The 115,343-nt window shown below is 43.9% G+C and carries 108 protein-coding genes, 3 rRNA genes and 1 other annotated feature (1 of these 112 cut by a window edge); of the genes, 104 read left to right on the top strand and 7 right to left on the bottom strand.

The genetic code is table 11. From position 1 onward, the window contains the following. Positions 1-399 precede the first annotated feature (399 nt). Positions 400-1,611, top strand: coding sequence for a hypothetical protein (locus ACH59B_RS22650; protein WP_102998492.1), 1,212 nt, complete (start codon positions 400-402; stop codon positions 1,609-1,611). A gap of 118 nt (positions 1,612-1,729) precedes the next feature. Here the strand turns inward: ACH59B_RS22650 and ACH59B_RS22645 are convergent, their stop codons facing one another. Beyond that, positions 1,730-3,355, bottom strand: coding sequence for a nitrite/sulfite reductase (locus tag ACH59B_RS22645; RefSeq protein WP_016822965.1), 1,626 nt, complete (start codon positions 3,353-3,355; stop codon positions 1,730-1,732). A gap of 355 nt (positions 3,356-3,710) precedes the next feature. Between ACH59B_RS22645 and ACH59B_RS22640 the strand changes: the two genes are divergently transcribed. The 4 genes from ACH59B_RS22640 to ACH59B_RS22625 all read left to right on the top strand — a co-directional run bounded on the left by ACH59B_RS22640 (position 3,711) and on the right by ACH59B_RS22625 (position 10,596). After that, the gene (locus ACH59B_RS22640) at positions 3,711-4,943 is read left to right on the top strand and encodes a S1C family serine protease (protein ID WP_019688752.1); all 1,233 of its coding nucleotides are present in this window, start codon (positions 3,711-3,713) and stop codon (positions 4,941-4,943) included. Between the two features lie 48 nt (positions 4,944-4,991). Then, positions 4,992-6,905, top strand: coding sequence for a stalk domain-containing protein (locus ACH59B_RS22635; RefSeq protein WP_016822967.1), 1,914 nt, complete (start codon positions 4,992-4,994; stop codon positions 6,903-6,905). Positions 6,906-7,211: 306 nt separating this feature from the next. Next, positions 7,212-7,652, top strand: a complete 441-nt coding sequence (locus tag ACH59B_RS22630; RefSeq protein ID WP_045244617.1) for a GNAT family N-acetyltransferase — start codon at positions 7,212-7,214, stop codon at positions 7,650-7,652. A gap of 433 nt (positions 7,653-8,085) precedes the next feature. Continuing rightward, entirely contained in the window at positions 8,086-10,596 is a 2,511-nt protein-coding gene (locus tag ACH59B_RS22625) for a U32 family peptidase (RefSeq protein ID WP_016822969.1), read from the top strand. Between the two features lie 102 nt (positions 10,597-10,698). Here ACH59B_RS22625 and ACH59B_RS22620 read toward each other — a convergent pair whose 3' ends face one another. Both ACH59B_RS22620 and ACH59B_RS22615 read right to left on the bottom strand, forming a co-directional pair. Then, positions 10,699-11,136 (bottom strand): GtrA family protein, encoded by a 438-nt coding sequence (locus ACH59B_RS22620; protein WP_225164815.1) that lies wholly within the window; start codon positions 11,134-11,136, stop codon positions 10,699-10,701. 13 nt (positions 11,137-11,149) lie between these two features. Beyond that, positions 11,150-12,181 (bottom strand): glycosyltransferase family 2 protein, encoded by a 1,032-nt coding sequence (locus ACH59B_RS22615; protein WP_016822971.1) that lies wholly within the window; start codon positions 12,179-12,181, stop codon positions 11,150-11,152. Between the two features lie 187 nt (positions 12,182-12,368). Here ACH59B_RS22615 and galU point away from each other — a divergent pair, with 187 nt between their 5' ends. The 5 genes from galU to ACH59B_RS22590 all read left to right on the top strand — a co-directional run bounded on the left by galU (position 12,369) and on the right by ACH59B_RS22590 (position 19,724). Then, positions 12,369-13,250 (top strand): UTP--glucose-1-phosphate uridylyltransferase GalU, encoded by an 882-nt coding sequence (gene galU, locus ACH59B_RS22610; protein ID WP_016822972.1) that lies wholly within the window; start codon positions 12,369-12,371, stop codon positions 13,248-13,250. 1,286 nt (positions 13,251-14,536) lie between these two features. Continuing rightward, positions 14,537-14,704 (top strand): FDLD family class I lanthipeptide, encoded by a 168-nt coding sequence (locus ACH59B_RS22605; RefSeq protein ID WP_192811795.1) that lies wholly within the window; start codon positions 14,537-14,539, stop codon positions 14,702-14,704. Positions 14,705-14,779: 75 nt separating this feature from the next. Continuing rightward, positions 14,780-18,010, top strand: a complete 3,231-nt coding sequence (locus ACH59B_RS22600; RefSeq protein WP_404302729.1) for a lantibiotic dehydratase — start codon at positions 14,780-14,782, stop codon at positions 18,008-18,010. Continuing rightward, positions 17,988-19,328: a lanthionine synthetase C family protein gene (locus tag ACH59B_RS22595; protein WP_016822974.1), complete on the top strand. Its 1,341-nt coding sequence runs from the start codon at positions 17,988-17,990 to the stop codon at positions 19,326-19,328. Before ACH59B_RS22600 ends, ACH59B_RS22595 begins: the two co-directional genes overlap by 23 nt. Positions 19,329-19,619: 291 nt before the next feature. After that, on the top strand, positions 19,620-19,724 hold the full coding sequence (locus ACH59B_RS22590) for a hypothetical protein (RefSeq protein ID WP_016822975.1): 105 nt from the start codon (positions 19,620-19,622) through the stop codon (positions 19,722-19,724). A gap of 830 nt (positions 19,725-20,554) precedes the next feature. On the opposite strand, the gene ACH59B_RS22585 is transcribed toward ACH59B_RS22590, so the two are convergent. Continuing rightward, the gene (locus tag ACH59B_RS22585) at positions 20,555-23,005 is read right to left on the bottom strand and encodes an O-antigen ligase family protein (protein WP_016822976.1); all 2,451 of its coding nucleotides are present in this window, start codon (positions 23,003-23,005) and stop codon (positions 20,555-20,557) included. A gap of 150 nt (positions 23,006-23,155) precedes the next feature. Here ACH59B_RS22585 and ACH59B_RS22580 point away from each other — a divergent pair, with 150 nt between their 5' ends. From ACH59B_RS22580 to ACH59B_RS22545, 8 genes are all read left to right on the top strand, one after another. Then, positions 23,156-23,944: an ABC transporter permease gene (locus tag ACH59B_RS22580; protein WP_026065453.1), complete on the top strand. Its 789-nt coding sequence runs from the start codon at positions 23,156-23,158 to the stop codon at positions 23,942-23,944. A gap of 10 nt (positions 23,945-23,954) precedes the next feature. Further along, positions 23,955-25,262 (top strand): ABC transporter ATP-binding protein, encoded by a 1,308-nt coding sequence (locus tag ACH59B_RS22575; RefSeq protein ID WP_017427437.1) that lies wholly within the window; start codon positions 23,955-23,957, stop codon positions 25,260-25,262. A 13-nt stretch (positions 25,263-25,275) separates the two neighbouring features. Beyond that, positions 25,276-26,814, top strand: coding sequence for an asparagine synthase (glutamine-hydrolyzing) (gene asnB / locus ACH59B_RS22570; RefSeq protein WP_038978184.1), 1,539 nt, complete (start codon positions 25,276-25,278; stop codon positions 26,812-26,814). Next, the gene (locus ACH59B_RS22565) at positions 26,811-27,224 is read left to right on the top strand and encodes an adenylyltransferase/cytidyltransferase family protein (protein ID WP_016822980.1); all 414 of its coding nucleotides are present in this window, start codon (positions 26,811-26,813) and stop codon (positions 27,222-27,224) included. The genes asnB and ACH59B_RS22565 overlap by 4 nt, the downstream gene beginning before the upstream one ends. Positions 27,225-27,263: 39 nt before the next feature. After that, positions 27,264-31,100 (top strand): glycosyltransferase, encoded by a 3,837-nt coding sequence (locus ACH59B_RS22560; RefSeq protein WP_206703937.1) that lies wholly within the window; start codon positions 27,264-27,266, stop codon positions 31,098-31,100. Positions 31,101-31,169: 69 nt separating this feature from the next. Continuing rightward, positions 31,170-32,288 (top strand): hypothetical protein, encoded by a 1,119-nt coding sequence (locus tag ACH59B_RS22555; protein WP_404302725.1) that lies wholly within the window; start codon positions 31,170-31,172, stop codon positions 32,286-32,288. Positions 32,289-32,315: 27 nt separating this feature from the next. Then, positions 32,316-33,044: a sugar phosphate nucleotidyltransferase gene (locus ACH59B_RS22550; protein ID WP_019688736.1), complete on the top strand. Its 729-nt coding sequence runs from the start codon at positions 32,316-32,318 to the stop codon at positions 33,042-33,044. 62 nt (positions 33,045-33,106) lie between these two features. Then, positions 33,107-34,204 carry an acyltransferase family protein gene (locus ACH59B_RS22545; RefSeq protein WP_404302723.1) on the top strand — a complete coding sequence of 366 codons (1,098 nt, stop codon included), beginning with the start codon at positions 33,107-33,109 and terminating at the stop codon, positions 34,202-34,204. Positions 34,205-34,273: 69 nt separating this feature from the next. Here the strand turns inward: ACH59B_RS22545 and ACH59B_RS22540 are convergent, their stop codons facing one another. Next, complete coding sequence (locus ACH59B_RS22540) at positions 34,274-36,148, bottom strand: hypothetical protein (RefSeq protein ID WP_404302721.1); 1,875 nt, start codon at positions 36,146-36,148, stop codon at positions 34,274-34,276. 83 nt (positions 36,149-36,231) lie between these two features. Here ACH59B_RS22540 and rfbC point away from each other — a divergent pair, with 83 nt between their 5' ends. The 85 genes from rfbC to ACH59B_RS22115 all read left to right on the top strand — a co-directional run bounded on the left by rfbC (position 36,232) and on the right by ACH59B_RS22115 (position 113,410). After that, complete coding sequence (rfbC, locus tag ACH59B_RS22535; protein ID WP_016822986.1) at positions 36,232-36,777, top strand: dTDP-4-dehydrorhamnose 3,5-epimerase; 546 nt, start codon at positions 36,232-36,234, stop codon at positions 36,775-36,777. 80 nt (positions 36,778-36,857) lie between these two features. After that, positions 36,858-37,877: a dTDP-glucose 4,6-dehydratase gene (gene rfbB / locus ACH59B_RS22530; RefSeq protein ID WP_404302719.1), complete on the top strand. Its 1,020-nt coding sequence runs from the start codon at positions 36,858-36,860 to the stop codon at positions 37,875-37,877. Between the two features lies 1 nt (position 37,878). Further along, positions 37,879-38,751, top strand: coding sequence for a dTDP-4-dehydrorhamnose reductase (rfbD, locus tag ACH59B_RS22525; RefSeq protein ID WP_404302717.1), 873 nt, complete (start codon positions 37,879-37,881; stop codon positions 38,749-38,751). A 192-nt stretch (positions 38,752-38,943) separates the two neighbouring features. Then, positions 38,944-39,855 carry a glycosyltransferase family 2 protein gene (locus tag ACH59B_RS22520; protein ID WP_044788314.1) on the top strand — a complete coding sequence of 304 codons (912 nt, stop codon included), beginning with the start codon at positions 38,944-38,946 and terminating at the stop codon, positions 39,853-39,855. Between the two features lie 183 nt (positions 39,856-40,038). Then, positions 40,039-40,131 carry a putative holin-like toxin gene (locus tag ACH59B_RS22515; protein WP_219727884.1) on the top strand — a complete coding sequence of 31 codons (93 nt, stop codon included), beginning with the start codon at positions 40,039-40,041 and terminating at the stop codon, positions 40,129-40,131. A 370-nt stretch (positions 40,132-40,501) separates the two neighbouring features. After that, positions 40,502-41,410 (top strand): glycosyltransferase family 2 protein, encoded by a 909-nt coding sequence (locus tag ACH59B_RS22510; protein ID WP_016822990.1) that lies wholly within the window; start codon positions 40,502-40,504, stop codon positions 41,408-41,410. Further along, complete coding sequence (locus tag ACH59B_RS22505) at positions 41,407-42,807, top strand: undecaprenyl-phosphate glucose phosphotransferase (RefSeq protein ID WP_016822991.1); 1,401 nt, start codon at positions 41,407-41,409, stop codon at positions 42,805-42,807. The genes ACH59B_RS22510 and ACH59B_RS22505 overlap by 4 nt, the downstream gene beginning before the upstream one ends. A gap of 135 nt (positions 42,808-42,942) precedes the next feature. Then, the gene (locus tag ACH59B_RS22500) at positions 42,943-43,815 is read left to right on the top strand and encodes a phosphatidylinositol-specific phospholipase C/glycerophosphodiester phosphodiesterase family protein (protein WP_404302714.1); all 873 of its coding nucleotides are present in this window, start codon (positions 42,943-42,945) and stop codon (positions 43,813-43,815) included. A 126-nt stretch (positions 43,816-43,941) separates the two neighbouring features. Beyond that, positions 43,942-44,652, top strand: a complete 711-nt coding sequence (locus ACH59B_RS22495; RefSeq protein WP_016822993.1) for a heptaprenylglyceryl phosphate synthase — start codon at positions 43,942-43,944, stop codon at positions 44,650-44,652. Positions 44,653-44,693: 41 nt separating this feature from the next. After that, on the top strand, positions 44,694-47,018 hold the full coding sequence (gene pcrA / locus ACH59B_RS22490; RefSeq protein WP_044788316.1) for a DNA helicase PcrA: 2,325 nt from the start codon (positions 44,694-44,696) through the stop codon (positions 47,016-47,018). 86 nt (positions 47,019-47,104) lie between these two features. Next, on the top strand, positions 47,105-49,120 hold the full coding sequence (gene ligA / locus ACH59B_RS22485; RefSeq protein ID WP_153794661.1) for an NAD-dependent DNA ligase LigA: 2,016 nt from the start codon (positions 47,105-47,107) through the stop codon (positions 49,118-49,120). 376 nt (positions 49,121-49,496) lie between these two features. Next, positions 49,497-51,050 (top strand): 16S ribosomal RNA (locus ACH59B_RS22480). Between the two features lie 358 nt (positions 51,051-51,408). Continuing rightward, positions 51,409-54,334 (top strand): 23S ribosomal RNA (locus tag ACH59B_RS22475). Positions 54,335-54,484: 150 nt separating this feature from the next. Continuing rightward, positions 54,485-54,601 (top strand): 5S ribosomal RNA (rrf, locus tag ACH59B_RS22470). Together the 16S, 23S and 5S rRNA genes form the textbook arrangement of a ribosomal RNA operon. A 162-nt stretch (positions 54,602-54,763) precedes the next feature. Next, entirely contained in the window at positions 54,764-55,951 is a 1,188-nt protein-coding gene (gene eis / locus ACH59B_RS22465; protein ID WP_031462310.1) for an enhanced intracellular survival protein Eis, read from the top strand. Positions 55,952-56,444: 493 nt separating this feature from the next. Continuing rightward, positions 56,445-56,909, top strand: a complete 465-nt coding sequence (locus ACH59B_RS22460; RefSeq protein WP_016818631.1) for a CtsR family transcriptional regulator — start codon at positions 56,445-56,447, stop codon at positions 56,907-56,909. Positions 56,910-56,993: 84 nt separating this feature from the next. Then, complete coding sequence (locus ACH59B_RS22455; protein ID WP_016818632.1) at positions 56,994-57,518, top strand: UvrB/UvrC motif-containing protein; 525 nt, start codon at positions 56,994-56,996, stop codon at positions 57,516-57,518. Between the two features lie 29 nt (positions 57,519-57,547). Further along, a complete protein-coding gene (locus ACH59B_RS22450) occupies positions 57,548-58,612 on the top strand; it encodes a protein arginine kinase (RefSeq protein WP_017427901.1) in 1,065 nt (354 codons plus the stop codon). Between the two features lie 44 nt (positions 58,613-58,656). Then, positions 58,657-61,101 carry an ATP-dependent protease ATP-binding subunit ClpC gene (gene clpC, locus ACH59B_RS22445; protein WP_016818634.1) on the top strand — a complete coding sequence of 815 codons (2,445 nt, stop codon included), beginning with the start codon at positions 58,657-58,659 and terminating at the stop codon, positions 61,099-61,101. Between the two features lie 241 nt (positions 61,102-61,342). After that, positions 61,343-62,716 carry a DNA repair protein RadA gene (radA, locus tag ACH59B_RS22440; RefSeq protein ID WP_013373291.1) on the top strand — a complete coding sequence of 458 codons (1,374 nt, stop codon included), beginning with the start codon at positions 61,343-61,345 and terminating at the stop codon, positions 62,714-62,716. A gap of 12 nt (positions 62,717-62,728) precedes the next feature. After that, a complete protein-coding gene (gene disA / locus ACH59B_RS22435; protein WP_013312183.1) occupies positions 62,729-63,805 on the top strand; it encodes a DNA integrity scanning diadenylate cyclase DisA in 1,077 nt (358 codons plus the stop codon). 54 nt (positions 63,806-63,859) lie between these two features. Then, positions 63,860-64,606, top strand: a complete 747-nt coding sequence (gene pssA, locus ACH59B_RS22430) for a CDP-diacylglycerol--serine O-phosphatidyltransferase (protein WP_016818635.1) — start codon at positions 63,860-63,862, stop codon at positions 64,604-64,606. A 190-nt stretch (positions 64,607-64,796) separates the two neighbouring features. Further along, a complete protein-coding gene (locus tag ACH59B_RS22425; protein WP_017427900.1) occupies positions 64,797-65,882 on the top strand; it encodes a PIN/TRAM domain-containing protein in 1,086 nt (361 codons plus the stop codon). 70 nt (positions 65,883-65,952) lie between these two features. Beyond that, complete coding sequence (gene ispD, locus ACH59B_RS22420) at positions 65,953-66,651, top strand: 2-C-methyl-D-erythritol 4-phosphate cytidylyltransferase (RefSeq protein ID WP_102997569.1); 699 nt, start codon at positions 65,953-65,955, stop codon at positions 66,649-66,651. Beyond that, positions 66,648-67,124: a 2-C-methyl-D-erythritol 2,4-cyclodiphosphate synthase gene (ispF, locus tag ACH59B_RS22415; protein WP_016818638.1), complete on the top strand. Its 477-nt coding sequence runs from the start codon at positions 66,648-66,650 to the stop codon at positions 67,122-67,124. Before ispD ends, ispF begins: the two co-directional genes overlap by 4 nt. Positions 67,125-67,163: 39 nt before the next feature. Next, positions 67,164-68,624 carry a glutamate--tRNA ligase gene (gltX, locus tag ACH59B_RS22410; protein WP_017427898.1) on the top strand — a complete coding sequence of 487 codons (1,461 nt, stop codon included), beginning with the start codon at positions 67,164-67,166 and terminating at the stop codon, positions 68,622-68,624. 481 nt (positions 68,625-69,105) lie between these two features. Next, positions 69,106-69,786, top strand: coding sequence for a serine O-acetyltransferase (gene cysE / locus ACH59B_RS22405; protein ID WP_013373284.1), 681 nt, complete (start codon positions 69,106-69,108; stop codon positions 69,784-69,786). Between the two features lie 24 nt (positions 69,787-69,810). Beyond that, complete coding sequence (gene cysS / locus ACH59B_RS22400) at positions 69,811-71,214, top strand: cysteine--tRNA ligase (protein ID WP_404302706.1); 1,404 nt, start codon at positions 69,811-69,813, stop codon at positions 71,212-71,214. Next, complete coding sequence (locus tag ACH59B_RS22395; RefSeq protein ID WP_017427896.1) at positions 71,211-71,669, top strand: Mini-ribonuclease 3; 459 nt, start codon at positions 71,211-71,213, stop codon at positions 71,667-71,669. The genes cysS and ACH59B_RS22395 overlap by 4 nt, the downstream gene beginning before the upstream one ends. A gap of 55 nt (positions 71,670-71,724) precedes the next feature. Continuing rightward, on the top strand, positions 71,725-72,471 hold the full coding sequence (gene rlmB / locus ACH59B_RS22390; protein ID WP_013373281.1) for a 23S rRNA (guanosine(2251)-2'-O)-methyltransferase RlmB: 747 nt from the start codon (positions 71,725-71,727) through the stop codon (positions 72,469-72,471). A 4-nt stretch (positions 72,472-72,475) separates the two neighbouring features. Next, positions 72,476-72,997: an NYN domain-containing protein gene (locus ACH59B_RS22385; RefSeq protein ID WP_016818643.1), complete on the top strand. Its 522-nt coding sequence runs from the start codon at positions 72,476-72,478 to the stop codon at positions 72,995-72,997. 162 nt (positions 72,998-73,159) lie between these two features. Further along, positions 73,160-73,804, top strand: a complete 645-nt coding sequence (gene sigH / locus ACH59B_RS22380) for an RNA polymerase sporulation sigma factor SigH (RefSeq protein WP_016324748.1) — start codon at positions 73,160-73,162, stop codon at positions 73,802-73,804. Positions 73,805-74,136: 332 nt separating this feature from the next. Further along, on the top strand, positions 74,137-74,286 hold the full coding sequence (gene rpmG / locus ACH59B_RS22375; RefSeq protein ID WP_013373278.1) for a 50S ribosomal protein L33: 150 nt from the start codon (positions 74,137-74,139) through the stop codon (positions 74,284-74,286). 20 nt (positions 74,287-74,306) lie between these two features. Next, entirely contained in the window at positions 74,307-74,498 is a 192-nt protein-coding gene (gene secE, locus ACH59B_RS22370; protein ID WP_013312170.1) for a preprotein translocase subunit SecE, read from the top strand. A 22-nt stretch (positions 74,499-74,520) separates the two neighbouring features. After that, positions 74,521-75,054 carry a transcription termination/antitermination protein NusG gene (nusG, locus tag ACH59B_RS22365; protein WP_007432596.1) on the top strand — a complete coding sequence of 178 codons (534 nt, stop codon included), beginning with the start codon at positions 74,521-74,523 and terminating at the stop codon, positions 75,052-75,054. A 73-nt stretch (positions 75,055-75,127) separates the two neighbouring features. After that, positions 75,128-75,553, top strand: a complete 426-nt coding sequence (rplK, locus tag ACH59B_RS22360) for a 50S ribosomal protein L11 (protein ID WP_007432595.1) — start codon at positions 75,128-75,130, stop codon at positions 75,551-75,553. Between the two features lie 87 nt (positions 75,554-75,640). Then, positions 75,641-76,333, top strand: a complete 693-nt coding sequence (rplA, locus tag ACH59B_RS22355; RefSeq protein ID WP_016818644.1) for a 50S ribosomal protein L1 — start codon at positions 75,641-75,643, stop codon at positions 76,331-76,333. A 68-nt stretch (positions 76,334-76,401) separates the two neighbouring features. Further along, positions 76,402-76,553: a sequence feature (ribosomal protein L10 leader region), on the top strand. Between the two features lie 73 nt (positions 76,554-76,626). Beyond that, positions 76,627-77,130, top strand: coding sequence for a 50S ribosomal protein L10 (gene rplJ, locus ACH59B_RS22350; RefSeq protein ID WP_016818645.1), 504 nt, complete (start codon positions 76,627-76,629; stop codon positions 77,128-77,130). Between the two features lie 68 nt (positions 77,131-77,198). After that, a complete protein-coding gene (rplL, locus tag ACH59B_RS22345; RefSeq protein ID WP_013373275.1) occupies positions 77,199-77,564 on the top strand; it encodes a 50S ribosomal protein L7/L12 in 366 nt (121 codons plus the stop codon). Between the two features lie 156 nt (positions 77,565-77,720). Further along, entirely contained in the window at positions 77,721-78,335 is a 615-nt protein-coding gene (locus ACH59B_RS22340; protein WP_123797689.1) for a class I SAM-dependent methyltransferase, read from the top strand. Between the two features lie 343 nt (positions 78,336-78,678). Then, positions 78,679-82,224 (top strand): DNA-directed RNA polymerase subunit beta, encoded by a 3,546-nt coding sequence (gene rpoB / locus ACH59B_RS22335; protein WP_016818647.1) that lies wholly within the window; start codon positions 78,679-78,681, stop codon positions 82,222-82,224. 140 nt (positions 82,225-82,364) lie between these two features. After that, on the top strand, positions 82,365-85,979 hold the full coding sequence (gene rpoC, locus ACH59B_RS22330; RefSeq protein ID WP_016818648.1) for a DNA-directed RNA polymerase subunit beta': 3,615 nt from the start codon (positions 82,365-82,367) through the stop codon (positions 85,977-85,979). Between the two features lie 221 nt (positions 85,980-86,200). Further along, complete coding sequence (locus ACH59B_RS22325; protein ID WP_016818649.1) at positions 86,201-86,452, top strand: ribosomal L7Ae/L30e/S12e/Gadd45 family protein; 252 nt, start codon at positions 86,201-86,203, stop codon at positions 86,450-86,452. A gap of 144 nt (positions 86,453-86,596) precedes the next feature. Continuing rightward, positions 86,597-87,019: a 30S ribosomal protein S12 gene (gene rpsL / locus ACH59B_RS22320; RefSeq protein WP_007432587.1), complete on the top strand. Its 423-nt coding sequence runs from the start codon at positions 86,597-86,599 to the stop codon at positions 87,017-87,019. Between the two features lie 50 nt (positions 87,020-87,069). Further along, entirely contained in the window at positions 87,070-87,540 is a 471-nt protein-coding gene (gene rpsG, locus ACH59B_RS22315; RefSeq protein WP_007432586.1) for a 30S ribosomal protein S7, read from the top strand. 47 nt (positions 87,541-87,587) lie between these two features. Beyond that, on the top strand, positions 87,588-89,666 hold the full coding sequence (fusA, locus tag ACH59B_RS22310; protein WP_016818650.1) for an elongation factor G: 2,079 nt from the start codon (positions 87,588-87,590) through the stop codon (positions 89,664-89,666). Between the two features lie 92 nt (positions 89,667-89,758). After that, positions 89,759-90,949 carry an elongation factor Tu gene (tuf, locus tag ACH59B_RS22305; RefSeq protein WP_013373267.1) on the top strand — a complete coding sequence of 397 codons (1,191 nt, stop codon included), beginning with the start codon at positions 89,759-89,761 and terminating at the stop codon, positions 90,947-90,949. A gap of 340 nt (positions 90,950-91,289) precedes the next feature. Next, positions 91,290-91,598 (top strand): 30S ribosomal protein S10, encoded by a 309-nt coding sequence (rpsJ, locus tag ACH59B_RS22300; protein ID WP_005544556.1) that lies wholly within the window; start codon positions 91,290-91,292, stop codon positions 91,596-91,598. Positions 91,599-91,630: 32 nt separating this feature from the next. Beyond that, a complete protein-coding gene (gene rplC, locus ACH59B_RS22295) occupies positions 91,631-92,254 on the top strand; it encodes a 50S ribosomal protein L3 (RefSeq protein ID WP_013312161.1) in 624 nt (207 codons plus the stop codon). A gap of 26 nt (positions 92,255-92,280) precedes the next feature. Beyond that, the gene (gene rplD, locus ACH59B_RS22290; RefSeq protein WP_013312160.1) at positions 92,281-92,904 is read left to right on the top strand and encodes a 50S ribosomal protein L4; all 624 of its coding nucleotides are present in this window, start codon (positions 92,281-92,283) and stop codon (positions 92,902-92,904) included. Continuing rightward, a complete protein-coding gene (rplW, locus tag ACH59B_RS22285; protein ID WP_013373266.1) occupies positions 92,904-93,194 on the top strand; it encodes a 50S ribosomal protein L23 in 291 nt (96 codons plus the stop codon). Before rplD ends, rplW begins: the two co-directional genes overlap by 1 nt. Positions 93,195-93,224: 30 nt before the next feature. Next, a complete protein-coding gene (rplB, locus tag ACH59B_RS22280; RefSeq protein ID WP_016818651.1) occupies positions 93,225-94,055 on the top strand; it encodes a 50S ribosomal protein L2 in 831 nt (276 codons plus the stop codon). 72 nt (positions 94,056-94,127) lie between these two features. Further along, positions 94,128-94,406, top strand: coding sequence for a 30S ribosomal protein S19 (rpsS, locus tag ACH59B_RS22275; RefSeq protein ID WP_007432579.1), 279 nt, complete (start codon positions 94,128-94,130; stop codon positions 94,404-94,406). Between the two features lie 35 nt (positions 94,407-94,441). Beyond that, positions 94,442-94,774: a 50S ribosomal protein L22 gene (gene rplV / locus ACH59B_RS22270; protein WP_007432578.1), complete on the top strand. Its 333-nt coding sequence runs from the start codon at positions 94,442-94,444 to the stop codon at positions 94,772-94,774. A gap of 13 nt (positions 94,775-94,787) precedes the next feature. Next, complete coding sequence (rpsC, locus tag ACH59B_RS22265) at positions 94,788-95,453, top strand: 30S ribosomal protein S3 (protein ID WP_007432577.1); 666 nt, start codon at positions 94,788-94,790, stop codon at positions 95,451-95,453. A 2-nt stretch (positions 95,454-95,455) separates the two neighbouring features. Beyond that, on the top strand, positions 95,456-95,890 hold the full coding sequence (rplP, locus tag ACH59B_RS22260; RefSeq protein WP_007432576.1) for a 50S ribosomal protein L16: 435 nt from the start codon (positions 95,456-95,458) through the stop codon (positions 95,888-95,890). Further along, entirely contained in the window at positions 95,880-96,077 is a 198-nt protein-coding gene (gene rpmC, locus ACH59B_RS22255; protein WP_007432575.1) for a 50S ribosomal protein L29, read from the top strand. Before rplP ends, rpmC begins: the two co-directional genes overlap by 11 nt. 50 nt (positions 96,078-96,127) lie before the next feature. After that, positions 96,128-96,391, top strand: coding sequence for a 30S ribosomal protein S17 (gene rpsQ / locus ACH59B_RS22250; protein ID WP_007432574.1), 264 nt, complete (start codon positions 96,128-96,130; stop codon positions 96,389-96,391). Positions 96,392-96,425: 34 nt separating this feature from the next. Beyond that, positions 96,426-96,794: a 50S ribosomal protein L14 gene (gene rplN / locus ACH59B_RS22245; RefSeq protein ID WP_007432573.1), complete on the top strand. Its 369-nt coding sequence runs from the start codon at positions 96,426-96,428 to the stop codon at positions 96,792-96,794. A gap of 36 nt (positions 96,795-96,830) precedes the next feature. Next, complete coding sequence (rplX, locus tag ACH59B_RS22240) at positions 96,831-97,184, top strand: 50S ribosomal protein L24 (RefSeq protein ID WP_013312155.1); 354 nt, start codon at positions 96,831-96,833, stop codon at positions 97,182-97,184. Between the two features lie 31 nt (positions 97,185-97,215). Further along, complete coding sequence (rplE, locus tag ACH59B_RS22235) at positions 97,216-97,761, top strand: 50S ribosomal protein L5 (RefSeq protein ID WP_007432571.1); 546 nt, start codon at positions 97,216-97,218, stop codon at positions 97,759-97,761. A 75-nt stretch (positions 97,762-97,836) separates the two neighbouring features. Continuing rightward, positions 97,837-98,022, top strand: a complete 186-nt coding sequence (locus ACH59B_RS22230; RefSeq protein ID WP_010348808.1) for a type Z 30S ribosomal protein S14 — start codon at positions 97,837-97,839, stop codon at positions 98,020-98,022. A gap of 32 nt (positions 98,023-98,054) precedes the next feature. Then, entirely contained in the window at positions 98,055-98,453 is a 399-nt protein-coding gene (gene rpsH, locus ACH59B_RS22225) for a 30S ribosomal protein S8 (protein ID WP_007432570.1), read from the top strand. A 33-nt stretch (positions 98,454-98,486) separates the two neighbouring features. Beyond that, on the top strand, positions 98,487-99,029 hold the full coding sequence (gene rplF, locus ACH59B_RS22220) for a 50S ribosomal protein L6 (RefSeq protein ID WP_016818652.1): 543 nt from the start codon (positions 98,487-98,489) through the stop codon (positions 99,027-99,029). A 113-nt stretch (positions 99,030-99,142) separates the two neighbouring features. After that, on the top strand, positions 99,143-99,511 hold the full coding sequence (gene rplR, locus ACH59B_RS22215; RefSeq protein ID WP_007432568.1) for a 50S ribosomal protein L18: 369 nt from the start codon (positions 99,143-99,145) through the stop codon (positions 99,509-99,511). 27 nt (positions 99,512-99,538) lie between these two features. Beyond that, complete coding sequence (gene rpsE / locus ACH59B_RS22210; RefSeq protein WP_013373261.1) at positions 99,539-100,036, top strand: 30S ribosomal protein S5; 498 nt, start codon at positions 99,539-99,541, stop codon at positions 100,034-100,036. Positions 100,037-100,048: 12 nt separating this feature from the next. Beyond that, positions 100,049-100,234 (top strand): 50S ribosomal protein L30, encoded by a 186-nt coding sequence (rpmD, locus tag ACH59B_RS22205; RefSeq protein ID WP_013373260.1) that lies wholly within the window; start codon positions 100,049-100,051, stop codon positions 100,232-100,234. 43 nt (positions 100,235-100,277) lie between these two features. Continuing rightward, positions 100,278-100,718 (top strand): 50S ribosomal protein L15, encoded by a 441-nt coding sequence (gene rplO / locus ACH59B_RS22200; RefSeq protein ID WP_013312149.1) that lies wholly within the window; start codon positions 100,278-100,280, stop codon positions 100,716-100,718. Continuing rightward, entirely contained in the window at positions 100,718-102,016 is a 1,299-nt protein-coding gene (secY, locus tag ACH59B_RS22195; RefSeq protein ID WP_013373259.1) for a preprotein translocase subunit SecY, read from the top strand. The genes rplO and secY overlap by 1 nt, the downstream gene beginning before the upstream one ends. Before the next feature lie 90 nt (positions 102,017-102,106). Next, on the top strand, positions 102,107-102,751 hold the full coding sequence (locus ACH59B_RS22190) for an adenylate kinase (protein WP_013373258.1): 645 nt from the start codon (positions 102,107-102,109) through the stop codon (positions 102,749-102,751). A 5-nt stretch (positions 102,752-102,756) separates the two neighbouring features. Continuing rightward, entirely contained in the window at positions 102,757-103,296 is a 540-nt protein-coding gene (locus ACH59B_RS22185) for a M24 family metallopeptidase (protein WP_044788220.1), read from the top strand. A 9-nt stretch (positions 103,297-103,305) separates the two neighbouring features. Further along, a complete protein-coding gene (locus ACH59B_RS22180) occupies positions 103,306-103,614 on the top strand; it encodes a KOW domain-containing RNA-binding protein (RefSeq protein ID WP_013373256.1) in 309 nt (102 codons plus the stop codon). 2 nt (positions 103,615-103,616) lie between these two features. Continuing rightward, entirely contained in the window at positions 103,617-103,832 is a 216-nt protein-coding gene (gene infA / locus ACH59B_RS22175; protein ID WP_006212898.1) for a translation initiation factor IF-1, read from the top strand. Positions 103,833-103,950: 118 nt separating this feature from the next. Continuing rightward, positions 103,951-104,064 carry a 50S ribosomal protein L36 gene (rpmJ, locus tag ACH59B_RS22170; RefSeq protein WP_003333770.1) on the top strand — a complete coding sequence of 38 codons (114 nt, stop codon included), beginning with the start codon at positions 103,951-103,953 and terminating at the stop codon, positions 104,062-104,064. A gap of 21 nt (positions 104,065-104,085) precedes the next feature. After that, the gene (rpsM, locus tag ACH59B_RS22165) at positions 104,086-104,454 is read left to right on the top strand and encodes a 30S ribosomal protein S13 (protein ID WP_007432560.1); all 369 of its coding nucleotides are present in this window, start codon (positions 104,086-104,088) and stop codon (positions 104,452-104,454) included. A 19-nt stretch (positions 104,455-104,473) separates the two neighbouring features. Beyond that, complete coding sequence (gene rpsK / locus ACH59B_RS22160; protein ID WP_007432559.1) at positions 104,474-104,869, top strand: 30S ribosomal protein S11; 396 nt, start codon at positions 104,474-104,476, stop codon at positions 104,867-104,869. Between the two features lie 135 nt (positions 104,870-105,004). Beyond that, complete coding sequence (locus ACH59B_RS22155; protein ID WP_013373254.1) at positions 105,005-105,949, top strand: DNA-directed RNA polymerase subunit alpha; 945 nt, start codon at positions 105,005-105,007, stop codon at positions 105,947-105,949. Between the two features lie 34 nt (positions 105,950-105,983). Continuing rightward, entirely contained in the window at positions 105,984-106,349 is a 366-nt protein-coding gene (rplQ, locus tag ACH59B_RS22150; protein WP_013373253.1) for a 50S ribosomal protein L17, read from the top strand. A 151-nt stretch (positions 106,350-106,500) separates the two neighbouring features. Continuing rightward, on the top strand, positions 106,501-107,286 hold the full coding sequence (gene truA, locus ACH59B_RS22145; RefSeq protein ID WP_016818654.1) for a tRNA pseudouridine(38-40) synthase TruA: 786 nt from the start codon (positions 106,501-106,503) through the stop codon (positions 107,284-107,286). 183 nt (positions 107,287-107,469) lie between these two features. Then, positions 107,470-107,907 carry a 50S ribosomal protein L13 gene (gene rplM, locus ACH59B_RS22140; protein WP_013373251.1) on the top strand — a complete coding sequence of 146 codons (438 nt, stop codon included), beginning with the start codon at positions 107,470-107,472 and terminating at the stop codon, positions 107,905-107,907. 20 nt (positions 107,908-107,927) lie between these two features. Further along, positions 107,928-108,320 carry a 30S ribosomal protein S9 gene (gene rpsI / locus ACH59B_RS22135; protein ID WP_013373250.1) on the top strand — a complete coding sequence of 131 codons (393 nt, stop codon included), beginning with the start codon at positions 107,928-107,930 and terminating at the stop codon, positions 108,318-108,320. A 1,161-nt stretch (positions 108,321-109,481) separates the two neighbouring features. Then, positions 109,482-110,174 carry a phosphoadenylyl-sulfate reductase gene (locus ACH59B_RS22130; RefSeq protein ID WP_044788221.1) on the top strand — a complete coding sequence of 231 codons (693 nt, stop codon included), beginning with the start codon at positions 109,482-109,484 and terminating at the stop codon, positions 110,172-110,174. Between the two features lie 55 nt (positions 110,175-110,229). Then, positions 110,230-111,399 carry a sulfate adenylyltransferase gene (sat, locus tag ACH59B_RS22125; RefSeq protein WP_016818657.1) on the top strand — a complete coding sequence of 390 codons (1,170 nt, stop codon included), beginning with the start codon at positions 110,230-110,232 and terminating at the stop codon, positions 111,397-111,399. 68 nt (positions 111,400-111,467) lie between these two features. Continuing rightward, positions 111,468-112,244, top strand: a complete 777-nt coding sequence (cwlD, locus tag ACH59B_RS22120) for an N-acetylmuramoyl-L-alanine amidase CwlD (RefSeq protein WP_025365928.1) — start codon at positions 111,468-111,470, stop codon at positions 112,242-112,244. 59 nt (positions 112,245-112,303) lie between these two features. Next, a complete protein-coding gene (locus tag ACH59B_RS22115) occupies positions 112,304-113,410 on the top strand; it encodes an Mrp/NBP35 family ATP-binding protein (protein WP_016818659.1) in 1,107 nt (368 codons plus the stop codon). Between the two features lie 33 nt (positions 113,411-113,443). On the opposite strand, the gene gerD is transcribed toward ACH59B_RS22115, so the two are convergent. Then, positions 113,444-114,175: a spore germination lipoprotein GerD gene (gene gerD, locus ACH59B_RS22110; protein WP_016818660.1), complete on the bottom strand. Its 732-nt coding sequence runs from the start codon at positions 114,173-114,175 to the stop codon at positions 113,444-113,446. Between the two features lie 106 nt (positions 114,176-114,281). Further along, complete coding sequence (pdaB, locus tag ACH59B_RS22105) at positions 114,282-115,061, bottom strand: polysaccharide deacetylase family sporulation protein PdaB (protein WP_016818661.1); 780 nt, start codon at positions 115,059-115,061, stop codon at positions 114,282-114,284. Positions 115,062-115,156: 95 nt separating this feature from the next. On the opposite strand from pdaB, the gene ACH59B_RS22100 reads away from it, so the two are divergent. Further along, a protein-coding gene (locus ACH59B_RS22100; RefSeq protein ID WP_019688706.1) for a stage II sporulation protein M crosses the window boundary here: on the top strand, positions 115,157-115,343 show its 5' portion. The gene runs 428 nt beyond the window's last position; 187 of the gene's 615 nt are visible here — the first part of the coding sequence; it begins with the start codon at positions 115,157-115,159; its stop codon lies beyond the right edge, outside the window.

The following is a 115,343-nucleotide window of genomic DNA, read 5'->3' as shown; positions in this document are numbered from 1 at the left end:
TGTATGTTTTAGAAACCCTGCACAGGCAGGAAGGCAGAATACGAATTAGCGTATTTATGCTTTCCCGTTGGCAGGGTTTATTTTTTTTGTAAAAAAAGAAAACTTTTATCAAATTCCTGCGTTAAAGCATGTGACACATAGTTTACCAAGCGCTGGAATAATAAATCTATATGTATATTCATCGACAGAAAGTCTCTGAGTAATCTCTAAATTTTTGGAGTTTTGGATGTTTAGGCTCGGGCTTGAAGAGGTTAATATATAACTTATGATTATCTAGCATCATACGAAGTTCCGTGCCCCGTGACAACCATTACTAGTTGAAGCGAAACCGTCTATAGTTATATCACATCTAAGATTTATACCACATCTCTGAGGAAGTCATGAAGGGAGCTGGAACGTTTGAAGATTAAGCAAAGTAGAGTTCTACGTACACGTGTATACTCATGGGCAGCAGGAGTCACTATAGCGGCATGGTTATTGGGTTATAGTGCTGCACCGTCCTATGCCTCCGAGGTGTCCGAGGCGTATGCGCCCATACAAGCCGAGATCGAAACCAGTGCAGCGATTGGAACTATTAAAGATTCAGAAAACGCTCACAATTATATTCAGCCCGCAGCAAAGGGTGGGTTTGTAATGCTGAACGTTGAGGACGTTACAGAAGCAAGTGTGGTACACGTCACGTACGGCAAGCTGGACAGTTCTCTAGAGACTGTATGGAAACACCAGCAGGACCTGAACGTACAACCGGGAACAAGTAGCAGGGGAGTCCAGCGGGAGACGTCAGATGGTGGGTTGTTGTTTCTGATTGATTATACCCAACCGAACGGAATGCGGGATTTGCAGGCTTCACGATTGGACGCGGATGGAAACCCCTTGTGGTCCAAAACATTACCGACTGATGGCTTGATATCCCAAGGGCAGGGTTCTCAGGTAGGACTGGAGCCACTTGAGGATGGCAGTTTTCTAGTCTCCTCACTGAACCTTGCGGAGCAGTCCTTCACTGTACTCAAATACACAGAAGATGGCGACATACAATGGAATCGAACAACGGCCGGGGTGACCTCAGGTTGGCTGGTTGGCAGTCACAATGGATATTATGCGCTTTTGAACAGCTCAGATGGTCCCGTGGGGGTACAAGCCGATGTGTATGGTCGTAATATCCGTGATGTCCATCTAGACTTAGGATCAGGTAAGGAAATTGCGGCGGTACGTGAGTTGTCCAGCGGTCATATTGCTGTAACAGGGCTTAAAGGAAACAGCAAGCGTACCCAGGTGTTAAGTAATGGTCTGCAATTGTTTAGTAATACAGAGGACTATGCCGCTGACCGGGTGTATCTGCCTGAGGAGCAGTTGTACGTCCAGTTCAGTGATCAATATGATCCACTGGGTAAAACCACGAAGATGCATGGCATTACTATCACAGGCTTAAAAGGAAACGGCACGAAGGTGTGGGAAACGAAGACTCATTATAAGGAAGATAACTCCTTCGGCATCCGATATGATACGGGATTGATATATAAGATTCCTTCAGGCTACGCGGTGGTGACATCTACAACAGGCGTCCAAAAGCCAATAGTACTCGATTTTGCGAAAATATTGATACCGGAGTAATCCGGTGTCTTTTTTTATGAAATCGAAGAAGTAGCAAGTAGGTATGGCACTGTGGTGTGGCATAAGAAACAGCCTGCTTGTATATAAAATACAAGCAGGCTGTTAATGGGCTTTATGTCTAGGATGCAACGTGGCTGGACTGTAAAATGGCAGACAACTTCTCTTGGAAAGACGGAATGCCTACACGCTGTACATACGCATAAAAGCTTTCGCCAGCAATCCTATTTTCTTTGTAAAACAGAATAAGCTCTGCCAATACAGGACCAACCTGATCCCCACGTACGCGGCCTTTGAGTGCCTTGTTGAACTGGGCATCTGCTCCAAGTGCCCCGCCGACAGCGATGTCGAACGCGTCAACCATGCCTTCAGGTGTCTTAAGGAGCGAGCCTTGCAGTCCAATGTCGGCAATATGCTTTTGACCGCAGGAATTCGGGCAACCAATAAAATGGATGCGCACCTTTTCATCCAATTGTACGTGCTGATCCAAATACTCGGCAACGTCAATTGCTCGCTTTTTCGTTTCCACAATCGCCAGATTGCAAAACTCATTTCCTGTGCAAGATACTGTACGGCTCATAAAATGCTTGGGCTGTGGTGTCAGGCGTTGCAGCACGGGAGCTTTCAGTAGCTCATCTACTTGATCATCCGGCACACCGCTCAGCAAAATATTTTGCGACATCGTGGTACGAATCTGCCCATCACCGTAGCGGTCAGCCAGGTCGGCCAGTTCATGCAACTCGTCAGCACTGAGGCGACCAACAGGTACGTTCAGACCGACATAGTTCAGACCTTCTTGGGCTTGGGGATGTATACCGTCAAAATAGGCGGCTTGCCAGCCAATGGTTTTATCTTCACCTCGTCCCGGCATTTCGCCAGTGTACTCAGTCAGCTTGGCCAGGAATTTGTCTGGGCCCCAATCGGCAACAAGGAATTTCAGACGGGCATGGTGCCGTTTTTCCCGATAGCCGTAATCACGGAAGATGGTGGTGACAGCAATAGCAACCTTCAGTACTTCCTCAGGACGGACAAACAAATCCAGCGGATGTGCCAAATGCGGCTTGGCGGATAGTCCACCGCCAACCATCACATGGAAGCCAACCACTTCTTTTCCGTTAAGGATCTTGGTTGCCGGTGTGAAGGACAGGTCGTTAATTTCAGCCTGTGCATTATTGTAAGTATTACTGGAGATGGACATTTTATATTTGCGCGGAAGATTGGAAAAGTCGCGATTCAATAAGAAAAAGCGGTTTACTTCATCTACAATCTCCTGAGTATCCACCAGCTCATTAGGATCAATGCCAGCCAGAGGATTGCCGACAATGGTACGAGGGCAGTCCCCACAGGCTTCAAAGGAATACAAACCAACCTTTTCCAGACGTTCGAAAATATCCGGCAAGCTTTCAACGGTCAGCCAGTGAAATTGAATCGCCTGACGGGTGGTGACATCCACAAGATCGCGCCCGTACAGTGCGGAGATGTCCGCTAAGGCACGTGCCTGGGCTGAAGTCATGATCCCTGTATTGATGCGGACGCGCATCATGAAATGACCATCCTTGGGTTTTTGCTGGTAAACCCCAGCCCATTTGAATCGGTCCATATCGTCCGCAGAGATCGAGTCATACCCTTTGTGTGCATAGCTTTCGATGATGGTACGTATAACGTCGAGACCATCCTTTTCCAGCTTGACTAACTCAAACTTGTTAAGCTTATCGGGATGAGCATTCCAGATGGGTTCATAGGCCATCTTTTTAACCTCCTTCATGTGTCTTATTTATACTTGAGATTTTAGATATAGAACTCACGATTTTTTATTTCCGACAATATAACTAAGATATAATGTGATGGTATCATAGTTGGTTATGCCCGTAAACGAAGGAATGGTCCAAAGGGTATAACGATTTTTTATTGTTTTTGCTTATTTTTTTGATATAAGGATTTGGAAAATTTATAATATAAATAGTATGAGAGGATAGGGATGTGGCAAACGGCGCTTTTTTAGAAAAAGATAGGGCTTAAAGCGATTGTATGCGTGTCCCCTCTATGGTAGATTTGGACTAACTGATAGAACAGGGTCATGTTAGAGAGGAAATGGTGAGTATATGCGTAAGATGGGGAAAAGGGTAGCTGTGCTGGCTTTGGGCAGCGCTCTATGTGTTTCTGGAACGGCAGGTGCAGCCAGCAGTGGAGCTGCGTTGAAGGCCAAGGTCATTAATGGCGGGGTCTATGTTAACGTAAGTGATATGAATAAAGCATTAGGAACCAGCGGCGCGTATAACAGCGCAAATGGTACATATACGTTATCGGCCGATCGTGTGCCGCAGGTCGTTAAAAATGTATCTCCTTCGGTAGTCGGCATCATTGGCCGTTCTGCGACAGGAGAGACCGTAGCAGGGGGAGACCGATACAACCTGGCTCACGGCACGGGTGTCATCATTCGGGCAGATGGATGGATTGTTACGAACGCGCATGTAATCGAAGGATTAGGTGATGCCGTAGTTGTAACCTCGGACGGAAAATCTTACGGAATCATCGACAGCTACAGCGATCCGATCAGTGACTTGGCGTTGATTAAAATTAAGGCAAGCGGTCTTAAACCTGCTACCTTTGCAGCTTCTACGAATAGTTTACAGGTAGGCGAGCAGGTAGTAGCTATCGGTACGCCGATCTCCTTTTCACTTCGTAACTCGGCAACCTCAGGTGTTGTTAGCGGGCTGAACCGTGGTGTCAACGCTGCGTATCGTCTCATTCAAAGTGATACCGCGATCAACCCTGGTAACAGCGGTGGTCCGCTGGTCAATCTCAAGGGCGAGGTTATCGGGATCAATACAATGAAGTTCTCAGCGGTCGGAATTGAAAATATGGGCTTTTCGATTCCGGCGGATACAGTGAAATATGTCATCAATCAATTTTTCAAATATGGTGAGGTTCGGCGTGCTAGTCTTGGCCTAGGGCTTGAAGAGAGCTGGTCAGCTATCGTTGGATTACCTACCGAGGACCCTTTGAAAGTCACTAAAGTCACCTCAGCCAGTGCCGTACAGGTTAAAATCAAGGAAGGCGATGAGTTGTATAGTATTAACGGCAAGCGTGTAGCTTCCGCCATTGATGTCAATGAGCTGCTTAAAAACTATCAACCGGGCCAAACGGTGAGTGTACTTATGCAGTCGGACGGTGATATTGTGAAGCGCAAGCTGGTACTGACACAGGATACTGGTGAAATTTATGATTCCATTCAGTCTGGAGAAGATCTTGAAGACTCGAATGAATCAGGAGCTGCTGTAGATGACGGTATAGCGCCTTCGAAGGAAGCGTCAGATTCAGCTACGGGAAAGTGAAGATAACGGCTCATCAATTTATAAAATAAAGCTAAAGGGAGATTTACTGTGAAGCATATGCAAAGAAAAATGATGCGTAAGCTGGGGGTCGGCGCTGTCGCATTGTCCCTTCTGCTTACCGCTTTACCAGCAGTTGCAGCAGATCAAGATAAAAACATATTGGAATTGCGTCTACAAAGCGGCAGCAATACAGCCATCGTGAACGGCCAAAATGCGAATATTACGAAACCCTATTCCAAAAGTGGAGCACTGATGGTTCCGGCTGGTGTGTTTAAAAAGGCATTTAACAGCAAAATTCGCCTAGCTGAAGATAATGTGGTTAAGATCACCAGCGGCACTCACGTTGTATCGCTGACAATTGGTAGTCGTACAGCCTGGGTGAGAGGACACAAGGTGACACTTCCGGCTCCACCGGAAATGTCGTCAGGAATCCTCATGGTGCCTTTGCGTCAAGTAGCAGAAGGACTGGGCGGTAAGATGGAGAAGAACGGCGCAGGAATCATCATTCGGATGGAAGCCCAAGAAGAGGCGGGCACGGTAGCAGAAGAATCACCGAACATTGATAATGATGAGGGCAAGACGCAGATCGGGAATAGTTACTACGATTGGTCCATGAACTATCCAACAGGACTCGTTATCGGTCAGGGAGGTGGAGATGAGAGTATTTCCACATTTATGGACGAGAACAGTGCATACTATATGGAAGTACACACAGCATTACAGCCGGTTCCACTGAATGCAGACGATTTGTTGCAACAATTGGTGCAGGCAGCCAAGGAAACGGGAGAAACTGTAGTGGACCGAAAATCCTTCCCGAAAGCGAAAGTGCCTTATGCTCGTGTTATTACGAAGGATGGGGACGGCGTACTGTGGGAAAATCGTCAGTACTATGACAACGGACGACTGTATGTCGTTTATTTTTCCGATGCTAAAGCAACGAACTATAAAGATCTGGCCCAGTATGCTGGACTGTTGAACTCATTTAAAACCTCTTTTAATGCACAGGATAAAAGTATTAAAGACTTGTCCACTGTAGTAGGAGGCACACGTGAGGCCGGGAATCCAGATTACGGTGTGTCACTCAAAATACCCGCAGGCTGGAAAATGGACGACCAACGAATGCAGTATGAAAGCAATGACGGATCAAGCTTCCACATGAAAATCACCTCTGCTCCAGCAGATGGAAAATTGGAAAACTGGGGTCAGCAACTGCAAAAATGGCTGAGCGATTCATTTGTGTCCACAGCATACGAGGCACAAAAGACGTACCCGTTGGAGGTTGCAGGTGTTCAGGGATTAGTACAGGAGTACCGCTATAATTTTGGGGATGGATGGGTCAAGGAGTACAATGTGCTGATTCAGCAAAATGGATATCGCTACCTGGCTGAATACGCAGTGCCTGAAAAGGTAAGCAAGGGAAATGACCAGTTCAACGCGCTCATTTCTTCGCTTCAAATCGATTTCCAAACAGTAGCGAATAACTTTGGACAATTGGAAGAGGATGACTATCTGGCGGACAAAACGAAAACGATCAAAAAAACGTCTAAAGCATATGAATATACAGTGAATATCCCGCGGTATTGGACTGCGGTTAGCGATCAATTTGAATTGGGCGATATAGAGTATCAATTTACCGGAGGGCGTTTTTCTATCAAAATCGACAACGACCAATCCTTTGAATTAACGGTATCCCAGCTTAAGGACTTCTATGATAAGCAAGCCAAGAACTATAAAAACATTAAAGTGGAGGAAGTTAAGGATGTAACATTTGCTGGTGTGTCGGCAGTGTCCTTTACATTCCACCGTGTGGAGGAAGGCATCGGTTATACAGGTCGCCAAATCGTTCTGGAGCATAACGGTAAAACATATACCGTAACAACGACATTAAACGATGCGAACAACACGGGTGTACAGTCCAACGCACTGGATTCGACGCTGAATTCGTTTAGTTTTGTGAAGTAAAGGGTGAGGATAAAAGATTAGTGAGCTGTAGTGGGTAGAGGCTACGCATGCCATTTGATCCTACGATCGCTGGCGCTTCTTCGGATTCAAATGGCCCGCTTCGCTGGCCACCGCCAAATATTCCTAATCTTTTAGAGAGTGAAGTAAGCAGGGAAGTGCGAAGGCTGCATACTTTTACGAGGCCTTATTTCGCCTTTTTGCTATAACACGACCACCAAGCTTCAACATTGAGCTTTTTCTTACGGCAAGGTCAGTAAGCTTTGGTAATATAAAAAATGGAAGGCGATATATAGGAGGAATCCGAAAATAATTACGCTAAAGGCAGTCGACAAAAGTAATTGGGAAGAATGTGCTGAACTTCAACCGAGCCCTGAGCAACAAAGGTTTATGGTATCTAACCTTTACTCAATTGCGGAATGTCAGTTTTTGGATGGGTTTTTATCTAGAGCGATTTATAATAATGACGTATTGATTGGTTTTACGATGTTTGGTTTAGACCCGGATGACGGGAATTACTGGATTTACCGATTTATGATTGACGAAAGATTTCAAGGCCAAGGCCATGGTTACCATGCAATGTTGCTGGTTATTGACGAAATAAGGAAAGCCAGTAATCGGACTGATATGATCATGATTGGATATAAACCAGACAATGAACTTGCTAGAAAGCTATACAGAAAATCTGGTTTCAGGGAGGAAGGAATATCACCTTGGGGAGAAATGCTTGCGAAGTATAGCTTTGCCTAGTTAATGGTATGATGACGCACCTCCAATGCACCGCTGACCGGGATTGGAGGTGTTTTTGTATTTCAGTATTATATTTTTAAAGGAATCGCTTGGAAAGTGTAGAAGCTTGGGGCGCAGTCTGGTACACTAGATTAGTTACAAGATAAGAATAATTTCTGCCGCAGATGTTTGTGATGCGGATTTTTTGAGTTGGATGCGTTTCAGGTAAGTGACCGATGGTTCAGCGTGTGAATGATCGGACAAGATGATAGAGACAGATAGGCTTAAGAAATAAGATTCTTAGTAGGTTTCCATATCCCTGACTGAACATAACCAGCTTTGGAATGAGTGGATGGAACATTAATGAGATTACCAAGTAAGCAGCATAGCTGCCCTGAAAACAACGATGCTCCAATGAGGGACCATTCGTTTTCAGCATATAGGGAGGGCAATAATGAAATCAGCAGTACGAAGAGAAGATGTCGAGCTTCTGGCACCAGCAGGTGACTGGGATTGTATGCGTGCGGCGGTAGCGAACGGAGCCGATGCAATCTTTTTTGGGGTGGAAAAGTTCAATGCACGGGCACGGGCGAATAATTTTCGCATGGATGAATTGCCCGAAATTATGGCCTTTTTGCATAGCTACGGGGTTAAGGGCTTTTTGACATTCAATATACTGGTATTTGAAAATGAGCTGGAGGACGCTAAAGAGCTGGTTGATGCCTGTATTGATGCCGGTGTCGATGCCCTAATTGTTCAGGACATGGGCTTGGTGAAAATGATTCGCGACATTTCGCCGGATTTCCCGATCCATGGTTCTACTCAAATGACGATTACCTCGCCGGAGGCTGTAGAATTCACGAAGCCGTACAACATGGAACGGGTTGTGCTGGGGCGTGAAAATAATCTAAAACAGATTCAAAAAATTGGCGATCAAGCGAGACTTCCGATGGAAGTATTCGTGCATGGAGCGTTGTGCGTATCTTATTCAGGCCAATGCCTGACTTCAGAAATGTGGGGCGGACGCTCTGCAAACCGTGGTGAATGTGCACAGGCATGCCGTTTGCCTTACGATTTGATGGTGGATGGAGAGCAAAAGCCGATGGCCGATGTGACATATCTGCTATCCCCCAAGGATCTGGCAGCCATTGATTTGATGCCAGAACTGATCGATGCAGGTGTGGTTTCCTTTAAAATTGAAGGGCGACTGAAAACGCCTGAATATGTAGCGAATGTGGTTAGCAAATATCGCAAGGCCATTGACAAGTATTTTGACGGCGATACGTCCAAGACGAGCAAAGAAGATATCCGCGAGCTGCAGCAGAGTTTTTCACGCGGCTTTACACACGGGTTTCTGGAAGGAACGAATAACAAAAAGCTGGTGGACGGTACGTTCCCGAAAAGCCGGGGCGTGTATCTCGGCCGAGTGGAGCAAATCCTACGTGATGGTGTAGTATGCCGTATCGACGCCCCGCTCAAGCGTGGCGATGGTATTGTATTTGATGCAGGAGATCCTACGCAAAAAGAAGAAGGCGGACGCGTATATGATATCCGCCGCAAGGGCGTGAAGATTGAAGGCGAAGCTGGAGAAGGCTGGATCGTTGACATCGTAGCGGGACGCAATGATGTGGATCTGCGCCGAGTGCACGTGGGCGACCGTATTTGGAAGACCAACGACCCGGCGCTGGACAAGCGTCTGCGCCAGTCGTACGAAACCGAAAAACCGTACCGTGTCTTCCCGGTACATGTGCGGGTCAGCGGCTCCCCAGGACAGCCGCTGTCGACATGGTGGACCGACGTGCAGAAAGGCACAACGGTCCGCGTGGACTCTGAGCTGGAACTTGAAATCGCCCAGAAGCGTCCGATGACGCACGAACTGCTCGAAGAGCAGTTCGGCCGACTGGGCGGAACCGTGTTCCAGCTGGAGGAGTTGGACGTCCATCTGCATGGGGACGTCATCGTACCCATGCGCGAGCTGAACAGCATCCGCCGTCAGGCGGTGGAACTGCTCGCGGGCGAGCGCCCCAAACCACCCGTATACACGAAGCGGGCGGTAGAGGTGTATGGCGATGCAGCGACTCCGGCATCGTCTGTGGCACGTGGTCAGGCAGAGCTGACCGCGCTGTGCCGCAGCCTCCCTCAGGTGGAGGCTGCGCTTGAGGCCGGCGTGGAGTTCATCTACGCCGACTTCGAGTTCATCAAGCAATTCCCGGCAGCCGTAGAGGCTGTGCACGGCGCTGGGCGCCGAATTGCGCTGGTGACTCCGCGTATTCACATGCCAGGCGAAAACGGATATCACAACAATATCCTGCGCCTGCAACCGGATGCTGTGCTGGTACGCAATCCGGGAGCATTGTATTTTTACATGCGTCACCGCTTGGAGAACCCGGATGCACATCATCCGCAATTGATTGGCGACTTCTCGCTGAATATCGCCAACCATAAAGCGGCTGACCTGTTCCTGGATTCCGGCTGCGACCTGGTGACACCGTCATATGATTTGAACATCCAACAGATGGTCGATATGCTGGGACGTACACGTACCGACAAGCTGGAGATCGTCATCCAGCAGCATTTGCCGATGTTCCATACCGAACACTGCGTGTATTGTACTTTTATGAGTGAAGGCACAGACTACACCAACTGCGGTCGTCCATGTGAGGACCATCGTGCATCCCTGCGTGATCGTATTGGAATGTCTCACCCGGTTCGTGTGGACGAAGGATGCCGTAATACGGTGTACAACGCGATTGAGCAATCAGGCGCGGAATACCTGACTAACTTCCTAGAACTAGGCGTGTCCCGTTACCGCGTGGAATTTTTGGAGGAGACACCAGAGCAAGTTCATGAGGTTATTGATCTCTATAACCGTGCCTTGCGCGGAGAAATTAGCGGAACACAAGTATGGAAGACGCTGAAAGCGACGAATCAGCTAGGGGTTACACGTGGGCAACTGGTGAAGTAACAAGGCTGCTATAGAAAAAGCGAAAAGGGTATGTGCTTTGACAGCACATACCCTTTTCTATTTGCTAGTTTATATAAAAAATTACCATTGAGCCTCTTATTGCTATACTTTTTGGGCGCTTGTTTTCTTAGAAAAAACAATAAATTTTTGTCCAACATAATTAATTAAAGTATAGAAAACATTCCCGATTAGAATAGACACGTTGCCTAGAATCTCATTATTTTTAATGCTCAAACTTGAGATCAGGTAGTGACTGATTAGATAGCTGAGACAATACGACAGTATATAGCATATCAATATAATAGAGATGAACTTCCAAATGGTCTGTCCATGGTTTGCATCATTTTTGAAGGTAAATCTTTTGTTTAAGAAATAGCTTACAGTGGCGCCTACAGAATTACCGATAAAGGTCGATAACCAGTAGTTAGTCTCTAAAATATTAAATAGCAAGAACATGACGGACATGCCGCATATTGTATTTAGAACACCTACGACAAGAAAACGGAAAAAACTATTCTGAAATAAAGTCAAATTAGTCACCTGTTCGCATCTGTTATTGGACCGCTACAGCTTCCCTTTCACTATTATTCACTTTCTTTGTGTTTTCAGTATCAAAGGTGCTCTGGGAATCTAAAATAGTCTCAATAATATATTTAGGTCTTTGTTTTACTTCTTTATATATTTTACCGATATACTCGCCAATGAGTCCGAGTGCGACGAGTTGTAGACCACCTATAAACCAGATGGACAACATTAGAGAAGACCAGCCCCAAACGGTGGTACCAAGGAACTTGCTAATAAGGGTATAGGCAGCTATTAATAAGCTTATGCCAAACATTCCAAAACCCACAGCCGAAATAAGCCGTATCGGGGTTACGCTAAACGAGGTGATTCCATCGAAAGCAAAAGCGAGCATTTTCTTTAAAGGATATTTGGATTCACCTGCAAAGCGTTCGTGTCGATCGTAATACACTTCAGTAGACTTATAACCTATTAACGGAACTAGACCACGTAAAAAGAGATTTACCTCTTTAAAATTGGCTAATTCCTGGAGAACCCTTTTGCTCATTAAACGGTAATCTGCATGATTGTATACGATATTGACGCCCATTTTACTCATCAGACGGTAGAAGCCTTGGGCTGTTGAACGTTTGAAAAATGTATCGGTAGTTCTACTTTTTCGCACCCCATACACGATGTCATTACCTTCTTTGAATTTTATTATGAATTCTCTGATGGCATTGAGATCATCCTGTAGGTCAGCGTCAACGGATATCACACAATCTGAGGTTTCTTTAGCTTCCATTAACCCAGATAATAGAGCGTTTTGATGGCCCGCATTTTTCGCCAATTTGAGACCACTGACAAAAGGATTTTTTAGATTATATGATGCGATGATGTCCCATGTTTGATCACGGCTACCATCATCAACAAACAACATTTTACTATGTTTAGAAATGAGTTCGCTCTCAGCCAACTCTTCCAGAATCACCGTAAGTCTGCTTATGGTTTCAGGCAGTACTTCTTCTTCGTTATAACAGGGAATAACTAACGTTAAAACAGGGTTACTGATTATTGAATCCAAAGAACTCTCTCCTCAAATTTTGGCTTATCTGGTACTCAAATTTCTATCTTTTTTAGTCTATAATATGGTTTACTTAAATTATATAACAATGCAATGACTAAGTGCTATAATAAACTATTAGCAATTTCCAAACGTTACTCAAACTATTGAATAATTTAGTAAGATTTGTCGAAAAGGAGTTTTACCTATGAAAATCCGTAAAGCAATTATTCCTGCTGCGGGATTAGGAACCCGGTTCCTTCCTGCGACCAAAGCGATGCCTAAAGAGATGCTTCCCATTGTAGACAAACCAACCATTCAATATATTATTGAAGAAGCTGTTGCATCTGGTATAGAAGATATCATTATCGTTACTGGTAAAGGCAAAAGGGCAATTGAGGATCATTTTGACTACTCCTTCGAGCTGGAGCATAACTTGACTTCGAAGGAAAAATGGAACCTGCTCAATGAAGTACGCAAGCCATCAGAGATGGCAGATATCCACTATATTCGTCAAAAGGAACCTAAAGGCTTGGGGCATGCCATCTGGTGTGCACGTAAGTTTATTGGTGATGAACCTTTTGCCGTCCTTTTGGGTGATGACATCGTAGAGTCTGAGAATCCATGTCTCAAGCAGATGATTGACGTGTTCGATGAGTATCAGCGTTCTATTGTAGGTGTAAAACAAGTCGATTGGAACGAGGTACATCGTTACGGGATTGTTGAAGGCCATGCACTTACTTCCAAAATCTCTGAGGCGGAACGATTGGTGGAAAAGCCTAAGAAGGAAGAAGCCAACTCCAACTTAGCGATCATGGGACGTTATATCTTGACACCTGATATTTTTGATATCCTAGGTCAGCAATCCGCAGGAGTAGGTGGGGAGATTCAGTTAACGGATGCATTGTCCAAACTGGGAGAAAAGAGTCCGATCCTAGCTTATGAATTTGATGGCAACCGCCATGACGTTGGCGAGAAGCTGGGATTCATTGAAACAACCATTCATTATGCTCTACAGCATAACGAGATTAAGGATGAAGTGCTGGCTTATATGAGACAGGTTATTAAAGAGATTGACCAACAAAAATAAACCTTACTGTAAGAAGTAGGACTGATCCCTATTTGTAAGACAGAGAGCAAATACTTTTCAGTTTAAGGACCAGTTGCTAGAAACGAACTGGCGATTGGTTATTTAGTTCTGTTGAATGCAAATTAAGGTTAGTAGGTAAAGTAGTCCTGAACCGTCCGTTCGACGATGTCCGTTGTTGTATAGCTCAAACCTTGAGATAGCACGTTTCAGACTTTAACGTGGAATGGAACGACTTGATGGAGCATTATCAGCAGTCCCCCCCCTTGCGGGGGAGCTTATGGTAATGCTTTTTACCTTTCCAACTTTCTGATACGCTTTGGATTATAAACGCTGCCTTGATTGCTATGGAGTATTGTACCTGGTAGAAACGGTAATTGGTGAAGCGTATCCAAGACAAACGCGGTATTTTGCTTGTCAGCTACACTTTATGCCACAATTTCTCCATTTAAATTCAAAGATACTCGACAGATACAACATTTTCTCGCCAAACGGTAAATACGTAATTTCCATAACGATTTTTTGCATAGGGCTTCGATCCCGAATTGGTGCTTTAATAGAGATGCACTACTATATAAGTTGGCTGATTCTGTGCGTTTTCGTTTCTTGAGTTTGAGATGACATTGTAACTGCTCACCCTACATGATTTATTGTACAAGTTTATGATTGACCTTATGCTCATAAGAAACAAGTCCGTGGCTTTCCTGTATCCATACCGAGTTTTATGCTGTATGTAGAGTTCGCGAACATTCCTACGAGAAGTTCTTCTCCACGGCCTCGTAGCTGCTTTCTAGTGGAAGTATATGGCTTGAGGAAGACCTATCCATCACAAGCTTGACTTCAAATTCACTTTTCCCGAAATAGATTTCCCCATTGTACTAAGTAGTCTCTGGTGACATCCCCCTTCAACTCCCTTGTACTTTTTAGAGCGTCTAATTGTTGCTTTAAAAACCAATTTTCCGTTTTTTGGTTGCTCAAACTCTGAATGTATGCTCAGGTTCTTTTTTATAGCTGTATTGTTTACCGAGAGGCAGCTTTATCCGTTTCAATTCGCCGTTAAGATACGACCTTAACATGATTTTTACTTGTTCTTATTTCATATGCCCAATTGCTCCATGACTTGTCAGGCCGAGATACTAGCCAGTATCAGGAGATGCTTTCATTGTGTAAAAAAGGTAAAAATTTTAAATAGATGTAATAAAAAGAAACTTTTTTTCTCTTGATGCGTCTTATATATTGAGAGGTTGCCCATTGAGGTTCTCTCAACTTTATCGAAGGGAGGGATTAAGATGAATTCTCCAGAATTAGTCTTTTTCGAACAAGAGGACACCCTTGATTTGGACTTACAAATTAATGATCTAACATTAAAGCAAGCGAAAAATCCTTGCACAAGCACTGTAACTTGTAGTGTTTCTAGATGCCTTGGTACACATGTGACTTGTGAGTGTTGGTGCTAACTTTAAAAGAAATCTGACCCTGGATATTATTTCATACATCCAGGGTCTTTTACTTCAGGAGGAGGTTATCCTATAGTGGATAAAGTTACAAATATAAATATGTTTCAGTCATTAGATTTTTTTATGGTGAGAGTACCACTACTGCCTATTGATTTTTACTATAACTTATTCAGTGAAAGTACTACATATGATGTGACAAGGAACAAGGCTTTATCTTTGTTAACAGACCCTGTTATACGGGAAGCGATCACCATAGCCAGCCCTTCACTTATGAATTCTATCAATAATGTCCTAACCAATAAAAATACTAAAAAAATGAACACGGTGCTACGGGCAGTTGTGAATTATCTAATCAGGCTTTCTTCAAGAGCTACACCTTATGGGATTTTTTCTGGGGTTTCTATAGGTCTCTTTTCGGAACTTAGCTGCTTGGAAGTGGGTGATACTAGGCAGAACAGGAAAATATCCCGTCCAGATATGGAATGGATCATGGGATTGGTTAAATATTTAGAGAAAGAGGGAAATGTGGTAAAACAGTTGGCGGTGCGGACTAATCCAACCTTGTATTTATCTGGTACAAGAATAAAATTGCCATTTTTAAACTATATTGAACAACACCACGATCCTGATGTAAAACGAATGAAAAGTAGTTCGATAAAAGCGTCCAAGCCGGTTCAGCTTGTGATGGATTATGCACAAACTCCGATTCCTTTTGCTAATCTAGTTAAGAAAATACAAGAAGAGTATCCCGAAAACAATGAAACTTTAATAACTGAATTTCTGATGAAGCTATTGAATCAGGAGTTTTTAATTAGCAATTTGAGACCACCATTATGCATAGATAATATGGATTTGCCTTTTGAATATCTACGAAAACAGATAGCACCTATAAACAATATTGAATATATCAAAAAAGGTCTCGATGAAATTAGTGAAGAAATAAAACAATACGATGATTCTCCAATAGGTAAGGGGGAATCCTTGTACAATCAGCTATGTATAAGAATGAGAAAATTAGTTCCAACGAAGGAAACTTTGCAGATTGATATGGAGACAAAAGTAGAAGAAGCCTTTTTAAGCCAAAATGTCTCTAAAGATATTGCTAGATCAGCAGAAATCTTATGGAGGCTGTCGCCGGATTTGAGTAATCCTCATTGGACACAGTACCGAAATGATTTTATAGAGAAATATGGTATTGATTGTCAAGTTCCGATCTTAGAGCTTTTGGACGAAGATTTAGGGTTAGGGGCTCCGCCTGATTATAAATATCCTGAGAGTAGATATAGTTTAGAACACCCAATACTAAATGCAGAGAGAGAGAAGGTTCTGGCAAACTGGATTACAAATGTTATTAAAGAAGGAAAAATAGAAATAGAACTGACGGATGAAAAATTAAAGAGGATCGAGACTTTATCTGATGAGCTTTTGCCCCCTACCTCTATAGAAATGTATGTTACCATAGCAGCAAATAGCGAAGAAGCTTTGAAAAATAACGAATATAAGGTCATTATCAACCCCAATTCGGGAAGTGCAGGTGCAGGTAAAACATTTGGAAGGTTTGGACCAATCCTAGATAAGACTGCAAGAGAGAAGATCACGAACACGTATAAAATTCAAGAGGAATACAGAAAAGATGCTATATTTGCTGAACTTGTATATTTAACGGTCAATAGTAGACATTCTAACGTAGTGATTACCAACAAATCATGTAGTCACCAAATTGTGTTGGGAACTAATTATTCCAATGTAGATACTTCAAAACAAATTTCAATTTCTGATTTATATGTAGGATGTACCCACAATTACTTTTATTTAAAGTCACAGTCGTTGAATAAAGAGATAATCCCAGTTTCCACCAACATGCTAAATTACAATAATGCTCCCAATGTATACCGTTTTTTAATGGAAATTTCACAAGAAAGACACAGAAGCATTTTGCCTTTTCAGTGGGGAGGCCTATCGGAATTCCCTATGCTGCCTCGTGTGAAATATAAAAACATAATTTTATCTTTAGCGAAATGGTCGCTTAATAAAAATAACGATGAATTAAAAAAATGTAAAAACGAGGAGGATTGGATTGAGGGTTTTGAAAAGTGGAGAGGGGAGTGGCGCGTTCCAAGATATGTTTATATTACCACTTCTGTTTCAGATAACAGAGTACTAATTGATCTTAAAAATGAGTTTTTTATATTAGAGTTATTTGAGAAATATCATAAATTAAGTGATTCACAATCATTATGGTTAACCGAGAGTGGATTTGAACCAAGTGACGTATGGGCTAGAGGGAAAGAAGGGCGCTTTATCGCAGAGTACGTTATTCCCTTAGTAAGGACAAATGTAGAGGAACCTTTGACCCCGAAGCAGTGTGAAGATATGAATCTTATTCAAAGACCAATCAGAGAGCATTCAAACATTATATATTTACCGGGAAGTGAATGGCTTTATATAAAGCTTTATGGTATGTCTGAACGAGAGGAAGAGTTTATTGGCAATTACATTAGAACATTTTGTGAGCAGGTAGAGAATCAAGGAATAATAAATCGTTATTTTATTGTTAGGTATAAAGATCCGGATCATCATATACGGTTACGACTTCATGGTGAGGAATCCGTTGTTTGTAAACAACTAATCCCTGCTATTCATATGTGGGCTAGACGCCTAAAGGTTGGAGGTCTACTAAGTAAAATAATATTTGATTCATATGAGCCGGAAATTGAGCGATACGGTGGTAAACGTTTAATTAGTATAGCGGAGCGTTTTTTTGCTGTTGATTCGAAGATTACAGTAGAACTGGTCTCTTTAAAATATAACAATAAGCTGAATGTTCCTATAGAGATTATTGGTTTCATTAGTGTAATTGATATTTTAAATCAGTTTATACCAGCGGTAGAACGGCAAGTTACTTGGTTTCATGAAGAAGAATGGCATAAGGAGCATGTAAAAGATTTTATGAAGGATCGCACTTTTTATATAATTTTGTGCGATGTTTCGGACAATTGGTCCTCACTTAGAAATTTGGAATACGGGGACTACTTATTATCTAAGTTTCAAGAACGAAAAAAAATAATAAATGAATATAAAGAGGCACTTGAACATGAAAAGGATTTAACGAATACATTTTCCAATATTCTAGGTAGCCTCATTCATATGCATTTAAACCGTCTTATAGGTACGAATAGAAAAATGGAAAGAAAGATAATGTCGTTGTTAAGTCATTCTTTATATCATTTTAATGAATCAATAAAGCACAAGAAAAAATGTATTTCAAAGGAGTTGAACGTTGATGACAGTAGTACAAAACAATAAGAGCCTGCATAACGATATTATAAAAATTGTAAGTGTTATAAGTGCCAGGTTGACTGACCCCCAGTATGTACAGACTATATGTTCTTCTGAGCAGAATCATGTAGATAAACAAGAGGAGTTTAATTGGAATGATATAAGCCTGGCAACTGGATTTCCAGCAATCAGTATTTTGTATGGGAGACTAAGTACTGTATTAAAGGATGAGAGATTAAAAGAGTATGCACACTCCTACCTTTTAAGTACTCGTGAATCATTAAAGAAATCAGGAGCGTCATTATCACTATGGGAAGGATTATCTGGTGTTGGATTTGCCGCATATCTATTATCTGACAATGGTATAAAATACAGGAGATTTATCAACCAAATTAACACTTTAATATTGCGTCATGGTAGTGCTGATCTACTGAATGCAAAAAGTGGGCTGGAATCAGGTACGTCAATTAATGATTATGATGTAATTTCCGGATGGAGTGGCATAGGAAGGTATCTGTTACTGTTCTCTGATATACCTGAAATTAGGGAGCTCCTTATTGGTGTTCTTGAGTATCTTGTTCTTCTAAGTAAAGATAGGATTATCAACGATAAACAAGAGGTTCCGAATTGGTATATTTCAAATGAATATTTACTTTCACATGAAAAGGATGAATATCCATTTGGATATTTTAATATGGGTTTAGCTCATGGAGTTCCTGGCCCCTTGGCATTATTATCTATAGCGTTACTTCAAAATATAAAGGTACCTGGTCAAATAGAGGCAATTCAACGATACTGTGACTGGATAACAAAATGGAAATTGGAACAAACAGATAGAATACAATGGCCCTTAATTATAAGCTACGAAGAATTTACAAACGATCAATTATACGCTAAAAAACATCGGGATGCTTGGTGTTATGGTTCGGCAGGTGTTGCGAGGAGTCTATTTTTAGCAGGTAGATCCATCGGGGATAGAAGCTTGGAGGTTTTAGCTGTAAACGCATTTAAATCGATATACAAAAAATCTATCGAAGAGTGGAATATTTATTCACCAACGGTATGCCACGGATATTCAGGATTATTGAAAATTACCTATCATATGTATCGGGACACGCACGATCCTGAATTGCAAGAAAACTATCAAAGCTTGCTCCGAACGGTCGTTAAAATGTTTGATGAAGAATCGGCATTTGGTTTTTATGATTTATATAGGGATTCTAATTCTACTAAGAATTTAAATTATGTAGGTTTACTTGACGGTGTTTCGGGAATAGCCATGACATTACTAGATTCTCTTTATCCTGATGAAAAGGATTGGGGGGCGAGCTTATTGATTTGCTAAGGTAATAAGTAAAGTAACGGATGAATTACTCAAACCACAGAGAGGAACTGGTTAGCGTTCTTAATCGATAACAGGGTTACAATTCCACTCAAAAGATGAACAATAAAAAGGGGTATCTCAAAGGCAGTTTTTTATAGTGAAACAGCCTATGAGACGAATTATAATTAACTTCATGAGAAAAAGCGTAGGTTACAAGGCTGAATTAGTCCGAAATCTGCGCTTTTTGATTCACTAGAGTCTGTAAGATAGTTTGTTTAGTAAAATGGAAGTCATAGAAAGGGGGAAGAATACATGGGGCTTTGGTCAAAAGAGCAACTGCGAGCTTTCATTAAGGAGAAAAACCAGGTGACTGCACAGGAGGTGTTGGAAGTAGAAATGGACGCGCTCCTGGGCTAGGAGAAGCAAGAGATCAAGGGTAAAATGACGCCAAACAGCCGTAACAGCAATAGCAAGAAAGAACGTCGTTAGCGAGTATGACGAGCAGAAGCTTGCTGTACCTCGACGTGACGAGCGGCCAGCCAAATGAATGGAATAGCTCTTAAACGGCTTTGACGATTTGACGGGATGAGTAGATGCGCTGTATATAGGCGTAGAAAATGAATTTGATGAGCTTATTGCGATGATTGTTGTTTCGTCCCTTTCAGGGTAGGTTGCGTCTAAGGTGGTGTCATCGAGCCAATTCAGAGCCTCACTTACAACGTGAGCGAGTTGATCCTGAGGACTTCTCGAATGGACTCGACCCAAGCAATGACGACTTTAGGTTCCACCTTCTTTCCAGCTCCTTGTGCATTTTTTCTACTCTTACTTCTTCAAGCTCCAAAGAGTGTTCACGTACCTTGTCCGTAGCTGTATTGCTTGCCCACAGGCTGCTCCAGACGGTATACTCCGTTTTTTCATCCACGTTTTGAGCTCTGTGTCATATTCCGTATCTCCAACTGCTCTATAACCTCTTTTACAGGTACTCCTGCCAATCTCATTTCGGGGGCTCTCACTTTTTATTTCTAACGGGTAACTCACTCTAGTTGCCAACGCAAAAACACCTTCAAGGTTATCCCCCTATCTTACGACAGGATTACATTCTCTTGAAGGTGTTTTAATTGTCTCACGTTGTGGGGTAGTCCCACATCCATTTTAGCAAGGATAGGCTTTTCTGTTTTTTAGGACATCCCATCGATTTATGGGACAGCCTCAAATAAACAAAACAGAGAACAACTAAACTCCAGGGACTATTCTCTTTTCAGTTCGTTTATCAGTTCTTTTTCCTTGGGATCAGCTTGAATCAGCTTATCGTACAATGCTTTGTCATCTTGTCCCTGCTTTTGCAAAGCGGCAATATAGTATCGGGTTACCTCACGATTCGTAGCGTCACTCAGATCGTCCTTCAAGCCGTTTTTCAGGATGACGGCAGCCTCGGCGGGTTTACCTGACATGAACTCAATTTTTCCAGCACTGAGCGCAATGCTTGGAGTTACTTCAAAAGTACGTATCAATTGAATTTCAGGTGGAATCGTCTTAAGATGAGCTACCCCATCTAGAACCTGCTGATAAGCAGCAAGACCTGCTTGGAAATACTTCTGTTCCTTGGCTGAGTCCTTAGCCAATCGAGCTTTATTGCCAAATTCAAACGCTTGGGTAATCAGCAAATTGTACCAATCCAGATCCCAGGTGAAGTTAGCACGGTTATTTTCCAAAATGGCAAATGCCTTGTCATTGTTTCCTTTAGCTTGCTCAAGTCGCATTTTGATAAACAGCATATTTCTATTATACGGTTCTGCCTGCAGCCCCAAATCAACAATGGTCATACCGCCTGTATAGAACTCTTCGCGTTTGGTTTGCTTGTAGACCTGATAATACATACTAGACAAACCAACAATTGAATCAATATGAGTTGGGCGCAGATTCAAATCCTTATTATAAGCAGCTTGTCGTTGTTCGAACGAATTGCTGCTTTCCAGCGCTTTTGCTTCCCAGGCAGCATTGCTGGCTTGTGCAAAGCGCAGCCCTACAAACAGAAGCACAATACTGAGAACACAAATGACGATACTATAAATCGGACGGAAACCTTCAGGCTTCATCGCCAAGCGTTTTACAGGTTGTGCATCCATTGCTGCAGCCATACCCCCGAGTCCAATAAACACCAGTATACCCATGAACACATAACTCATATTAAAGTCCAATAGACTATGGAGCAAAATGGACATTGCCAAGATCAGGTAAAGGAAGTGGCTATCCCGCTTTTCTTCATCGCTCTTGATGTAACCTTTAATGTATTTATAGAAGATATAAAGGATAAACGCCATAAAAATAATGAATCCAAGAATACCGGCCTCTACCAGATACTGCATGAAAAAGTTATGTGCCTGTGCGCTTGTGTAGCCATAGTCTTGATATTTTCCATACAGCGTAGCCCAACCGCCGCCACCTGCGCCAATCAACGGATAATCAGCAATTAGCTTGGAAGCATCGCGATAAAAGGTTATACGTTCCAGCACACTATGCTGTTGGAAGTTGATATTTTCCAGACGTGTCTCTACATTGGCTGGTAGAAAAGTTCGTAGTCCTGTACCAATGAGCAGGAACGCAACTACACCAATCACGACCACAGAGCCAACAGGCAGCCACAGATTAGAGAGTTTACGTGAGGCTAGACCGTGCATCCTTTTTTCCAAACGAGATCCCAGAGAGGTTTGTATAAGCCATAGAACAACTGCAGTCACCAAGGAAGTCCCAAGAAGCAGTCCCCAGCCTTTAGCAGCCACAGCACCGTTGTAGGTCTGATTCAGCTGTAATCCCCAATTTGTAATAGGACTCAAAATAGCAAGTGAAACGACACCCGCAATTGCGCAATGTAAAAGCCATAAGATTTGCCGTGCTGGCTTAAAGAACAGAAGTAAAAGAACAAATACGACTGGCAGCATTATGAGACCACCACGTGAAAGTGTCAGGAACAGTGATACCAATATAGGCACCAGCATAAAGGCATGAGTCGCTTTTCCATACCACGTCTTCGACTTCATCAGACAAAAGATAGCTGCGAACAAAAATGCCATCAAAAATGCCGCATATGTATTCGCGTACTGGAAGACGGAAGTGAGACGCGGACCATTAGTATCTATCTTTATGGCATCAACGTAGCGATTACCGCTTACCATTGTTGAGAACCAATCCACGAGTCGTCCGGCCAATACCCACTGTCCAAACCAGTTGATGAGGCCGAAGCCTATAATAATATAAGCTACGGTCATAATCGCGGTTTGGATGATCTGGTTGCTCAACCGATCTCGCAAGGCGTACAATGTAATGATGAAGAACGAGGCATAGATGCACTGCACCACTACCATGTTCATCGCGAGATAATGAGAAGCAGCAGAAATCAATGAAAGCACGAACGTCAGTGGAAGTAAGATAACAAGCACAGCCAACCAGTCTCTTTGATCTTCCAATTTGAAATTCTTATAATAGGTTACGATTCCCAATATCAGCAGAATCGTGCTGATGATCAAAGCCCAATACAGAGGCTTCTCAAAGTCGAGCATTTGACCATTAAAAAGCGCCGCCTGGAAGGGGGCCCAAGCTAAAAACAAAATCATGCCAACAATTAACACCCAAAACATAGCCGGCCTTTTATCGTCACGGGTCGACGTTTTGGCCTGTTTCCCGTATACTGGATTCGACAAGGTTTACAATCTCCTTTTCTTGTAGATACGTCAACATTTTAGCATATAGTAGCTGTCAGAGCCATATCGCAAGAATAAACTTCCCACATATTTACATTGTTGTATTGTAAGAGACTTACCAAACCATGTTTAAGGTCGTGACACACTCGTATGAATTTAACTCAAAACTTTTCGAAAAATTTAAAGTTACTTTGGGAATTGTCTAAAAAGGATATACAATCTAGGTACCTTGGTTCATTTATGGGGGTACTCTGGGCTTTTATACATCCTATGGTGTCTATACTTGTTTATTGGGTCGTATTTCAGGTTGGTTTTAAAAATGTACCTATTGGTGATACACCCTTTATACTTTGGTTACTAACAGGCATGGTGCCGTGGTTATTCTTTTCGGAAAGCTTGTCAACTGCAACCAATAGTATTATTGAAAACAATTATCTGGTAAAGAAAATTGTTTTCCGAGTAGGCTTGCTACCAATGGTAAAAATTTTGGCTGCTCTTTTTGTCCATGTGTTTTTTATCATCGTTCTTTTCATTATGTTCAAAATATACAATGTTGAATTTACGATGTATAACATTCAAATCCTTTATTATTTATTGGCCACCATTCTTCTTTCTTTGTCCATTTCTTACATAACAGCGACATTGGTTGTTTTTGTAAAAGATGTTGGTCAAATTGTAGGAGTGTTTATTCAATTGTTTTTCTGGCTTACGCCAATCTTTTGGAATTTGAATATTGTCGAGGATAAGTATCAGTTTTTCTTTAAACTTAATCCTGTTTTCTATATTGTTGAAGGATATCGTGATACCTTTATTAATCACAAATGGTTCTGGGAGCATCCATCCATGACGATCTACTTTTGGGCTATTGTGATCATCGCAGGTACGATAGGAATCAAAATTTTCAAAAAAATGAAATCTCATTTTGCTGATGTATTGTGAGGAGAAGAGTATGACTCAAACAGAATCAGTTGCTGTAGAAGTTAATAATGTCACTAAAATATATAAAATATATGATAATCCCAATGAACGTTTAAAAGAGGCTATTCATCCTTTTAAAAAGAAATATCATTCTGATTTCAAAGCCATAAGTGACCTTTCCTTTTCTATTAAAAAAGGGCAAGCGATTGGCATTATCGGTAAAAATGGTTCGGGCAAATCGACTCTTTTAAAAATGATTACAGGCGTAATTACGCCTACCCATGGAAGCATAAAGGTGAATGGGAAAGTTGCGGCTCTGTTGGAACTCGGTGCTGGGTTTAATCCGGATTTAACTGGAATGGAAAATATTTATTTAAATGGTACGCTTATGGGCTATAGCAAAGCAGAAATGGATGAGAAGGTAGAAGATATTACATCCTTTGCGGATATTGGGGACTTCATTAATCAACCAGTCAAAATGTACTCCAGCGGTATGTTTGCCCGATTAGCCTTTGCAGTAGCCATCAATGTTGATCCAGACATTTTGATTGTGGATGAGGCCTTGTCTGTTGGAGATATTTATTTTCAGGCCAAATGTATCACCAAAATGAAGGAGCTCTCTAAAAAGAGCACAGTTTTATTTGTCTCTCATTCCATGGATACCATTAAGAGTTTTTGTGATACAGCATTGCTTATTGATAAGGGACACATGGTCGAAATTGGTCCAGTGAAGCGCGTAGCACAAATTTATGAAAATATTATTAACCAGGAAATTGCAGATATGAAGCGTGTCCAATCTTTGGATACATTTGTGAATTCCGAAACGGATAAAAAGAGTACGCTGTTGTTGTTAGAAGAGGATCCTGCTTTTGCAAAACGTGCCAATGAGTTTCGTTCAGGAACGGGAGATGCACGTTTTATAAGGGCAGACTTGTTAGTCAATGGAGAAGTGGTAAACCAGGTCCCTTTTGGCGAAATGGTTACTTTGCGTTTGCTGGCACAATATTATAAAGATATTGATTCCGAGGGAACCATTGGCTACATGGTTAGAAACCATACTGGTGTAGATGTGTTTGGCATGAATATCTACAATAAGGCCAAATTAGTCCCGAAAATGCAAGCAGGGGGCATTCTTGAGGTTAACTTTAATTTCCGCAATCTTTTGTCTGAAAGTGGTAAATACACCATTTCTATTGGCTTAAAGCCTAAGCCGTTTGAGCCTCTTTATTTGGATAGCGTAAGTATAGCAGCTGTTTTTGAGGTTCCTAAGCCAGAGAATAATTACGTACCAGGTTTAATATTTGTAGATAATACAATAGATTTGCAAGTTATTAATTAAGGCTGGTGATAAAATGTGTGGGATTTTGTTTTCTAATGTAGCTATAAATAAAGAAGCATTTCTTAATTCATTAAATATAATGAAGCATCGGGGGCCTACGGCCCCGCTTTGTGTATACCAGCATGAAAATTTTATGCTTGGTCACAACAGATTAAGCATTTTAGATCTGGATCAGAGAAGTGATCAGCCTTTTTTTTCTGATGATGGAAGATATGTGATTATATTTAATGGAGAAATCTATAATTATAAAGAATTAGCTTCTACTTATTCAATTCAAATGAGAACAAACTCAGATACTGAACTTTTATTGAAGCTTTACATTCAATATGGTCCCCAAATGTTGAATTGGCTTAATGGAATGTTCAGTTTTATTGTTTTAGACGTCCAGCACAAATCATTTTTTGCAGCACGAGATCGTATGGGAGTAAAGCCGCTTTATTACAACAAAAATGGTGAAGAGTTCATTTTTAGTTCTGAAATTGCTCCATTGCTCCCATTAGTTCACAACGTTTCTTTAGATCAAGCAGCTGTAAGACAATATAAAAAAATGAGATGTTTTTTTAATAATCGTACTGTCTATAATGAAATAAAAGAGTTTCCCCCAGGATATTACTATGAGAATGGCGAATTTATTAAATATTGGGAACTTGATTATTCAGAGAAAGAGCCGCCTTCTGATGAGGAACTTGAGTTTTTAATTCGTTCTGCAGTAGAGTACCGCAAAATCGCAGATGTTGAAATTGGAAGTTACCTTAGCGGAGGCTTGGATAGCACGATTATTACTGCACTCGCTGGAGTAGAGCATACTTGGACTGTTGGCTTTGAAGATTATAATGAGTTCGAGTGGTCTGAAATCGCAGCAACAAGATATAACACTATTCATCACCCGATATTATTTGATCCTGATCGCTTTTTATCATTAGCTCGTGAACTGGTGATTGTAAAAAAAGAGCCTCTGTCTGTGCCCAACGAAGTGTTGCTGTATCATATGACACAACAAGCATCTGCTAAGAACACAGTCATATTAAGTGGAGAAGGCGCTGATGAGCTTTTCTTTGGATATGATCGTATCTTCAGATGGGCTAGTAGCACCACAGACTTTGATATCCGAGCCTTTAGTGATCTCTACACCTATGGATCGGAAGATGATTTAGAGATTGTAGAAGATGCATTGGCACCTTTTATGAAGTTAAAGTCCCCTCAAAAAATCGTAGCGGCATTCTTTCAACAAGCCCATTTGCGAGGGTTACTCAAAAGGCTGGATAGTGCCTCGATGTTAAATTCGGTAGAAGCAAGATCTCCTTTCTTGGATTACAGATTAATTGAAAGGCTTGCAGGGGTAGACGCTCAGTATAAGATGAAGGATGGAGTTGTTAAGGCTCCGCTCAAGAGAATTTTTAAAGACATTATCCCAGCAGAGATTGTAAACAGAAAAAAGGTAGGTTTTCCTGTTCAACTTGAAAGAGTCCTATCTTCTGAAAAAATTGAAGGGAAGACGACATTCGACAAATGGTTTAACTTCAATTTAAATACGTTAGGAGAAATCTTATGATTATCGGCTATACTTCCGGAGTCTTCGATTTATTTCATATTGGACATTTGAATTTGTTGAGAAATGCTAAGTCACTCTGTGACAAACTCATTGTGGGTGTGACCACAGATGAGTTGGTTTCATATAAGTACAAAAAAGCGGTCATTCCTTTTGAGGAAAGAATTGAGATTGTTAGAAATATCAAATTTGTTGATACTGTAATTCCTCAGGACTCCATGGATAAATTTGAGGTTTGGCAAAAATTAAAGTATGACGTAATGTTCGTTGGTGATGATTGGTTTCAAAATGAACGTTGGGACCAGTACGAGTTGCAGTTTAAGGAAGTTGGAGTGAAAATTATATATTTTCCCTATACGAAGAGTACATCATCAACTTTACTGAATGAGACATTACTGAAATTAAGAAAATAAGTGGATTTTTGCCTGAAAGGAAGAGGTTTTACAGTGAATATGAACAGATCTATAGCTTTTGTCATTCACAATCTTGTTTTATATGAAACGATTAAGCCTTTAATTGAGGAATGTGAAAAAAAGCAGATCGTTTGTGATATTTATGTCCCTCACATTGAAGAAGATGATTGGGGAGACATGTCCTTAGATACCTATCATTATTTGAAGAATAACGGTATAAACGTGACTCTAACAAGCGCTGTACCCGACAAAGCATATAAAATAGCCTTCTATCCTTACCTCCCCTATTATTTGGAAGTTAAGTCCGATTATAAGTTCAGATATCAGTATGGAATGGCTAAACCAAACTGGAATTTAGATACATGGAGTCGGAATTTCGATTTCATTTTTTGTAATGGGCTATATGATTCCTCGGTTCTGGCAGCCTACACTCAGACTGAAATCGTAGGCATGATTAAATATGCTAAATTTCAAAGAATGAAGCGCGAAACGGATAAATATAATTTGCTTTATTTGCCTACGTATGGGAATGAATCGTCTATTGAGCTTGTAATGAACCATATTGAAGAAATTTCAGATACCTTTAATATGAAGGTAAAATTGCACCATGGCACTTCTTTTTTGGAGCATGATCGGGTTAGTCTAGTTAAGTCTCATGTTCCTGAAGTGCTTGATCACAAGGCTTCTCTTGTTCATTTAATAGAAGAAGCGGATGTAATATTGTCTGACGGCTCTGGGGCTATATTTGATGCGCTGTTTACGGATACTCCAATTGTAATATTCCAGCATCCCCAAACAGAATCGTTCGAGGGGATTCTACCTTTGGAAGAACAAATAGTTCAGCAAAACATTGTTCCTTTTGTGAGCGATAACGACAATATTAAGCAAACTTTACTTAATGCAATCTTAGATGAACAACTAATACAACAAAGAAGGAAATTTACTTTAGAGATGTTTCCGGTCAAAGGAAGAGAGACGATAGATAAGTGTATGGATGTAATTAATAGATTTTTACAAGATGACGTAGACCAGGCTTATAGAGCAGGGCATACACGTCTAAAAAATGAATTTAATGAATTACAAACTCATAATCAAAATCAAAGCCAAGAAATAGAACAGCAAAAACAACGCATAGCTGAGCATACGGATCAGATTAACACATTGATTCAAACGCGTGATCATCAGGAAAATGTAATAAACAGCATGTCAGCAGATATTAGATCTCTGTCTGAAAAGAAAGATGAATTAGAACAACAGTACGCTCAACTCACACAGGATTATAATGATGAAAAAAACAACTTGGATATTTTAAACCATCAATATAGACAGCTATTTGGTCAATATAATGAACTGAACACCCAGTTCAGTGAGTTGCAAGAATATAATGGAAGACTGTCCACGGAGCTTCATAATATTTATAACTCTAAAAGGTGGAAAATGGCGAATAAACTTAAACATATTTTACACAAGTCCAAAATGATATATGTTCTTAAGGGATATAGAGTATGGAAAAACTATGGCACCACGATCTTACTAAAAAAGATTAAATCTAAAGTGTCGCATAAGCTTAAACGGACTAACGCAGGGGATCATCCTGTTGATCTGCGCAAAGATGAAGGAAACTACAATCAGTTATTAACTTGGTACGAGTATAAATTTTATAATTATAAAGTAGCCAAAGACAATTCATTTTCCCTGGAACTTGATAAGTTCGAGACTGCATTTGAGAAAGATCTTATATCGATCGTTCTTCCTGTATATAACGGTGAGGATTATGTATCGAAAGCTATTGATAGTATTCTGCAGCAATCTTATAAGTATTTTGAACTCATTATTATTAACGATGGTTCAAAAGATAAAACGGCAGAAATTATTGATGCGTATGCCAAAGCAGATCATCGTATTAGGGTAGTCCATCAGGAAAATCGTAAAATACCAAGAACATTATCCAGAGGTTTTAAACTAGCTAAGGGTGAGTACCATACTTGGACCAGTGCAGATAACATTCTTCCTGAACATTTCTTGGAGAAGATGGTCGCTGATCTTAAACGTGATGAAAATATTGGTATGGTATATGCGAACATGAGGTTAATTGACTCGGACGGCCAAGTAATTTCCAACCATGGCTGGTATGAAGAACCACAGTTCAGTGGCAATGTTATGCTACCTAAGTCCGCATTGGAGCTAAATGTATATCCTAACAATACGATTGGTGCGGCCTTTATGTATAGGGCCAAGGTGACTCACTTATTAGGTGACTACTCTAGTTATAAGCATACCCTTGAAGATTATGATTATTGGATGAGAGTGAACTCCTTATTTGAGCTCAAACATGTGACGTTCGATGAGCCTATATATGATTATCGCTGGCATGATAAATCATTGACCGCTTCAGATCAAGAACTCGGCATCACATCTAACAGATATAAACTCATGGTACTTGATGATTTTAGAAGGGATTTTTATCTGACCCCATTAGTTTGGATCATTGAGGGAGACGCAGCTGAAGTTAGTGATTTTAAGAAATATGTTCTGGCTAAGGGCCATACCGTGGTTGGAAGAGATGAACTAAATACGATTATTGGCCTTAATTTGGCAACGCCTATTTGCTATTTATATATTAAAACAGGCGAAGTCCATAATTTTGAATTTATGGATTCTAATGCTTCATCGTCTATGTATGCACTGCTTATAGATAAATCAGAGCATACCACAGATACATTTATAGCTGACTATCCTTGGGATCTGAAAATAAAGGATAAAATGAATGGTGAGACGGATAGCAACTATGACTTTTTTGCACAGGAGACCGAAGTTCTGTTCTCTCTTATAAATACCAAGGTTAAAAACGATCACTTATATCGCATTGAGGCGGTAATTGAAAGTGAACCCGTCTATAAAAAGGATCTATCTGTTATTATTTGCACTTACCAGCGGAGTGAGAAACTTTCCAATGCAATTAAATCAGTGATAGAACAGTCGTTGGATAAAGCGAGCTATGAAATCATTGTTGTCAATAATGATTATCAGAATGATGAGATTCATCATCTGGTTCGTGAGTTCAGAGCAACCTATAATATTGATGATTCCTTCATGCGATATATGGAGGCACCGTTAAAAGGCCTTTCCTTTGCACGTAATGTTGGTTTATTTGGAGCAGAGGGTGAAGTCATACTCTATATTGATGATGATGCTATCGCGAACTCCAACTTGCTTGAAGAGACCGTCAGAGGCTTCTCAGATCGTCCGGATATCGGAGTTATGGGTGGGAATATTATACTCAATTTACACGAGGAACGGCCTGAGGTGGTTAAACCAGGTACTGAAGCCTACTGGAGTCAGCTTATTGTGGAAGGCGAAGAAATTATTGATTCTAATTTTCAGTGGGAGTTTCCTTATGGAGCCAACTTTGCGGTTAGACATGCTGCACTAATGCGAATTGGGGGCTTTAGAAGCGCTTATGGGCGTAAAGGAAACAATTACGCTGGAGGAGAAGAAATTGTTGTATCTTTTGCTATGAGAGAAATCGGGTATAAGGTTGGTCTTAATCCGAAGATGAAAGTCATTCATGATGTGGACACCTCCCGATATACGGTTGAGCATGTTAGAAAGACAATGCGAAATAGCATTTTAACCAATTACCAATTGCAAAAGGATCTGTATGCGCCAATGGAATCGGATATTGAAGCAGATAAGAATCACCTTGAAATTGTTAAAGCTGAATTAGACCATTTGCAGAAGATGCCGGCTAAAAATCAGGATGTTGAAATTGATATCTTGTATAAACAGTACACAATCGAAGCATATGAAGAGCTGATACAAATGAAGGAAAATGATATAAATACGCGAAGACAGCTGGCAGGAGCGTATAGATAATTAATAAAACTTTAAAGGCGCCTCTTTTATAAAAATAAGGGGCGCCTTTATTAGTATGGAGCTGTTAAATTGAAAATTTTATATTTCTCTCCAATCTATTGGGATGATTTAAAACAACGTCCGCAACATTTGGCTGAAGAATTTGCTAAGCTCCCGGGGGTTCACATTACCTTTGTAGAACCATCCATTAGCATACTTAATAGTATTGCAAGGCAGAACTCAGATTATAAACAAAGAAAACAAACCATTAATGATAGTCTTCAAATATTCAGGCCGTCAGGCAGTCTGAGATTACCTAGAAGCTTTGAAGGCTTAGACATATTTCATATGAATCAATGGTTTGAAAAGAAACAATTAAAGGATTTGGTTTCCAGTTCAGATATCATTTGGTTGGGGAGCCCGGTTTTTAATCCTCTTATTAAACAAAATAAGAAGAAGATTATATTTGATCGTATGGACGACTATGTATTTCTAACTAACAATGCATTGATGAAGAAGTTACTCAAAAAGTGGGAACTTGAATTACTTGCCAAGGCGGATCTTGTTATATCTACGAGCAATGATTTGCATAAGCATTCTCTATCATTGAATAAACAATCTTATTTAGTGAAAAATGCTGTGGATACAGCTATACTAAACATAAATGTAAATAGCTTGGTTGCCAGTGACTTGAGACGATTAAAGCATGAGGGCTACCATATTTTTGGCTATGTAGGAGCGATTGACCACTGGTTTGACGTGGAAGCGGTTAAGGCAATTACAGAATTTGATGAGAAGTTTGTTGTATGTTTGGTTGGGAGAAATAACCTGAACTATAATTTTGAGCAGCATAGTGGGGTTAGATACTATAACCCAGTTCCCAAATCAGAAATTGGTGCGATTATTGATGTTTTTGATGTTTGTTTATATCCCTTTTCAAGGAATTCAGATAGAATTGATACGATTAATCCAGTCAAAGTTTATGAGTATCTTAGTCTGAATAAAGTGACTTTAGCTGTGCAGAGTGAAGAAACTAAATTATTAGATCAGAAAGGGGTCTATCTATATCGTAGTTTAGAAGAAATAAGGGAGTATCTGGCGAGTGTAGACACCCTGCAACGGCCTTTTAATAATCAGGAGCAACTGGAAAACTTCATAGTCCACAACAATTGGGAAGCTCGTGCAAAAACCATTATGGAGCTACTATAAAAGAGCTTTAATAGGAGGAAGTTAGATATGAAAGGGATTATATTAGCTGGAGGGACTGGCTCTAGATTATACCCGCTTACTAAAGTTACAAACAAACATTTGCTGCCGATTGGTAAATATCCAATGATTTATTACTCTATTGACAAGCTAAAAAAGGCGAATATAAACGATATTTTGATCGTTACTGGAAAGGAACATATGGGAGATGTAGTTAATCTCTTAGGAAGTGGAGTCGACCTTGGAGTTACACTGACTTACAAAGTACAAGATGAAGCCGGTGGAATTGCACAGGCTTTGCTTTTAGCTGAGCACTTTGTTGGTAATGACAAGATGGTTGTAATTTTGGGGGACAATGTATTTAAAGATGATATAACCTCATTCGTTGAAAAATTCAAGCTTCAAGAATCGGGAGCGAAATTGCTACTTCATAAAGTTCCTGATGCTAATCGCTATGGAGTACCAGAATTACAAGGCGATAACATTGTAAATATTGAAGAAAAGCCTAAGAACCCTAAGAGTGATTATGCAGTTACGGGCATTTATATGTTTAACCATTCAGTGTTTGATATTATCAAGACTTTGACCCCTTCAGCAAGAGGAGAATATGAAATCACAGATGTGAATAACGCTTATATTCAACGAAACCAACTTACATTTGATATTTTAGAAAATTGGTGGACTGATGCGGGAACACATGCTTCATTGATGCTTGCTAACAAATTAGTGAGTGAAATGGATTATGAACTATTTTCCTAGGATGATCGCAGGACTAAAGAATCCGCAGATAACAATGACATAAAGAAAGTGAGACTTTATAAATGCAAATTGTGCATGCTCCAGCTAGAATAAAGTGGGTAGATGTTTTAAAGGGACTGGCAATTATTTTTTTAGTCTTCTCACATTTGGTGCCTCATGGTTTTAAAGGGAATGAGTTGATGGATAAAAGCTTTATAATAGGGTATTTTTATTCCTTCCATATGCCTCTTTTCTTTTTTGCTTCTGGGTTTACCTCTAATTTTCAGAAGTATAAATTTAGTAGTTTTTTGTGGTCTAAAATCAAAACAATCCTTTTACCATATACGACTCTTTATATATGTTCCTTATTGTATTTTGGTTGGATGCATTGGATGGGGATTGTCGGAACACTTGATCCAATGGTTGTTATTGAAACTTTTTTATATGCAGATGGGAATCACTTGGGTATTCTTAATATGTCTCTATGGTTCCTACCTTGTCTTTTCTTGGCCCAAATTATTTCGTACTTAGTTTTGAAGATTTCCTCAAAGAAAAGTTATATGTATGTATTTTGGATATTGCTCACCATTCTAGGGGCATTTTTAAGTAAGCTTGATACACATGCACTTCCCTGGTCATTGGGAACTTCAATTAATGCAGCTTCCTTAATTATTTGTGGTTATTTATTTAAAATGAATGAACAATTTTTTATTGAAAAAATCAAATTAAATAAACCATACATTGCTTATGCTGGTGGCTTCCTGGGTCTTGTGTTATTTTTAATAAATGACAAGCCAGGCATGTCAGGAAATTACTATGGGCATAATTATATATTATTTTACCTATCAGTACTGAGCAGTCTAGTATTCTATATTTACTTATCTAAAAAAATTGAGTCATCTAACTTGTTGTCCTATTTTGGTAAAAATTCTCTGGTTATATTTGGTCTTCATGGGTTAATACTTAGCTTCTGGGAGAATGTGAATTTTTACGAGATGTTTTCTGTTAAAACAAATATGTATTTAGATGGAATTTCATTTGTTGTTATCTCTACCTTGCTTGTCTTCTTAAGTTGTGTACTTTTCATTGAAATATTTAATAGATTCTTACCATTCCTGATTGGCAAAAAATTTAGTTTTGGTAATTCTAAAATAACTACAATTCCCAATAAAAATGTTTAATGATTAACTAAAAAAAGCCCCCGATTTTTATTCGAGGGCTTTTTTTATGCGTCGGACATCTGGATTGAATTAGAAAAGATCGGGATTATCAGGGTATATTTTTCTGAATTGTGAACGTATAAGCTCAACTTTTTCTTTTGTGATGGATGATGTCTTTTTCAAGACGATGGCTTCTACGTTATTATCAAGAGTATAGCTTTTTAAAGGTTTAAAATTATTTTTAAGAGATCCGTTCATGACCTCTTCTGCGAGTATACCTACAACCTTTTGACCACTTTCACCTAAATGGTATTGTGTAGGTAATGCGATCACAACATAATCAGACTCAAAAAACGACACTGGAAAGCCATCTCTTAAATCCACATGGTGAGTCAGATTCATAAACGGAAGAGCATTGCTATTGTCAGGCATTTCGATCTGTCTAAGTATGTCATCATTAAGAATTCCAGAGCTCGATAGGACATATACTTTATGGTGCTCTGATGAAATTTCCTTAAGATCAGCCGTCATTTGCTTCAAAACAGGTATATCTGTTCTTACTCTAGGTGTTTGTTTAAAGTCACTGAATAAAGAAGAGAAGTAGGTAACAGGCCGTGCATTTGTATTCGTAAAGGTTACTAAGAAATTACAAAGCACTAAATAAGCCAGAATAACTAAGCCAACACTTTTTGCATATTTTATCTTGGACAAATAGTTTAGAATGAGAATAACGCCACTAATAAATAGAATTAACACATTCACTGTAAGCAGATAATAATGCTGAGAAGCTAAGCTTTGGATTCTTGTAAAAAGAAAGTACGTAATGAATAAGTTCGTAACTAAAAAGATTGATATATACCTTGTTTTACTAATGAATAACAAGCCTATGCAACCAACAAGAGCTATGATGAAAATGAAGGCTCCGTAATGATAAAATAAATTCTGCAAGTTACTTAAGACGTCACCAAAATAATAAGCTGAGTAGGCGTTCTTAAAGTTATTGGTCAGAGCTCTTTGAATAAATTCATTGAAGAATATGACAAGAAACAATGCGCTTGAAGCTCCTATAATGAAAAAATTTAAGATAACCTGTAAGAGCTGCTTAAAGCGAAACTCTTTTTCTAGAATCCATTTGAATATAAAGGCGATACCGATCGACCCAAAAAAAGATACGATCCAGAATCCATACCATCGTCTTGTGAATGTTAGTAATACCAGGCAAGCAGCTAAAAGTAAAATCGCTTTTACATTTAAGCGTTCAAAATCATTATTAAATAAGATAACTAGGGACAAGCCGATAAAAATAAGTCCTATAGAATCCAGGTATCCACCCAACATAGGAGCTATCATAATTGGGAAAGTAAATGTAAGTACAAAGATGATAAGAACGTTCAATTTTGTGTTTAGCTGGATTTGATCAGCAATCTTGATACATAATAAGAATAGTATCAAACAAGAAGGATACAAGAAGCAGGTATAGATTGCTAACACATAGCTCATGTAGCTTGTACCTAAGAACTTTAAGGGTAAGGCGAGAAAGACTGTTGGGAACACGGAATAATCGTCTCTTAAAATACTTGCATAGATTTGTTTAGATGCTGCTATAAAATCTGTACTTAAGAGGTTATTAAATTGTATGGAAGTATTCCAATAGGCCGAAAAGTCCCAATAATAAATGAAATGTTCCCTTTGGAGGAAAGCGTAAATGAATATAATCCCAACGAGATAGCCGCCAAAAGCTAGGTATTGCACCATTATTTCTTTCTTTGCATATGTTAAGATACCACTGATGTGTAAAATGTATGTAGCACCTATGACAAACGACTGAGCAATATTTAGACTGAATAATATGGAAATATAGTAAGAATCAATTTTAAACAATATGAGAATCGGGATAAGTAGCCACATCAAAATCAAATAGGACCAAACAAAATTTTTATTAACTCTCGATAAATTCAAAAGCATATTCCCTCCCAAAATAGTGTGCTTATTAATTTTATAGTAATCATAAATGAAAGTATATACAGAAGATGTTGGAGGTTTCGTGAATGATAATAAAGGAAGTACTTGCAGGTGCAAAAATTATTGAACCCGTGGTCCATGGTGATCACCGTGGTTTTTTTATGGAAAGCTACAATGAACAAATCATGAAGCAGCATGGAATCAACTATGCTTTTATTCAGGATAATCAGTCCTTATCTGCAGAAGCTGGCGTGATCCGAGGGCTGCATTACCAGCTTCATCCTAAAGCCCAGACCAAACTTATCCGAGTGCTTTCTGGAGCCATCTATGATGTTATTGTGGATATTCGTAAAAGTTCCCCAACATTCGGTCAATGGGTCGGGGTGATCTTAAGCGAGCATAATAGACGTCAGTTACTGGTGCCTAAAGGATTTGCTCATGGGTTCTGTACGCTTGTTCCAAATACTCAAGTGCTGTACAAGGTAGACGAGTATTATTCACCCGAAAATGATCGGGGAATTCTGTGGAATGACCCTGCGCTGGGGATTGATTGGCCAACTTCTCATGCTATTCTTTCAGAGAAGGATCAGAAGCATCCGACATTTAGGGATGCAGACATTAACTTTGATTAGAGTGATAATAGGCGGCTGTTTTGTCGTTCTGTTTTAAAATAACATGTTAATTGTATTAAAGCACGTTTGAGGAGGTATTTATGAAACTTCTTGTCACCGGCGGTGCCGGATTTATTGGCAGTAACTTTTTATTGTATATGTTAAAGCAGCATCCAGATTATGAATTCGTGAATGTGGACGCACTCACCTATGCAGGCAACTTAGAAAATTTGAAATCCATTGAAGATCATCCCAAACATTCCTTTGTGAAAGCAGATATTACTGATGCACAAGTGATGGATCAGCTGATGCAGCAGGGAATTGATGTGGTGGTGAATTTTGCGGCAGAGTCGCATGTGGATCGGAGTATTTTGGAGCCGGAAGTGTTTGTGAAAACAAACGTATTGGGTACACAGGTGTTACTGGATGCCGCCAAGAAATATAATGTGACCAAATTTGTGCAGGTATCGACAGATGAAGTATACGGTTCACTGGGTGAAACCGGATTGTTCACAGAGGACACTCCGTTGCAGCCTAATAGTCCCTATTCTGCTTCCAAGGCAGGCGGTGATCTGTTAGTTCGTGCATATCATGAAACCTTCGGTTTGCCAGTGAATATCACACGTTGTTCTAATAATTACGGTCCATATCAATTCCCAGAAAAACTGATTCCGTTAATGATCTCACGTGCATTGAGCGATCAACAGTTACCTGTGTACGGGGATGGCTTGAACATTCGCGATTGGTTGTATGTAGAGGATCACTGCAGCGCTATTGACCTGGTCATTCATCAGGGCAAGCTGGGTGAAGTATACAATATCGGGGGGAATAACGAGCGGACGAATGTGCATATCGTCAAAACGGTATTGGAGGAGCTAGGCAAGCCAGAATCTCTAATCTCTTATGTGCAGGATCGTCCGGGTCATGACCGCCGTTACGGTATTGATCCGACCAAAACCATGAACGAGCTGGGCTGGAAGCCCAAGCACTCTTTTGAGACCGGCATTAAAGAAACGATTCGCTGGTACTTGGACAACGAGGAGTGGTGGACTCGCATTCAATCTGGCGAATATCAGCAATATTATACCAAGCAGTATGGTTCCCGCTTAGGGGATGTGTAAAATGAGAATATTGGTTACTGGAGCATCTGGTCAACTCGGCAAGGATGTGGTAAAGTTCTTCCAAGAGCAAGGACATGATGTTGTTGGCTACGATCGGGACCAGCTGGATATTACGGATTTGGACCAGGCGATGAAAATAGTAGGACAATATCAGCCAGAAGCGGTAATCCACTGTGCAGCGTATACAGCGGTGGATGCGGCGGAGACTGATCTTGATACAGCTTATCAAGTAAATGCGGCAGGAACACGTAATATGGTATTGGCTGCGGAAAAAGTAGGAGCTAAACTGGTGTATATTAGTACAGATTATGTATTTGATGGAACCGCTGAGCAGCCCTATCACGAATATGATAATACGAATCCACAAAGTATCTATGGGAAGTCCAAACGGGCGGGAGAGGTGCTAACCGAGACACTTTGCTCTAGGTACTTTATTGTTCGTACGTCATGGGTGTATGGGCTGTACGGGAACAATTTCGTTAAAACCATGTTGAAGCTTGGACAAGAGAAGCCGCAGCTTCAGGTGGTAAATGATCAGAAGGGTTCACCTACCTATACGGTGGATTTGGCACATTTTTTGGCGGAATTGATTCAAACGGAGAAGTATGGCGTATATCATGCATCCAATAGCGGTTCTTGCACCTGGTACGAGTTCACACAAGCTATTTTGCAGGATGCCGCAGAGCTATATGCTGTGAAAATCACTGCAAAATTAGAGCCATGCAGCACAGAGCAGTTTCCCAGACCCGCAGCGCGTCCACGTAATTCCGTGATGGAGCATATTGCAATCCGGACCAACGGATTCCACGATTTACAGGATTGGCGCAAGGGATTGCGTGACTTTTTGCAGGAGTATTTTGATAAATCTGAATAATTAAAACTGTATCATAGCTATCAAAAATCTCCCATCATTTCAGGATTGGGAGATTTTATTATATTTAAGACTATGTTGATTAAGGGTGATGAGCATTATAATGTATAGGCAGGTGGAATGTACATGTCCCCGTAGCCCATATTTTCAAAGAAGGAGGGCATTACTCTGAACAGACCTAACGTACAAGTTTTATTGTCTACATATAATGGAGCAGCTTACTTAGATGAGCAGGTAGAAAGTCTCATCAATCAAAAAGACGTAGAAATGCAGATTCTAATCCGTGATGATGGCTCAACAGATGATACGGTAGCCAAGTTGATTACATTGGAGCAACGTTATCCCAAACAGATTAGGTTATGCCCAGAGAGTAATGTAGGTGTTATTGCGAGTTTTTTTGATCTGATTCAAAGATCGTCCGAGACATTCGACTATTACGCCTTTTGCGATCAGGATGATGTATGGATGCCGAACAAGCTTGCTCGGGCTGTAGCTCAGCTCAGGGAAAAGGATGAGAGCCGGCCGCTGATGTATTGTTCTGCTACCCAGATGGTCTCTCAAAACTTGGAGCCACTCAAGGTATGGCCAGCTGATATTCCCAGACCTTTATCCTTATATAATGCTCTCATCGAGAATGTGTGTGTAGGCTGTACCATGGTGTTCAATAAACAAACACTCCAACTCGTGAGGAAGAAAATTCCGGCTACCTTAAACAATGTTATTATGCATGACTGGTGGATTTACTTATGTACCGCTTCTTTTGGTGAGGTTGTTTTTGATCCCGAGCCGTCCATTTGGTATCGCCAACATCAAAACAATGTGCTGGGAGGTTCAACGGATGGCTTGGTTAGCAAGTGGAGGAAGAGACTAAGTAGATTTGTGAAAGGAAAAAATCAATATATTTTAAGTAAGCAAGCCCGGCAATTTGTTCAACTTTATGGACAAGACATGCCTTCTCAATTGTACAGAGATGTGGATCAATTCCTGGATAGCTACCAAAAGGGTGTGCTTTCTCGTATGAAATATATTGGGCAGTCTCCATTTTACAGGCAGTCACGGTTGGACAACTGGATTTATAAGTTCGTTTTTATACTGGGGAAATTATAGGGGCTGGAAAGAAAAATATTGAAACTTTTTTCCATATAAGAGCGTCAAATAATCAAAGGTACAAATGAATGCTAGATAAAATACCATCGAATGCGTGTTCCTTTTTGGAAATATATAGTATAATTGAAACGTGCAACCGATAGAGCTGACTAGGGCGGTCGGCTAACTCTCCCGAGGAGGGGGGTGAAGCCTGTGACAGTGTTTGAGGCGCTCAGTTTAATGCTGACGTTCGGGGCGTTAATCGTCACACTGTTAGAGTTTAACAAACGAAAATAGACCGCCCCCGCAAGGAAGGGTCTATTTTCGGCCTGATTGTTCCAAAACCGTCCGCTCTTGGAGCGTTGGTTGCGCGGGGCTGGCTGGCACCAGCCCTTTTTCCATGTATATCTTACCACGATGAAATTTAGACCTCAACCGAGGATTTTACAAAAATCTAATAATCGACTTCCAATGAACAATATATAGATCCAAATGGTTTCGTTTGTCTATATTTGCACTTTGGAGCGACTGGAATCGAATTTTGCGAAATTCTACTAACTATGCAAGGTTACAAGTTATGTGCTTTTTTGCGCCCCGTGGTCTGCATGGTATGCTATAATAGGCGATAGTAGAATAGATTACTGAATTTGTCAGGAGTGTTTTAAATATGGATGTAAGCATACTGGTCGTCAACTATAATACATGTCGATTGACGCTGGATTGTTTGCAGTCGGTGTATGCGTCAAAGACGCAGTATCGATATGAAGTGATTGTTATCGATAATCACTCCAGTGACGGGTCTGTTGAGGCTATTCGTGCTGCATACCCGGAAATTATGTTGATAGCCAATAAGGATAATACAGGGTTTGCCAAGGCGAATAACCAGGGCATGGAAGTAGCTAGCGGGCGTTATGTATTGCTGTTGAACTCCGATACGTTGGTGCAGCCGGATACGCTGGATACAATGATTCGATTTATGGATACGCATCCGGAGATGGGGGCATCGGGCTGTAAGGTCATCCTGCCGGATGGCTCGCTAGATAAGGCTTGTAAGCGAGGGTTTCCAACGCCGTCTGCGTCTTTTTACTATGCTTTCGGCTGGTCGAAGCGTTACCCGGATAACCCGAAGTACAACCAATATCAGCTTGGGCATCTAAGCCCGGATGATGAGTATCCTGTGGATGTACTGGTTGGGGCTTTTATGCTGGTGCGTCGGGAGACGATTGATCAGGTCGGCGGATTGGACGAAACCTTTTTTATGTATGGTGAGGATATAGACTGGTGTTACCGGATTAAACAAGCTGGTTGGGGCATTTACTACTACCCACACACATATATTATTCATATCAAAGGAGGCAGCGCTCGCCGTCGTCCTTTGAAAATTATTTATGAGTTTCATAGAGCTATGTGGGTATTCCATCGAAAGCATTATAAGCAGCAGTACAGCTGGTTCACCAACATGGCTGTATATGCGGGAATTACGGTGAAGTTTGGAATGGCTTTTCTTAAAAATAAGTTGTCTGCACCGGTTAAGCCGGACGGCGGAGAACAATCTCGTACTGAGGTGAAAGCATGATACGCAGAAATCAGCGTTTTTTAACCCAATTATATATTGTGGCGGATTTCGCGGTCATTCAGTTATCCTTTCTGATCGCTTGGTTTTTCAAATTTGAAAGTGAATGGATCACTTATAAAGAGCCACTTCCTATTCAAGTATATGGAGGGTGGAGCTTAATATACGGTCTGATTGCCGTAGTGCTGGGAATGTTATTCTCGCTCTATTCACCAAAACGCAAAAAGAGGTTTGCAGATGATGTGTTTCGCGTCACACAGATTCATATTGTTGGCCTGTTTGTGCTGTTGAGTGTGATGTTCTTCGTGAAGCAAATCGACATTTCGCGGTCTTATCTGGCGATCTATATGATTGGTAATGTACTGATTATTTTGTTTTATCGATATTTTTTGAAGCAAGTTCTTAAAGTCCTCCGTCAAAAAGGATACAATAAGCAATTCATGCTCATACTTGGAGCGGGTTCTTTGGGCCAACGATTTTATCATAATCTTGGACAGTATCCTGATTTAGGCTATGAAGTAGTGGGATTTCTGGATGATAAACGGCATTGGAGTGAAGAGGAAGAGGCCCATTTTCGCCCGATTCTTGGAGGATTAGATCAGTTGGAGGCAACGCTGTCGCGCCTGATGATTGATGAGGTCATTCTGGCGCTGCCGCTGGATGCTCATGATAAGTATCCCAAGATTATCAACATGTGTGAAAAGGCTGGAGTGCGCACGCTTATTATTCCCGATTTCTTTGATTATTTGCCGGCACGACCTTACTTTGACAACTTTGCAGGTATGCCGATGATTAATGTACGGGATATTCCACTGGATGTAGCAGGGAATCGATTGTTTAAGCGTCTGTTCGATATTTTATTTTCTTTATTTGCGATTATTCTGACCTCTCCGATTATGCTGGCCGTGGCGATTGGTGTGAAGGTCACGTCGAGAGGCCCCATTATTTTTAAGCAGGAGCGGGTAGGCTTGAACCGTCGCACCTTCCGAATGTACAAATTTCGCTCCATGAAGGTACTGCCGCCTGGAACTGAAGATACGGGCTGGACGACTGCTAATGACCCAAGACGCACACGTTTTGGTACGTTTATTCGTAAAACAAGCCTCGACGAGCTGCCACAGTTTTTCAACGTACTGTTGGGTGATATGAGCGTCGTTGGCCCACGTCCGGAACGGCCCTATTATGTGGATCAGTTCCGTGAGGAAATTCCAAAATACATGGTGAAGCATCATGTTCGTCCTGGAATTACAGGCTGGGCACAGAGTAACGGTTTGCGCGGAGATACATCTATTGAGGAACGGATTAAGCATGACATCTTCTATATTGAGAACTGGTCGCTCTTATTCGATATTAAAATTATTTTTCGCACGATTCGCAATGGTTTCAAAAACGCATATTAATCCAGAGTCACCCTTCGGCTTAGTCGGAGGGTGTTTTTGTGTCTATATAGCTGATTTTTTAGTTCAGCTGATATAGGGCTGTTTTGAGTAGGTGTATGTAGGGTATTGACCTGTACGAAAAGGATGTGACACCCTATGAAACGAATGATTGCTGCAGTTATTCTTTTAATGATAATCGGTACATTTTTACTGGCTTACAAAGGACAATCTACAGAAGAACGTACTGGCTTTACCACACACCGTGTGATTTCGCATGCCATGGGAGCCGTTGATGGTTTGGCCTATACCAATGCGCGTGAAGCGTTTGTGGAAAATTATAAAAAAGGCAGCCGTGTATTCGAGGTCGACCTGATGTTTACTTCGGATGGACATTTGGTGGCCCGCCATGAATGGACAGAATCCTTTACCAAACAAATGCAACAGGAATACGCAGTTGCTACAGAGCAGGGCGGAAAGCCTTGGAGCTATCATCAGTTTAAAAACACCCCCATACACGGTTCTTATACTCCACTAGATTGGAAGGATGTATTGGATTTATTGGAAAACTATCCGGATGCCTATATTGTGACCGATACGAAAGAGCAGGACCCTGCCCAAATCAAACAGTTATTTGCACAACTGACCCATCAGGCCCAGGAGAAAAATCCCGAACTTCTGTCTCGTATTGTCCCTCAAATTTATAATGAAGAAATGTTGCAAACGTTGTGGAGTATCTATCCTTATACATCCATCATTTATACGCTATATGCTACAGAAGACACGGATGACCAGATCATTCAATTTGTCCAACAGCATGATATTACAGCAGTAACTTTACCAGAAAATCGCGTGAGTGGTGCCTTAGTGGAAAGTTTGCGTCAGGCAGGGGCAGTGTGCTACGTAAATACGATTAACGAGTTGCAGGACGCCACTGAGTACGAACAGATGGGTGTAAGAGGTTTTTATACTGACGTTTTAACGGAAAAAGAACTTCGTAGACGCAGTTGGTTGTATGCGTTGAGACCATGAGCTGTCTGAACTCGGTGTTCCCATTTGATACGAACATTGACACCTTTTAAGCACTGTCATAGACTTAGCATAGAACGCTTTTGGATATTGGAATTCGGCTCGTCTGGATGATGACAAAAGCAATGGATGCTGGAGGAATGTGTGTTGGCAGATTCAATTCAATCATGGAGGCATGTATTTAAGCTTGATCCCGACAAGGAACTGAATGATGAGGCGCTTGATGCCGTGTGTATGTCTGGTACGGACGCCATTATGGTGGGAGGTTCATCAGGCGTAACCTATGAAAATACGGTGGATTTGCTGTCGCGGGTTCGGCGTTATGAGGTGCCGTGTGTGCTTGAGGTATCCGATCTGGAAGCTGTGGTGCCGGGGTTTGATCTATATATGATTCCCATGGTGCTGAATACCGCTGACAGTAATTGGATTATGGGGCAGCACCAACGTGCGATTGAGCAATTTGGTTATATGATCCCTTGGGATTTGCTTGTGACGGAAGGATATATTGTTTTGAACGGTGATTCCACCGTCGCTAAGCTTACTGGTGCGGAAACTTCGCTGAGTGCTTCTGCTGCCGCTTCATATGCACAGATTGCTGACAAGCTTATGCATCTACCGATTGTATATGTGGAATATAGCGGTGTCTTTGGAGATATGGAACTGGTACAACAAATACATCGCGGTACGGAGCGATCTCGTGTCTTATACGGAGGAGGGATCGTGGATAAATCTACCGCGTTACAAGCAGCAGCTGTTTGTGACACCATTGTAGTAGGAAACATTATTTATCGTGATTTGGCGAAAGCGTTGGAGACGGTAGCTGTGAAATTGGAAGTATAGAGCGTGAATATATGAAAGCTTAGGGAAAGGAGCATGCACGCATGCAATCAATAGATATACACGAGGCGGTAGCTCGCCTTAATCAGCCTCAGCGTCAGGCCGTCGAGGCGGTAGATGGTCCTCTGCTAATTATGGCTGGCGCAGGCAGTGGTAAGACACGGGTGCTCACGCACCGAATAGCTTATCTCATTGCGACCCGCAAGACGGCTCCATGGGGTATTTTGGCGATTACCTTTACGAACAAGGCCGCGCGTGAAATGCAGGATCGCGTATCCAAGCTGATTGGTCCGCAAGGGAAAGATGTGTGGGTATCCACCTTTCACTCCATGTGTGTGCGTATTTTACGCCGGGATATCGAGCGGATCGGATTTACCTCCAATTTCAGCATCTTGGATTCTACAGATCAATTGTCTGTCATCCGAAGCTGTATGAAGGACCTGAATATAGATACCAAAAAGTTTGAACCCAAAGCGGTTCAGTCTATGATGAGTACGGCTAAAAATGAACTGGTCACTCCCGAAATGTATGAGCGCAAGATTGGCGATTATTTTGAAGGAATTGTGGCGAAGGTATATACCAAGTACCAACAACGGCTCAGAAACAACAACTCTCTTGATTTTGATGATTTGATTATGGCAACGATTCAGCTCTTTAAAGAAGTGCCCGAGGTACTTGATTTCTACCAGAAGAAATTTCAATACATTCATGTTGATGAATATCAGGATACGAACCGTGCGCAGTATATGCTGTGCAAAATGCTGGCTGACAAGCATCATCGGCTATGTGTTGTAGGTGATAGCGACCAATCCATCTATCGGTGGCGGGGTGCGGATATTAGCAACATTTTGAACTTTGAAGAGGATTACCCGGAAGCACGCACGATTTTGCTGGAGCAGAACTATCGCTCAACTTCAAATATTCTTAATGCAGCTAACGAAGTCATTGGCCAAAACACAGGCCGCAAGCCAAAAAAACTATGGACCGACAAAGAAGGCGGCGCCAAGATTAAGGTTTATCGTGCTGACTCCGAGCATGACGAAGGCTATTTTATCGCCTCAGAAATTCATAAGAATATTAAGGCGGGCAAAACCTATAGCCATCATGCCATTTTGTACCGTACGAATGCCCAGTCTCGGGTGGTCGAGGAAATTTTGATCAAATCGGATATTCCTTACCAAATCGTGGGCGGAATCAAGTTCTATGATCGTAAAGAGATTAAGGATTTGCTGGCGTATCTCCGCCTACTGTCCAATCCTGACGACGATATCAGCCTGATCCGAATCATTAATGTACCCAAACGAAGTATCGGCGACACAACGGTTGGCAAATTACAGGCAGCCGCGGCGGAACGTGGGGTTTCGATTTTCCGTGTGCTTCAAGTGATTGATGATTTGGGCTTTGCTGGACGCACGCGCAATGCGCTTGTAGAGTTTTACGATATGATTGAAGGTTTAAGTCGGATGGTGGATTACCTGTCAGTTACTGAGTTGACCGAAAAAATGCTGGAAACCACCCAATATCGATTGGAACTACAAAACGAGAATACACTCGAGTCACGCTCGCGTTTGGAGAATATTGATGAGTTTCTGTCGGTAACTATGGAATTTGAAAAAGGGACGGAAGACAAGTCGCTTGTCTCCTTCCTGACCGATCTTGCTCTCATTGCCGATATTGATTCCATGAATGACGATGAAGAGGAGCAGAGTGATGCGGTTGTATTAATGACCATGCATAGCGCCAAAGGACTGGAGTTTCCTATCGTATTTATCGTTGGTATGGAGGAAGGGGTATTCCCTCACAGCAGGGCCTTTTTGGATAATGAAGAGCTGGAGGAAGAGCGTAGATTGGCGTATGTCGGGATTACCCGTGCTGAGGAGCAGTTGTTCCTCACATGCGCTCAGATGCGCACTCTGTTTGGACGTACCACAGCTAACCCGCCTTCCCGCTTTCTCGAAGAGATTCCGGATGAGTTAAAAGAGGATACGGTCATCAAGCGTGATCGTTACCGTCGTTCAGGCAATGTAGGCGGATCTTATGGTGGTCGCGGACTGGGCAAAAGCAGCGGCAGCAACTTTGGTGGAGAGCGCTCGTTTGATACGATGAGCCGTAGTGGCTCGTCTGCTTCCGCGTCGCCCCGCGTAACAGTGACCACTTCCTCACCTGCAAAACCAACTCCGTCTGTTTCGACAGGGGGGGCATCCATTTTTGCTGCCGGAGATAAGGTACAGCATGGCAAGTGGGGAATTGGAACCATTGTAGCTGTAAAAGGAACGGGCAATGATATGGAGCTTCAGATTGCTTTCCCGGCTCCAGTAGGGGTTAAACGACTGTTAGCTGGCTTTGCACCGATTACAAAAGTAGAATAATCTTAAATATTATTAAATCTCGAACCTCATAGGGCAGCTTGGCTAAGGCCTCTGCCCTAATGAAGTTCCCGGAGGGATACGCCTGCATGAACCCAATGCACAGGATGGAGCAGCTTGTTGCTGAACTGAACACATATAACTATCACTACTATACATTGGATGATCCCCAGATCAGCGACAAAGAATATGATGTGCTTTATGACGAACTGGTAGCGCTTGAACAGACAAGCGATCTTGTACTGCCGGATTCGCCAACACAGCGTGTGGGCGGGGAGATCCTCAAGGGCTTCACACCGCATCGCCATCTCGCTCCATTATGGAGCCTTGATAAAGCTCAGAATATGGAGCAGCTGCGTGCATGGAATGCGCGTGTCGTGAAGCTGATCAATGATTATAATACCAAGAACCCGGAGCAGCCTTTGCCGTCTCCAGGCTATGCAATAGAATTAAAATTTGATGGACTGACATTAAACCTAACGTATACGGATGGACAACTGGTGCAGGCTTCTACACGTGGTAATGGTGTGGTAGGTGAGGGGATACTGGCACAGGTCAAGACGATTAAATCCGTGCCACTTACAATTCCTTTTCGAAATGGAACAATTGAAGTGCAGGGAGAAGGAATCATGAATCTTTCTGTACTGTCCAAATATAATGAGACTGCCGCGGACCCTCTTAAAAATGCACGCAACGCCGCAGCTGGTGCTTTGCGCAACTTGAATCCCAAAGTGACAGCAGAACGTCGACTGAATGCATTTTTCTACAACGTGGGATATGCAGACGGTATCCAGTTTAACAGCCACCAGGAGATGATGACCTTCCTGCGTGAAAATCGTTTCAAGGTAAACCCATACCTGACTTACTTTGATAATTTTGATGATGTAATGGAGCAACTGATTGAGATTGAGGAATCCCGTGCAGGATTGGACTTTCTTATTGATGGGGCAGTATTGAAAATTACAGATATGCGCACACGTGAGGTTCTCGGATATACTGATAAATTCCCACGCTGGGCGGTGGCCTATAAGTTCGAAGCAGAGGAAACGACTACGGTGCTTAACTCGGTCGAGTGGAATGTAGGAAGAACCGGGAAGATCACTCCACTGGCTAGGGTAGAACCGGTAGAGCTGGCGGGAGTCACTGTACAAAATTGTACGCTGAACAATGCTGGTGACATCGAGCGTAAAAACCTGAAGTTTGCTTTGGGGACACGTGTGTTTATTCGTCGCTCAAACGATGTTATTCCTGAGATTTTGGGAAAAGTAACATCTGAGAACGATGGAGGGGAAATTGTGGTTCCAGATCATTGTCCAGCTTGTGGGTTTCCGCTGCAGCAGCGAGGCGCTCATTTATTTTGTGACAATAAGCTAGGTTGTAAACCCCAAATTGTGGCCCGCATTTCTCATTTTGCTTCACGTGATGCTATGGACATTGAGACGTTCAGTGATAAAACAGCTATTCAACTGCATGATGAATTGGGAGTTCGTGAACCAGCGGATCTGTATACACTGCAATATGATGATCTTGTGAAGCTGGAGCGGTTTGGTGAGAAAAAGGCCAATAACCTCTTGGCGGCACTCGAAAAGAGTAAGGAGAGAGACCTGGCTTCTTTCCTTTATGCTTTGGGCATACCGAATACCGGTAAAGCGACGACACGAATGTTGGCTGAACACTATCGTGACTTGCACAAGACGATGTCCGCTACGGTGGATGAACTGATAGAACTCCCAGATGTAGGTGGGATTGTAGCTGAAAGCATTGTTGCATTCTTTGCCGATCCATTTACTCAAGCAGGGATTGAAAAGATGCTGTCTCTAGGGGTAAGAGCTCAGGCCCCCGAAGCTCCACAGGCGAAAAAGACAGACAGCTTTTTCAGTGGCAAAACGGTTGTGCTTACAGGTACCTTGCATCAGCTTACGCGTGATGAAGCTGCATCGAGGCTGGAGGCGCTGGGAGCCAAAGTTGCCGGATCTGTATCGAAAAAAACGGATCTAGTCATAGCTGGTGAAAAGGCTGGGAGCAAGCTGGCTAAGGCACAACAGCTCGGAATCGACACCATAGAAGATGAGGATGAATTTATCAGACTGTTAGAACAAGAATAATAGTTTTTGCAATGAGGGCAGTCATTCCGTTCCAAAGCGGAGTGGCTGCCTTATTATCTGTTATATAGTAAAGAACAAGAGTATAAAAAGGTGCTTGCTAAATAACTTCAGGCATGATATATTATTAGACGTTGCTTTGAGAATAATATTTCTTGAAGCAAAGTTGCTGAAAAGAAAATCGGAAAAAAGATTTGACAAGAAAGCAACTAACATGATATGATCTATTTCCTGACTTGTTAAACAAACGAGGTCAGACAAGTTCTTTGAAAACTGAACAAATGGATGATGAAATAAAGATTACTTCTTTTATAAAGAAGAATCGCTAGCATTAAAAATGAGCTAATCGCTCTTTCTATAAACCAACTTCGGTTGGTCTTTAATGGAGAGTTTGATCCTGGCTCAGGACGAACGCTGGCGGCGTGCCTAATACATGCAAGTCGAGCGGGGTTAGTTAGAAGCTTGCTTCTAACTAACCTAGCGGCGGACGGGTGAGTAACACGTAGGCAACCTGCCCACAAGACAGGGATAACTACCGGAAACGGTAGCTAATACCCGATACATCCTTTTCCTGCATGGGAGAAGGAGGAAAGGCGGAGCAATCTGTCACTTGTGGATGGGCCTGCGGCGCATTAGCTAGTTGGTGGGGTAAAGGCCTACCAAGGCGACGATGCGTAGCCGACCTGAGAGGGTGATCGGCCACACTGGGACTGAGACACGGCCCAGACTCCTACGGGAGGCAGCAGTAGGGAATCTTCCGCAATGGGCGAAAGCCTGACGGAGCAACGCCGCGTGAGTGATGAAGGTTTTCGGATCGTAAAGCTCTGTTGCCAGGGAAGAACGTCTTGTAGAGTAACTGCTACAAGAGTGACGGTACCTGAGAAGAAAGCCCCGGCTAACTACGTGCCAGCAGCCGCGGTAATACGTAGGGGGCAAGCGTTGTCCGGAATTATTGGGCGTAAAGCGCGCGCAGGCGGCTCTTTAAGTCTGGTGTTTAATCCCGAGGCTCAACTTCGGGTCGCACTGGAAACTGGGGAGCTTGAGTGCAGAAGAGGAGAGTGGAATTCCACGTGTAGCGGTGAAATGCGTAGAGATGTGGAGGAACACCAGTGGCGAAGGCGACTCTCTGGGCTGTAACTGACGCTGAGGCGCGAAAGCGTGGGGAGCAAACAGGATTAGATACCCTGGTAGTCCACGCCGTAAACGATGAATGCTAGGTGTTAGGGGTTTCGATACCCTTGGTGCCGAAGTTAACACATTAAGCATTCCGCCTGGGGAGTACGGTCGCAAGACTGAAACTCAAAGGAATTGACGGGGACCCGCACAAGCAGTGGAGTATGTGGTTTAATTCGAAGCAACGCGAAGAACCTTACCAGGTCTTGACATCCCTCTGACCGGTCTAGAGATAGGCCTTTCCTTCGGGACAGAGGAGACAGGTGGTGCATGGTTGTCGTCAGCTCGTGTCGTGAGATGTTGGGTTAAGTCCCGCAACGAGCGCAACCCTTATGCTTAGTTGCCAGCAGGTCAAGCTGGGCACTCTAAGCAGACTGCCGGTGACAAACCGGAGGAAGGTGGGGATGACGTCAAATCATCATGCCCCTTATGACCTGGGCTACACACGTACTACAATGGCCGGTACAACGGGAAGCGAAGCCGCGAGGTGGAGCCAATCCTAGAAAAGCCGGTCTCAGTTCGGATTGTAGGCTGCAACTCGCCTACATGAAGTCGGAATTGCTAGTAATCGCGGATCAGCATGCCGCGGTGAATACGTTCCCGGGTCTTGTACACACCGCCCGTCACACCACGAGAGTTTACAACACCCGAAGTCGGTGAGGTAACCGCAAGGGGCCAGCCGCCGAAGGTGGGGTAGATGATTGGGGTGAAGTCGTAACAAGGTAGCCGTATCGGAAGGTGCGGCTGGATCACCTCCTTTCTATGGAGAATCGTTTCCTGCAATGGAAACATTCAAATCAGCAGGTACATGTACCTGCGACCGGATATTCAATTCGGTTCATCACAATATGTGTGAATGAAATGGATATCCTGAACTTACTCACTCGTTGCTCAGTTTTGAGAGTTCAAACTCTCAAGTTTCGACGAATGTTTCATTCACACATCGTGTGGAACCGAAATATTCATCGGGTTTCGCTTCGACGAAGCGAATTGCACCTTGAAAACTGGATACCGAAACGAAATTGCGTTTTAGAATATTCCTTTAAGCTGATCTTGTGTAAACAAGTGAAATAAAGGTAGCAGATATCGACATTTTCTTTCTGTGAAAGAAAAGTCTAGGTTAAGCTACAAAGAGCACACGGAGGATGCCTAGGCGCCAGGAGCCGACGAAGGACGTGGCGAACAACGATAAGGCCTCGGGGAGCTGTAAGCAAGCTTTGATCCGGGGATGTCCGAATGGGGAAACCCGGCTGTCTTCATCGACAGTCACTACTCACTGAATTCATAGGTGAGTGAGAGGCAGACCAGGGGAACTGAAACATCTAAGTACCCTGAGGAAGAGAAAACAATAGTGATTCCGTCAGTAGCGGCGAGCGAACGCGGATTAGCCCAAACCAAGGAGCTTGCTCCTTGGGGTTGTGGGACGTCTCACATGGAGTTACAAAGGAACCGGTTAGATGAAGAGGTCTGGAAAGGCCCGCCAGAGAAGGTAAAAGCCCTGTAGTTCAAAACCTGTTCCCTCCGAGACGGATCCCGAGTAGTGCGGGGCACGTGAAACCCCGTATGAATCCGGCAGGACCATCTGCCAAGGCTAAATACTCCCTGGCGACCGATAGTGAAGCAGTACCGTGAGGGAAAGGTGAAAAGCACCCCGGAAGGGGAGTGAAATAGATCCTGAAACCGTGTGCTTACAAGAAGTCAGAGCCCGATCTATGGGTGATGGCGTGCCTTTTGTAGAATGAACCGGCGAGTTACGTTCCCGTGCAAGGTTAAGGTGAAGAGCTGAAGCCGCAGCGAAAGCGAGTCTGAATAGGGCGAATGAGTACGTGGACGTAGACCCGAAACCGGGTGATCTACCCCTGTCCAGGGTGAAGGTGCGGTAACACGCACTGGAGGCCCGAACCCACGCATGTTGAAAAATGCGGGGATGAGGTGGGGGTAGCGGAGAAATTCCAATCGAACCCGGAGATAGCTGGTTCTCCCCGAAATAGCTTTAGGGCTAGCCTCGGAAAGAAGAATCGTGGAGGTAGAGCACTGATTGGGTGCGGGGCCCGCAAGGGTTACCAAGCTCAGTCAAACTCCGAATGCCATAGATTTAGTTCCGGGAGTCAGACAGTGAGTGCTAAGATCCATTGTCGAAAGGGAAACAGCCCAGACCATCAGCTAAGGTCCCCAAGTGTGTGTTAAGTGGGAAAGGATGTGGAGTTGCACAGACAACCAGGATGTTGGCTTAGAAGCAGCCACCATTGAAAGAGTGCGTAATAGCTCACTGGTCGAGTGACTCTGCGCCGAAAATGTAACGGGGCTAAACACACCACCGAAGCTATGGCTTGATGCTTTGCATCAGGGGTAGGGGAGCGTTGAATGCGGGTTGAAGGTGTACCGGAAGGAGCGCTGGACTGCATTCAAGTGAGAATGCCGGTATGAGTAACGAAAAGATCTGTGAGAATCAGATCCGCCGAAAGCCTAAGGGTTCCTGAGGAAGGTTCGTCCGCTCAGGGTAAGTCGGGACCTAAGGCGAGGCCGATAGGCGTAGTCGAAGGACAACAGGTCGAAATTCCTGTACCACCGTAATCCGCTATGAGCGATGGGGTGACGCAGTAGGGTAGTGACGCGGACTGATGGATGTCCGTCTAAGCAGTGAGGCTGATGTGTAGGCAAATCCGCACATCGTAAGGCTGGGCTGTGATGGGGAGCGAAAATTATAGTAGCGAAGGTCATGATCTCAGACTGCCAAGAAAAGCCTCTAGCCAGGAGAAGGTGCCCGTACCGCAAACCGACACAGGTAGGCGAGAAGAGAATTCTAAGGCGCGCGGAAGAACTCTCGTTAAGGAACTCGGCAAAATGACCCCGTAACTTCGGGAGAAGGGGTGCCTCGGTAGGGTGAATAGCCCGAGGGGGCCGCAGTGAAAAGGCCCAAGCGACTGTTTAGCAAAAACACAGGTCTGTGCGAAGCCGCAAGGCGAAGTATACGGGCTGACGCCTGCCCGGTGCTGGAAGGTTAAGGGGAGTGGTAAGCCTTCGGGCGAAGCTATGAACCGAAGCCCCAGTAAACGGCGGCCGTAACTATAACGGTCCTAAGGTAGCGAAATTCCTTGTCAGGTAAATTCTGACCCGCACGAATGGCGTAACGACTTGGGCGCTGTCTCAACGAGAGATCCGGTGAAATTTTAATACCTGTGAAGATGCAGGTTACCCGCGACAAGACGGAAAGACCCCATGGAGCTTTACTGCAGCTTGATATTGAATTTGGGTACGATCTGTACAGGATAGGTGGGAGCCGTTGAGCCTTGAGCGCCAGCTTGAGGGGAGGCATCCTTGGGATACCACCCTGATCGTATCTAGGTTCTAACTTGGTACCGTAATCCGGTACGAGGACAGTGTCAGGTGGGCAGTTTGACTGGGGCGGTCGCCTCCTAAAGAGTAACGGAGGCGCCCCAAGGTTCCCTCAGAATGGTTGGAAATCATTCGAAGAGTGCAAAGGCAGAAGGGAGCTTGACTGCGAGACCTACAAGTCGAGCAGGGACGAAAGTCGGGCTTAGTGATCCGGTGGTACCGCATGGAAGGGCCATCGCTCAACGGATAAAAGCTACCCTGGGGATAACAGGCTTATCTCCCCCAAGAGTCCACATCGACGGGGAGGTTTGGCACCTCGATGTCGGCTCATCGCATCCTGGGGCTGAAGTAGGTCCCAAGGGTTGGGCTGTTCGCCCATTAAAGCGGTACGCGAGCTGGGTTCAGAACGTCGTGAGACAGTTCGGTCCCTATCTGTCGTGGGCGTAGGAAATTTGAGAGGAGCTGTCCTTAGTACGAGAGGACCGGGATGGACGTACCGCTGGTGTACCAGTTGTTCCGCCAGGAGCACCGCTGGGTAGCTATGTACGGAAGGGATAAGCGCTGAAAGCATCTAAGCGTGAAGCCCCCCTCAAGATGAGATTTCCCAATTAGTAAGACCCCTTGAAGACGACGAGGTAGATAGGTTGGGGGTGGAAGTGCAGTAATGCATGGAGCTGACCAATACTAATCGGTCGAGGGCTTATCCTAAAGATAAGACGCAATGAGTTTCGGATCCAGTTTTCAGGGTGTAACCTTGAAGGTATGTAGAAGTACATACAACAAGCGTATGGCGATTCATTCACACAATCTGTGATGAACCGAATAACCTTACGGAAGAATTTGCGAGGCAAATTCATGTTTGGTGGCGATAGCGGAGGGGTTCCACACGTACCCATCCCGAACACGACCGTTAAGCCCTCCAGCGCCGATGGTACTTGGACCGCAGGGTCCTGGGAGAGTAGGACGTTGCCAAGCAAAAGTGAAAAAGGATGATACCCTCAGTGAGGTTATCATCCTTTTTTTATGCATTTTGTGGATGGACACCTGATTCTAAGGTTGACAGAGGGAAGAGGCTTTGCGACACTCTAAGTGCGTATTTTTTTAAAGGTCCAAGTATACGAGCGAGGTGACGAAGTTATGGAGATCAGACAATTACAACGTGAGGAATTTGAAGCAGCTATAGGATTATCCCAGTATGCTTTTCAGTTTACAATGACCCCGGAGGATCTGGAGAAAGCCAAGAAGAAATTCAAACCAGAACAAACATGGGGGATATTCGACGGACCTGACTTGAACGCTAAACTGACTTTGCTACCACTACAGGTATACATACATGGTCAGGTTTTTGATATGGGAGGCATTGCTGGTGTGGCAACGTGGCCGGAAAAGCGTCGCGGAGGTATGGTTTCACGTTTGTTGACGCATGCGCTTGAAGAAATGAAGACCGCAGGACAAAGCCTTTCTTTTCTGCATCCATTTTCTTTTGCCTTCTATCGTAAATTTGGATGGGAAACGTATACTGAGTACAAAAAATACGTCATTCCAATTGATAAATTCCCTGCTAAACTTAAAACAGAAGGTATAGTCAAACGGGATATCAAAAATATTTCAGAACTAGACCAAGTGTATCAATCGTATGCTTCACGTTACAATGGTACGCTGGTACGAGATAAGGCATGGTGGCAGGAACGGATTTTAAATGAGAATTATCGAACTGTAGTATATTACACAGATGCAGGCGATCCTCAGGGATATGCACTATACAAAATAGAAGATAAACAGTTAAATTGTGATGAGTTGGTATATGAAAATGAGACGGCACGTCGGGCTTTGTGGACTTATTTTGCAAACCATGACTCAATGATAACCCAAGGTAAATTTATTTACGTTCCAGCAGATGACAATCTGCCTTTTTTACTCGATGATCCGCGAATTCAACAGGAAACGGTGCCTTATTTTATGGGGCGTATTGTGGATGCTGTTGCTTTTGTAGAGAGATACCCTTTTGAGCAGATTGGAGAGGAGACAAGTTTAACCTTACATCTGACAGATCGGTATGCTCCTTGGAATGAAGGAGTATGGAGATTAACGATTACTACGGAGGGGCAAGGACATCTGGCAAGAGTGGATACAAGTAATTTATCTGAGAACGACACAGTAGCTGACTTGGAACTGGGAATTCAGTCATTAACAACTTTAATGCTCGGCTACCAGCAAGCTGATAACCTGTTTAATTGGGGGCGCATTGAAGGAAGCAGTGAGTCTGTGGCTGCACTTAAACGTGTAATACCAACAAAACAAACGTTCCTATTGGATTTTTTCTGATAAAGGCCCAATTAGATTTTCTTAATGCCCAACTCTTTTTAACCAAATTGGATGTGGGATATCATAATTATTCAAAGCTCTTTCCATAATGGGAAGAGTTTTTTTATTCTAGGGTATAAAACATAATTAGATTGCGAAAAATGGTATTGACCCCTTGGCAAAAATGAAATTTGTGCTATAATACGAATATAGTCAAAGAAAGTCAAAGTCAATCAGAACCAGTGTGAATCTACAGAAGTATAACAATAACGACATGATTTGCGTATAGTTAGGAGCTGCTTCTTATGGACAGAAGAGAAGTGTATGATTTATCGCAAATAAAGGTCACACTAGAAACGAAACGGTACAATTTCAATGTATGTAGAACAGGCAATAGCCTGAATACAGCTTAGATTCGTGACTATACCGTTTGGTTAAGTTCAATATACGGCGGACTCTGTGGAGCGTGAAATGTATTTGAATACTTGCGTTTCCGTTAGTGGAGGATGATGAAATGCGCAATGTTTCCGACATTATTGAACAATATTTGAAGAGCATGCTGCTGGAAAGTCCCCAAGGCTTAGTGGAGATTCAGCGCAATGATCTGGCTGATCGCTTTTCCTGCGTACCGTCGCAAATTAATTATGTAATTAGTACCCGGTTTACGCTGGAAAAAGGTTATGTGGTGGAAAGTAAACGCGGTGGTGGAGGTTATATTCGGATTCAGCGAATTCAATTACCTGCACAGCATGCGATCCATACACATCTTCATCAGAGCATCGGGGAGGAAATTAGCCAATCGGCAGCAGAAGGATTGATTTATCAGTTAGAGGAAGCTCATTTTTTAAGTAAAAGGGAAGCGGGTCTTATAAAGGCTGCTTTATCAAGAGATACGTTATTGCTGAAGCTTCCCTATCGTGACCAACTGCGAGCAAGATTGCTTAAGGCTATGCTGATCTCGTTGCTGGCGGCCAAATAGCTAGTATCCATTAACCAGTGAATAGAGATTTGCAATTCAGATGTAGGGATTTCTAAAAATCCTGACGTTGAAGGAGGTGCTTTTATGCTGTGCCAAGAATGTAATATGCGGCCGGCAACTTTGCATTTCACCAAAATTGTGAATGGCGAAAAGACAGAGTTTCATATTTGTGAGACATGTGCGAAGGAAAAAGGGGAGATGATCCCTGGAACACCTAATGGCTTTTCGATTCATAGCTTGTTGTCGGGGATGTTGGATTTTGATTCTAGCACTAAAAGCCAGTCTTCAGGTCACAGTGTTCCCCAAAATCTGCAATGCAAGGATTGCGGTATGACTTATACACAGTTTAGTAAGCTAGGACGTTTTGGATGTCCATCATGCTATCAATATTTTGATAGTCGTCTGGACCCTCTGTTCAAGCGTGTGCATGGTAGTACGAGTCATGTTGGGAAAGTTCCGGTCCGTACTGGAGGCCGACTAAAGGTTAAACGGCAAATTGATGATTTGAAAAAAGAGATGCAACAACACATTGTACAGGAAGAATTCGAATCAGCTGCTGAGCTTAGGGATCAAATCAGAAAGCTTGAAAAAGAAATGACTGAAGAGTAAAGTTTGTGAAGAGTAGGAGGGAATGCGTGATGCCCAATATCCGATTTACGGAAAAGCCGCTAAGTGATTGGATGCGTGGTGATGCTGCGGATTCGGAGATTGTCATTAGTAGCCGGGTAAGAATTGCGCGTAACTTGCAGCATCTGCCTTTTCCCATGCTTGCTACCAATCAGCAGTCGGAGGAAGTGCTTCAACGCTTAACGGATATCCTTCAGTATGATGATTTGGGTCGTTTTGGTACTTTTCATACCTTGAAAATATCCGAGTTGGATGAGATCGACAAGCAGGTACTGGTTGAGAAGCACTTGATTAGTCCTAATTTGGCGAACGAATCTCGCAACGGTGCTGTGTTGATTAGTGATGATGAATCAGTTAGTGTTATGATAAATGAAGAGGATCATTTGCGTATTCAGTGCTTATATCCCGGATGTCAGGTTAGAGAAGCTTGGGAACGCGCTATGGTCATTGATGATGCATTTGAAGCGCATGTTGATTATGCATTTGATGATCAGAGAGGTTTTCTGACCAGTTGCCCGACGAATGTCGGCACAGGTATGAGAGCTTCGGTGATGATGCATTTGCCCGCATTGGTCATGACTCATCAAATCAATCGTATATTGTCCGCTGTTTCACAGGTGGGTCTTACAGTTCGCGGTATTTATGGTGAAGGCAGCGAAGCAGTTGGGAATTTGTTTCAGGTATCCAATCAGATTACCTTGGGACAAACCGAAGCGGAAATTATCGAGAATCTGCATGGCGTGGTGCTGCAAATTATAGAGCATGAACGTTCTGCCAGAGAACGATTGATGAATGAATCCATGCTGCGGATTACAGATCGGGTGATGCGTTCATTCGGTATTTTGTCATATGCAGCAGTTTTGGATTCCAAGGAGGCTGCACAGCGGCTGTCCGATGTACGTCTCGGTGTAGATTTAGGAATTTTGGAGCGTCCTTCCATTGCAGCGATGAATGAGCTTAATGTGATGACGCAACCCGGCTTTTTACAAAAAAGCTTTGGGGATAAAATGAATACCGGTGAGCGCGATATGTACCGGGCGAAGCTGATCCGGCAAAAATTAGGCACAACCCTTTAATATATAGAATGATCTGAAATACACACTGTGGAGGTGCAGGATATATGATGTTTGGAAGATTTACGGAACGTGCACAGAAAGTGCTTGCCTTGGCCCAGGAAGAAGCTGTTCGATTGGGACACAACAACATTGGCACAGAGCACATTTTGCTAGGACTCATTCGTGAAGGTGAAGGAATTGCAGCGAAAGCCTTAATCGGTTTAGGGCTGGGACTGGAAAAAATCCAGGATGAAGTGGAAACACTGATTGGACGCGGTCAAGAGCAACCGACGAACATTGCCTATACTCCACGTGCCAAAAAAGTCATTGAGCTGTCTATGGACGAAGCACGTAAATTGGGTCATACCTATGTAGGTACCGAGCATATTTTGCTAGGCCTTATTCGTGAAGGTGAAGGCGTAGCAGCACGTGTACTGAACAACCTGGGTATCAGTCTGAACAAAGCGCGTCAGCAAGTGCTTCAATTGCTCGGCAGCAGCGAGGCGGTTTCCAGCCATCACGGTGCTCCAGCTAATGTCAGCACGCCAACTCTGGACAGTCTGGCACGCGATCTGACGGCTTCTGCGAAGGAAAATAACCTGGACCCCGTTATTGGGCGCAGCAAGGAAATTGAGCGCGTTATTCAAGTGCTCAGCCGCCGTACAAAGAACAACCCTGTTTTGATCGGTGAACCTGGGGTAGGTAAAACGGCGATTGCCGAAGGATTGGCACAAAAAATCATAGCGAATGAGATTCCCGAAACGTTGCGCGACAAACGCGTAATGACACTCGATATGGGTTCTGTAGTAGCAGGTACTAAGTATCGAGGTGAATTTGAGGATCGCTTGAAAAAGATTATGGACGAGATTCGTCAAGCTGGAAATATCGTATTGTTCATTGATGAGCTGCATACACTGATTGGTGCTGGTGGAGCGGAAGGCGCAATTGATGCGTCCAACATCCTGAAACCTGCTCTGGCACGTGGCGAGCTGCAATGTATCGGTGCCACCACGCTGGATGAATACCGCAAATATATTGAGAAAGATGCTGCTTTGGAGCGTCGTTTTCAACCTATAACCGTGGATCAACCTTCTCCAGAAGAAGCGATTCAAATCTTGTATGGTCTGCGCGACCGTTACGAAGCGCATCACCGTGTAAAAATCACTGATGAGGCTATTGAAGCTGCAGTAAGATTGTCAGATCGTTATATTACGGATCGCTTCCTACCGGATAAGGCTATTGACCTTATTGATGAAGCGGGCTCCAAGGTAAGGCTGAATTCCTATACAGTACCGCCAAACCTGAAACAGCTGGAAAACCGTCTGGAAGATATCCGTAAGGAAAAAGATTCAGCGGTACAAAGCCAGGAGTTTGAAAAGGCAGCTGCACTGCGCGATACAGAGCAAAAAATTCGTGAAGAGCTGGATGTCACTAAAAACCAATGGAAAGAACAACAGGGGCGTACAGATTCCGAAGTTACACCAGAGGATATTGCTCAGGTCGTTGCCATCTGGACTGGTGTCCCAGTCAGCAAGCTGAAGGAAGAAGAAACACATCGTTTGCTGAATATGGAGCAACTGTTGCATGAACGGGTGATTGGGCAGGACGAAGCTGTTAAGGCAGTAAGCCGGGCGATTCGCCGGGCACGCGCCGGTCTGAAAGATCCGAAGCGTCCAATCGGCTCCTTTATTTTCCTCGGTCCAACTGGGGTTGGTAAAACAGAGCTGGCACGCGCCTTGGCTGAATCTATGTTTGGTGATGAAAATGCGGTTATCCGTATTGATATGTCCGAATATATGGAGAAACACTCCACATCCCGTTTGGTAGGAGCGCCTCCAGGATACGTAGGATATGAAGAAGGTGGCCAACTGACTGAAAAGGTACGTCGTAAGCCTTACTCTGTTGTGTTGCTGGATGAAATTGAAAAAGCACACCCGGAAGTATTCAATATTCTGCTGCAAGTGTTGGAGGATGGACGTCTGACGGATTCCAAAGGACGTGTTGTTGACTTCCGTAACACACTCATCATCCTAACATCCAACGTTGGTGCACAGGCAATCAAACGTAACTCCACGCTTGGTTTTACAGCTGTTGTGGACGCTGGGGCGGATTACGATAACATGAAAGGCAAAGTGATGGATGAGCTGAAGAAAAGCTTCCGTCCTGAGTTCTTGAACCGGATAGACGAAATTATCGTTTTCCATTCTCTCGAAGAAAAACATATTGCCGAAATTGTTTCACTCATGTCCGAAGAGCTGCGTAAGCGTCTGAATGAATATGAGGTGGACTTCGAGTTGACAGACAAGGCTAAGAATTTCCTTGCCAAGGAAGGCTTCGATCCAGCGTATGGTGCGCGTCCATTGCGTCGTGCAATCCAGAAGCATATTGAAGATCGCCTGTCCGAGGAACTGTTGACTGGAAACATTTCTAAAGGCGACTCTCTCTATATTGATGAAGAGAACGGTGCATTGACAGTAACGAAAAAGGATAATGTATCCGCGAAGTCCTAAAGCAGTTTAGTAAATAAAACATTAGAAAAGGGTGTCTCGCAGGCTGGAAAGCTATTGCGAAGGCACCCTTTTTGTGATTGAACACCTTGAAAGGGTAGGGTAAAAGCTTTGGGAAAGTTTGTGATATTGCTTTACGTCCGCCAAGCTTCAATGGTAAACTTTTATTGTTACAGCTCTTTCAGGTGCTGTGTGAAGATAAATTTGACATCATCGTTGTCAAGAAGGAGCCAGGGAATAAAGTATGGCTAAAGTGAAAACTAAATTTTCCTGTACAGAATGTGGCTATGAATCGCCTAAATGGTACGGAAAATGTCCTGGATGCCAGGCATGGAATTCCATGGTCGAAGAAACGGAAAGCGTTGTAAAAACTCAAGGAATGGGATCTTCCCTTCTTACTCATAGCACAAAAGACAAACCGCTTCCTATTATTGAAGTGGAGAGTGGCAAAGAAACACGAATTTTGACGGGAATTGGTGAATTAAATCGTGTACTCGGTGGAGGTGTGGTGCCAGGTTCACTTGTTCTGGTGGGTGGTGACCCGGGGATCGGTAAGTCTACGCTTATGCTGCAAACCTCTAATGAGCTGGCTTTAACTGGTTTAAAGGTACTCTACGTGTCTGGTGAGGAATCCGTCCGCCAAACGAAGCTACGTGCAGATCGCCTCGGTGCTTTGTCTCCCAGTCTGTACGTATTATGTGAGACGAATTTGGAGACGATTGAAGAAGCAGTGGACAGCTTGAAGCCGGAGTTTTTGGTCATCGACTCGATACAGACTGTATATTTGCCTGAGGTGACAAGTGCGCCTGGTAGTGTAGCTCAGGTGCGCGAGTGTACTTCACGATTTATGCGGATTGCCAAGGGATTAGGTATTGCTACAGTACTGGTAGGGCATGTGACCAAAGAAGGCGCTATTGCAGGTCCGCGTTTGTTGGAGCATATGGTCGATTGTGTACTTTATTTTGAAGGAGAGCGCCATCATACGTATCGGCTGTTGCGTGCGGTTAAGAATCGTTTCGGTTCTACGAATGAAATTGGTATTTTTGAAATGGCCGAAAGTGGTTTGCGTGAGGTGGCGAATCCTTCTGAGCTCTTCCTGTCCGAACGGCCACTGGGGGTGGCTGGTTCCACAGTCGTTGCCAGTATGGAGGGAACCCGGCCTGTGTTGGTTGAATTGCAAGCATTAATTGCGGCTACGCATTTTCCATCTCCACGCCGAATGGGTACGGGGATTGACCATCATCGGATGGGATTAATCATTGCCGTATTAGAAAAGCGGATGGGCATGTTTTTGCAAAACCAGGACGCTTATCTCAATGTTGCTGGAGGCGTAAAGCTGGATGAACCAGCGGTGGATTTAGCCATAGCGGTGAGCATTGCTTCCAGCTTTAGGGATGCTCCTACCAAGCCGTACGATGTGATTTTTGGTGAAGTAGGACTGACAGGCGAGGTGCGGGCTGTATCCCGAGCAGAACAGCGAGTGCGAGAAGCAGAGAAATTAGGTTTCAAACGGGTGATCATGCCCGAGAAAAGCTTGAAGGGCTGGACACATCCAAAAGGGATACAAATTATAGGAGTTGGAACGGTGGCAGATGCACTGGCAGCCGCATTAGATTAGGGGGCATTGAGGATGAAGGAAGCGAGCCAACTGGATAAAATGAACGATTTGCTACGGCTTGTGGCACCGGGAACTCCCTTTCGCGACGGATTGGAAAACGTTTTGCGTGCCAAAACGGGTGCTCTTCTGGTCGTTGGCTATAGCCCGGAAGTAATGGAAGTCGTGGATGGCGGTTTCTCTATTAATTGTGACTTTTCGCCGAACTATTTGTATGAGCTGGCTAAAATGGACGGCGCAATCATATTGAGTGAGGATTTAAAACGAATTTTATATGCCAATACGCAATTGATTCCCGATTCTTCCATTTCGTCCATAGAAACAGGGATTCGGCATCGGACGGCGGAACGAGTTGCAAAGCAGACTGGCAAACTGGTTGTGTCTATTTCCCAGCGTCGTAATATTATTACGTTGTATCAGGGGACTTTACGGTATGCGCTCAAGGAAATCGGGGTTATTTTAACGAAAGCTAATCAGGCTATTCAGACGTTAGAAAAATATAGATCCGTATTGGGGCAAGCCTCAACGAATTTAACTGCATCTGAATTCGAAGAACTGGTTACCATGCCGGAGGTCGTTAATGTCATTCAACGGATCGAAATGGTGCTGCGCATCAAAATGGAGATCAAACGATTTATTAACGAGCTCGGGAATGAGGGCAGGCTGATTAGCATGCAGATGGAGGAGCTTGTCAGTAATATCGAGGAAGAAGCTTGGTTGCTGTATAAGGATTATGCCAAAGACGACAGCGACGAGAAGATCCGTGAAATTATATTGGGACTCAAACGTTCTACGGACGACGAATTACTGGATGTGAATCATATAGTACGTTTATTAGGCTACCCTTCTTCAGCAGCGACATCAGAAGAATATATTGCTGCACGCGGATATCGGGTGCTGAACAAAATACCTCGTTTGCCAAATGTGATTATTCATAATCTGGTAGAGCGGTTTGGACGTTTTCCACATGTCATCACTGCAACGATAGAAGAACTGGATGAAGTGGATGGTATAGGAGAGGTTCGTGCACGTACGATTAAAGAAGGGCTTAAACGTTTACAGGAACAAGTTTTTATTGACAGACAAATGTAAATGTAATACAGTGAAAGGATTATAATGGAACAATTCATACATTGAGGTGAAGAGATGATTACCAAATCAATTCCGAACATGTGTACCTTGGGTAACTTGTTTCTCGGAATGATCGCCATTTTATTGGCCGTAGACGGAAAATACAGTCTTGCCGCTATTATGGTTATTGTCGCCATGTTGTTGGACGGACTGGATGGAAGGATGGCCCGGGCTTTGAATGCCCAGAGCGAATTCGGTAAAGAACTGGACTCCTTATCAGATATGATATCTTTTGGTGTTGCTCCCGCAGTTATTATGTACATGGTTGCTTTTCATGATGCGAATTCGGCTTTGGCTTGGACGGTTACAGCCATTTTTCCGATGTGCGGAGCATTGCGTTTGGCTCGATTTAACGTACGTCCCGGTGTACCAGGTTATTTCACAGGTTTACCCATTCCGGCAGCAGGTGGCGTATTAGCCACGTTGTCCTTATTCCATAACGAGATTTCATTGTTATACATGTCGATTGCCATGTTGCTAGTCTCTTATTTGATGGTTAGCTCCATGAGATATCCAAATTTCAAAAAGGTCGGCCTTCCGAAAAAAGCGATCTGGGTTGCTCCGTGGGTCGTAATTGCAGCGGTGGTTCTAGCTGTTAAATTTCCTGATCAGCTGTCGAAGCTGATTTTTGTACCACTGGTGCTTTATGCGTTGTACGGTATGAAGCTGAACATTCGGAAGTTATCACGCAGACGTGGACGTGAGCGGGATCGTTCTAAACAGGAAGAACAGGACGATCAATATCGTCATTCGCAACGTTAGTGTCAGACAAGGACTACAAGAAGCATTTATTTCCTTGATTCATTCAAGGGGATAAATGCTTTTTTTATGCATAAAAAGTGAAAACACAGGGTTAGTTATGTGGGAAATGGACCATACTGGTAAGGGAAGTGCTATGTATCCAATAAATAGCAGACTGTTGAAAAGAAAATAAAGGAGGTATAGAAACTCAATGTGGAGAAAGGCTATTTTAACTTTTACAGGATTGTGCGGCGCGTGGTTTGGCTATACGTTATACCAGCGGATAGGAGGCTTAGTAACGTGGATGCCACAATGGTTGAGTGATGGTTCTTTACCAGGAATGGCTGTTTGGATGTTAGCGGGAGCGGTGGTATTTATGGTTGGCTGCTCATTCGCAGGGGCGTCCGTGGCGAATCGATTGCAGCAGGGTATTGAAGGTTTGGTACGAATTCCGATGAATGAGATGATGGCAGGTGTCATGGGGCTAGCAGTGGGGCTGATCCTTTCCTTGGCAGTTTATCCACTCTTTTCAGGGTTAGGGGCACCTGGTTTACTTATCCAGACCGCGGTTACCTTGGTATGTGGATATGTGGGGTTGATGGTTGGGCTAGAAAAACGGGACGAGTTGTCATCCTTTTGGAGTTCAGGCTTTTTTGGTCGGGGAACGGATGTAGAAGAACGCAAGCTGGAGGAACATAAAATTTTGGACACCAGCGTCATTATAGATGGGCGTATTGCGGATATCTGCAAGACAGGTTTTATTGAAGGGACCATTGTGATTCCTGAATTTGTGTTGGAGGAGCTTCAGCATATCGCAGATTCTTCAGATTTACTTAAGCGTAATCGTGGGCGGCGGGGTCTGGATATTTTGAATAAAATCCAAAAAGAGCTAGATGTGAATGTGCTGATTTATGAGGGAGATTTTGAGGAAATTTCAGAGGTCGACAGTAAGCTGGTTAAGCTTGCAAAGGTGTTGCAGGGTAAGGTTGTAACTAATGATTTTAACCTGAATAAAGTATGCGAACTTCAAGGTGTGTCTGTGCTGAACATCAATGATTTGGCGAATGCAGTGAAGCCTGTCGTACTGCCCGGTGAGGAGATTATGGTGCAGATTATCAAAGATGGCAAGGAGCATGGGCAAGGTGTCGCTTATCTGGATGATGGTACGATGATTGTTGTGGAGGGTGGACGTGACTATATTGGATCTCTCATGGAAGTACTGGTCACGAGCGTACTTCAGACCTCTGCGGGCCGCATGATCTTTGCTAAACCGAAATTATTGGAAAAAGCTCAATAAACGAGGTATGATGAAGTAGATGTGTTATCATACGGATCGTCCAAGTACGATCAGGGCAGGAGTTATTTGAATGAACAATCAGGTAGGAGTCGTGATTGTGGCGGCCGGGCGCGGCTCCCGTATGGGAACGCAGGAGAGCAAGCAATTTCTGCTTTTGCGAGACAAGCCCATCTTCATACATACACTTGAAATATTCGCAGCAATGCCTGAAGTGGATGAAATGGTGATGGTTACTGGAACTGGAGATGTGGAACGCTGCAGAGACTGGATTCATCAATACAAGATTGGTAAAAATGTACGGGTGGTGGCTGGTGGCAGTGAACGCCAGCATTCGGTTTATCGCGGTTTGCGCCACTTGCGAACAGATTGGGTGATGGTGCATGATGGTGTGCGGCCATTGATTCAACCTGAGCTTGTACGTTCATGCCTGGAGGCTGCTCAGCGTACTGGTGCTTCTGTAGCGGCAGTACCTGTAAAGGATACGATCAAGCAAGTGAACGGGGATGGTATCATTACAGCAACGCCGGATCGCCGAAGTCTGTGGACTATTCAAACGCCACAGACTTTTCGTCTTTCCGATCTGCTGCGGGCTTATGAGGAAGCGGAGCAGACAGGATTTTTGGGGACAGATGATTCCATGCTGGTGGAGCGAATAGGCATTCCAGTTACTGTCGTTCAGGGCAGCTACAAGAACATCAAAATTACTACGCCTGAGGATTTGGAGATGGCGGCGTTATGGGTAAAGACAGAGGGAGAGGATATCAAATGATTAGAGTGGGGCAAGGATTTGACGTCCACCAGCTGGTGGAAGGAAGGCCATGCATCATCGGAGGCGTAAATATTCCGTATGAAAAAGGTTTGCTGGGTCATTCCGATGCAGACGTGCTGCTGCATGCCATTAGCGATGCTATCCTGGGTGCGCTTGGCTTGGGAGACATCGGAAAGCATTTTCCAGATAATGACCCTGAATTTAAGGACGCGGATAGTCTTAAGCTACTGGAGCATGTGTGGGGGCTGGCTAAAGAGCGGGGATACCGATTGGGGAACATCGATTCTACAATTATTGCGCAGAAGCCCAAGATGGCATCGTACATCCCGCAGATGAATGAAATCATCGCCCGGGTGCTGGAAGCAGAGGAGTCATCCCAGGTAAATGTCAAGGCGACGACGACGGAGCAACTCGGGTTTACCGGGCGAAGCGAGGGAATCGCGGCTCAGTCGGTTGTCTGTCTAATCAAGTAAATGCTATCATCTTGAGTAATTCTATTTGGAGGAGATTATATGAGCACGGAAGTTCGTGTACGCTATGCACCAAGTCCAACAGGACATCTGCATATTGGAAATGCCAGAACGGCATTATTTAATTATTTGTTTGCCCGCAATCAAGGCGGGAAATTTATTATTCGCATTGAAGATACAGATGTGAAGCGCAATATTGAGGGCGGAGAAGAAAGCCAGCTTAAATATTTGAAATGGTTGGGTATGGACTGGGATGAAAGTATAGACGTGGGCGGCGAGTTCGGACCTTATCGCCAGACCGAGCGCTTGGACATCTACAAAACATACTGGCAGGACTTGCTGGATCGCGGTTTGGCATACCGCTGTTATTGTACGGAAGAAGAACTTGAACGCGAGCGTGAAGAACAGATGGAACGTGGGGAGACACCGCGTTACTCAGGAAAACACCGTGATTTAACAGAAGAACAGTGCCAGGCATTTGAAGCAGAGGGCCGTGTACCGAGTATTCGATTTCGCGTACCAGAAGATCGTGAATATACGTTTGATGATATTGTTAAAGGTCAAATTACGTTCAATTCCAAAGAAAGCGGCGATTTTGTTATCGTCAAAAAAGACGGTATTCCGACATATAACTTCGCTGTAGCGGTTGACGACTATTTGATGAAAATATCACATGTACTACGGGGTGAGGATCATGTATCCAATACACCGCGGCAGTTGATGATTTTTGAAGCTCTCGGCTGGGAGCCTCCACGCTTTGGTCATATGACGCTGATCGTAGGCGAGGATCACAAAAAGCTCAGCAAACGAAATGAATCCATTATTCAGTTCATGGAGCAGTACGATAAGCTGGGCTATCTGCCGGAAGCTATATTCAACTTTATTGCATTGTTGGGCTGGTCTCCGGAAGGCGAGGAAGAGATCTATGATCGGGAACAATTAATCTCGATTTTCGATCCTAATCGTTTGTCCAAAAGCCCAGCTGTATTTGATACAAACAAGCTTGCTTATTTGAATAATCATTATATTAAAAAAGCTGATCCTGAACGGATTGCCAGCATGGCAATTCCACATTTGCAGGCAGCAGGACTGTTGCCGAATGATTTATCGGCTGAACAACAGGATTGGGCTAAAGCTCTTGTCCGCTTATACCAAGAACAAATGACTTCAGCGTCTGATATTGTGGCGTTGTCTGAGTTGTTTTTCCGTTCACATCTGGAGTTGGATGCTGATGCGGCGGCTGTTCTGGCTGAAGAACAGGTTCCTGATGTACTTAGAGCCTTTGCAGCTAAGGTTGAAACGAGCGAGGAATTTACAGCTCCACAAATGGCCAAGCTGATCAAAGAAGTCCAAAAGGAAACTGGTTTTAAGGGGAAACAGCTGTTCATGCCGATTCGTGTGGCCCTTACAGGTCAAACTCATGGACGGGATCTGAACGAGACCATCTATCTACTTGGACGTGACAAGGTATTGGACCGTCTTAAGGCACAAATTAAAGGCTGATATTTCTTGTCAATTTGTTGTCTTTTCGCTATAATGACTCCATTGATATGGATTGATACTTACGTGTAAAGGCTGCGAACAGGAGAAGTACACTGCATAAGGGCATCTGCCAGAGAGGACGGTCGAGGGGAAACCCCAGGCTGAGAACCGTCTAGATGACCTGCGGAGGAAATGCGCCTGGGAGCCGTGCGCCCGAACCCTCGTTAGCCTACAATGCTAATGTGGCAAGGGCTTGCCGATTCGTTCCCGTTACAGGACGCCAAAGACGGACTTTTCTGCTTTTTTTGTAGCAGATATGTTCGAAGCAGAGTGGGACCACGTATATGCGTCTCTGCAGCCTAGGCTGCAGAGACGCTTTTTCATTTTTATCAGATTCAGACTCGCTGTAGACTGAAAATTGTCGAAGAATGCTGGTGACTACGAAAATTGGCGAAATGTGAAGTGTGATGCGGCAAGGATATGGAGGGAATAGGAGGGCGACATGTTCAGGCATTTCAAATCCGATATTCAAACTGTTTTGGATAATGATCCGGCCGCCCGGAGTAAGCTGGAAGTCATTTTTACGTATTCTGGCGTTCATGCCCTTTGGGCACACCGAATTGCACATTGGTTTTATTTGCGAAAGTGGTGTACTCTAGCCCGTGTTATATCCCAGGTATCGAGGTTTATGACAGGAATTGAAATTCATCCTGGCGCTCGTATTGGAGATCGGCTGTTCATTGACCACGGCATGGGTGTTGTCATTGGCGAAACCTGTGAAATTGGCGATGATGTCGTATTGTATCAGGGGGTTACTCTTGGAGGAACTGGAAAAGAGAAAGGGAAGCGCCACCCCACCATTGGGAATAATGTCGTTATAGGCTCCGGTGCAAAAATATTGGGTTCATTTACGATTGGGGCGCAATCCAATATTGGCTCCAACTCGGTCGTGCTAAAAGAAGTTCCGCCAAACAGTACGGTAGTGGGTATCCCCGGGCGAGTGGTCAGACAGGATGGCAGACGTCCAGATCGACTTAGTCACCAGTTGCCTGACCCGGTCGTCGATTCCATACGGTCTCTTCAAATGGAAATAGAACGATTACGAGCAGAATTGTCTGATTTGAAGGAGGAGCAATCTGCTCAGAAACATCAGGTGACCCAAGAGAATAAATTACAAGGATAATTTTCATGAGGGAGGAACATAACGATGTCGCTTCAAATTTATAATACAATGACGAGGAGCCGGGAGCCTTTTGTGCCACTGGAGCCTGGAAAGGTTAAAATGTATGTATGTGGTCCTACAGTGTATGATTACATTCATATTGGTAATGCACGACCTGTAATTGTGTTCGACGTGGTACGCAGCTACTTGGAGTATTTGGGCTATGATGTAAACTATGTGGTGAATTTTACGGACGTTGATGATAAGTTGATCCGTAAAGCTCGGGAACTTAATATGGAGGTTCCGGCAGTTGCCGAGAAGTTTATTGCTGCCTATCATGAGGATCTGACAGGATTGAATGTTCCTGCTGCCAGCATAAATCCTCGTGTAACCGAAAGCATGGATCTGATTATTGATTTTATCAAGGACCTGGTAGACAAAGGCTATGCTTACGAGAATGATGGTGATGTCTTCTACCGGACCAAAATGTTCAAAGACTACGGACAGCTGTCAGGCCAAAAATTGGAGGAACTCCAGTTTGGGATTCGCATCAATGTGGATGAACGCAAGGAGAATGCCGAGGATTTTGTACTCTGGAAAGCAGCGAAACCGGGAGAAATTTACTGGTCAAGTCCTTGGGGGGATGGACGCCCAGGCTGGCATATCGAATGCTCTGCTATGGCTCGTCACTATTTGGGGGATACACTGGATATTCACGGAGGCGGACAGGATCTGCAATTTCCGCATCATGAATGTGAATGCGCACAATCCGAAGTGATTACGGGTAAACCATTATCTCGCTACTGGATGCATAACGGATATATTCGCATAGATAATGAAAAAATGTCGAAATCACTCGGTAACGGTATTTTGGTTAAAGATCTGCGTGCTCGTCACAAGCCCGAAGCTTTACGTTATTTTATGCTGTCGACACATTACCGCAACCCTTTGAACTACAACCAAGAGACGATGAGTCAGGCGGAGAATAGTGTCGAACGGATTGCCAATGCAGTCGCCAATGTAAAGCATCGTTTATCCATGGCTTTGAAAGGTAATGAAGAAGTATCGGCTGAGCTGCAAATGAAGCTTGACGGGATATTACAGCAATTTGGCGAAAAAATGGATGATGATTTCAATACGCCTGATGCGATTACTGCGGTGTTCGAATGGGTCAGCGAAGCCAATCTTTTGTTGCAGCGTGATGTTGTCAATCAGGCGGAATTGCAAGCGGTGCTGCATACCTTCTATTCGATGAATACGGTACTTCGCATTTATTCGGAACCGAGTGAAGAACTGCTGGATGACGAAATTGAGCAGTTAATTGCAGAACGTGTCGAAGCTCGTAAAACCAAAAACTGGGGTAGAGCTGACGAAATTCGTGATCTGTTAGCTACTAAAGGCATTGTGCTTGAAGATACGGCGCAGGGTATGCGGTGGCGGCGGAAATGAGTAATAAGCCACTGAACTCAGAAGCTGTGGAAGGCGCAGGAAACTGGTTTCCGTATCCTGCGTCCAAGCCGGCTCGCTTGATGCCCCCCATTGCGTTAGCTTACATTGGTGATGCAGTGTATGAGGTGGCTGTCCGGCAATATCTGTTGGCACAGCCCAACCTGCGTCCCAATCATTTACATCGACGAGCTACAAAATTTGTCTCCGCCAAGGCACAGAGCCGTATGTTGGGATTGCTAGAAACGGTGCTGACGGATGAAGAACGTGATATTGTCCGACAAGGAAGAAATGCCAAATCAGGGAGCCTGCCCAAAAATGCTGATGTGCTTGAGTATCGGCATGCCACGGCGCTGGAAGGCTTGATTGGTTATCTTTATTGTGATGGACATTTGGACAGATTGAGAGAGTTGATTACGTACGGAATTGCACAAATGGAAAATGCAGAAAAATCATAAATTGGAGACGGATTGAACGAATTGATATCGACCGTTTTCCGGGAGGAAACTAGAGATGGAAGAAGAATGGATTGCCGGTAAGCATTCGGTAACAGAGGCGTTGCGTTCAGGCAGGACGATAAATAAGATATGGATTGCGGATAATGCACAAAAGCATTTGACACTGCCGATTACAGCTGAGGCGAAAAAAGCAGGAATCATTGTTTTGCAGGTAGACAAGCGTAAGCTCGATCAAATGGTTCCAGGCATTCAGCATCAGGGAGTGGTCGCGCAAGCTGCACCTTTTGCCTACGCTGAGGTGGAGGACTTGCTTGCTAGTGCTCGCGCTAAGGGAGAAGAGCCGTTTTTGATTTTGCTGGATGAGATTGAAGACCCTCATAACTTGGGCTCTATCCTTCGTACGGCGGACTGCACTGGAGCACACGGTATTATAGTGCCGAAAAGGCGTTCAGCAGCTGTAACTGTAACGGTGTCTAAAACATCGGCAGGTGCTGTGGAGTACGTCCCGGTGGCGCGTGTGAGCAATTTGGGACAAACCATTGACCGTCTTAAAGAAGAAGGTGTATGGGTAGTTGGCACGGATGTTACAGCAACCGATCCCGTCTTTGGGAATGGAGTATTCACCGGTCCCGTAGCGATTGTCATTGGTAACGAAAATAAAGGAATGGGCCGTTTGATCCGCGAGAAATGTGATGTACTCGTCAAGCTGCCAATGGCGGGACAAATCAATTCCCTCAATGCTTCTGTAGCTGCAGGTGTCGTCATGTACGAAGTTTTGCGCGGACGACAGGCACGGAGCTAACGATATGGCTGACACGCGGGATGTTCTGCTTGTGGACGGTTACAACATGATTGGAGCCTGGCCCGAACTTTCCGCACTGGTACAATCTGGTATGCAGGAAGCGAGGGACAGACTTCTTGAACGACTGGCGGATCATCAGGCGTATTCGGGCAGAAGAGTCATCGTCGTATTTGATGCTTACAGGGTGCCAGGATTAGGTAAAACCTTTGCCCAGAGCAAAGTCCAGATTTATTTTACGAGAGAAAAAGAGACAGCCGATGAGTGCATCGAGCGATTAGTTCGTGAACTGAGCAGCAAGAGGAGAAGCATTTACGTAGCGACAAGTGATCAGGTAGAGCAGCATGTGGCCTTTGGCCAGGGAGCACTCAGAGTATCGGCACGAGAATTACTGATCGAGATTGAGGAATCTGAAAGGGAAGTCCAGAAGCGAATCCAGCAGGATAACGCCAAATTGTCCCGCAATTCGCTGGATGGCAAGCTGAGTCCGGAGCTTCGAAAGTTGTTTGAACGCTGGAGAAGAGAATGATCCAGTAATTGGGATACTCTCCATTTTGAAACCATTGACAATTTTGTTAGCGCTCTTCTTTTTTAGGTTGTTGTGGTTGACGGTATCAGGTTACATCGCGTATACTTGTCGTATATTTGAGAGAGTAACGGGTACCTTGCGTTGCAGCCGGAGGGATTGTTAGTGAGTGTGGACCTCAAGGATATCATGTTGTCAAAGTTTGATTACAAAAATGATGAAGACATTGTCGGAGCAGTCCATGAAGGTGATGGGGAAGCGCTGGAGTTTCTGATTAACAAATATCGAAACTTTGTGCGGGCCAAGGCCAGATCCTACTTCCTGATTGGGGCTGATCGCGAGGATATTATTCAGGAGGGCATGATTGGTCTCTACAAATCCATCCGTGATTTTAAGGGAGACAAGCTTGCTTCGTTCAAGGCTTTCGCCGAGTTGTGCATAACACGACAGATTATTACGGCAATTAAGACGGCTACACGACAAAAGCACATTCCTCTGAACTCTTACGTATCTCTGGACAAGCCCATCTATGATGAAGAGTCAGACCGGACGTTGCTCGATGTGATTTGCGGAACACAAGTAAGTGATCCTGAAGAGCTGATAATCAATCAGGAAGAGTTTGTGGGTCTTGAGGACAAAATGTCCGAGATTCTGAGCGAGCTAGAACGCAAGGTACTTATGTTGTATCTGGACGGTCGTTCGTATCAAGAGATTGCTGAAGATCTGGATCGTCATGTGAAATCCATTGATAACGCGCTGCAACGGGTCAAACGTAAACTTGAAAAGTATCTGGAAGTAAGGGATAGTTGAAAGTAGAGGCTGACATGGAAAAGGCTCGAGTTTGAGTCTTTTTTTATTCGTTTTGGGTATGCTGTGCAGGTTTATAAGTGTTGTAAATGATTTATACTAAAAAAGATGAATAATAGATATCGCTTTGATTTTGAAGCAGTATTTCAGAGAATAGCTTCAAAGGATGGACAGATGTAAAAATGCACCACAACCGGGACTGCGAAATGTATGCAAACATTCGTTGACATGGAAAACCCCGTGTGATAAAGTGTTTTAGGTAGGCCTAAATTCGCGGTTTTTTTAGGATCAATTATGAGACTTCCGGTGTTGGATGTCTTCGGGAGGTGCACATCATGCGGGTAATTATTACTTTGGCTTGTACAAATTGCAAACAAAGAAATTACACAACGACGAAAAACAAGCGTAATCACCCCGACCGCATGGAGATGAAGAAATTCTGTAAGTCCTGTAACGAACAGACTTCTCATCGGGAAACCAGATAGTTTTTGGAGGTGTAGTCGGCGTGAAACGCAGTTTCAAGTCTCTGTTTTCCTTTTTCTCTGAAAGCTGGGCTGAACTCAAGAAAGTTCGCTGGCCCAATCGTAAAGAACTGACCAACTATACGCTGATTGTCATAGGGACGATTGCGTTCGTCACGATTTATTTTTGGGTTCTCGATATCGGCATTTCCGCTGTGATCGAAGCGATTATCTAGGAAGGGTTCCAGGTGGCTTGATATGGAAAAAAGATGGTACGTCGTTCATACCTATTCAGGGTATGAGAACAAAGTCAAAGCCAATTTGGAAAAACGCGTTGAGTCCATGGGCATGGAAGACAAGATATTCCGTGTTCTTGTTCCTATGGAAGAAGAACTGGTAACCAAGGACGGTAAGAAAAAAACCGTTATGCGTAAAGTCTACCCTGGTTATGTCTTGGTCGAAATGGTCCAAACCGATGATTCTTGGTATGTTGTACGCAACACACCAGGTGTTACGGGATTTGTAGGATCGACAGGCTCGGGTTCCAAGCCGACGCCATTGCTTCCAGAAGAAGTTGAACAGATTCTGAAGCATATGGGCATGGTAGAGCCGAAACCGAAGATTGAATTCGATGTTAAGGAATCCGTGCGAATTAAAGTTGGTCCTTTTGCGAATTTTGTGGGCTCCGTGGAAGAAATTTTGGTTGAGAAGAGCAAGCTTAAGGTTCACGTCAACATGTTTGGACGGGAAACCCCGCTTGAGTTGGATTATACTCAAGTGGAGAAAATATAGATTTTTCTTACAGGTTTCTTGTGGGAGGATCAATAGGTCCGTCTACCACTATTGAGTCAAGGAGGTGTCATCCATGGCAAAAAAGGTAATTAAAATGGTAAAACTGCAGATCCCTGCAGGGAAAGCTAATCCAGCGCCTCCAGTAGGTCCAGCTTTGGGTCAAGCAGGTGTCAACATTATGGCATTCTGTAAAGAGTTCAATGCTCGTACTGCTGATCAAGCAGGCCTGATTATTCCGGTTGAAATTTCGGTATTTGAGGATCGTTCTTTTACGTTCATCACCAAAACTCCACCGGCTGCTGTTCTGTTGAAAGTTGCTGCTAAAATCGAAAAAGGTTCCGGTGAACCGAATAAAACGAAAGTTGCAACTGTAAATCGCGCTGCTGTTCGTCAAATTGCAGAGCAAAAAATGCCTGACCTTAACGCAGCTTCCGTAGAATCGGCAATGCGTATGGTTGAAGGTACTGCTCGCAGCATGGGTATCACCATCGTAGATTAATTTTATTAATCTACGTGTGCCGGCGGTTTGACTGTCCGGCAAGTGTGGGAGGAATATCCGCTAATACCACATAAGGAGGAAAAGATAATGGCTAAACATGGTAAGAAGTACCTGGAAGCTGCTAAGCTGATTGACAGCGAAGCAACTTATGAGCCTTTGGAAGCCGTTGAATTGGTGAAAAAGGCTGCAACTGCTAAATTCGACGAAACCGTTGAAGCTGCAGTTCGTCTGGGCGTAGATTCCCGTAAACAAGACCAGGCTGTTCGTGGTGTTGTTGTCCTGCCACATGGTACGGGTAAAACACAACGCGTTCTGGTATTTGCAAAAGGTGACAAAGTGAAAGAAGCGGAAGCGGCTGGCGCTGATTTTGTTGGCGATCAAGATATGATCAACAAAATCCAACAAGGCTGGTTTGAATTCGACGTCTGCGTTGCGACACCTGATATGATGAGTGAGGTTGGTAAACTGGGTCGTTTGCTCGGTGGTAAAGGTTTAATGCCTAACCCTAAAGCAGGCACAGTTACTTTCGACGTTGCCAAGGCTGTTCAAGAAATTAAAGCCGGTAAAATCGAATACCGTCTCGACAAAGCAGGTCAAATTCACGCACCAATCGGCAAAGCATCTTTCAGTGCTGAGCAACTGAACGAGAACCTTAAAGCCTTGATTGAAGCCTTGAACCGTGCGAAGCCAGCGGCTGCTAAAGGTGTATACCTGAAAAACATCGCTATTTCTTCGACTATGGGACCAAGTGCACGTGTGAACACATCTGTTTACAGATAATATTTCGGTTGACACGTTCAATCAAATTTGTTATTCTATAAAAGTTGTGAGTCCTTGTGACTGACCGTTAAAGTTGAATATGCTTACCGTAGACAGTAGGTGCTTTCGGGCTTAATTTCCTACCGAGGTGTTATGATAGAACGTTTCATGCGACGGGCTTGTCCCGTCCATGTGGATTTATCAAGCCTTCGTACTCTACGGAGGCTTTTTTCATGCTCATGAAAACGACTTTGGTAGAACGCCAGAATGGGTGTTTCTAACAAAGTAGATAAATTGATCAGGAGGTGTACAGTTTGGCAAATGCAAAGGTGATTCAAGCAAAACAAGAAGCTGTTGAAGTTGTAGCTGCAAAATTGCGCGAGAGCGTAACAACTGTAGTTGCAGATTATCGCGGTCTGAATGTTGCCCAAGTAACTGAGCTGCGTAAGCAGCTTCGCGAAGCCGGAATCGAATTTCAAGTGCTGAAAAACACACTGCTCCGCCGTGCAACTGCGGCAGCAGAATTGACTGAACTGGACGCAGTATTGACAGGTCCTACTGCAATCGCGTTCGGCAAAGATGATGCAGTGTCTGCAGCTAAAATCTTGAACGATTTCGCTAAGAAAAACAATGCATTGGAACTGAAAGGTGCAGTTGTAGAAGGTCGTGTGATCGGTGTTGAGGAAATCAAAGCGCTGGCAGAACTGCCATCCCGCGAAGGTCTCCTTTCCATGCTCCTCAGCGTGCTTCAAGCTCCTATGCGCAACTTCGCGCTTGCGGTTAAAGCTGTCGCAGATAAAGAAGAGCAAAGTGCATAAGTTGGGATTTAAACCTGCTGTATAGCAGTTAAGAACAAAAAAATACGAATTTAAATGGAGGTTCAACCATGAGTAAAGAGCAAATCTTGGAAGCAATTAAAGGTATGTCCGTATTGGAACTGAACGATCTCGTGAAAGCAATCGAAGAAGAATTCGGCGTAACTGCAGCAGCTCCAGTAGCTGTAGCAGGTGGCGCAGCAGGTGGCGCAGCAGAAGCTGAGCAATCCGAGTTCGACGTAATCTTGACAAGCGCTGGCGCTTCCAAAATCAACGTTATCAAAGCAGTTCGCGAAATTACAGGTCTTGGCCTGAAAGAAGCAAAAGAACTGGTTGACAACGCTCCAAAACCATTGAAAGAAAAAGTTGCAAAAGAAGAAGCTGAATCCGTTAAAGCAAAATTGGAAGAAGCAGGCGCTTCTGTAGAAGTAAAATAATTGACTGCTCTTTAGCAGACAATGAATTAAAACAAACCCCTTGAGGTGATCTTCAAGGGGTTTGTTGCTGTAAAGCGGTAGTACAAACAGGTCTGAAATATTATTCTAAAGGCTATGATGTTAGTATAACCGTACAACCGAAAGAGGTGGGCGTGAATGGCTGATCATTATTACTCCAGACGGCCAGAGACGGCACATGAACGGCGAAGTCTAGAGACGGTGCTGCGTGGACGTTCCTATCGATTTGCCAGCGATTCAGGTGTTTTTTCAAAGCAGGGAATTGATTATGGGAGTCGTGTGTTGATTGAAGCTATGCAACTTCCTGCAAATGCCTCGGTATTGGATGTAGGATGTGGTTACGGGCCGATTGGCTTGACGGCGGCTACGCTTGTCCCGGACGGACACGTTACAATGGTTGATATTAACGAGCGAGCCGTTCAACTAGCGATAGAGAATGCGGAGCGTAATGGAATTAAAAATGTCACCATTAAGCAAAGTGATTTGTTTGCAGAAGTGCAACATGAACGTTTTGACGTGATCTTGACGAATCCTCCTATACGTGCAGGGAAAGAAACGGTGCATACCATATTTGAGCTTGCGTATGAGCATTTAAATGAGGGTGGAGCTTTGTGGGTCGTCATACAGAAAAAGCAGGGTGCTCCTTCGGCGAGCGCTAAAATAGAGAGCCTTTTCGGTCGTGTGGAAGAAGTTACGAAGGATAAAGGTTATCGGATTTTAAAGGCTGAAAAAAGTTTTAGAAAAATGCAATAAGACCATTGACTTGAATCCTGGTCTGTGATATCATTGTAAAATGTCAGTATTAGGATGCCCTCCATGGCTTTAGTTTGTTGAAATGTCAATAGATTTATGCGTAACAGGGTATAGTATTTATATCTATTACGTATAATATAACCATTTTGGGCAAATCTACAAGTGATGAAGATCTTCCGGTATGAGGATTCTGCAGATACGTCGCTCTTTTTTCGAATGCATTCGAGTAAGGGCTTTTCTGTATTTGTAAGATCGAATCATCTGTATGTGTCTTATTATAAGGTCACAAACAGAGGTTCGCAATGTATTTTTAAAGTGAGTAGACATGAGGGGTGAGTTTAAGTTGGCAGGACATCTTGTTCAATATGGTCGACGCACTCGGCGCAGTTATGCACGTATTAATGAGGTACTCGAGGTTCCCAACCTGATTGAGATCCAACAAAAATCCTATGATTGGTTTTTGGAGGAAGGATTACGGGAAATGTTTCGGGATATTTCTCCAATTCAAGATTTCACAGGAAATCTGATTCTGGAGTTTATCGATTACTCTCTCGGAGAACCCAAATATACCGTTGACGACGCAAAGGAACGCGACGTTACGTATGCAGCACCGCTTCGGGTAAAAGTCCGGCTTATTAATAAAGAAACCGGGGAAGTGAAAGAGCAGGAAGTATTCATGGGAGACTTCCCGCTGATGACTGAAACGGGTACGTTTATTATTAACGGTGCGGAACGGGTTATTGTCAGCCAGTTGGTTCGCTCTCCCAGCGTCTATTTCAGCACAAAAGTCGACAAGAATGCGAAAACAACATACACCGCAACGGTAATTCCTAACCGGGGGGCTTGGCTCGAACTGGAGATGGATGCGAAGGATATTATCTATGTCCGGATTGACCGTACCCGTAAAATTCCGGTTACGGTGTTGCTGCGTGCGCTTGGCTTTGGCACTGATGCTGAGATTCTGGATTTGCTCGGCAATGACGAATATATCCGCAACACACTTGATAAAGACAACACGGATTCCACGGAGAAAGCGCTGATTGAAATTTATGAGCGTCTTCGTCCGGGTGAGCCACCAACATTGGATAACGCAAAGAGCTTGCTTGTTGCACGCTTCTTTGATCCAAAACGGTATGATCTGGCCAACGTAGGCCGTTACAAAATCAATAAAAAGCTTCACATCAAAAACCGTCTGTTCAATCAACGTCTTGCTGAGACACTGATTGATACGACAACTGGTGAAATCATCGCTGAAGCAGGACAAATGGTAGACCGTCGCCTGTTGGACGAGATTTTGGCACAACTAGAAGAGTCGGTTGGACATCGTACGTATCATGTTGCTAGTGGCGTATTGGAAAGCAACGATATTCCGCTTCAAACGATCGATGTATTCTCGCCAATTGAAGACGGTAAAGTAGTAAAACTGATTGCCAATGGAAATATCGATAAATCGGTTAAGAACATTACGCCTGCCGATATTATTTCCTCCATCAGTTATTTTATTAACTTGCTTCACGGAATCGGAAGTACAGACGACATTGACCATTTGGGTAACCGTCGTTTGCGTTCTGTAGGTGAGTTGCTGCAAAATCAGTTCCGTATTGGTCTGTCCCGTATGGAACGCGTGGTACGCGAAAGAATGTCAATTCAGGATGCTAATGTAATTACGCCACAGGCGCTGATTAACATACGTCCGGTCATTGCGTCGATTAAAGAGTTCTTTGGTAGCTCCCAGCTGTCTCAGTTCATGGATCAGACAAACCCGCTTGCTGAATTAACGCACAAACGTCGTCTGTCTGCACTCGGACCCGGCGGTTTGACGCGCGAACGCGCGGGCATGGAAGTACGTGACGTCCATCCGAGTCACTACGGCCGTATGTGTCCTATCGAGACACCAGAGGGACCAAACATTGGTTTGATCAACTCTTTGTCCACTTTCGCACGTATCAACGAGTACGGATTTATTGAAGCTCCTTATCGCTGGGTAGATCCGAAAACCGGAAAAGTTACAGATCAGATTGATTACCTGACTGCTGATGAAGAAGATAACTACATCGTTGCTCAGGCAAATGCGGAATTGACGGAAGAAAACACCTTTAAGGATGAAATCGTTATTGTCCGCTATAACAAGCAGTCTGATAACATTATTCCGATGGCAAGTAGCCGTGTTGATTACATGGACGTATCGCCTAAACAGGTCGTATCGGTCGCTACTGCACTGATTCCGTTCCTGGAGAATGATGACTCGAACCGCGCATTGATGGGTTCCAACATGCAGCGGCAGGCTGTTCCACTACTGATTCCGAAAGCGCCTTTGGTAGGAACAGGGATGGAACATAAGTCTGCAAAAGATTCTGGTGTTTGCGTTGTGTCCAAGTACAACGGGGTAATTGAACGTTCTTCGGCTAACGAAATTTGGTTGCGTCGTATAGAAAATGTAGATGGTACTGAAGTAAAAGGCGATATTGTTAAGTATAAATTACACAAATTTATGCGTTCTAACCAAGGAACATGCATCAACCAGCGTCCAATCGTAAACAGAGGCGATATTGTCAAGGTTGGCGATATTCTAGCGGATGGTCCATCCACAGAAATGGGCGAGTTGGCATTGGGACGTAACGTTGTCGTAGCGTTCATGACTTGGGAAGGTTACAACTACGAGGATGCGATCTTGCTGAGCGAGAAGCTGGTTAAAGAGGATGTATATACCTCGATCCATATCGAGGAATACGAATCCGAGGCTCGTGATACGAAGCTTGGACCAGAAGAAATCACTCGTGATATTCCGAATGTTGGTGAAGAAGCGCTTCGTAATCTAGATGAGCGCGGCATCATTCGCATCGGTGCGGAAATTGCCGCAGGTGACATTCTAGTTGGTAAAGTAACACCTAAGGGTGTGACTGAGCTGACAGCTGAAGAACGTCTCTTGCATGCAATCTTCGGTGAGAAGGCGCGCGAGGTTCGCGATACTTCCTTGAGAGTTCCTCACGGAACTGACGGGATCGTTGTAGATGTTAAAGTATTTACACGTGAAAATGGCGATGAGCTGCCACCGGGTGTAAACCAGCTGGTACGCGTATACATTGCTCAAAAACGTAAAATTTCCGAAGGCGATAAAATGGCCGGACGTCACGGTAACAAGGGTGTCGTTGCCCGTATTCTGCCTGAAGAAGATATGCCATTCTTGCCGGATGGCACCCCAGTGCAAGTCGTACTGAACCCGCTGGGCGTACCTTCACGGATGAACATCGGACAGGTGCTCGAAGTGCATCTGGGTATGGCTGCAATGCGTCTTGGTATTCATGTGGCAACTCCAGTATTCGATGGTGCCAAGGAGTATGACGTATTTGATACGATGGAAGAAGCGGGTATGCAACGCAATGGTAAGACGGTGTTGTATGATGGACGTACAGGTGATCGTTTTGAACGTGAAGTTACTGTCGGTGTCATGCACATGATCAAACTGGCGCACATGGTCGACGATAAGATCCATGCCCGTTCTACAGGTCCTTACTCTCTCGTTACGCAACAGCCGTTGGGTGGTAAAGCCCAATTCGGTGGTCAGCGCTTCGGGGAGATGGAAGTATGGGCACTGGAAGCCTACGGTGCAGCATACACGCTTCAGGAAATTTTGACTGTGAAATCCGATGATGTGGTTGGACGTGTTAAAACTTACGAATCCATCGTCAAAGGTGAAAATGTCCCTGAACCGGGTGTTCCTGAATCATTCAAGGTCTTGATCAAAGAGCTGCAAAGCTTGGGTATGGACGTGAAGATTCTGTCTGAAGACGAACAAGAGATCGAAATGAGAGAGCTTGATGATGAAGATGACACAACTGGCGATAAGCTGAGTTTGAATCTGGAAGGCTCTGAGGTTGGCGTAGAGTAATTTGACTGCTGACTGACTCATATCAGCTTTGTTATATGCCTCGATCCATTTTTGGATGGATCAGGCTTCTTGATACCGCCCGGTGCTGCCGGGCGGTATCAAACCTAAAAACTCAGGATTTGGTTAAGGAGGGTTGCTCCTTGTTGGACGTTAACAATTTCGAATATATGAAAATCGGGCTTGCTTCCCCCGAAAAGATTCGTTCTTGGTCCCGCGGAGAAGTCAAAAAACCGGAGACGATTAACTATCGTACGCTTAAACCGGAAAAAGAAGGACTATTTTGCGAGAAAATTTTCGGACCTACGAAAGATTGGGAATGTCACTGTGGTAAGTACAAACGTGTACGCTATAAAGGTGTTGTCTGTGACCGTTGTGGAGTAGAAGTTACTCGCGCTAAGGTTCGCCGTGAGCGTATGGGCCACATTGAGTTGGCAGCTCCTGTATCGCACATTTGGTACTTCAAAGGCATTCCGAGTCGTATGGGTCTTGCTCTTGATATGTCTCCAAGATCTTTGGAAGAGATCATTTACTTCGCATCTTATGTTGTAACCGATCCAGGAGATACGCCTTTGGAGAAAAAGCAACTCCTGTCCGAGAAAGAATACCGCAGCTATCGTGAGAAATATGGCTACGGATTCCAGGCAGGAATGGGTGCTGAAGCGGTTAAAAAGCTTCTTCAAGATTTAGATATAGACAAAGAATTGGAATTTTTGAAAGAAGAGCTGCGTACAGCTCAAGGGCAACGTCGAAACCGTGCGATCAAGCGCCTTGAAGTTATTGAGGCATTCCGTAACTCTGGCAACCAACCGGATTGGATGATCATGGATGTACTGCCTGTTATTCCTCCTGAGCTTCGTCCAATGGTACAGCTGGATGGTGGACGTTTTGCTACTTCTGACCTTAATGATCTGTATCGTCGTGTTATTAACCGTAATAACCGTCTGAAACGCTTGTTAGATCTGGGTGCGCCAGATATTATCGTGCAAAATGAAAAACGGATGCTGCAGGAAGCTGTTGACGCTCTGATTGATAATGGTCGTCGTGGTCGCCCTGTTACAGGTCCGGGTAATCGTCCTTTGAAATCCCTCAGCCACATGCTGAAAGGTAAACAAGGACGTTTCCGTCAAAACTTGCTCGGTAAACGTGTTGACTACTCCGGTCGTTCCGTTATCGTAGTAGGTCCGTACTTGAAGATGTACCAATGCGGTCTGCCAAAAGAGATGGCGCTGGAGCTGTTCAAGCCTTTTGTTATGAAAGAACTTGTTAACAAAGGTTTGGCACACAACATTAAGAGTGCGAAGCGTAAAGTAGAGCGTGTGAGTGCTGAAGTATGGGATGTGCTCGAAGAAGTAATCAAAGAACATCCGGTTCTTCTAAACCGTGCCCCTACGCTGCATAGATTGGGTATTCAAGCGTTTGAACCGATCTTGGTTGAAGGTCGTGCGATTCGTTTGCATCCACTCGTATGTACGGCGTATAATGCCGACTTTGACGGTGACCAAATGGCGGTTCACGTTCCGTTGTCTGCAGAAGCTCAAGCGGAAGCTCGTTTGCTCATGCTGGCATCCGGCAACATTTTGAATCCAAAAGACGGCAAGCCTGTTGTTACCCCTTCCCAGGATATGGTCCTTGGTTCATTCTATTTGACTATGGACAACAAGGAAGAAGAGGGAAGCAACATGATCCTTCGCAACCCGAATGAGGCTATCTCGGCTTATCAACGTGGAACAGCGGGTCTTCATGCTCGTGTAGCTATTCCGGTTAAGGCTTTGAATAAAACTAGCTTTACAGAGAAGCAACAGGATGCAATGTTGATTACAACCGTGGGTAAAATTATCTTTAATGAGATTTTCCCGGCAAGTTTCCCGTACATCAATGACGCTACTCGTGCCAACCTGCTCTATGGTACTGCTGAAGAGTTCTTTGTTTACGATAAGGGTGTAAACCTCACTGAAGCCATCCAGAACGCTCCGCAAGCTAGTGGAGTGGGCAAGGATTACCTTGGTAATATCATCGCCCGTTGCTTTGAGATTTACCATACGACAGAAACTGCTGTGATTTTGGATAAAATCAAACAGCTTGGCTTTACGTATTCTACTCGTGCAGGTGTGACGGTTGCTGTGGCAGACGTAGTTGTACCTCAAGAGAAACAGGATATTCTTAAAGCGTCTGATGATAAAGCGCAAGTCGTGACCAATCAGTACCGTCGTGGTCTGATTACGAACGAGGAACGCTATGATCGGATTATTGATATTTGGTCCAAGGCCAAAGACGATATTACAGACATTTTGATGAAATCCATGGATCGCTACAACTCTATCATGATGATGGTTGACTCCAAAGCGCGTGGTAACAAATCGCAGATTACCCAGCTTGGCGGTATGCGTGGACTGATGGCGAATCCATCGGGTCGTATTATCGAGCTCCCAATTAAATCGAATTTCCGTGAAGGTCTGACAGTACTCGAGTACTTCATCTCCACTCACGGAGCGCGTAAAGGTTTGGCGGATACAGCGTTACGTACGGCTGACTCCGGTTACCTGACTCGTCGTCTCGTTGATGTGGCACAAGATGTTATCGTGCGCGAAGATGACTGCGGAACGGATAAAGGCTTTACAGTAAGCCGCATCCAAGACGGTAAAGAAGTCATTGAGGACCTGTACGATCGTCTAGAAGGTCGTTATTGTTTCGAAACCGTACGTCATCCTGAGACGGGTGAGATCTTGGCTAGACGCAACGAATTGATTGACTCCAACAAAGCTGAGGCGATCGTCAAAGCTGGTGTGGATAAAGTTCAAATTCGTTCCGTGCTAAGCTGCCGTGCCAAACATGGCGTCTGCAAAAAATGTTACGGCCGTAATCTGGCTACTGGCAAACACGTTGAGATTGGTGAAGCGGTTGGTATTATCGCGGCTCAATCCATCGGTGAACCAGGGACACAGCTCACCATGCGTACGTTCCACACAGGTGGTGTAGCGGGCGACGATATCACACAAGGTTTGCCTCGTATCCAGGAGCTTTTTGAAGCACGTAATCCTAAAGGTCAGGCAACCATCAGTGAAATTGACGGTGTAGTTAAAGAAGTTCGTGAAGGGAAAGACCGTCGCGAAATCGACATTCAGGGTGAAGCTGAAACAAAAACCTATTCGGTCACTTATGGTTCACGTTTGCGCGTAAGCGAAGGCATGACTGTTGAAGCCGGGGACGAACTGACGGATGGTTCGATTGACCCTAAAGAAATGCTGCGTATTAAAGGTATTCGCGGGGTGCAGAACTATATCCTTCAGGAAGTTCAACGTGTATACCGGAACCAAGGTGTAGAAATCAACGACAAGCACGTAGAAGTTATGATTCGTCAAATGTTGCGTAAAATTCGTATCATTGATGCGGGTGACACAACACTACTTCCAGGTTCATTTGTGGATGTGCATGAGTATGAAAATGCAAACAAGATAGCGATTCTCAGCGGCCAAGAACCAGCGGTAGCCAAACCGGTTCTCCTTGGTATTACCAAGGCCTCTCTGGAAACGGACTCCTTCTTGTCAGCAGCATCCTTCCAGGAAACTACTCGTGTCCTGACAGATGCAGCTATCAAAGGAAAAGTCGATCAGTTGCTTGGATTGAAAGAGAATGTAATTATCGGTAAATTGATCCCTGCGGGAACAGGTATGAATCGTTACCGTAGCGTGAAATTTGCCCAGCCTGAAGAGGGGCAATCCTCATCTGAGGAACTCGAACCCATTTCAGCTGAGTAGTAATATAAAAATAATATGATAAGCCCGGAACACCGTAGATATAAGCTTTGGTAAAGGCTGTAGCAACGGTGCTCCGGTGCTTCTTATAAAAATGTAACGTATTACTGTGTTTAAATAGATTATAGTTGATAATTGTCTTGACATTGTTCATAGTCAATGCTAATATAGCAAAGGTGCGTGAGCAGCCTATATGCTATTGGGTCTTTTCGGAGGAATGAGATATGTCTAAAGAACAGGGACTGCAAGATGCTCATGTCAAAATCGGTACCAAACAAACCATTCGTATGGTAGAAATGGGCTTCGCCTCGGAAGTATATGTGGCAGAAGATGCAGATCAGCGTTTCACTTCCAACATCATTGATTTGTGCAACAAGCACGGGGTCAAAGTGACTCTCGTAGATACAATGAAAAATCTCGGAGCTGCATGCGGGATTGAAGTGGGAGCCGCGATGGCTGCTATCGTAAAACAATAGGGTAAGGAACGTTTTTGTCTAGGGAATCGTTATTCTTGGCGGCAAAGACTTTTCATTTGTTCTTTTATGAACCGCCTGGGTCTGTGGGCTTAGATAAGGTTTGTAAAGTAACAGCAAAAATTGAGGAAGGGGGTGGCAACCAACATGCCAACTATTAACCAACTGGTTCGTAAAGGACGTCAAGCCAAAATCGAGAAATCGAAATCACCGGCTTTGCAAAAAGGTTTTAATGCCTTGAAACGTGAAGCTACCGACATCAGTGCCCCGCAAAAACGCGGAGTTTGCACTCGTGTAGGTACTATGACTCCGAAAAAACCAAACTCCGCACTTCGTAAATATGCTCGTGTTCGCTTGACGAACCGTGTAGAGGTGACTGCTTACATTCCAGGTATTGGACATAACCTTCAAGAACACAGCGTAGTGCTGATTCGTGGCGGTCGTGTAAAAGACCTTCCGGGTGTGCGTTACCACATCGTTCGCGGTGCTTTGGATACTGCAGGCGTAAACAACCGCATGCAAGCTCGTTCCAAATACGGCGCAAAACGCCCTAAAGCTAAAAAATCCTAATGAATATAAACCGCGTATGCAGGTTTAACATGTAAGAAAGGGGGATATCCATGCCACGCAAAGGTCCAGTTACCAAAAGAGACGTGTTGCCAGATCCGGTATACAACAGCAAGTTGGTTACTCGCTTGATCAACCGCATCATGCTCGACGGAAAACGAGGCGTTGCTCAAAGCATTCTGTATAATGCGTTCAAGCTTATCCAAGAACGTACGGGTAATGACCCGATGGAAGTATTTGAAGCAGCTATCAAGAATATCATGCCAGTCCTGGAAGTTAAAGCACGCCGTGTTGGCGGTGCCAACTACCAAGTACCAATCGAGGTAAAACCAGAAAGACGTACGTCCCTGGGATTACGTTGGCTCGTAAACTACTCCCGCAACCGCGGCGAGAAAACTATGGAAGAGCGTTTGGCGGCTGAGATTATCGATGCTTCCAACAACACAGGCGCTTCCGTGAAGAAACGTGAAGACACGCACAAAATGGCTGAAGCGAACAAAGCGTTTGCTCACTATCGTTGGTAGGATTCAGCTTAAAAAAATAACTTCAATTTTGAAGGGAGACCCATTTCATGGCAAGAGAGTTCTCCTTGAAAAATACACGTAATATCGGGATCATGGCTCATATTGACGCGGGTAAAACCACAACAACAGAGCGGATCTTGTTCTACACAGGCCGTACGCACAAAATCGGTGAAGTTCACGAAGGTGCTGCGACAATGGACTGGATGGAACAAGAACAAGAGCGCGGAATCACGATTACTTCCGCTGCGACGACCGCTGCCTGGAAAGGTCACCGCGTCAATATCATCGACACCCCGGGGCACGTTGACTTCACTGTTGAAGTTGAACGTTCCCTTCGTGTATTGGACGGAGCAGTTGGTGTTTTCAGTGCGAAAGAAGGCGTTGAGCCTCAGTCTGAAACCGTATGGAGACAGGCTGATCGCTATGGCGTTCCACGGATCGCATATGTAAACAAAATGGATATTATCGGTGCCGACTTCTTGAACGTTGTAGCTGATATGCGTGATCGCCTTCAAGCGAACGCAGTTGCTATTCAACTTCCAATCGGTGCAGAAAATGACTTTTTAGGTATCATCGATATTGTTGAACAAAAGGCTCATATGTACAAAGATGACCTTGGTCAAAATATCGAAGAAGCCGAAATTCCTGCGGACTACAAAGACAAAGTTGAGGAACTCCGCAACGAATTGATCGAGAAGGTTGCTGAACTGGATGAAGATTTGACTATGAAATACCTTGAAGGCGAAGAGATCACGGTTGAAGAAATTAAAGCCGCTCTCCGTAAAGGTGTTGTAGAAGTTAAGATCTTCCCAGTTATCTGTGGATCTTCTTACCGTAACAAAGGTGTTCAGCTGATGCTAGATGCAGTTGTTGATTACCTGCCAGCTCCTATTGATGTACCAAGTATTCAAGGTCATCTGGAAGATGGAACGGAAGTTGAACGTCATTCTTCTGATGAAGAGCCTTTCTCCGCATTGGCCTTCAAAATCATGACGGACCCTTACGTTGGTAAACTGACATTCTTCCGCGTATATTCCGGTGTTCTTCAATCCGGTTCTTACGTATTGAATGCAACAAAAGGCAAACGCGAACGTATCGGACGTATCCTTCAAATGCACGCGAACAGCCGTCAAGAAATCACTGAAGTATACTCCGGTGACATTGCGGCAGCCGTAGGTTTGAAAGATACAGGTACAGGTGATACACTGTGTGATGAGAAGAATCCTGTTATTCTCGAATCCATGAACTTCCCTGATCCGGTTATCGAAATCGCGGTTGAGCCTAAAACCAAAGCTGACCAAGACAAAATGGCAGTTGCACTCGGTAAGTTGACCGAAGAAGATCCAACTCTTCGCGCTTCAACTAACGAAGAAACTGGCCAAACTATCTTGGCAGGTATGGGTGAGCTTCACTTGGACATTATCATTGACCGTATGCGTCGTGAGTTCAAAGTGGAAACCAATGTTGGTAAACCACAGGTAGCATACCGTGAAACATTCCGTGCTCCAGCACGTGTTGAAGGTAAGTTTGTTCGTCAATCCGGTGGTCGTGGTCAATATGGTCACGTATGGGTTGAGTTCGAACCACTTGAAGCAGGTACTGGTAGCCAGTTTGAAAGCAAGGTTGTCGGTGGCTCTGTTCCAAGAGAATACATCGGACCTGCACTTGCTGGTATTGAAGAGCAAATGAAGAACGGTGTCCTTGCAGGCTTCCCGCTTGTGGACGTTAAAGCTACAATTGTGGATGGATCATACCATGATGTCGATTCCAACGAAATGGCATTTAAAATTGCCGGTTCAATGGCGCTGAAAGCAGCGAAAGACAAATGTAAACCTGTATTGCTTGAGCCGATTATGAAAGTTGAAGTAACGGTTCCAGAGGAATACATGGGAGACGTAATGGGTATGCTGAACTCCCGTCGTGGTCGGATTGAAGGTATGGATTCCCGTGGCGGTGCCCAAATTATTCGTGCAATGGTTCCATTGTCCGAAATGTTTGGATATTCCACTACACTTCGTTCCGGTACACAAGGACGCGGTGTGTTCTCCATGGAGCTTCATCACTATGAAGAAGTTCCGAAGAGCATTGCTGAAGAGATCGTTGCCAAAACCAAAGGCGGCGAGTAATACAGTGTATTAGCTGATCGGATACTCTAGGTTTTCCAAGAGGTTTCCGACAGCCTAAAAATAAAACATGTTATTGAGGAGGAATTGTTCAAATGGCAAAGGCTAAGTTTGAACGTAACAAACCGCACGTTAATATCGGTACAATTGGTCACGTCGATCATGGTAAAACAACTTTGACTGCTGCAATCACAACTGTACTTTCCAAAACTTACGGTGGTGCTGCTGTAGCATTCGATCAAATCGATAAAGCTCCAGAAGAGCGCGAACGCGGTATCACAATCTCCACTGCACACGTGGAATATGAAACACCTAACCGTCACTATGCACACGTTGACTGCCCAGGTCACGCCGACTATGTTAAAAACATGATCACTGGCGCTGCACAAATGGACGGAGCTATTCTGGTTGTATCCGCTGCTGACGGTCCTATGCCACAAACTCGTGAACACATCCTCTTGTCCCGTCAAGTAGGTGTTCCATACATCGTTGTATTCCTGAACAAATGCGACATGGTTGAAGACGAAGAGTTGCTGGAATTGGTTGAAATGGAAGTTCGCGACTTGCTGAGCGAGTATGACTTCCCAGGCGACGACACTCCAATCACTCGTGGTTCCGCTCGTGAAGCACTGCAAAACCCAGATGGCGACTGGGCTAAGAAAATCGTTGAAATGTTCGAAACAATCGACACATACATCCCAACTCCAGAACGCGACACTGACAAGCCTTTCCTTATGCCTGTCGAGGACGTATTCTCCATCACTGGTCGTGGTACAGTTGCTACAGGCCGTGTAGAGCGTGGTACAGTTAAAGTGGGCGACGAAATCGAAATCATCGGTATTCAAGAAGAATCCCGTAAATCCGTAGTAACAGGCGTAGAAATGTTCCGTAAATTGCTTGACTCCGCTCAAGCTGGTGACAACATCGGCGCACTGCTTCGCGGTGTAGATCGTGCACAAATCGAGCGTGGCCAAGTATTGGCTAAGCCAGGTTCTGTTAACCCACATACAGAATTCTCTGCTCAAATCTACGTTTTGACTAAAGAAGAAGGCGGACGTCACAAACCTTTCTTCACTGGTTACCGTCCACAGTTCTACTTCCGTACAACTGACGTAACTGGTATCATTACTTTGCCAGAAGGTTCCGAAATGGTAATGCCTGGTGATAACATTACGGTTACTGTTCAACTGATCAGCCCAATTGCGATTGAAGAAGGAACTAAGTTCTCCATTCGTGAAGGCGGACGTACAGTTGGTGCAGGCGCTGTAGCAACAATCTCTAAATAATAAGGCTTCGAGCCTTGAATATAGCAACATTGTACTGGAACGAGTAACATTGTATTGGAACGAAGCAAAACGAGCCCCTGCCATGGTGCGGGGGCTTTTCTCTTGAGGAAAATCGCGAGCTGCGAGCACAATTGTTATTTTTGAAAATAAGATACATTGTTTTTTTTGTTTTTGCTTGCAATAGGCAGAAGTATTCGATATAATAACTAATGTTGTTTGTGACTGTGCGATGATGTGAGAGGTTACTGACACACCCGGCCCCTTTGCCATGGGAGGGCTGTCGGAAAATTTTCACGGAGTATGTCCGATACCAAATTGGGCGATAGAAGGAGGGACTAAAATGGCAAAGCAAAAAATTCGTATTCGTTTGAAAGCTTACGATCACAGAATTCTTGATCAATCCGCTGAGAAAATTGTTGAAACAGCTAAACGTTCGGGTGCAGGTGTTTCCGGACCAATTCCGCTGCCAACTGAAAAACAAATCATTACTATTCTCCGTGCGGTACACAAGTACAAGGATTCTCGGGAACAATTCGAAATGCGCACACACAAGCGTTTGATCGACATTGTTAATCCGACTCCACAAACTGTGGATGCCTTGATGCGCTTGGACCTGCCGTCCGGTGTAGATATCGAAATTAAATTGTAATATGTAATCAGGAAAAGAAAAGAGGTGTCAACATGAAAGGTATCTTAGGAAAAAAACTCGGAATGACTCAAGTGTTTACCCCTGAAGGTAACGTACTTGCTGTTACGGTTATCGAAGCTGGTCCTTGTGTTGTTCTGCAAAAGAAAGATCTGGAAAACGATGGATACGAAGCTATCCAACTCGGCTTCTCTGATAAAAAAGAAAAAAGATCCAATAAACCTGAAGCAGGGCATGCTAAAAAAGCAAATACTGCACCTAAGCGCTACGTTCGTGAACTTCGTGGCATCGACCTTGCTGCGTACGAGGTTGGCCAAGAACTGAAGGCTGATGTCTTCACAGAAGGCGAATTCGTTGACGTAACAGGTATTTCTAAAGGTAAAGGTTTTGCCGGCGTTATCAAACGTTGGGGACAAAGCCGCGGACCAATGGCACACGGCTCGCGCTACCACAGAGGTCCAGGTTCTATGGGTTCCATTCAAGCTAACCGCGTTCCTAAAGGTAAACACCTGCCAGGACACATGGGGCATGAAACGGTAACAATCCAACGTCTTGAAGTTGTTAAGATTGATACAGAACGTAATGTATTGCTCGTGAAAGGTTCCATTCCAGGACCTAAAAACAGCTTCGTTAAAGTATTAGAAACGGTGAAAAAATAATTAACTGAAGAAAGGAGGAACACGAAATGCCAAAAGTAGCACTATTTAATATTAGCGGCAGCCAAGTTGGCGAAATTGAATTGAATGATGCAGTGTTCGGTATCGAGCCGAATAAACACGTTCTTCATGACGCTGTTGTTATGCAATTGGCTTCCCTGCGTCAAGGTACTCACAAAGTAAAAGGACGTTCTGAAGTACGTGGCGGCGGACGTAAACCTTGGAAACAAAAAGGTACTGGTCGCGCTCGTCAAGGTTCGATTCGTGCACCACAATGGGTTGGCGGCGGTACTGTATTCGGTCCGACTCCACGCAGCTATGCTTACAAATTGCCTAAAAAAGTTCGTCGTCTGGCGATCAAATCGGCACTGTCATCCAAAGTGATTGAGAATGAAATCATCGTATTGGACGCTCTTACGCTGAACGGACCTAAAACGAAAGAATTCGCAGCCATTTTGAATAACCTTAAAGCAGATCGTAAAGCATTGATTGTAGCTCCTAGCTATGATGATAATGTAGCACTGTCCGCACGTAATATTCCTGGTGTGAAGTTTGTAGCCGCAGACGGCATTAATGTTCTTGATGTGCTCGGACACGACAAACTGATCATTACGAAGGAAGCAGTTCAGAAGGTAGAGGAGGTGCTCGCGTAATGAAGGATCCTCGTGATATTATCAAGCGTCCGATTATCACCGAACGTACGGCTGGTATGATGAATGACTTGAAATATGTTTTCGAAGTTGACATTCGTTCCAATAAAGTCGAAGTCAAGAAAGCAATCGAAGCGATTTTTAACGTGAAAGTAAGTAACGTTAACACACTTCGTGTTCCTGCAAAACCAAAACGCTACGGACGTCATTCCGGCTATACGAGCGAGTGGAAAAAAGCGTTCGTAACGCTGAGCAAAGACAGTAAGCCGCTTGAGTTTTTTGAAACAGTATAATTGAATCTGTAAAGTAAGGAGGGAAACTCAGTGCCAATTAAAAAGTATAAACCGACGTCCCCGGCCAGACGTGCAATGTCTGTATCTACTTTCGAGGAGATCACAACAAATCAGCCCGAGAAATCGTTGCTGGCACCTCTGAGCAAGCAAGCTGGACGTAATAACCAAGGTAAAATTACAGTTCGTCATCATGGCGGCGGACATAAACGTAAATACCGTATTATTGACTTCAAACGTAACAAAGATGGAATACCGGGCCGCGTTGCTACGATCGAATATGATCCAAACCGTACGTCCAACATCGCACTTATCCACTATGTGGATGGTGAAAAACGTTACATCATCGCTCCTAAAGGTCTGAAAGTAGGAGATGTAGTGGTATCCGGTCCGGACTCCGATATTAAAATCGGTAACTCCTTGCCATTGGAAAACATTCCAGTAGGTACGGTTATCCACAATATCGAATTGAAACCGGGTAAAGGTGGCCAACTTGTTCGTGCTGCTGGTACGGAAGCCCAACTTCTTGGTAAAGAAGAGAAGTATGTTACAATTCGTTTGACTTCTGGTGAAGTGCGTCGCATTCTGAAAGTTTGCCGTGCTACAATCGGATCTGTAGGTAACGAAGACCACGAGCTTGTTAAGATCGGTAAAGCTGGTCGTAGTCGTTGGTTGGGACAACGTCCTGAAGTTCGCGGTGTTGTTATGAACCCTAACGATCACCCACACGGTGGTGGTGAAGGTCGCGCTCCAATCGGACGTAAATCTCCAATGTCTCCATGGGGTAAACCAACCCTTGGTTACAAGACACGTAAAAAAGGCAAAGCATCTGATAAGTACATCGTTCGTCGTCGTACTAAGTAATAAAACGTGCGCTTAAGTCGCACGTTAACATATTAAAGAACGACTACGTTTTAACGAAGGGAGGATTCACAAATGGGTCGCAGTCTCAAAAAAGGACCATTTATTGATGGTTACCTGTTGAAAAAAGTAGAGGTTTTGAACGAGTCTGACAAAAAAGTCGTGATCAAAACTTGGTCCCGTCGCTCTACAATTTTCCCGCAATTTATCGGACACACGTTTGGTGTATATGATGGTCGTAAACACGTGCCTGTATACGTAACGGAAGATATGGTTGGACACAAATTGGGCGAATTCGCTCCAACGCGTACGTACAAAGGCCATACGGATGACGATAAGAAAACAAGAAGATAATCAACACAGCGTAGTGTTTGAGAGGAGGTAACTCAATGGAAGCAAAAGCACATGCTAAATCCGTGCGGATTTCCGCTCGCAAAGTGAAACTTGTTATCGATTTGATTCGTGGCAAGCAGGTAGGTGAGGCGATTGCAATTCTTCGTCACACTCCGAAATCCGCTTCTCCAGTCGTTGAGAAATTGCTGAATTCTGCTATCGCAAATGCAGATCACAACTACTCCATGGACGTAAATAAATTGGTAGTGTCTGAGGTTTTTGTAAACCAAGGTCCTACAATGAAACGGTTCCGCCCGCGTGCAATGGGTCGTGCAAGCCGCATTAATAAACGCACCAGTCATATTACTCTGGTGGTATCTGAAAAATAAGGAGGGAAAACGTGTGGGCCAAAAGGTAAATCCCGTCGGACTCCGAATCGGTATTATCCGTGATTGGGAATCCAAATGGTATGCAGGCAAAGATTTCGGTGATCTTTTGCTAGAAGACGTTAAGATTCGTGAGCATCTGAAGAAAAGATTGAAAGACTCCGCTGTATCCCGTGTTGAAATCGAGAGAGCAGCTAACCGTGTCAACGTAACGATTCACACTGCGAAACCAGGTATGGTTATCGGTAAGGGTGGTTCCGAAGTTGAAAATCTGCGTAATGAAATCACTAAAATCGCAGGCGGTAAAAAGGTACACATCAATATTTCTGAAATTAAAAATCCTGAACTGGATGCAATTCTTGTTGCTGAAAGTATTGCACAACAATTGGAACGTCGTGTTTCTTTCCGTCGTGCGTTGAAACAAGCAATTCAAAGAACTATGCGTTCCGGTGCAAAAGGAATTAAAACTCAAGTAGGCGGACGTCTTGGCGGTGCCGAAATCGCTCGTTCCGAAGGATACAGCGAAGGAACTGTTCCACTGCATACGCTTCGTGCTGACATCGACTACGGTACAGCAGAGGCTCATACTACTTATGGCCGTCTTGGCGTAAAAGTATGGATCTATCGTGGAGAGGTTCTTCCTCCAGCTAAGAAACAAGCTCCTCAGGAAGGAGGCAACTAATCATGTTGGTACCTAAACGCGTAAAACATCGTAAACAACAACGTGGTCATATGAAGGGTCGTGCAAAAGGCGGTACTACACTGAATTTCGGTGAGTACGGTTTGCAAGCTACTGAACCAGCATGGATCACTAACCGTCAAATCGAAGCTGCTCGTATTGCGATGACTCGTTACATCAAACGTGGTGGTAAGGTTTGGATTAAAATATTCCCTGACAAACCAATTACTCAAAAGCCTCTTGAGGTTCGTATGGGTAGTGGTAAAGGTAACGTAGAAAAATGGGTTGCAGTAGTGAAACCAGGTAAGATCATGTTTGAACTTGCTGGTGTACCGGAAGAGATTGCTCGTGAAGCAATGCGTCTTGCCGCTCACAAACTGCCAATCAAAACTAAGTTTGTGAAACGTGAAGAATTGGGTGGTGAAGCAAATGAAGGCTAGTGAATTCCGCAACCTTACCACTGCTGAAATCGAACAAAAGATCTCTGGTTTTAAAGAAGAACTTTTCAACCTTCGTTTTCAACTCGCTACCGGTCAGCTTGATAACCCGACTCGGATCGGTGCTGTGCGTAAGGAAATTGCTCGTGCTAAAACTGTGATCCGTGAAAGAGAACTTGGGATTAGCTAAGATATTAGACCGGGTGGAAATTCCGCCTGTAATTAGGAAGGAGGCCAACAATGAGCGAACGTAATGCCCGTAAAGTATTAGTCGGTAAAGTAGTCAGCGACAAAATGGATAAAACGATTGTGATTGCTGTAGAAACTTACAAAAAACATGATCTCTATCATAAACGCATTAAAGTGACTAAAAAATTCAAAGCTCATGATGAAAACAACACTGCACAAATCGGTGATACTGTTAAAATCATGGAAACTCGTCCTTTGTCCAAAGACAAAAACTGGAGACTGGTCGAAATCGTTGAAAAAGCTGTTATAATCTAATGTAGTGTAGTTTTTCCGAAAGGAGGATAAATAAATGATTCAACCATTTACACGTTTGACTGTAGCTGACAATTCCGGCGCGAAGGAACTGATGTGTATCCGTGTGCTCGGTGGTACGGGACGTCGTACAGCTCAAATTGGTGACCTGATCGTTTGTTCCGTAAAACAAGCAACACCAGGCGGCGTTGTCAAAAAGGGTGATGTAGTAAGAGCGGTTGTCGTTCGCACTAAACGTTCTATCCGCCGTAAAGACGGTTCCTACATCGGATTTGATGAGAACGCAGCAGTGGTCGTTAAAGAAGACAAGAGCCCACGCGGTACTCGTATTTTCGGACCAGTTGCTCGCGAACTTCGTGACAAGGACTTCATGAAAATCGTTTCCTTGGCTCCGGAAGTGATCTAAATTCACCTTAAAATGTGCCCGTAGGAGGTGTACGAAATGCCAAAAGTGAAAAAAGTTCTGGAATCCCATAACAACAAGCTGCACGTCAAAAAAGACGACACTGTTCTGGTGATTACAGGTAAAGATAAAGGTAAAAAAGGTCGCGTTATCGCTGCTTACCCTCGTCAAAACCGTGTGCTTGTGGAAGGTGTTAACATGATTAAAAAACACCAAAAGCCTAATCAGCTGAATCCACAAGGCGGCATCATCGAGAAAGAAGCTCCGATTCACGTTTCCAACGTTATGCACATTGATCCGAAGAGCGGAAAAGTAACTCGTGTGGGTTACAAGGTTTTGGACAACGGAAAAAAAGTGCGCATTGCAAAACGTTCAGGCGAAGTGATCGACTAATTATTTTTTGAAGAAAGGAGGACTATGATTCATGGCAACAACAAGAATGAAAGAACGTTTCTTGAAAGAAATCACTCCTGCTTTGATGCAGAAGTTCAACTATACAACAGTGATGCAAGTGCCTAAAATCGAGAAAGTTGTAATCAACATGGGTGTTGGCGACGCAGTCCAAAACTCCAAAGTGCTTGATTCGGCTCTCAACGACATGCAGCTGATCGCTGGTCAAAAACCAGTTATCACTCGCGCGAAAAAATCTATCGCAGGTTTTAAATTGCGTGAAAACATGCCGATCGGTGTAAAGGTAACACTTCGTGGCGAGCGTATGTATTATTTCTTGGACAAATTGTTCAACATTACACTTCCTCGCGTACGTGACTTCCATGGTGTATCAACAAAAGCTTTCGACGGACGTGGTAACTACACGCTTGGTCTGAAAGAACAGTTGATCTTCCCGGAAATCGAGTATGATCAAGTTGATAAAGTTCGTGGTATGGACATCGTTATCGTAACGACTGCCAAGACTGACGAAGAGTCCCGTGAGCTTCTGACTCAGCTGGGCATGCCTTTCGCGAAATAATGTTGGCATAACGTTTCGGGCGTCTGATTTAAAGACACCCTGTTCTCCGAAACTATTTAGGAGGTGTCAGGCTAAGTGGCAAAAACTTCAATGAAAGTCAAACAACAACGCGCACCAAAGTTTAAAGTTCGTGCTTATACTCGTTGCGAACGTTGTGGTCGTCCACATTCGGTGCTGCAAAAGTTTAAGATCTGCAGAATTTGCTTCCGTGAATTAGCTTATAAAGGCCAGATTCCTGGCGTGAAAAAAGCAAGCTGGTAAAAAGTCCTGTTTGGGAAGGAGGTTTATACACAATGACTATGTCTGATCCAATTGCAGATATGCTTACTCGTATTCGTAACGCGAACACTGTTCGCCACGAAACAGTAGAAATGCCTGCATCTACAATGAAAAAACAAATCGCCGACATCCTGAAACGTGAAGGATTCATTCGTGATGCGGAATTTGTTGAAGATAGCAAACAAGGGATCATCCGTATTTTCTTGAAATACGGTGCGAACAACGAGCGTGTTATCACAGGTTTGAAAAGAATCAGTAAACCAGGTCTTCGCGTTTACACGAAGAGCAATGAGATTCCACGCGTATTGGGTGGACTCGGGATCGCAATCATTTCAACATCCAAAGGTATCATGACCGACAAAGAAGCGCGTCAGTCCAAAGCCGGCGGAGAAGTGGTTTGCTACGTTTGGTAATTTAACGTTTAGAAGATAGGAGGTGCAACAGATATGTCCCGTATTGGTCGTAAACCAATCACAGTACCAAGTGGTGTTGACGTGACTTTGAACAACACAGTGATCACAGTTAAAGGTCCTAAAGGAACATTGACTCGTGAGCTTCATAAAGACATGTCCGTTACTGTGGAAAATAATGAAATTAATGTAGTTCGTCCTTCGGACAATAAACTTCACCGCTCTTTGCATGGAACAACCCGCAGCGTTGTCAATAACATGGTAAGTGGTGTAACTGAAGGTTTTTCAAAATCTCTGGAGCTGGTTGGGGTCGGATATCGTGCAAGCAAATCCGGAGATAAAATCGTTCTGAACGTTGGATACTCTCACCCGGTTGAAATTACACCGGAAGCGGGCATCGAGTTCGAAGTTCCTTCGAACACTAAAATTATCGTTCGCGGAATTGATAAAGAGCGTGTAGGTGCCTATGCTGCTAAGATTCGTTCCGTTCGTGAACCTGAACCGTACAAAGGTAAAGGGATTAAATACGAAGGCGAGCGCATCATCCGTAAAGAAGGTAAAGCCGGTAAGAAGAAATAAGTTTCTTACCGACTTTGTGCGGTCTTTCTACTGGAAAGACTTGTACTCTTTTTTACCCAGTGCGTCTTAGTATAAAGTTTTAAAAGGCAAACTGAAGGGAGTGAAAACTTGAGATGATTACAAAACAAGATAAAAATAAAGCACGTGTCAGAAGACATCTGCGTGTACGTAAGAAAATCGAAGGTACGGCTGTACGTCCTCGTTTGAACGTATTCCGCTCTTCCAAGCATATCTACGCACAACTGATTGATGATGTTGCTGGTGTAACATTGGTTTCTGCATCCACTATGGATAAAGAACTGAGCAGCGAAATCAAAAACGGTGGTAGTGTAGAAGCAGCTCGTAAGGTTGGCGAACTCGTTGCTAAACGTGCGAAAGAAAAAGGCCATGCTAACATCGTATTTGATCGTGGTGGATACTTGTATCATGGACGGATTCAAGCTTTGGCTGATGCAGCTCGCGAAGCAGGCCTTGAATTCTAAGACATTTCTCAAAAGGAGGTTAACGACTTGCGTGTAGATCCGAATACTTTGGAACTGACTGAAAGAGTAGTAAATATTAATCGTGTAGCTAAAGTTGTCAAAGGCGGACGCCGTTTTAGCTTCAGTGCTCTGGTAGTAGTGGGCGACGGCAACGGCTGGGTAGGCGCTGGAATCGGTAAAGCGGGCGAAGTACCTGATGCGATTCGCAAAGGTATTGAAGATGCTAAGAAAAACCTGGTTCACGTTCCACTCGTAGGCACAACAATTCCTCACCTTGTTACAGGTAAGTTCGGTGCTGGCCGGGTTCTGTTGAAACCGGCATCGGAAGGTACTGGGGTTATCGCTGGTGGTCCAGTTCGTGCAGTTCTGGAACTTGCTGGTGTAGGTGATATCTTGACAAAATCTTTGGGTTCTTCGAATTCCATGAATATGGTCAATGCGACTTTGGAAGGTTTGTCCCGCTTGAAACGCGCTGAAGATGTTGCTAAACTGCGCGGCAAATCCATCGAAGAGCTGCTGGGCTAAGGAGGGAATATCATGGCGAAATTAGAAATTACCCTCGTTCGTTCGTTGATCGGCCGTCCTGGTACTCAGAGAACGACTGTTAAAACGCTCGGCTTGCGTAAAATCAACCATAAAGTAGTTCAACCCGACAATGCAGCGATTCGCGGGATGATTAATCAAGTTAGCCATTTGGTTTCTGTTAAAGAAATCGAGGCTTAAGAAATAAAGTATTTTAACAATAATCAAGGAGGTGCAACGAACGATGAAGTTACATGAGCTTTCCCCAGCTCCAGGCTCCCGCAAAGAACGTAAACGTTTGGGTCGTGGTCCTAGTAGCGGTACGGGTAAAACTTCTGGTCGTGGTCATAAGGGTCAAAACGCTCGTTCCGGCGGTGGTGTACGTCCGGGCTTCGAGGGTGGTCAAAACCCACTGTATCGTCGCTTGCCTAAACGCGGTTTCGTAAATCCTACTCGTAAAGAGTATGCGGTTTTGAATATCGAAGATTTGAACAGTTTTGCAGCGGGTACAGAAGTAAGCCCTGAGTTTTTGCTGAACAATGGTATTGTGAAGAACGCGAAATCCGGAATTAAAATTCTGGGTAACGGTGAAATCACTGTGAAATTGACAGTTAAAGCGAACAAGTTCTCTCAATCTGCGGTAGAGAAAATTGAAGCTGCCGGCGGTAAAACCGAGGTGATCTAATGTTCAAGACCCTGAAAAATATATGGCGGGTTGAGGATCTTAGAACCCGAATCCTGTTTACCCTGTTTATACTCTTTGTATATCGTATTGGCTCCTTCGTGCCGGTTCCCGGTGTGAATAAGCAAGTCTTTACTTCTCAGGATCAGGCAGGAAGCGAGTTGTTTGGACTCCTTAACACCTTCTCAGGGGGCGCGTTGTATCAGTTTTCGATCTTCGCCCTCGGGATTATGCCATATATTACAGCGTCCATCATTGTACAGTTGCTGTCAATGGACGTGATTCCGAAACTTGCGGAATGGGCTAAACAAGGAGAGCATGGTAAAAAGAAATTGGCTCAAATTACACGGTATGGTACTGTAATACTGGGCTTAATCCAAGCATTCGGAACGTCGATTGGATTTAATCGACTGTACGGTGCAGCGATGATTCCAGGTGCTACTTTTGCTGATTATCTGGTTATTGCCATTGTGCTTACTGCAGGAACTACGTTCCTTATGTGGCTCGGTGAGCAAATTACCGAAAAGGGAATCGGTAATGGTATCTCTATTGTAATCTTTGCAGGGATCGCGGCAGGTATTCCAAGACATATTCGGACGATTGTAGAATCTCAGTTTATTCAAGCAGATCAGCTGTTTATGAATATTCTGAAGGCAATTATCATTGCCTTGGTGGTTGTTCTGATTATCGTTGGTGTTATCTACATCCAGCAAGGTATTCGGAAAATTCCAGTACAATACGCAAAACGTGTAGTTGGCAACAAAATGTACGGTGGCCAGAATACGCATATTCCGATGAAAATTAATGCGGCAGGCGTTATTCCGGTAATCTTTGCGGTATCATTGCTGCAATTCCCGACAATTATTGCGAGTTTCTGGGCAGATCATGCTTGGGCTAAGTGGATTACCACTTACTTGTATTATGACAAGCCACTGGGCATGGTTTTGTATGTCGTAATGATTATCGGTTTCACATTCTTCTATACCTTTGTACAGATGAATCCGCAGCAAATGGCCGACAATATGAAGAAAAACGGCGGTTATATCCCAGGCATTCGCCCAGGTAAAGCCACGGAGAAATACTTGACACGAGTAATGTCACGTTTGACAATGACAGGAGCTTTGTTCCTGGCAGTCATATCCGTTTTGCCGGTATTCTTCGGTTCGCTTTCGGGCTTGCCTCGTTCCGTGCAAATTGGCGGTACTTCATTGCTCATCATTATTGGTGTAGCATTGGATACGATGAAGCAAATCGAAAGCCAACTGATCAAACGCCATTACAAAGGCTTCATCAACAAATAGGCAATAGGTACCGGCATAGGATGTTCGCATGCTTACCGGCACCTTTTGTGCTGTTTCTTGTGTAGGGGTCGTCTTGAGGAGTGACAGATTGTGAATATTTTGATCATGGGCCCTCCGGGGGCTGGTAAAGGTACACAAGCAGATGTCATTGTGAAGGAGTTCGGCATTCCTCATATCTCGACAGGTGATGCGTTTCGCCTAGCGATGAAACAGGGAACACCTATTGGCATTAAAGCCAAAGAGTATATTGACAAGGGTGAACTTGTTCCGGATGATGTAACAATCGGTATCGTTGAAGAACGGCTGCAGCAGCCTGATTGCAAGAAAGGTTTCTTGCTGGACGGTTTTCCAAGAACTTTAGCTCAAGCTGAAGCCTTGGATCAAATTTTGGGCCGTTTGAATACGAAGCTGGATGATGTCATCAACCTGAAAGTGGATCGTGACAACTTGTTGGCACGAATCACAGGACGGCGAGTTTGTAAAAGCTGCGGAGCTAGCTATCATATTGTCTTTAATCCTCCTAAGGTTGAAGGCATTTGCGATAAAGACGGTGGTGAACTCTATCAGCGTCCTGACGATAACGAAGATAGCGTAAGAACACGACTTGACGAATATAGTAATAAAACAGCACCACTCCTCACGTTTTATGAGAACCAGAATCTTCTGCGTCATATTGACGGAGAACAGGATATTGATGTGGTTTCCCAAAATATCGTGTCCTTGTTGCGGGGTTAGCTGTAATGATCATTTGCAAGTCGGGGACGGAATCAAGCTTTATGAGGAAAGCTAGGAAAATGAATTCGGCAACGAGTTATTTCTTAGCAGGACACATCGAGCCCGGTATTACGACCGGTGAACTTGATCATTTAGCTGATCGGTATATTCGCAGTCAGGGAGCTGTGCCGTCTTTTAAAGGTTATAACGGTTTTCCTGCTAGCATTTGCGCTTCAGTCAACGAACAACTGGTGCACGGATTTCCCGGCAAACGCAAGTTAAACAAAGGCGATGTCATTACGAAAACTCGCCAGTTTACAATGTCGCATGCCATTCGGCAATATATTGAGAATCCAAACCGTGATATTCCTGAGCAGGGGCCGAGGCTGAAAATCGGCATTGTGCTGGCTATTGAATCAATGATTCCAATAGGTGCTCGCCTTGTAGGGACGCTGGAAGACAACTGGACGGTCGTTACGATGAACGTAATCACTTGTACTCATTTTGAGCAAGTGGTGACGGGCGAAGCGGACGGCATGGACATTTTCACGAAACTGAGTGCGTAGGTGATTGGAATGAATCAGCAAGGAAACCTGCAAATCGGTCAGCTGGTGAAGATTCTGAAGGGCAGAGGTGCCGGACAGATTGCGGTTGTCGTTTCAATAGCAGATAGCAGGTTTGTGTATATTGCGGATGGGGATAAACGAAAGTTTGATCAAGCGAAGAAGAAAAATGTTCTTCATTTGGTACCTCAGCCAAAGATTAGTAGCGAGATTGTAAATAGTTTAAACGAAAGCGGTCGGGTGACGAACGGAAAACTGCGGCATGCAGTGAAAACTTTCCTGGACTCGTCCGAATACCAAGCTGAAGAGAAAGGAGACTGACTTTGGCCAAAGAAGATGTCATTGAGGTTGAAGGTACGGTAATCGAGCCACTGCCGAACGCTACGTTCAAGGTAGAGCTGGAGAACGGTCATCAAATTCTTGCTCATGTTTCCGGAAAGCTGCGGATGCACTTTATCCGTATTTTGACAGGCGACAAGGTGGTTGTACAGTTATCGCCTTACGATTTAACTAAAGGCCGTATAACGTACCGCAAGTAATTCATGCAGGTTTTTATTAAACGTACGTCATTTAAAAAAACTTGTTTTGCTCGGCAAAACGATGTGAATGTTCACGAAGCGAGTTTTACCAGGGTAAAGCTTGGAGGAGGTAATCAACATGAAGGTAAGACCTTCTGTAAAACCTATTTGCGAGAAATGCAAAGTCATTCGCCGCAAAGGGAATGTAATGGTTATTTGCGAAAATCCGAAACACAAACAAAAACAAGGTTAATAGAAGGGGGTGTAGCGTAAAATGGCTCGTATAGCTGGTGTGGATTTGCCACGTGACAAACGCGTTGAGATCGCCTTGACTTACATTTTCGGAATCGGTAAGACGACTTCTCAGAAAATTTTGAAGGAAACAGGCATCAGTGCAAACACGCGTGTTCGTGATTTGACTGAAGATGAAGTGAGCAAATTACGTGAAACGATCGACAAAGAAGTTAAAGTAGAAGGCGATCTGCGTCGTGAAATTTCCTTGAATATTAAACGTCTGACTGAGATTGGCTGCTACCGTGGTGTTCGTCACCGTCGTGGATTGCCTGTTCGCGGACAACGTACTAAAACTAATGCTCGTACCCGTAAAGGTCCTCGTCGGACTGTAGCGAACAAGAAGAAATAAGAAGGGAGGATAACATTCAATGGCTAAACCGAAAAAAGTTGTACGCACAAAACGCCGTGACCGTAAAAATATCGAGAGTGGCGTGGCACACATCCGTTCCACGTTCAACAACACGATCGTTACGATCACAGATCCACACGGTAACGCAATCTCTTGGGCCAGCTCAGGCGGCATGGGATTCCGTGGTTCCCGTAAATCTACTCCATTCGCAGCGCAAATGGCCGCAGAAACTGCTGCTAAAGCTGCTATGGAACACGGCATGAAGACAGTCGAAGTCATGGTTAAAGGACCTGGTGCAGGTCGCGAAGCAGCAATCCGCTCTTTGCAAGCTGCTGGTCTGGAAGTTAACCTGATCAAAGACGTAACTCCGGTACCTCATAACGGATGCCGTCCTCCAAAACGTCGTCGCGTCTAATGAGATTTCTCCTCTGCGTGTAGTATAGATCCGGCACAAACTGCCAAGAATGGATGTTTAGGTATACTGCATGATAGACTATGGATAAGGTGAATGTTTCATATAGGAGCGACGTTTTGAAGGAGGGATATTGCAGTGATAGAAATCGAAAAGCCGAAAATTGAGACGGTTGACGTCAATGATGATGGCACCTATGGAAAATTCGTAGTAGAACCGCTGGAACGCGGATACGGTACGACGCTGGGGAACTCGCTTCGCCGTATTCTGTTATCCTCGTTACCGGGGGCAGCAGTCACATCGGTTCAGATCGATGGGGTTCTGCACGAGTTTGCAACGGTTCCCGGTGTGAAGGAAGACGTAACGGAGATCATTCTGAACTTGAAAGCTTTATCGCTTAAAATCCACTCAGATGAAGAGAAAGTACTCGAAATCGATGCGGAAGGCGAAGGAGTTGTAACGGCAGGTGATATCCGTGCGGATAGTGATGTGGAAATTCTTAATCCGGATCTTCACATTGCAACGCTCGGACCGGGTTCGAGACTTCACATGCGTATTTTTGCCAATCGCGGTCGCGGTTACGTTAAGCAGGATCGGAATAAACGTGATGACCAGCCGATCGGCGTCATTCCCGTCGACTCCATCTACACTCCGATTGCACGCGTGAACTACGGCGTAGAAAATACGCGTGTCGGCCAGGTTACGAATTATGACAAGCTGACACTTGAGGTTTGGACAGACGGAACTATTCGTCCTGAAGAAGCTGTGAGCCTTGGAGCCAAAATTTTGACCGAGCATGTGATGCTATTCGTGGGTCTCACGGATGAAGCAAAAGATGCAGAAATTATGGTCGAAAAAGAAGAAGACAAGAAAGAAAAAGTTCTTGAAATGACGATCGAAGAGCTGGATCTCTCCGTCCGTTCCTATAACTGCCTTAAGCGCGCTGGTATCAATACGGTACAAGAACTCACGACTAAATCTGAAGAAGATATGATGAAGGTCCGTAACTTGGGTCGCAAATCTTTGGAAGAAGTACAAGAGAAGCTCGAGGAACTTGGTTTAGGACTTCGTACGGAAGAATAGCACAGCAACGTTTTTGTGAAGGAGGGGAAACTACATGGCATACCAAAAATTGGGCCGTAATTCCAGTGCCCGTAAAGCTTTGTTTCGTGATTTGGTAACCGATCTGTTCTTGTATGAGCGTATCCAAACTACTGAGGCTAAAGCGAAAGAAGTTCGTTCTATTGCTGAAAAACTGATCACCAAAGCGAAAAAAGGAGATCTGCACGCACGTCGTCAAGTGGCTGCGTTCGTTCGCCGTGAAACTTTGGATGGTGAGCAGGATGCAATCCAAAAGCTGTTTAGCGAATTGGCTACACGTTACAATGAGCGTCCAGGTGGATACACTCGTATCTTGAAACTGGGACCTCGTCGTGGCGACGCCGCTCCAATGGTATATCTGGAATTGGTTGACCGCGCGTAAACAGGCGAAGATGAGGGAAGGGTGGACAGAATCGGCTTGATTCTGAACAACCCTTTTTTTCTCTTGGAGGAGTCCTTGAGGGGCTTCTCCTTTGTTATGTTCGGTTATTTCCTGCAAGACCAGAGAATACCCCTGCAAAGGTGTGAGAAGCATGCGGAACTTGTGCATGAAGGTGAACTATGATGGAACCCACTATGATGGCTTTCAGACGCAGCCTAGTGGCAACACCATTCAGGACTGTCTTGAAAATGCTATATACTCATTGACGGGCGAACGTCTTAAAATTACGGGCTCAGGACGTACAGATGCAGGTGTGCATGCATACGGGCAGGTATTCAATTTTCATACTGAATCGCCGATTCCGATACATCGCTGGTGTCTGGCACTTAATGCCTGGCTGCCTCGTGATATCATCGTTACGGATGCGAGAGAGGTGCCACTGTCCTTTCATGCACGCCGCATGGCGAAGCGGAAGACGTATCGGTACAGTATTAATGCGAACCGGTTTCCAGACATCTTTCACCGTCGTACACAGGCCCATCATCCAACGAGTCTGGATGTAAGAGCGATGGAAAAGGGGTTGGCTCATTTAGTGGGCACCTTTGACTATACTTCGTTCGCATCTCGACGTTCCCAAAAGACGAATCATGTTCGCACTATTTACGAAGCCTATATAACGGTAGACCATTCCTTTTCACGTCCAGGGTCGGACGATCAGGGAATTATTCATACTTATATTACAGGTAGTGGATTTTTGCAGCACATGGTTCGGATTATAATGGGGACTTTGCTGGAAGTGGGAGAAGGCAAAAAATTGCCGGATGATATTCCTTCCATTTTGGAAGCAAAAAACCGTTCAAAGGCTGGCCCTACAGCCGTTGGACACGCTTTAACGCTCTGGAATGTAGAGTACGAAGAAAACATCAAAAAACATTGATTTTTTCCTTGCAGAATTGATGGTTATCCTGTAATATAAAAGTTGTGTTTTCTTAATGGCTTTCCCACAGCCCCAATTAAGATAATCACTTTATAGCAACATCTAATCCATCGATAATGCAGCAACTTAACGAACGAAGATAAATGATGATTTCTGTTAACGAACTTAAGGAGGATACTTTTCATGCGTACTACGTATATGGCGAAGCCAAATGAAGTTGAGCGCAATTGGCACATCATTGATGCCGAAGGCAAAACGCTCGGCCGTCTGGCAAGCGAAGCGGCTGCGTTGATTCGCGGCAAACACAAGCCACAGTTTACACCACATGTGGATACAGGTGATTTTGTTGTTGTAATCAATGCGGAGAAAATCGTATTGACCGGTAAAAAAATGGAGAACAAAAAATACTATCGTCACTCCCTGCACCCAGGTGGTCTGAAAGTAACAGTTGCACAAGATATGGTTAAGAACAAACCTGAACGTATGTTGGAATTGGCTGTTCACGGTATGCTTCCTAAAACTCGTCAAGGCGACAAAATGAAGCTGAGACTTAAAGCTTACAGAGGTACAGAGCATCCACATGCAGCACAAAAACCTGAAGTTTACGAACTTCGCGGATAATTAAAAGGGAGGACAGTTTCATGGCACAAGTACAATACTATGGGACAGGTCGTCGTAAACATTCGGTAGCTCGTGTTCGTCTCGTACCGGGTGAAGGACGCATTGTCATCAATAAGCGTGATATTAATGAATATTTCGGTTTGGAAACTCTCAAACTGATCGTAAAACAACCACTGAATCTGACAGAAACACTTGGTAGCTATGACGTACTCGTTATCGCTCATGGTGGTGGTATCTCTGGTCAAGCAGGCGCAATTCGCCACGGTATTTCCCGTGCTCTGTTGAAAGCAGACCCAGAATTCCGTCCAGCTTTGAAAAAAGCAGGATTCTTGACTCGTGACCCACGTATGAAAGAACGTAAAAAATACGGCCTCAAAGCCGCTCGTCGTGCACCACAGTTCTCGAAACGTTAATATTTCGAATACAGAAGAACCTTTTCCTTATGGAAAGGGTTCTTTTTTATTTAGATCATTTGCTGCACATTAACTACATGTGGATAAATGGATCTACACTAGAATTTTATGGCTACGTCTGCCCTGCGATACATAAAAAGGTGCATATACTATCTGGAATACGTAAGTTATCCACGATGTAACTAAGATCGGTATACTTATGCACAAATATAGTTTGCTATTTCAACACAGTTTATCCTGTAATGTTCACAACCTGTGACTAATTAAAAAGATCAGGGAACTTTTGCAGAGCAATCTTTAGCTTGGTACTGCCCATCTCCTCGGCTTCCGTAATTGCAGCGATGATGATGTGAGTATTTTTAACCATTGAGAATGGGCTAAAATAGGGCTCCAGTTACGTTAAGGGCTATCTGTATATCTGAATGCTTTAATTTCTCAGGGAGGGCCTCTGTGAGCGCTATAGGAGTGTTGAGAGGCTTATTATCGATCTGGGTGCCATTTCTTTGTAATATTCCTTAATAGAAGCACGATTAGCATCAGAGCTCCCGATTTAGTAGTGGGATTCTTCGGATGTAAACCTTATAGTCAGAGCTGGTTTACCTTGAGCTGAGCACGACCACGTATGCTTCATCTTTGAATGCAAATGTAAATATGACGAACGAACCCTAATTATATTTCCTTGACCAAATCCAAGGATAATCATGGCTCTAAGGAAGGGCGCTTTTATCCTCAGATATTTTTACCTGATCATAATAGCCATAGCTATCCAGGATTACGATGACAGCCGAGTAGTGGGTATATCTTTGTCTCGGGTGGAGTAGAGGAAGCATTTTCGCTAACCTAAAATACTTACGTTCAGGCATACCCTCTGCTATGACTAGTTACTTTTAGTTATTAAGCAATCTAAGGCAATTTTTAAACGTTTGGTATAAGAATATTTTATATATAGCCACTGAACTTGGTTGAATATGCAGGAGAGCGTTTAAGAATGCTGACAGAACAACGTTCCTGCTTCATGCGGGATGATAAATGTTTACAGTATGACGATTTTGCTTGGATTGACAATGAATATGAAAGTTTTATACTGTACTTAATCTTATTAGTTTAGTCGGCATTGAAGTATCACTTGTTTATGAATCTTCATATGGAGGCGCATTGATAATGAATTTATTGGAGAAAGAAGCGTTGATTAGAGTCAAGGCAAGTGAACTGGAAGAGGCCACGCCTGAAGAAATTATTCAATATGCTGTTCAGACATTTCCCAACCTCACCTTTGCTTGTAGCTTCGGAGCAGAAGATGTAGTACTAGTAGATATACTACAAAGAATTAGCCCTTCTACCGATATTTTTTACTTGGATACCGACTTTCATTTTCAAGAAACTTATGATACGCGTGATCAGATGAAAGCTAGATACAATTTGGATTTTGTTAGAGTCTCTCCCTTAATCACTCCAGAAGAGCAAGCTGCGGAGCATGGAGAGGAGCTGTGGAAATCAAATCCTAATGCATGCTGTGGTATACGCAAGGTTGAGCCGCTGACACGCATTCTGTCTCAATACGATGCATGGATTACCGGTATCCGTCGCGATCAGGCTCCTACGCGTGCGAATGCAAAAAAGGTAGAGTATGATGAAAAGTTTGGTCTCGTTAAATTTAACCCCTTGGCAAGCTGGACTTCCGAGGATGTATGGAACTATATTCGCACTCATGATGTATTGTATAATCCATTGCATGACCGTAATTTTCCCAGTATTGGCTGTGAGCAATGTACACGTGAAGTCCTGCCAGGTGAAGATCCACGTGCTGGCCGTTGGTCAGGCAATGAGAAAACGGAGTGTGGGCTCCACCAATAAAAAATGGTATGTAGGTAGTTCTGAGACTTATTTATGAATAGAAAGGAAGTGCATCATGACTGCAATTCTTCCGCATGGCGGAACGCTCGTTGATAGAATTATAACTGGACCGCAGCAAGAAGCACTGTTGCAGGCTGCAGGTGAATTGTTTCCTATCCCTGTAAACTCATGGACGATTTCTGATCTGGATTTAATTGGAGTAGGTGCCTTTTCTCCATTGACGGGATTTATGAATGAGTCAGATTATCGTTCAGTGGTAACGGATATGCGTCTTGCTGATGGTACAGTCTGGAGTATTCCCATTACTCTTGCAGTAGTAGAAACCATAGCCAGTGAACTGAAACTAGGTCAGCAGGTGGCTTTGGTGGGGGAAACAGATGGTATCATCTATGCTGTACTTGATATTGAGAGTATTTATCAGGTTGACCAGGCAGAGGAAGCCAGATGTGTATTCAAGACGGCTGACCCGGCCCATCCTGGCGTAAATAAATTGTTAGATCGACCTGCTACCTATGTAGGTGGAACGGTGCAAGTGCTGAATCGACCCAAACCTACTCAATTTAGCGAATTTTATTACACACCAGCACAGACACGTAGCCATTTTGCTGAAAAGGGCTGGAAGACAGTAGTCGGTTTTCAAACAAGAAATCCGGTACATCGGGCACATGAGTACATTCAAAAAAGCGCGATGGAAATTGTGGATGCTTTATTTCTAAATCCACTTGTTGGAGAGACCAAGTCAGATGACGTTCCAGCAGATGTGCGTATGAAGAGCTATCTAGTGTTGCTGGACAACTATTATCCGGCTGATCGAGCCTTTCTGGGGGTCTTTCCTGCTGCCATGCGATACGCTGGTCCTAGAGAGGCCATTTTCCATGCTATTGTGCGGAAGAACTTCGGCTGCACTCATTTTATTGTCGGAAGAGATCATGCGGGTGTAGGGGACTATTACGGTACCTATGAAGCGCAGGAAATTTTCAAGCACTTTACACCTGAAGAGCTGGGGATTACCCCGTTGTTTTTTGAACACAGCTTTTACTGCACCCAATGTGGAAATATGGCCTCAAGTAAAACATGCCCACATCCCAAGGAGCATCATTTGACGCTCTCTGGCACCAAAGTGAGGGAATTGTTACGCTCCGGGGTTTGTCCGCCACCGGAATTTACACGCCCAGAAGTCGCTCAAGTGCTGATTGAAGGTATGAAAGAATATGTTCATGCCTGAGTTGTACTAACTACACGCCTCGTCCCATATAGATTATTAGTATCTGTATAGGACGGAGGCGTTTTGTTATGCAAAAAAACAATCGTAAAAAAGAGGTCACACTGTGGATTCGCTATCGGACGCTGCAAAAAATGCTGTTAGGCTGTTGTCTCGCTGTTCTATTCATCATGCTGACATTGTATGAGATACCTGCTTCGAGAGCGTGGATTCATTGGAGTCTACCGCTTACTGGTAAGGTAATTGCTATAGATGCCGGACACGGAGGGCCTGATGGAGGAGCGGTTAGCAAAGAGGGGGTCATTGAAAAGGATATTAATTTGGCGATCGCTTTTTATTTGCGAGATTATTTACAGCAAGCAGGGGCAGTTGTCGTCATGACACGTGAGGATGATCGCGATCTGGCGCAGCAAGAAACAAAAGGCTATTCCAGAAGAAAAACGGAGGATTTAAAGCAACGGGTACGTATGATTGAGGAGCAGCAAGCGGACCTCTTTTTAAGTATTCATATGAACAGTATCCCGTCGAGCCGTTGGAGTGGAGCCCAGACCTTTTTCGTACCTAATCATGCAGATAACGAGAATTTGGCATCCTTAATTCAGGAAGAAATCAAGCGCAATTTGGAAAATACGGACAGAGTGGCTAAGACCGTAAACACGGTCTATTTATTAAAGGCACTCAAAATGCCAGCAGCTCTTGTAGAAGTCGGATTTTTGTCCCATCCAGAGGAAGCCAGACGACTCAGTGACGAGAACTATCAGAGACAAGTGGCCGCATCTATATATAAAGGTATTTTGCGTTACAGTGCCGGGGAAAAGGCAACCTCATCAGCACCTGAAGTCAGATAGTGGTATACTGTAAGTGTTTACCACTACGTAAATCAATAAAGCAGAGGTGCTGATTATTCATGCAATCGAGAGAGCAAGTTATAGAGCTACTTCAGCAAGTGCGAGAGCCTCAAACGGGGCGCCGTTTGGTTGACCTCCATTTTATTCGGGATGTGGTTGTTAAAGAGGATCGGGTATCATTGACTGCTATTACCCTGGATAGCCAAGAAGAGACTCGGACGGAACTGGATCGGGAAATCCGGCAGACGTTAGAAAAGGCGGGATTAAGTCACGTGCATATTCGTATTCGTGAGGCATCTGAGTCTGAAAAGTCAGCTATACAAAATGGAGAGGATACCGAGGAGGTAGCTGATCCGGTTTTGACCAAAGGACATGCTGTTGGTATGGAAGAATATGAGCTGCTTAATCCAGCATCTGGCGTACGATTTATTGCCATTGCAAGCGGAAAAGGTGGTGTCGGAAAATCGACAGTAGCTGTGAATTTGGCGGCAGCTCTAGCCAGACAGGGTAAGCGAGTGGGTTTAATTGATGCTGATATCTATGGATTCAGTGTGCCGGATATGATTGGGGTAGAGGACGTACCTTCTGTCGAAGATGGTATCATTCAGCCAGTGGAACGATTTGGTATCAAAATCATGTCCATGGGCTTCTTTGTGAGAGAAAACAATCCTGTTATTTGGAGAGGTCCCATGCTGGGGAGAATGCTTAGACAGTTTTTTAGTGATGTCGAATGGGGCAAGCTGGACTATATGATACTCGATTTACCACCAGGTACTGGTGATGTAGCGCTTGACGTACATCAAATGATTCCGCAGAGTGAAGAAATCATTGTCACTACTCCGCATGCGACGGCAGCTTTTGTAGCTGCACGTGCAGGGGCAATGGCCCTTCAAACGGATCATAAGGTCATAGGCGTCGTGGAGAACATGTCCTATTATGTGTCCTCCACTGGAGAAAAAGACTATGTTTTTGGACGGGGAGGCGGGGCTATGTTGGCAGAAACACTTCATACGAAACTTTTGGCACAAATTCCGCTGGGTATCCCAGATAATCATCCGTCAGAAGCCGATTTTTCTCCATCCGTATATAAATCGGAGTCGGCGACAGGAGCTATTTATAATGATATAGCCGCCCAAATTACCGGGTTGCACATGGAATCTGAATAATAAAAAAGGCTGGTTGTTGAACCAGCCTTTTTTTTACTGACCTCCTCCTTGACCTCCTTCACCACCACCTTGTTCTCCTTCACCACCACCACCATCTTGCTTTTGATCCCCGGATCCACCTTGCTCTCCGCCTTTTTTCTCAACCTTAGGTTGAAGTTCTTCTTGCACAACAGTTTTGAGTAAATTCATGACCTCAAGCCGAAAAATCGGATTCTGCATAGCATCATGCATGACTGTCATAGATTGTTTGCGATATTCCGGGGTTTTAGTTAAGTCCATATACATCTTGGTCAGTTCTGGCGATTTTAGCATCTCTTCAATTGATTTTTGGTAAGAAGGGTCTTTTATAAGCTGCATATGAAGCTGTTTGCTTTGACTGTTGATGGCTTTGGCAAATTCTCCGGCAAAACGCGGATCAGTCATAATTTTTTCGATTTCTTTTTTATATTCAGGTGAGATCAAAGTATCTTTTACTGCAATTTTCATCTGTTCAGCGGATTGTGTGGACATAAGCATTTTCATTCCCATGCTGCCTCCAGATCCACCTCCTCCACCACTTTGACCGGATTGTCCCTCTTTTTCCCCGGTTAAGGCTTCTTCTACGGCTTTTTTTCCATCATCACTTTTCAGGATATCAACCACCATCGTTTTCATCTCTTTATAACTGTTCTGGGGAGGTGCAGAACCCTGATCCGAGCCGCAGCCGCTCAGTGCAACGCCCAGTACGCATACCATGCTAACAAATCGCAAACGAGTCCAATTCATGGCCGTATTCCTCCTTTATCATGAATGTGGATAGTATGCGGATGATTGGGGAGAAATATGTCGAGTTGCTTTTGGTTTTTAGCTGAGAACGATGTAAAATAACTCCTTAAAGACCCAGAGCTTGATCGCGAACCTCTTTACCTTTTACTGTACCTTGTTGAAGCAGTTCGGATACAGTCACAAATTCATAGCCTTGTGCCCGCAACTTGTCGATAATGATGGGCAACGCTTCATGAGTTTGTTTACAAGAATCACTGGCATGAAGAAGGACGATATCACCGGGATGTGCTTTATTTACAACACGGTCGATTATGACCTGCGTACCAGGGTTTTTCCAGTCCAGGGAGTCAGTATCCCATTGAATGGTTTTGTAGCCTAAAGTGCTGGCAACTTGAAGTACCCTTTTGTCAAAGTCACCATTAGGCATACGGATTAACTTCGGGGATTGTCCAGTCAGCTCGGTTAATGTGGTATGAGCCGTTGAAATCTGCTTACGAATCTCTTCATCGCTTAAGCTGCTATAGTTTTCGTGTTTATGGCCATGACTGCCAATCTCAAATCCGCTTTCTTTAATTTGATTCACGAGTTCTGGGTGTGTTTTGCTCCAAGGGGCAGAAAGAAAAAAGGTGGACTTGGTCACTTTTTTATCTTCGAGAACTTTTAAAATGGGGGCAGTACGCTTATCACCCCAGCTAATGTCGAACGTGAGAGCGATCAGCTTTTTATCCGTAGGCACACTGTAAACGGCAGTTGGCGCTTCCTCGGAAAAAACCGTAACATTATCGGTTTCTACATAAATGACCCCGGCAGTAAAGACGGCCGCTGCCATTACGATCAAGAATCGTTTAATTTTTTTGCCGTTCAATACATAGAAAAAAGAATTCATGGTTAATGCCCCTTTCATCCTAGAAGTGCTTGTTTACTTAAAGCTATGCCAGGGGTTGTTAATTATTCCATTGGACTAATAGGAGGAATCAACAAATGGGACTAAGAGCATTTTTTTATGATTTACGCACGACAAGACGGCTAATTTTGATCGCTGCACTTTTTTTCTGCGCAAGTATTGTAGTGGGATGGCTAAGTACAGGTGTTATTCAGTCTATGTTGGCACGACAAATGGAGGGACTGGGGGGAGTGGCGCAACGATTGCAGAACTCTGAGCATCCAC

The sequence above is a fragment of the Paenibacillus sp. DP01 genome (genome assembly GCF_044784315.1).
Lineage (GTDB): Bacteria > Bacillota > Bacilli > Paenibacillales > Paenibacillaceae > Paenibacillus > Paenibacillus polymyxa.
This window is presented reverse-complemented; position numbering and strand designations above follow the sequence as displayed.

What these genes read in the sequence shown, in the direction of transcription:
- secY (WP_013373259.1), top strand. Translation starts at nt 100,718, where the DNA reads ATGTTCAAGACCCTGAAAAATATATGGCGGGTTGAGGATCTTAGAACC.
- rplA (WP_016818644.1), top strand. Translation starts at nt 75,641, where the DNA reads ATGGCTAAACATGGTAAGAAGTACCTGGAAGCTGCTAAGCTGATTGAC.
- ACH59B_RS22180 (WP_013373256.1), top strand. Translation starts at nt 103,306, where the DNA reads ATGAATCAGCAAGGAAACCTGCAAATCGGTCAGCTGGTGAAGATTCTG.
- rpmC (WP_007432575.1), top strand. Translation starts at nt 95,880, where the DNA reads ATGAAGGCTAGTGAATTCCGCAACCTTACCACTGCTGAAATCGAACAA.
- radA (WP_013373291.1), top strand. Translation starts at nt 61,343, where the DNA reads ATGGCTAAAGTGAAAACTAAATTTTCCTGTACAGAATGTGGCTATGAA.
- rpsH (WP_007432570.1), top strand. Translation starts at nt 98,055, where the DNA reads ATGACTATGTCTGATCCAATTGCAGATATGCTTACTCGTATTCGTAAC.
- ACH59B_RS22595 (WP_016822974.1), top strand. Translation starts at nt 17,988, where the DNA reads ATGACAGTAGTACAAAACAATAAGAGCCTGCATAACGATATTATAAAA.
- pdaB (WP_016818661.1), bottom strand. Translation starts at nt 115,061, where the DNA reads ATGAATTCTTTTTTCTATGTATTGAACGGCAAAAAAATTAAACGATTC.
- ACH59B_RS22640 (WP_019688752.1), top strand. Translation starts at nt 3,711, where the DNA reads ATGCGTAAGATGGGGAAAAGGGTAGCTGTGCTGGCTTTGGGCAGCGCT.
- ACH59B_RS22500 (WP_404302714.1), top strand. Translation starts at nt 42,943, where the DNA reads ATGAAACGAATGATTGCTGCAGTTATTCTTTTAATGATAATCGGTACA.
- disA (WP_013312183.1), top strand. Translation starts at nt 62,729, where the DNA reads ATGAAGGAAGCGAGCCAACTGGATAAAATGAACGATTTGCTACGGCTT.
- nusG (WP_007432596.1), top strand. Translation starts at nt 74,521, where the DNA reads ATGGAAAAAAGATGGTACGTCGTTCATACCTATTCAGGGTATGAGAAC.
- rplQ (WP_013373253.1), top strand. Translation starts at nt 105,984, where the DNA reads ATGGCATACCAAAAATTGGGCCGTAATTCCAGTGCCCGTAAAGCTTTG.
- ACH59B_RS22450 (WP_017427901.1), top strand. Translation starts at nt 57,548, where the DNA reads ATGCCCAATATCCGATTTACGGAAAAGCCGCTAAGTGATTGGATGCGT.
- rplW (WP_013373266.1), top strand. Translation starts at nt 92,904, where the DNA reads ATGAAGGATCCTCGTGATATTATCAAGCGTCCGATTATCACCGAACGT.
- rpsL (WP_007432587.1), top strand. Translation starts at nt 86,597, where the DNA reads ATGCCAACTATTAACCAACTGGTTCGTAAAGGACGTCAAGCCAAAATC.
- tuf (WP_013373267.1), top strand. Translation starts at nt 89,759, where the DNA reads ATGGCAAAGGCTAAGTTTGAACGTAACAAACCGCACGTTAATATCGGT.
- ACH59B_RS22130 (WP_044788221.1), top strand. Translation starts at nt 109,482, where the DNA reads ATGAATTTATTGGAGAAAGAAGCGTTGATTAGAGTCAAGGCAAGTGAA.
- rplP (WP_007432576.1), top strand. Translation starts at nt 95,456, where the DNA reads ATGTTGGTACCTAAACGCGTAAAACATCGTAAACAACAACGTGGTCAT.
- rpsM (WP_007432560.1), top strand. Translation starts at nt 104,086, where the DNA reads ATGGCTCGTATAGCTGGTGTGGATTTGCCACGTGACAAACGCGTTGAG.
- rplE (WP_007432571.1), top strand. Translation starts at nt 97,216, where the DNA reads ATGGCAACAACAAGAATGAAAGAACGTTTCTTGAAAGAAATCACTCCT.
- ACH59B_RS22645 (WP_016822965.1), bottom strand. Translation starts at nt 3,355, where the DNA reads ATGGCCTATGAACCCATCTGGAATGCTCATCCCGATAAGCTTAACAAG.
- rfbD (WP_404302717.1), top strand. Translation starts at nt 37,879, where the DNA reads ATGAGAATATTGGTTACTGGAGCATCTGGTCAACTCGGCAAGGATGTG.
- rplO (WP_013312149.1), top strand. Translation starts at nt 100,278, where the DNA reads ATGAAGTTACATGAGCTTTCCCCAGCTCCAGGCTCCCGCAAAGAACGT.
- clpC (WP_016818634.1), top strand. Translation starts at nt 58,657, where the DNA reads ATGATGTTTGGAAGATTTACGGAACGTGCACAGAAAGTGCTTGCCTTG.
- ACH59B_RS22625 (WP_016822969.1), top strand. Translation starts at nt 8,086, where the DNA reads ATGAAATCAGCAGTACGAAGAGAAGATGTCGAGCTTCTGGCACCAGCA.
- gerD (WP_016818660.1), bottom strand. Translation starts at nt 114,175, where the DNA reads ATGAATTGGACTCGTTTGCGATTTGTTAGCATGGTATGCGTACTGGGC.
- rplN (WP_007432573.1), top strand. Translation starts at nt 96,426, where the DNA reads ATGATTCAACCATTTACACGTTTGACTGTAGCTGACAATTCCGGCGCG.
- ACH59B_RS22325 (WP_016818649.1), top strand. Translation starts at nt 86,201, where the DNA reads ATGTCTAAAGAACAGGGACTGCAAGATGCTCATGTCAAAATCGGTACC.
- rplD (WP_013312160.1), top strand. Translation starts at nt 92,281, where the DNA reads ATGCCAAAAGTAGCACTATTTAATATTAGCGGCAGCCAAGTTGGCGAA.
- rpsG (WP_007432586.1), top strand. Translation starts at nt 87,070, where the DNA reads ATGCCACGCAAAGGTCCAGTTACCAAAAGAGACGTGTTGCCAGATCCG.
- ACH59B_RS22115 (WP_016818659.1), top strand. Translation starts at nt 112,304, where the DNA reads ATGCAATCGAGAGAGCAAGTTATAGAGCTACTTCAGCAAGTGCGAGAG.
- fusA (WP_016818650.1), top strand. Translation starts at nt 87,588, where the DNA reads ATGGCAAGAGAGTTCTCCTTGAAAAATACACGTAATATCGGGATCATG.
- ACH59B_RS22550 (WP_019688736.1), top strand. Translation starts at nt 32,316, where the DNA reads ATGAAAGGGATTATATTAGCTGGAGGGACTGGCTCTAGATTATACCCG.
- ligA (WP_153794661.1), top strand. Translation starts at nt 47,105, where the DNA reads ATGAACCCAATGCACAGGATGGAGCAGCTTGTTGCTGAACTGAACACA.
- cysS (WP_404302706.1), top strand. Translation starts at nt 69,811, where the DNA reads ATGTCGCTTCAAATTTATAATACAATGACGAGGAGCCGGGAGCCTTTT.
- rplL (WP_013373275.1), top strand. Translation starts at nt 77,199, where the DNA reads ATGAGTAAAGAGCAAATCTTGGAAGCAATTAAAGGTATGTCCGTATTG.
- rfbC (WP_016822986.1), top strand. Translation starts at nt 36,232, where the DNA reads ATGATAATAAAGGAAGTACTTGCAGGTGCAAAAATTATTGAACCCGTG.
- rplK (WP_007432595.1), top strand. Translation starts at nt 75,128, where the DNA reads ATGGCAAAAAAGGTAATTAAAATGGTAAAACTGCAGATCCCTGCAGGG.
- rplR (WP_007432568.1), top strand. Translation starts at nt 99,143, where the DNA reads ATGATTACAAAACAAGATAAAAATAAAGCACGTGTCAGAAGACATCTG.
- rpmD (WP_013373260.1), top strand. Translation starts at nt 100,049, where the DNA reads ATGGCGAAATTAGAAATTACCCTCGTTCGTTCGTTGATCGGCCGTCCT.
- galU (WP_016822972.1), top strand. Translation starts at nt 12,369, where the DNA reads ATGAAAATCCGTAAAGCAATTATTCCTGCTGCGGGATTAGGAACCCGG.
- cysE (WP_013373284.1), top strand. Translation starts at nt 69,106, where the DNA reads ATGTTCAGGCATTTCAAATCCGATATTCAAACTGTTTTGGATAATGAT.
- gltX (WP_017427898.1), top strand. Translation starts at nt 67,164, where the DNA reads ATGAGCACGGAAGTTCGTGTACGCTATGCACCAAGTCCAACAGGACAT.
- rpsI (WP_013373250.1), top strand. Translation starts at nt 107,928, where the DNA reads ATGGCACAAGTACAATACTATGGGACAGGTCGTCGTAAACATTCGGTA.
- truA (WP_016818654.1), top strand. Translation starts at nt 106,501, where the DNA reads ATGCGGAACTTGTGCATGAAGGTGAACTATGATGGAACCCACTATGAT.
- rpmG (WP_013373278.1), top strand. Translation starts at nt 74,137, where the DNA reads ATGCGGGTAATTATTACTTTGGCTTGTACAAATTGCAAACAAAGAAAT.
- pssA (WP_016818635.1), top strand. Translation starts at nt 63,860, where the DNA reads ATGATTACCAAATCAATTCCGAACATGTGTACCTTGGGTAACTTGTTT.
- ACH59B_RS22575 (WP_017427437.1), top strand. Translation starts at nt 23,955, where the DNA reads ATGACTCAAACAGAATCAGTTGCTGTAGAAGTTAATAATGTCACTAAA.
- rpsQ (WP_007432574.1), top strand. Translation starts at nt 96,128, where the DNA reads ATGAGCGAACGTAATGCCCGTAAAGTATTAGTCGGTAAAGTAGTCAGC.
- ACH59B_RS22590 (WP_016822975.1), top strand. Translation starts at nt 19,620, where the DNA reads ATGGGGCTTTGGTCAAAAGAGCAACTGCGAGCTTTCATTAAGGAGAAA.
- ACH59B_RS22565 (WP_016822980.1), top strand. Translation starts at nt 26,811, where the DNA reads ATGATTATCGGCTATACTTCCGGAGTCTTCGATTTATTTCATATTGGA.
- ACH59B_RS22495 (WP_016822993.1), top strand. Translation starts at nt 43,942, where the DNA reads ATGCTGGAGGAATGTGTGTTGGCAGATTCAATTCAATCATGGAGGCAT.
- ACH59B_RS22460 (WP_016818631.1), top strand. Translation starts at nt 56,445, where the DNA reads ATGCGCAATGTTTCCGACATTATTGAACAATATTTGAAGAGCATGCTG.
- rpsS (WP_007432579.1), top strand. Translation starts at nt 94,128, where the DNA reads ATGGGTCGCAGTCTCAAAAAAGGACCATTTATTGATGGTTACCTGTTG.
- cwlD (WP_025365928.1), top strand. Translation starts at nt 111,468, where the DNA reads ATGCAAAAAAACAATCGTAAAAAAGAGGTCACACTGTGGATTCGCTAT.
- rplV (WP_007432578.1), top strand. Translation starts at nt 94,442, where the DNA reads ATGGAAGCAAAAGCACATGCTAAATCCGTGCGGATTTCCGCTCGCAAA.
- rpmJ (WP_003333770.1), top strand. Translation starts at nt 103,951, where the DNA reads ATGAAGGTAAGACCTTCTGTAAAACCTATTTGCGAGAAATGCAAAGTC.
- ACH59B_RS22510 (WP_016822990.1), top strand. Translation starts at nt 40,502, where the DNA reads ATGGATGTAAGCATACTGGTCGTCAACTATAATACATGTCGATTGACG.
- sat (WP_016818657.1), top strand. Translation starts at nt 110,230, where the DNA reads ATGACTGCAATTCTTCCGCATGGCGGAACGCTCGTTGATAGAATTATA.
- ACH59B_RS22560 (WP_206703937.1), top strand. Translation starts at nt 27,264, where the DNA reads ATGAACAGATCTATAGCTTTTGTCATTCACAATCTTGTTTTATATGAA.
- rpsJ (WP_005544556.1), top strand. Translation starts at nt 91,290, where the DNA reads ATGGCAAAGCAAAAAATTCGTATTCGTTTGAAAGCTTACGATCACAGA.
- ACH59B_RS22425 (WP_017427900.1), top strand. Translation starts at nt 64,797, where the DNA reads ATGTGGAGAAAGGCTATTTTAACTTTTACAGGATTGTGCGGCGCGTGG.
- ACH59B_RS22505 (WP_016822991.1), top strand. Translation starts at nt 41,407, where the DNA reads ATGATACGCAGAAATCAGCGTTTTTTAACCCAATTATATATTGTGGCG.
- ispF (WP_016818638.1), top strand. Translation starts at nt 66,648, where the DNA reads ATGATTAGAGTGGGGCAAGGATTTGACGTCCACCAGCTGGTGGAAGGA.
- ACH59B_RS22580 (WP_026065453.1), top strand. Translation starts at nt 23,156, where the DNA reads ATGAATTTAACTCAAAACTTTTCGAAAAATTTAAAGTTACTTTGGGAA.
- rfbB (WP_404302719.1), top strand. Translation starts at nt 36,858, where the DNA reads ATGAAACTTCTTGTCACCGGCGGTGCCGGATTTATTGGCAGTAACTTT.
- ACH59B_RS22455 (WP_016818632.1), top strand. Translation starts at nt 56,994, where the DNA reads ATGCTGTGCCAAGAATGTAATATGCGGCCGGCAACTTTGCATTTCACC.
- pcrA (WP_044788316.1), top strand. Translation starts at nt 44,694, where the DNA reads ATGCAATCAATAGATATACACGAGGCGGTAGCTCGCCTTAATCAGCCT.
- ispD (WP_102997569.1), top strand. Translation starts at nt 65,953, where the DNA reads ATGAACAATCAGGTAGGAGTCGTGATTGTGGCGGCCGGGCGCGGCTCC.
- eis (WP_031462310.1), top strand. Translation starts at nt 54,764, where the DNA reads ATGGAGATCAGACAATTACAACGTGAGGAATTTGAAGCAGCTATAGGA.
- asnB (WP_038978184.1), top strand. Translation starts at nt 25,276, where the DNA reads ATGTGTGGGATTTTGTTTTCTAATGTAGCTATAAATAAAGAAGCATTT.
- ACH59B_RS22340 (WP_123797689.1), top strand. Translation starts at nt 77,721, where the DNA reads ATGGCTGATCATTATTACTCCAGACGGCCAGAGACGGCACATGAACGG.
- ACH59B_RS22395 (WP_017427896.1), top strand. Translation starts at nt 71,211, where the DNA reads ATGAGTAATAAGCCACTGAACTCAGAAGCTGTGGAAGGCGCAGGAAAC.
- rpsK (WP_007432559.1), top strand. Translation starts at nt 104,474, where the DNA reads ATGGCTAAACCGAAAAAAGTTGTACGCACAAAACGCCGTGACCGTAAA.
- ACH59B_RS22605 (WP_192811795.1), top strand. Translation starts at nt 14,537, where the DNA reads ATGAATTCTCCAGAATTAGTCTTTTTCGAACAAGAGGACACCCTTGAT.
- rlmB (WP_013373281.1), top strand. Translation starts at nt 71,725, where the DNA reads ATGGAAGAAGAATGGATTGCCGGTAAGCATTCGGTAACAGAGGCGTTG.
- rplX (WP_013312155.1), top strand. Translation starts at nt 96,831, where the DNA reads ATGCCAAAAGTGAAAAAAGTTCTGGAATCCCATAACAACAAGCTGCAC.
- ACH59B_RS22385 (WP_016818643.1), top strand. Translation starts at nt 72,476, where the DNA reads ATGGCTGACACGCGGGATGTTCTGCTTGTGGACGGTTACAACATGATT.
- ACH59B_RS22540 (WP_404302721.1), bottom strand. Translation starts at nt 36,148, where the DNA reads ATGCTTTTGAATTTATCGAGAGTTAATAAAAATTTTGTTTGGTCCTAT.
- ACH59B_RS22545 (WP_404302723.1), top strand. Translation starts at nt 33,107, where the DNA reads ATGCAAATTGTGCATGCTCCAGCTAGAATAAAGTGGGTAGATGTTTTA.
- ACH59B_RS22185 (WP_044788220.1), top strand. Translation starts at nt 102,757, where the DNA reads ATGATCATTTGCAAGTCGGGGACGGAATCAAGCTTTATGAGGAAAGCT.
- rplF (WP_016818652.1), top strand. Translation starts at nt 98,487, where the DNA reads ATGTCCCGTATTGGTCGTAAACCAATCACAGTACCAAGTGGTGTTGAC.
- rplC (WP_013312161.1), top strand. Translation starts at nt 91,631, where the DNA reads ATGAAAGGTATCTTAGGAAAAAAACTCGGAATGACTCAAGTGTTTACC.
- rplM (WP_013373251.1), top strand. Translation starts at nt 107,470, where the DNA reads ATGCGTACTACGTATATGGCGAAGCCAAATGAAGTTGAGCGCAATTGG.